The following is a 115,343-nucleotide window of genomic DNA, read 5'->3' as shown; positions in this document are numbered from 1 at the left end:
GCGCTCCAGCCGCTGGATCTGCTGGCTCAACGCCGACTGCACGATGTGCTCCCGGGCCGCCGCACGGCCGAAATGCAGCTCCTCCGCGACGGTCACGAAGTAGCGCAGCTGGCGCAGCTCCACGACCGGCACCTCCGCACACGACATCGCCGCCATCCGGACCGGCTCAGCGCCGACCTCGGCGAAGCGTTCGGACGTGGCCGAAACGGTCCGCCACCGAGCATAGGTTCGCGCCCGACCGTCCGGAAGGCACTGGCCGCCGCCCGGTGCGGGGGTTATGGGCGCCGGTGATGAGTTCCGCTCGACTTGGCGGTTTCCGGGACGACGTCGGCGGCGCTTGACTCGGCAGTGCCGTGTCCGGGTGTCCACCCGCCGGACGCGGAGATCGCAGGGGACGGAGGAGAGGAGAACCCGCTGTGGGCACTGACCGCGACAGTCATCTCCAGATCGTGTCCGTCTTCCCGCTCGCCCCGAACGGGTCGGCGCCGCGTTGCGAGCACCTCGACGGGCTGGGCCCGGTGATCCCGAGGTCGGACCGCTGCCCGGGCTGCCAAGCGCTCGGCGCCACCTGGGCGAGGCTGCGGGTCTGCCTGAACTGTGGCTGGGTGGCGTGCTCCGACGACTCGCCCCACCAGCACGGCCGAGCGCACTACCAGGAGACCGACCATCCCGTCGTCGGCGCCCTGGAGCCCGGATCCGCGTGGAAATGGTGCTATGTCCACCGTCGCGAAGTCTGACCCCGCCGGCGGGATCCGGCGCCTCAGGCTTTCGTCGATCAGGCGGTCCCGGCCGGTCTGGGCGCCGTATGCCCGGACCGGCCGGGACGGCACCGCGCGGGCGGCCACCACGATCGCCCCTGTAAGGACCGCGTGGACACCCTGGAGCGGACGGCCAGGGCCGTCCGGTGTTGTGAGGGACTGCTCACCGCGCACCGGACGGCCCCGGTGGATCAGCGTGGCCCCAGCAGTGACCCGCCACCGTCCAGCCAAGTCCGGCGATCTCTCCGGGGACACAGGCGATCGGTGAACGGCTCATCACGATGGCTGATCGGCGGTGGCGGCGGGCGCCGTCGTGCGCCCGGGCCGTCCGGAGGGGAGCGACGCGCGCATACACTGCGGGTACCCGGCCATCACGGCACCGCGCTCGCGGTGATCCGCCACGCCGGCAACTTCGGCCGCCGGAGCGGCCCTCATCGTCTGAACTTCGCCGACCTTCCGGCCCGTGACCTCACGCTTTGCGACCTCACGGCTCGTGACCGGATTCGCCCCGCCACGTCCTGTGGCGGCAACGCTGACCTCGTCCGGTGGGACGGCCTGGGCCCCCACCGGTCAACGATCGGAGACCTCATGCCCGCCGGAAGCCATGCCGGAGGGGACACTCGTCGCCCCCGCCGGCCCCATGTCCTGATCGTCCGTTGAACGGCGGCGGAACGCCGACCGGTCCCACGCCGTCCGGTCCCATGCCGTCCGGTCCCACGCTCGGGGTCACTGCGCGGTCGGGCAAGGAGAACGAGCGGCGGCAGCCGATCCACCCGCTGCACCTCGCCCGGCTCGACCCTGTCCTGCGCTCGCGGATCTATCTCGAACGCGGATACGGCGAACGGTTCGGTGTCCCCGACGAGGACCTGGCGCCGCACGTCGCCGGGCTGCTGTCCCGCGAGGAGCTCATCGCCCGCTGCGACATCGTCGTGATCCTCAAGCCCCAGCCCGCCGACCTCAAGCAGATGCGCCCACACCAGACCCTGTGGGGGTGGCCGCACTGCGTCCAGGACCCGGAGATCACCCAGCTCGCCATCGACGGGCGGCTGACGCTGATCGCGTTCGAGGCGATGAACCACTGGACCTCCGACGGCGGGTTCGCCCTGCACGTCTTCCACAAGAACAACGAGCTCGCCGGGTACAGCTCGGTGCTGCACGCCCTGGCCCTGACCGGCGCCACCGGGGCCTACGGACGGCGGCTGCGCGCCGCCGTCATCAGCTTCGGCGCGACCGGCCGCGGCGCGGTCACCGCGCTGAACGCGCACGGTGTCCACGACGTCGACGTCCTGACGCAGCGAGGCGTCAGCGCGGTCGCCTCGCCGATCCACTCGGCCCGGATCGTCCACTTCGACCGCCACCCCGACGACCCGGCCCGCACCCGGGTCCTCGGCGACGACGGCCTGGTGCCGGCCGCCGCCTTCCTGGCCCGGCACGACATCGTCGTCAACTGCGTCCTGCAGGACCCCAGCGCCCCGCTCATGTTCGCCACCAACGCCGACCTGCCGCTCTTCGCCCCGGGCACCCTCGTCATCGACGTGTCCTGCGACGCCGGGATGGGGTTCGAGTGGGCCCGGCCGACCTCGTTCGACGACCCCATGTACACCGTCGGCGACAACGTCCGGCACTACGGCGTGGACCACAGCCCGTCCTACCTGTGGGACTCGGCGACCTGGGAGATCAGCGAGGCGCTGCTGCCGCACCTGCACGCGGTCCTCGCCGACCCCTCCGCCCTGGAGACCGACACGATCATCGAGCGTGCGGTGGAGATCCGCGACGGCGTCGTCCAGAACCCCGACATCCTGTCCTTCCAGCACCGCTCGCCCACCTACCCGCACGCCCGGCTCTGACGGCCCGGCGTCCCGGCGGCGGCCAGCTCATCGGCCGCCACCGGGCGTCACCGGGCGTCACGGGTTTGAGGGGGCCTCGCCGTGGGCTCGCCACCAGTCGGCGGCCGCGTCCACGGCGAGGCCGGTGGTCCAGAGGGCGGCCGGGTCGTCGGGCAGCAGGCGTTCCCGCACCGCGTCCCGCATGGGGAAGGAGAGCGTGGCGCCGGTCGCGGGGATGTCGTCGTCCAGGACCTCGGCGGGGAAGTTGCAGACCGCGACGGCGTCCGCCAGCTCGAAACCCGCACGTTCCGCCAGCCTGCGGACGGTGGCGGCGGCATCGATCGGCGCCGGTCCGCGCTCGGTCAGCAACCGGATGAGCCGGACGACGCGGTCGGCACTGCCCCAGCACGGAATGGGGGCCCGAGCCGCTCGCCAGCCTGGCGGCTCGATCGGGTCGAACGTCCCGCCGGGTGCGTACTCGACGGCCGTCGCGGTGCGGTCGCGCCGCTGGTAGTCCAGGATCAGCAGGGCGCCGGTCGGGGTACGCCAGAGCTCTCCGGGCGCGTCCTTCTCCAGTTGCCTGTCGACCATCTGGCGTTCGGCGTTGGACCGCTCGCCGCCCGCCGGAGTGATGCGCGATATCCGGCAGGCCGCCGTGCCGTCGCCGATCGGAGCGTTGGCCCAGAGGCGCAGGACGTCGAGGATGCCCTCGCGCCGTGCGTCAGACGTCCACGGCAGGACGGCCGGGAACGCGTAGCCCGCCAGGGTGTCCATGCCGGCGCCCACGTGGCCGCCGCGTGGCAGGGAGACCGTCCGGACGAGGTAGGGCTCGCCGGCCGCGGGCTCGCCGGTCGCCACCGACTCCAGTGCGCGGGCCACAAGCCGTTGGCGCACGAGCCACCTCGTCCGCACCGTGGTGCGCGCGAAGGGCAGGTCGGGGGCCGGTGAGACCAGCGCGGGCAGCGCCGCGGGCTGGGGACGGCCGGTCCGGTCGCGCAGCTCGACGGCCAGGAGGAGGCACTCGACGGCCGTACGGGCCGCTTCGAGGACGCCGTCGCGCAGGGCCGGCGCGGTCACCTCGGGCAGCACGGCCGCCAGCGCGTCGGCGGCCGCGCGCGGTCCGGCCAGCGTCGCCTCCAGCAGGCGCGCCGCGTCCTCGCGGTCGAGACGCCGCAGCGCCGCCGAGCCGTCCGGGTCCACCGGGTCACGCCGCGGCCACCAGCCGGGCGGCGGCACGAGCCCGCCCTTCGTGCTCATGACGGGCGAGAAGGGCAGCCGGGCCGTCCGGGTCCCGTCGGGGGCGGTGACGGTGATCGCGCCGCGGCTCAACCGGACGTCGCTCGGCCCGGCGGCGCCCGGGAACGTCACCTCGGCGGTTCCCGGCGCCTGGGGCCGGGCGGTGGCGGCGCCGGGGTCCAGGGTCAACGCGACGGTCTGGCCCGTCTGCCCCTCGACCCGGAACGTCTGCCAGACGCCGTCCCGAATTCGTGACACGAGGCCGGTCGTGCCGTCGTACCAGGGCAGCAGCCCGTCGGGCAGTTGGGGAAGCCGCACCGACAGGGCGTCGTCGCCGGTGACGGACGCGTAGGCGTGCCAGGACCGTTCCGTGATCGTGAGGTATCCGAGGTGCTGGACGATCGTCCGGCCTGATTTCGGAGACTTGTGCGGCACTCCATCGCCGGGCACGGCCAGTTCGGCGGGAATGCCGCCGCGCAGGGCGGCCAGCAGCGCGTCCACGGGGTCGGCCGGTTCGAGCCCGTCGGCCGCGCCCGGATCCAGGTCGAGGAGAGCGCCGGGGCCGGTGAGCCGCACCAGCTGGTGCAAGGCGTCGTGCAGGAAGGGAAGGTCGGGGCGGCCTGCGTCGGCCTTCCAGCCGTCGACGGCTTCGACCAGCACCTCCCGGGTCTCCGGCAGGCCCCAGAGCGCCCTGACCGAGGCCGCGTAGTCGATGTTGCCGAAGTACCCCAGGTCGCGGACGAAAGCGTCCAGCAGGCCGGCGAAACGCTCGCGTCCTTCTGGCCCGGACGCCACGTCCGCGGCCTGCCGCTCCACGTCGAAGTCCGGACCCCACCAGCGGGGCGAGTCGGTGGTGTTCTCCTTCTGGGGAATGATGTGCCGGTGGCCGGGAGGCGGAAGCGCCGGGTCCGTTTCCTCGCCGAACGTCACCTCGGCGTCCGGGAACAGCCGATCCCCCGCCTGGTCGGCGAGCTTCAGCAGGACGGCGGCCGCGCAGCCCCGTCCCGCGGTGCCGAACCACCGCGCCGGCAGGTGCGCCCCCGCCCCGCTCTCGGCCAGGGACTCCAGCCACATCTGCCGGATCTCCTCGGCGACCCCCTCGCCGCTCTCCTCCTCGTGCCGGATGCGGTCGGGCTCGGCGGCGATCAGCAGCTTCATCAGGTCGCCATCGCGTCCGGCCACCGCGGCGAGCGGCTCACGGGCGGCCGCCCAGATCTGGTGGGACGCGACGGGCATGAGCCCGGCGCGGAGCAGCCGCTCGGCCAGGAACGCCTCCTCGTCCCGCTTCTTGATCTTCGCGGCGCGGGCCAGCGTGCGCAGGTCGGGGAAGATCCGGGCGTACGGGATGCGCCCGGCGTCGAATCCCGCGCAGATCAACGCACGGAAGCGGGCGTGCGCCTCCTCACCCGGCAGCTCCGCGGCGAGCGTCTTGGCGTAGTCGCGCAGCGCGGCCGGTCCGACGCCGCCCGCGGGCACCAGTTCGAGGAAGACGTCCTGCACCCGGTCGAGGTCGAGGAGCGCGGGATGGTTCTTCTCGACCTTGCGCGCCTCCCCGAACGCCCAGAACGCGAGCTCGTCCTCCCCCGCCCGGACCAGCTCCCGGCAGGCGTGCTCGAAGAACGGCGCCAGCTCGGCGGCGAGCAATGGGGCCGCGGCCTTGGTCAGCATCTTCTTGGCGCCCTTGGGCCCGGCGGCGGCGAGGTCCGCCGGCGCCGGCAATTGCGGAAACTGAGTCATCGCGTCCTTCGTCCCGTGGTCCTGTGAACGACCATGAAACCCTGCGACGGCCCGTCCGCGTGATCGGTTCCGCCGATGCCCGGCTGACCAGCGTGGTTCCCTACGACCGTCCCGGCCATGGGGCGAAGCCGATCCGGCCCCCAAGCCTCCGGATCAGTGACGAGCTCCCGAATTGCCCCGTGCGTTCTTGGGCTTTTCTTTCTTTTTCTTGCCCGGCTTTTCTTTCTTCTTCTTCTCTTTCTTCTCTTTTCCGGGTTCCTTCGGCTTCTTCTTCTGGGGGTCGGCCGGCTTCTTCTGCTGCTCCTCGCCGGGCAGGACCTTCGCGCAGTAGCCGGCGACCTTGCCGGGGCCGCCCGCGGCGGCGATCAGCGGGGCGAACTCCGGGGGCGGCGCCGACTTCTTGTCCCGGCCGGTCTTCTTGGTGGCCAGGTAGCTGCGGCAGAGCTCCGCCATGGCGGGCGAGTGCGGCGATCCGGGTGCCGCGGACGCGCCGGGCGGGCTGGTTCGCGGCTGCCCGGACGGGGGAGCGGAAGTGGTCGCGGTGGCGGGGGCGGAGGTCGGAGCAGGCGAGTGCGGCGGCGATTCCAGGACGGGCAGATGACCGGTGTTCGCGGCCAGGGCGGCGGCTCCCGCGGCCGTCCCGGCGACCGCCAACGCGATGATCACCTTGGCGGTGGCGATCTCCAGCAGCGACGGGCGCAGCGTCCGGCGGCCGCGGCCGCGCCGGGGGCGCGCGCTGAGCCGGGCCTGCCGGAAGGCCGCCGCGGCCGCGTCCTCGCCGCCGAGTTCTCGCTCGCTCGGCGGTGCGGTGGCGGCGGCGAGGAGGCCCGCGACGGGATGCGTGACCGTCTTCGGGTCCCGCCAGACACCCGCCAGCAGGTCCTCGGCGGTTTCTCTGCCGAGCTCCCGGTCGGCGTCCCGGTCGCCGCGGCGGCGCTCAAAGCTCATTGGGGGGTCACCTCATGCCCCTCGGTGTCGCGTTCACAGGCGGTGTCACCGTGGCCTTCGTCTACCGGTCGCCCTGGGACGGATGCGGGGCGGCGGCTCCCGGCCCGTCCTCCGCCCGCGGCGCCGCATCGGTGCGGTCGAGGCGGTCGGCCAGGTTCCGCAGCCCCTGGTGGGCCGTCGCCTGGACGGCCTCGGCGCTCCGGCCCAGGATCTCGGCCGTCTGCCGGGTGTCCAGGCCCATCACGACCCGGAGCAGCACCGCCTCCGCCTGGTCGGCGGGCAGGTCGGCGATCAGCGCGATCGCGGCGTCGGGGGACAGCGGCTCGGCCGGCCGATCGGCGTCGTCGTCGTGCACCGTCCGCGCGGGCCGTTCCTGGACCGGCGCGGCCGAGCCGTGCCGGCTCAGATGGTCGAGGGCCCGGCTGCGGCCGCTCACCGTGACCCAGCCGCGGAAGCGATGGAAGTCGCCGCGGAAGTCGGCCAGACCCTGCGTGATCTCCCGCCAGGTCTGCGCCGCCACCTGGTCGGCGGCCTCGCCGACCAGCACGGACAGGTAGCGCAGCAGCCGCGGCTGGACGGCTCGGTACAACCTGCGGAAGGCGTCCTGGTCGCCGCGCTGTGCCGCCCGCAGGGCCGTTGACAAACACTTGTCAGTCGTGGCCACGTCCACTCCCGCCGCTCGGTCGCTCCGTGGGACCGCCGGACACGCCGCCAGCGCGGCCAATGACGCACGCTGGTGGCGTCAGGTAAAGGTCCACACTAGTGATACCGCGACTTCAGCGGCCACAGGACCACTTCACCTTTCCTGGTCCTGGACGAACCGACCGCCGTTGCCCGTGCCTCTAACCTGGGCGGAATCCTTGACGAGGAGGCGCGAAATGGTCCTGTCACACACCGCGTGGGGGCACGACACCGTTCAGGTGACCCATGCGCCGGACGGCGTCGCCACGATCGTCGAGTTGCAGGGCAACCGCATCAGCACCCTCTTTGCCTTCGGCGTCATCGACACGGCCGAACGTCTGGAACAGGGCGACCTGCTCTGCAGGCAGAGCCGCAATCGCCACACCGTCCGTGCGATCGTCCCTAAGAAGTACTCGCATCTCCGGGTGAACAGCCCCAAGAAAGAGGTCGCGGGACGATGGCAGTTGGGCTTCTCCACGGGTGACGCGTGCCGGGCGCTGGAAAGAGTCGTCACCGGTGAAGGCTCGGACGTGCTGGCTTACACGGGCCCTGAAACGACCGTCACCCTCGAACTTCTGAAGAAGAAGGGCGATGCCAGGCTCCTGCTCTTCGGAATGAAGGGCTCCAAGCCCAAGGAGCTGAAGTACATCGCCACGGGTCCGTTCCGGGGCCCGATCAGGCTGCCGGGGCGGGGTCTTCTCCAGGTCGACAGCCTGGGCCCCTGGTCGCTCACCGTTCATTGACGGCGCTAGGGACGCGGCCGGACGGAGATGTCGCGGAACTCGACCTCCGCGTCCTCGGTGTAGAGGCCGACGGACCCAGCGGTGTACGGGCGTTCCGCGTCGGTGAACGTGGTCAGTGACCGGCCGTCCACCTGGACGGTCATGGTGGCCCCGTGCTGAAGCACGCTGACCTTGTACCACTTGCCGATGGCGAAGGCGCGCTCGCCGGTGGCGAGGAACCGCTGGCCTCCCCGGTAGGCGGGGTCGCGCTTGCCCAGCTCCCAGCCTGTGGGCTTCAGGATGAAGTAGTAGAAGCGGCTTTCGTCGGAGTAGGCCCAGACGATCCACGCCGCCTCCCAGGGGTTGGGGGCGCGGTCGCGTAGCTGGGCGACGGTCCGGGCGCGCAGGCGGAAGGTCATGTTGCCGTACCGGGTCTGGGACACGACCAGGCCCGCGTGCGTCTCCGCCGGATCGGTGGCCGGTTTCGGGCGCAGCGAGATGACGTCGCCGCGGGAGCCGTTGGCGCCGTGGCCGTCGAACACCGACCGCCAGGGGGCATGGTGGGTGCCGTCGCGCCACCGGACGAACCGGTCCCCGCCGCGGTCGGACAGGACGGTCACGGCCGCGACGGCGAGCAGCGCGGCCAGGGCGAACGCCGGCGACCATCGGAGGGCGCGGGGCGCGGCGGAGGGCGACATGGTTGCCATGATGCGGCACCGGTTCAGTCCGGCGCCGTGCAGCGCACGGCGCCCGGCCGGAGGCAGTCGCGGACCATCGCGCCGACGATCCGCTCGGCCGCCCGGCCGTCTCCGAAGGGGTTGACCGCGCGGGCCATCCGGTCGCGTTCCGCGGGGTCGTCCAGCAGCCGCGACGCCGCGGCGTAGACCTCGCCGGGGTCGGTCCCGACGAGCTGGGCGACACCGGCGTCGATCGCCTCGGGCCGTTCGGTGGTGGCGCGCAGGACCAGCACCGGCTTGCCCAGGCTGGGGGCCTCCTCCTGGACGCCGCCCGAGTCGGTGAGGACGAGGTCGCAGGCGGCCAGGGTCGCGGTGAAGTCGGGGTAGCCGAGCGGCTCGCGGATCGTGACGCCGGGGTGCCCGGACAGGCCGGGGAGCAAGGCCTCGCGTACCGCGGGGCTCTTGTGGAGCGGTAACAGCACCTCGCAGTCGCCCCGGTCGGCGAGGCGCCGGACGGCCCTCGCGAGCCCGCGCATGCCGCTGCCCTGGTTCTCGCGGCGGTGCAACGTCACAAGGATCCGCTTGCCAGCGACGGCGGCGCCGGTGCCCGTGCCGGTGCCGGTGCCGGTCGTGCGGAACGCCGCCTCGCCTTTGCCCTGCCGAAGCATCCAGTGGAGGTTGTCGATGACGGTGTTCCCGGTCGTCATGACGTCCGGCCCGGCGATCCCCTCGGCGCGCAGATGGGCCGCGGCGCGTTCGGTCGGCGCGAAGTGCCAGCGGGCGATGCGGCCGATCAGCCGCCGGTTCAGCTCCTCGGGGAACGGGTTGTACAGGTTCCCGGTGCGCAGCCCCGCCTCGACGTGGGCGACGGGGATCTGCTCGTAGGACGCGGCGAGCGCGCCGCACAGCGCGGTGGTCGTGTCGCCCTGGACGACCACCACGTCAGGACGCTCAAGGCGGATGATCGCGTCGAGCGCGGTGACCAGCCGGCCGGTGAGCCCGGACAGCCGCTGCCGGTCCCGCATCACGGCGAGGTCGGTGTGCGCCTTCACGTCGAGGTCCGCCAGGATCGGCGCGAGCATCTCCCGGTGCTGGCCGCTGCTCACCACGAGCGGCTCGCAGGCCGGGGACGCGTCCATCGCGCGGACGACGGGAGCGAGCTTGATCGCCTCGGGCCGGGTGCCGAGCACGATCATGGCCCGGATCGGGGGGTCGGCCCTGACGTTCCACGGCCGTTTCCGGGCAGGGTGGCGCTGGGGGAGAACAGCCATGTTTCTGCTCCTTGTCTAGGTCCGTGCGGTCTTGAACCAGGTGTGCCTGCCCGTGAGGACGCGGCCGACGGCCCACCAGCCGGAGACGAACCAGACGTAGCCGTAGATCACGTAGAGGTGACCGAGCAGCAGTGAGTACGGCCTGCTCACCGGCTCTCGCTTGCGGTAGACGAACGCGTAGGCGGCCGCGAAGCCGAAGGTCATGACGTAGAACCAGGGCAGCAGCCACAGGGAGAGGGGGCTGTCCCCGGTCCGGATCGAGGTGACGGCCGTGTCGCCGAGCATGAGGGCGAACGAGATCGGCAGCAGCGACGTGAGCAGCAGCAGCGCCGGGCTCGACAGGTGGTAGAGCAGGTCGGCGGCCGGGCGCGGCGCGATCCTGCGCAGGATCAGCGGCGCAAGCCGCGAGGCCTGCATGTGCCCCTGGAACCAGCGGGACCGCTGCCGGAGCAGCCGCCCGAGGGTGAGGACGGCCTGCTGATGGACGGCGGCCGTGCCGCAGTAGGCGTTGGTCCACCCGGCCGCGATCAGTCGGACGCCGAGGTCGAGGTCCTCGGTGAGGCAGTCGCTCCAGGGCCTTCCGGGCAGCGACCGCAGCGCGGCGAGCCGCATGAACTGGCCGTTGCCGCCCATCCCGACACTGCCGATATGGCGCCGCGCGCTCTGGAAGATCTCGCCGTAGACGACGAATTCCATGTCCTGCAACCGGGCGAGCAGACGATTGTCGCGGTTGTACATGCGCACGCCCACCTGCACGGCGCCGACGTCGGGATCGTTGAAGAAAGGGTCGACCTGTGCTGCGGCGTGACGGTCGAGCCGTCCGTCGGCGTCGACCACGCAAATGATGACGTCGCGCGGATCCTGGCGGCCGAGGACGTCAGTTTCGGTCAGCCATTCGAGGCCCGCGTTCAGCGCCGCGCCTTTTCCTTTGCGGGCATCCGGAAATCGGCGCTGGTAGAGATGTATTCGGCCGGGTGCCGACGCTTCCGCGGCGGTGACGATTTGGGCCGTTCCATCGTCGGACGCGTCGTCCACGACGAGGACCATAAAATCGTCCAGCGGGAGGCCGGTGAGGCGCGCCAGGCTTTCGCCGAGCACTTTTTCCTCGTTCAGGCAGGCGAGCAGGAAAACATAGGTTCGCGCCCTCCTCGTTTCAGGGGGATGCGGCGTCCGGCGCCGGGACAGGACGAACATTCCGCCGTTGTAGGCGACGGCGAGCACGATGATGGCCAGGCTTCCGGCCACCGCCAGCTGGCCGATCATGGCCACTCCCTGCTGTGACGGGCCCTTACCCGAGCCGCGGCGCGCATTCTCGCACCGGCGAGGAAAAGTCCGAAAGCGGCCACGCAGTATAACCCGAAGCCGATTCCAGAGATCTGTAGAAAGGTTCGTGCCACCTGCATGACAGGCGTCGTGTCGGGTGCCGTCACGATCCCGATGAAGGTGAGAAGGACACCGATGGAAGACTTTATGTACACCGCCATATACCCCCGTTTCCTCGCATGCCTGCGGGCGGAGGCGCCGCGTTCTCCGCAGCTCCCCTACGACGGATGCGGGGCTCCTCCGTGGCGTTCAGCCTGGGACTCGTCAAGTGTTCCTTGGGAACGGTACCCCGAAGTAAAGTCCTCGCAAAGCCGAGAAAGAGGAAAAAGCCCGCGGATCGGCCGGATCGCGCCACGCCGTATCGATTGCCATGGCCGCGGCGCGAGAATTAGCTGAGTGTGCGGAGTTTTTCACTCTTCGTTTAGGGACGTGGAGGAAGTTGCATGACCATGAAATGGCGCAGCCGAAAAGCGGCGGCCCTGCTGGCGGCGGTGGCCGCGCTGGCGTTGCCCGGAACGGCCGTCCAGGCCCTCCCGGCCGCGGCCGACGGTGCGACGGGTCGCACCGCCGCGCCGGTCGATGCCGGGCCTGGACGGCCCGGGCCTGGAGGGCGTTATGACGGACAGCTCTCCTTGGGGCGTCCGGCCCCCGCGCTGAAGCTGAAGGGCTGGGCCAAGGCCCAGCGGGCGGCCGATCGGCACCGCCGGCAGAACCCCGCGACGGTCCGTCCGCTCAAGGGGGTCGAGCTCGCGCCCGCCACGGCGAAGCCGAGGACGACCGCGGCCACCTCGGCGCTCGTGCTCTATGACTCGACGGGTCCGTACGGGTTCCTCGGCGAGCTGTACGGGATGGCCACCGCGAACCTGGCCGGCCACTTCGGCGGCGTCACGGCCAAGCCCGTCTCGCAGTACACCGCAGGGGAGGTCGAGCAGCACACGGCGACGATCTACGTCGGCTCGACCTACTACGGCGGCGACGTCCCCGACGCCATCCCGAACGCGTTCTACGCCGACGTGGCCGCCACGGCGAAGCCCGTCGTGTGGATGAACGACAACATCTGGACGCTGGCCGGCAAGATCGGCGTGCGCGCCTTCAACCGCAAGTACGGCTGGGACCCGACCAGGTCGTCCTTCGACCCCGTCGGGGCCGTGACCCAGGTCGACTACAAGAACGAGCCGCTGACCCGCAAGATCCCCGCGGGAGCCGACTCCGGCATCCTGCGCCCCTTCGTCATCGACCCGGCGGCGGTCACCACCCTCGCCACGGCCCACGACACGAGCACCACGCCCGAGACGGCCTTCCCCTGGGCGATCAGGTCCGCCAACCTGACCTACCTCGGCGAGATCCCCTACACCTACACCAGCGAGACCGACCGGCTCATCGCCTGGCACGACCTGCTGTTCGACGTCCTCGCACCGGACACGCCCGCCCGGCACCGCGCCGTGCTGCGGCTGGAGGACGTCAGCCCCGCGAGCGACCCCACCGCGCTGATGGCCGTCGCCGAGTACCTGGCCGAGCAGAAGATCCCCTACGCGTTCCAGGTGATCCCCGTCTACACCGACCCGAAGGGCGCCTACAACGACGGCATCCCGGAGACCATCACCCTGGCCCAGCGACCGCAGGTCCTCGCCGCCCTGAAGTACATGGCCGCCAACGGCGGCCGGATCGTCGCGCACGGCCACACCCACCAGTACTCGGACGTCGAGAACCCCTACACCGGGGTGACGGGCGACGACTTCGAGTTCTTCCGCTCCCACGTCGACGCGAACAACTTCGTCGTCCTCGACGGCCCGGTCGCGGAGGACTCCCCGACCTGGGCGTCCGAGCGGATCACCGCGGGCAAGGCCGCCTACGAGCCGGCCGGGCTGCCCGCTCCCACCATCTGGACGACCCCGCACTACGCGGCCTCCGCCGTCGACTACGACGCCGTCAAGCAGTCCTACGCCGCCCGGCTGGAGCGCAGCCTGTACTTCTCGGGCCAGCTCAACGGCGGACCCATCGACGGGAAGCGGTTCATCGGCCAGTACTTCCCCTACCCGGTCCGTGACATCGGCGGCGCCACCGTGCTGCCGGAGAACCTCGGGAACTACGAGCCCGAGGCCCAGAACAACAACCCGGCACGGCTTCCCGCGGACATCATCCGCGCCGCCAAGTACAACCTCACCGTGCGCGACGGCTTCGCGAGCACGTTCTACCACCCGTACTTCGGGACGGGCCCGCTCACGGAGATCGTGAACGGCATCCGGGATCTCGGCTACACGTTCGTCGACCCGGCGAGCCTCGTCCCGTAGGGACCGGCTCGTCCCATCGAGGGGCGGGCGGATCCTCCGGCGCCTGTTCCTGGGCGCCGCTCGGGACGTGAGACGTCACCCGGGGCGCCACCAGCGCCGGAGGATCCGCTCCGCGGGCTTGCCGTGCGGTGAGTACGAAAGGCTCCGGGGGGTCTCGGCCGCGCCGGGCCAGTCGTCCCACATCCACCAGTGGACGCCCGCCCACCACGCCTGGCCGGTACAGCTCGCCAGCAGGGCCTCATAGGCGGCGGCCTGCTCCGCGGCTCCGTCCGCCTCGCTGATGTTCCACGCCCATGGCTCGGTCGTGGATCCCCGCTGGCTCACATACCCGGCCTCGGTGAACAGGACCGGACGCCCCCGGCTCGCCGAGAAGCGGCCGACCCGCCGCAGGATCGGCTTCCACGCGCGCCGCAGGGCGGCGACGTCGGTGGTGGGACGGCCCGCCAGCGGCCAGTAGGCGTCGATCCCGATCAGGTCCAGGACGTCCCAGAACGCGACGTGCTCGTATTCGTCGTAGTTGGCGGCGTAGACGAGCGTCCCGCGGAATTTCGCGCGCACCGTCTTGACGATGGTCAGCCAGGGCTGGCGGTCGTCCGACAGCCCGGCCAGTTCGGTGCCGACGGCGAACGCGTCCACACCGGTCTCGCGGGCCAGGTCGGCGTAGTGCCCGATGACACGTGTGTAGGCGGCGTACCACCGGGGTGCGTCCTGTGGTCTGATGTCGGCTCGGTCCTGGTCACCGGGCAGGTCCACGTGCGGTTTCAGCAGGACCCGAAGCCCCGCCTGCCGCGCCAGGCGGATGATGTGCCGCAGGCTCGCGTCGCTGGCCGTCTGCTCCGTGCGGTGCATCTCGCCGGCCCGCGGCGAGCGCTGGTACCAGGTGGGGTTGAGCTGCAACCAGGTCGCGCCCGCCGCGCGAATCGACGCGACATAGGCGCCCGCCTGAGGACCGGCGTAGTCGCCGGAGCTCCAGGACGGCAGAGCGATCCCGTGCTGCTGCCGTTTCGTCGAGGCCGGAGCGGTCGGCGCCGGTGAGCGGTCCGCCGAGCCTTCTGTCCCCGCGTCTCCGAAAATCGAGCATGAGGCGACCGCGGACACGGCGACGAGTAACGCCGCCGCCCGCACCCCGCGGCTACGGACCGAGGACCCGCCCGAGTTCATCATTCGCACCATGATGCCCGGTCGCGGTTGGCGACCCGGTCGGCAGGGACGCGGTCGGCACGGAGGCGGTCGGCACGGAGGCGGTCGGCACGGAGGCGGTCGGCACGGAGGCGGTCGGCACGGAGGCGGTCGGCACGGAGGCGGTCGGCACGGAGGCGGGTGGGAGGGAGGTGGGTCGTTTGCGCGGGCCGTTCAGGATCAGGACGGTGATCAGCGCGATCCACACCAGCATCACGATGATCAGGACGACCGGCCAGCGCACCCGCGTCCATGCCCGCACCGAGCCCGCGGCCCGCCGTCCGGCGCCGGGCTTGCGCGGTGCCGTCACAGCCACCCCCCGCGGCGCAGCCGGACGTAGATGAGCGCCATCACCGCGACCATCACCGTTAGCACGATGGGGTAGCCCAGCAGCCAGCGCAGCTCGGGCATGAAGTCGAAGTTCATCCCGTAGATCCCGGCGATCGCGGTCGGCACCGCGATGATCGCCGCCCACGAGGAGATCTTGCGCATGTCCTCGTTCTGCTGCTTGCCCAGCAGCGCCAGGTGCGCGGTGAGGGCGCTGTTGAGCAGCTCGTTGTGGGCGTCGACCTGGCCGTCCACCCGGAGCAGGTGGTCCAGCACGTCCCGGAAGTACTCCCGGGTGCCGTCGAAGATGGCGACGCGTCCTCGCACGATCTGTTGCAGCACCGGGATCAGGGGATCTTCGGCCGCGCGGAACTCCAGCACCTCCCGCTTGAGCGAGTAGATGGCCTCGGTGACGTCGGCCGTGTGCGGGGTGAAGACCGCGCGTTCGAGCTCGATGATGTCCACCTCGACCTCGTGCGCGACCACGCCGTAGTGGTCGACGACCTCGTCGCAGATCGCGTGGACTACGGCGGCGGGGCCGTTGGCCAGCAGCGCGGGCTCGGCCTCCAGGCGGCCGCGCACCGGCCCCAGCGGGTTGGCCGCGCCGTGCCGGACGCTCACGACGAAGTCGCCGCCCAGGAACATCATGATCTCCCCGACGTCGATCTCGGAGGTGGCGTCGTGGTAGTCCAGGGTCTTGAGCACCATGAACACGGTGTTGTCGTACAGCTCCAGCTTGGGACGCTGGTGCGCGTTCACCGCGTCCTCCACCGCGAGCGGGTGCAGCAGCAGCTCCTCCTGGATCAGCCCGAACTCCTCGGCGGTCGGCTCGTGCAGGCCGATCCAGACGAAGCAGTCCCGGTCCTGCCGACGCGCCTCGTCGAAGGCGTCGCTGATGTCCCCGTCGAGTTCGTGGCGTCGACCACCGCGGTAGATGGCCTTGTCAACGATCATGTGCGCGTCCTCACCCGGTGGAAGGAATGCCGGGGTTACAGCCTGCCATCTCCGGCCGGGCGGTCCGGGGGTTCGAGGCCGATGTGCCGCGCGACGAGGGCGATCTGGTCGGCGAAGTGCTCGGCGAACTCCGTGGAGCGGGGATCGGCGCCGCACACTCCCTCGATCACGTGCGGCAGCGTGGTGGGCGCCATCGCGGCCGCCATCAGCATGACCATCAGGCAGGCCGGGTCGGCTTCCGGCGGCAGCCGGCCGGCCTCCTGCAACGCGCGCACGTCCTCGACGGCGTCGGCGAGCATCCGGGTGCGCGGCGCCTGGTCGGGATCGCTCTCGGGCCCCGTGTACTCCAGGCCGCTCCAAGCCAGCAGCCGGACCCCTGCCGGGTTGTGCACCCCCTCCAGGGCGTAGCGCCGCAACTGCTCGGGCAGCGGCGTGCCCGGCGGCGCCAGCTCGCGCTGCCGCTCCTGCCACTGCTGCGACATGGCCTGGTAGAGGCCCTCCTTGCCGTCGAAGTAGTAGGAGATCAGCTGCACGTTGACGCCGGCGCGGGCGGCGATCGCGCTGACCCGGGCGCCGGCGTACCCGTGGGCGCCGAACTCCGCCTGGGCCGCTTCGAGGATCAGGCCGCGGGTGCGCTCCGCGTCGCGCTGCCGTTCCTGCGGCTTCGGCGACCTGCGCGGTCTCGACTCGGACACCGCTCGATCATATACGTCCATGGCTTAATCAAATGAACGTTTGACAGAGCTGTATGCCTGCGTGACTATGGGGCGATGACGACCACGCCACGCATCCTCATCGCCGGCGCCGGGCTCGGCGGGCTCGCGCTCGCGCAGGCCCTGCGCCGCGGCGGCCTCGACGTCGCCGTGCACGAGCAGGACCCCACCCCCCGGACACGCGGCCAGGGCTACCGCATCCACATCGACGCCAACGGCAACGCCGCCCTGCGCGCCTGCCTGCCCGCGGAGACCTTCGACCTGGTACGGGACACCAGCGGCGTCAACGACGACGTGATGGGCGCCTACACCCACCACCTCGAACAGGTCATGGTCCAGCACTTCCCCGGCATCACCGACGACCTGATCACCAACGTGGACCGCGACACCTTCCGGCAGGGCCTGCTCACCGGGCTGGACGACGCCGTCCACTTCGGGCACACGGTGACCGGCTACCGGATCACCGCTTCCGGCCGCGTCCGGGTGGAGTTCGCCGAGGGCGGCGCCGACGAGGGCGACCTGCTGGTCGGCGCCGACGGCGTCGGCTCGGCCGTGCGCCGGAAGTTCCTCCCCCATGCCGAGACGCGGGACGTCGGCCTGCGCTGCGTCTACGGCCGCCTGCCGCTGGCCGGAGCCGCGATCCCCGCGGAAATCGCCCACGGCTTCACCTGGGTCTCCGACGGCACCGGCCACGGCGCCGGATTCGCGCCGCTGAGGTTCCGCTCCAGCCCGCACGGCGTCCCCGACTACCTGATGATCACCCTGCTCGCGAGCCCCGAGCGTTTCGGCGTGCCGGACGAGGACCTTTTCGCGCGTTCACCGGAGGGGCTGTGGGAACTGGCCGTCAAGGAGACCGCCACGTGGCATCCCGACCTCCGGGAGGTCTTCGCGCAGGCCGATCGGGAATCGTTCATCCCGATCGCCATCCGCGCGGGGCGGCGCGTCCAGGGGTGGCGGCCCGGACCGGTCACGCTGCTCGGCGACGCCGTCCACACCATGCCGCCCACAGGCGGCGTCGGCGCGAACACCGCCCTCCAGGACGCCGAAACACTGGCCGCCGAACTACTTGCGGAAACACCCCTCGTCGAGGCGGTCGCGGCCTACGAACGCGTCATGCTTCCCCGCGGCTTCGACACCATCGACGCCTCGCTCCAGATGGCCGCCCGGCTGTTCGACGAGGCCCCCTGAACGCAAGCCCCGCCACGGCGGCCACGGCCTCGACCGCCTCCCCGGTTCTACGGCAGTTTCCAGAACGGGCCCGTGAGGCCGCATTCTTCGAGGAGCCCCTGGTTGTGCTCGCGGCTGTGCGGTCGGAACTCCGGGTCCAGGCGATCGCCGTACCAGGGACCTGCCAGTCGCCAGACGGTCGTCGCGTCGGCGATATAGCCGCTGCCCGGCGCGTTGTCCGTCGTCCACCGCTCCGCATGATCGCGGTCGCAGAATGCGCGGATCATCGTGCAGGTGCCGACCACGTCGTCCCACCATTCCGCGGCGGGCCGCGGGAAGCGGACCGCGAGCGGCTGGGGCGGCGCAGTCTCCGGGCCGGTCTGAAAACTGATCGGGGATCCGCACTGCGGGCATGCCGTGTCGACACGGACGTCCAGCCAGAGGGCGGCGCTGATGCCGAAGGAATCCCATGCGCATCCGCCCCACCAGCGGCGGTCGTCGTACCCGTCCAGCGGGGTCACCGTGAACGCCATGGGGGCCGACGTGAACGGGTGCGCCATCCGCACCGCGTCCCCGTCGGGCGTCAGGACCAGGGCATGGGCCTCCGCCAGGTCGCGCAGGACCCCCTGAACCGCTTCGGCGGTGCTCCGCGTCCTGCGTGCCAGTTCGGCCACCGACGGAGCGCGCCCCTCCGATGCGAACGTCTCGTAGACAAGATCGCGCACTCTCCGCGAATCCGGCGTATCCAATGGCGCCTCCCGCCTCCCGTTCTCGAACGTGACTCTAATCGGGGGGTGGGACGCCCCGCTCACCGAGCCCGGACGAGGGTCAATCGCGAAGCCGGGCGGCTCGGTGCGCGACGCGGCCGTCGACGATCGTCATCGCGACTGGGAGGCCCGGGAGGTCGTCGGGGGGAGTGGCGAGCGGGTCGCCGTCGAACAGGGTGAGGTCGGCGCGGAAGCCCTCGCGGACGCGGCCGGCGAGATGTTCCTCGCCCGCTCCGTAGGCGGCCCAGGCGGTGTATCCGGCCAGTGCCTGGACAGGCGTGAGCGCCTGATCTTCGCCCACCGGAGACCGATCCCGCTGGCCGGCCGGCCTGCGCAGGACGGCGCCCGCCATGACCGTGCGCGGGTCGTAGGTGGCCAGCGGCCAGTCGGAGCCGAGCGCGACGCGGCCGCCCGCGCGGACGATGTCGGCGCAGCGCCAGCCGACCCGGCAGCGGTCAGGTCCCAGCCGCCGCGACCAGTTGTCGGTGTGATCGGGCAGCGTCCAGTCCATGTGGGTGGGCTGCATGGAGGCGGCGACGTCGAGTTCGGCGAACCGGACGATGTCGGCGTCGGCGAGGATTTCGGCGTGCTCGATCCGGTGGCGACCCCGGCGGGGCGCTCCCGCGCGCTGGTAGGCGTCGAGGGCGTGGGTGACGGCGTGGTCGCCGATGGCGTGGGTGAAACACGGCAGGCCCAGTTCCACTACGCGGCGGACGGCGGCGTCGTACCGTTGCGGGTCGTTCCACACCGGATGGGTGCCCTCCCCGTGGCAGTCCGGCTGGTGGAGCCAGGCTGAGCCGCCGTCGATGGTGCCGTCCAGGAAGAACTTGACGGCGCCGGTCCGCCAGCGGCGGACGGGGTCGCGGTGGTGCAGCGCGCGGACGGTGTCCAGGGTCTCGTCGAGCGCGGCGGGCAGGGCCCAGGGGGCGAGCAGCACCCGGATCGGCAGCCGTCCCTGGTCGTCGAGTGCGTCGAGCACCTGCCGGGTGCCGGGCCACAGGTCGGGCACGTGGACGCCGGTGATCCCGGCCGCGGCCTGGGCCTCGAAGAGCCGCGCCGCGGCGGCGGCGAACTCGTCGGCGCCCGGCGGCGGGATCGTGTCGTAGCCGAGCAGCACGGCGGACATCTCGTGCAATTGGCCCGTGGGCGCGCCGTCGTCGTCGACCACGATCTCGGCTCGGTCGCCGAAGTCGATGGGGCCGGTGATCCCGGCCCGCCGCAGCCCCTCGCTGCTCATCAGGGCGTTGTGGGCGTCGGCGAACCAGAGGAAGGCGGGCCGTCCGGCGACGGCGTCGTCGATCAGGCGCCGGTGCATTGTCTGAGGCGGAAGGGCGCTGTACTCGACGCCCGTGACGACGACCCACGCGTCCGGTGGGAGCCTTTCGCCGGCCTCGCGGAGCAGGTCGAGCAGGCCGGCCGGGGTGGTGACTCCGGCGGCGTCGACGCCCCGTTCGCCGGCCACGCCCACCAGCGGGTGCTGATGCGAGTCGACGAGGCCGGGCGTGACCGTCCGTCCCCGGCCATCGATGATCTCCGTGCGCGGCCCGGTGTGCGGACGCACGTCGCCCGCGTCGCCGACCGCGACGATCACACCCGCCCGGACGGCCAGCGCCGTCGCCCGCGGCCGCGCGCTGTCGAGCGTGTGGACGGTCGCGTCCCGGATGACGAGGTCGGCCGCGGTCACTGCGAAGCCTCCTCGGCGCGGGTGGCGAAGGCATCGCCGGCACGGACCTTGTCCTGCGGACGGGCGATGACGAGGTACGCCGCCCCGACCGCCAGGACCCCGGCCGAGAGCACCGACGCCGCCCAGATCTGGTACCACGGCGCTCCGGGAGGAGCCAGGACGGCGCGCGGCCAGGTGATGTTGACGAACTGGAAGGCCAGCCAGACGACGGCCAGCGCGTTGATGACGGTACCGGCGGCGCCGAGCCGGATGTGCCCGGCGGGCGTCCAGGCGCCGCGGACCCGGCTGATCAGCGCGGCCAGCGCGACCAGGAGGAAGACCAGGTAGAGCCCGGAGGTGCCGAACGTGATCAGGCTGCCGATGGCGGAGCTGTCGAGGGCGAGCAGCAGTCCCGCCCAGCCGACGGCGGTCACGGCGACCGTCCCGCCGATCGGCGCGTGCCTGCGGTTGACCGATCGCAGGAAACGCGAGGCCGGGAGCACTCCGTCGCGGGCGACGGAGTACACGGCGCGGGCGCTGGCGCCCTGCGCCGCGAGCCCGCAGGCGACGAAGGCCACGATGACGACGCAGATGAACGGCTTGGACGACCAGTCACCGAACGCGGCCAGGACCGCCGTGGTCACCGGGTCGACGTCCTGGCCCGACACCATCCTCGCGGGGTCGGGGTGGGCGAGGGTGGTCGCGAACGCGTTGAGGATCACCAGGCCGCCGACGCTGAGCAGCGCCCACCAGATGGCGCGCGGGATGTGGCGGGCCGCGTCGCGGGTCTCCTCCGAGGACATCGTGGTGGCGTCGAAGCCGACGAACGCCCATCCGCCGACGGCCAGCGCCGCCAGCATCGCCGCGAACACCGACCCGCCCGAGCCCGCCTCCGCGCCCATGGTGCCGGTGAGGAGCGACCAGGGCTGGGACCGGAACGCCAGCAGCAGCGCCACGCCGACCCCGACCGACGCGATCGCCTCGGCCGCGATGCCCGCGTTCAGGACGCGGCGCAGCACGTCGATGCCCAGCGCGTTCACCAGCGAGCACCCGAGGATGAACACGGCGGCGACCGCCACCTGGAGGCGCGGAGTCGGCGTGACCTCGACGAGGCCGAGGAGCCACGGCGTGGACAGGTAGGCGATGGTGGTGTTCGCGGCCAGGTAGCCGCACAGCGACACCCACCCGGTCAGCCAGGCGTAGGACGGCCCTACGAGCCTGCGGGTCCACTGGTAGGGGCCGCCCGCGATCGGGAACTCGGACGCCAGCTCGGAGTAGACGGTCAGCAGCAGGCACTGGCCCGCCAGGCAGATGGGCAGCGTCCACACCCAGGCGGGGCCCGCCACCGCCGCTCCGACCGCGACCACCGCGTACAGGCCCACCACCGGCGAGATCGTCGCGAAGCCCATGGCGATGGAGCCGAACATCCCGAGCCGCCGGCTGAGCCGCTGCTCGTAGCCGAGTTCCCGCAGGCGCTCGTCGTCGGCCGTGCCGCCCGTGCCCGGGGCGGCGGCCTGGTTCTCGATCATGGCACGTCCTCCGTACTGTTCTCGCGTGCCGTGGGCCGGACGGTGCTGCACCGGCTGACCAGTGCGGCGACAGTAGGTGACGCGTTCCGACCTGGTCGATCGACCCGGTGTCGAACATCTCCATGTGATGCTGGACACTTTGTCCATGCCGTTCACCGTGGAAGATCTGCTCGCCGTCCCGGAACTCCACCTGGCCTTGGTAGCCGGAGCGGACGGGCGGCGCCGCGTGATCGAGGCGGCGCACGTGTCCGAGCTTCTGGCGCCGGGGGAGTGGCTCCAGGGCGGTGAGCTGCTCATGACGACGGGCCTGGTGCTGCCGGTCGACCGGGCCTCATGCCGCGCGTTCGTCGGCGACGTGGTCGGCGGCGGCGCCGCCGCGCTGGCGCTGGGCCTCGGCCACGGGCAGCCCCACCGGCGGCCGCCCGCGACCCTGGTCGAGGCGGCGGAGGACGCGGGCCTGCCGCTGCTCACCGTGCCTGACCAGGTACCCTTCATCGCCGTCACCAAGGCGGTGTTCGCGGCGCGGGCTGCCGAGGAGCGGCGGACCCTGGAGCACACCGCGGACGTGCAGCGCAGGCTCACCGTGGCCGCCGCGTCGGGCGCCGGGCTCGACGCCGTCCTCAAGGTGTGGCTGGACGCCACCGGCCGGACGGCCGTGGTGACCGACGCCCTCGGCCGTCAGCTGGCCGCCGCGGGCGCCGATCCGGGGCGCCTGCTCGACGCCTCCCGCACGATCCTGGAGGAGGTCTCGGCGCGCGGGCTGCGAGGCAGCGCGGTCGTGGACGCCGCGGACCTCACGGTCGGGGTGCAGCCGATCGGCGCCCGCCGCCTGCGCGGCCACCTCCTCCTCGCCGCCTCGCCCCCCACCCCGCACAAGCCGACCGGTTCGGCCAAGGCCGCGGACAAGCCAGCCGGTTCGGCCAGGGCCGGCGACCGGTCGGCCGGTTCGGCCAGGGCCGGGGAACGGTCGGCCGGTTCGGCCAGGGCCGGGGAACGGCTGATCGACGCCGCCCTGCTCTCCCTCCTGACCATGGAACTGGAGCGCCGGCACCTGGCGCGCGAGCCGCACCGGCGGGCGCGGACGGCGGCCATGGGCAGGCTGACGTCGGGCGGGATGTCCGACGAGGACGCCGAGCGGCTGCTCACCGCGCTGGACGTCTCGACCGGGAACCTGCGCGGCCTGGCCGTGCAGGCGTCGCCGGGCGAAGCGGAGGAACTCGCGGCCGACCTGTCCCTCGCGCTGCCCGGCGGCCTCGTCCGGTTCTCAGGCGACATCGTCGAGGCGCTGGTGGTCGACGACGTCGACGTCTCCGCGGTGCTGGCGCGGTTCGCGTCCGGACGGCCCGCGGGGATCGGGTCGCCCTTCGGTCCGGGCACGGCCGCGATCACGTTGCGCCAGGCGCGTTCGCTGCTCGCGGCGAGTGCGCGCCTCGGCCGTCCCGCCGAGGCCGCCGAGCACGGCGTGGGACGGCTGCTGCTCACGCTCGGCCCGCCCGACCTGCTGGCCGCGTTCGCCGACGCGATGCTCGCCCCGATCGACGCCGCCGACCCGCGCGGGGAGATCCTCGCGACGCTGCGGGTGTGGCTGGACGCCAACGGGGTCTGGGACACCGCGGCCGAACGGCTCGGCGTCCACAGGCACACGGTGCGCAACCGCATCGACCGGGTGGAGAGGCTCACCGGCAAGGCGATCGCCTCGGCGGCCACGCGCCACGAGCTCTGGCTCGCGCTCGAAGCCAGGGAGGCGCTCGCGCACACGGCGCCTCGACGCCGCTAGCCGTCTGTACACGGCGTCCATGCCCTGATCCACGGGTTGGACATTTCCGCTATCGACCGGCCGCTCGACGCCACATAGCGTGAGCGGACGCACCGGCCCCCAGCGGTGCGATCACGCGTCTCACCTGGAGATCTCTCGACCATGAACCATCCGCAAGTCGATGTCGTGATCGTCGGCGCCGGTTTCGCGGGCCTGACGGCCGCCCGGGATCTCGGGGCGGCGGGCGAGCGGGTGCGCGTCCTGGAGGCGCGCGACCGGATCGGCGGCCGCACCTGGTACCGGACGGACCTGTTCGGCGGATGCGGCCTCGAAATGGGCGGAACGTGGATCGTGCCGCAGCAGACGTTCGTGTCCGCCGAGGTGAAGCGCTACGGGATCGCGATCAGCGACAGCGAACCACCGAGCCGTATGACCTGGTCGGACCGCGGCACCGTGCTGGACTCACTGCTGCCGGTTCCCCCCACCGACCTCGATCGGCTGGAGCACGCCGTCCGCGCCCTGCTCGCCGCGGGCGCCCGCCTCGACGTGAACCGCCCGCTGTCCGCGCAGGGGCTGGCCGATCTCGACGTGCCGATCCGGCGCTGGGCGGACGAAGCCGGGCTGGAGGGCAACGCCCGCGAGCTGCTGATCTCCTGGTTCTGCGGCTGCGGGAACGCCTCCGCCGACACCGGATCCGCCCTCGACGTGCTGCGCTGGCTGGCCGCGATGGACAACTCGCTCTGGGGCATGATCAAAGCGAGCGTGCTCGGCCAGACCTTCGACGACGGCACCGCGTCCCTGGCCCGGGCACTGGCCGACGACGGCGGCGCCGACATCAGGTTGTCGTCCCCGGTGCGGTCCGTGCGCCGCGACGCCGACCACGTCGTCGTCACCCACGACGGAGGCGCGGTCACCGCGCGGCGCGTCCTGGTCACCGTGCCGATCGGCGTCCTCAAGGACATCGACTTCGAGCCCGCGCTCGCTCCCGCGAAACTGGCGATCTCCAAGGAGAACCACGCCGGGCAGGGGCAGAAGGTGTGGGCGCTGGCCCGCAACGTGCCCGAAGACCTGAGCGGCTACGGCTGGGGCACGGTCTTCGACTACGTCGGGGCGATGCGCACGCTCCCCCAGGGAGTGGTGCTGGTCTGCTTCGCTCCCGAACACGACGCGGTGGACGGCGACGACCCGCAGGCGGTGCAACGAGCCGTCCGGGAGTACGCGCCGTACGCCGAGGTCACCGCCACCGCCACGCACGACTGGGTCCACGATCCCTGGTCCCGAGGCACCTGGACCACGTTCCGGGCAGGGCAGATCTCCAAATACGAGCCCCACCTCGCCGCACCGGAGGGCCTGGTGCACTTCGCCGGGGCGCACACCGCGCACCGCTGGCCCGGTTTCATCGACGGCGCCATCGACAGCGGCCGCCGCGCCGCCACAGAACTCCTGGACCAACTGTGACGACCCCGCCCCCGCAGACCCAGCCTGTCGGCCCGGCGGACGCGACGCGCGTTCCCCGCTATGCGGGCGATTCCACGTTCGCGCGGCTGCCCAGGCTCACCGACGTCCCCGACGCCGAGGTGCTCATCTGGGGCATCCCTTTCGACTCCGGGGTCAGTTACCGGCCGGGCGCCCGGTTCGGTCCCGGCCATGTCCGGCAGAGCTCCCGGCTCCTGCGTCCCTACCACCCCGCCCTGGACGTCGAGCCGTTCGCGGCGAGCCAGGTCGCCGACGCCGGAGACGTCGGGGTCAACCCGTTCGACCTGACCGCCGCGATCACCGCGATCGAGGACGCCGCCCGCTCGCTGTCGGGCACCCGCCGCCGCCTGATCACGATCGGCGGAGACCACACCGTCGCGCTGCCGCTGCTGCGCGTCCAGCACGAGCGCCATGGCCCGGTCGCCATGCTGCACTTCGACGCGCACCTGGACACCTGGGACACCTATTTCGGCGCCCCCTACACGCACGGCACGCCGTTCCGCCGCGCCAGCGAGGAAGGGCTGATCGACCCGGCCCACTCGACGCACGTGGGCATCCGCGGCCCGCTGTACTCGCGGCTGGACCTGGACGAAAGCGAGAAGCTCGGGTTCACCGCCGTGCACGCCCGCGACTTCGCCCGGCAGCCGATCGACGCCATCATCGAACGCGTCCGCGCCCGGCTGGACGACAGGCCCGTGTACGTCTCGGTCGACATCGACGTCCTCGACCCGGCGCACGCGCCCGGCACCGGGACACCGGAGGCGGGCGGCCTCTCCAGCCGCGAACTGCTCGAAGTCCTGCGCGGCCTCGACGGCCTCAACCTGGTGGGGGCGGACGTCGTCGAAGTCGCCCCCGCCTACGACCACGCCGAGATCACCGGCATCGCGGCGGCCCATGTCGCCTACGATCTGCTGGCCCTCCTCCAAGGAGCCGACCGATGACCGCCTTCGAGACCGTGCGCAACGTCATCGGCGGCAAGCCCAGCCCCGCCGCCGACGGACGCGCCGCCGAACTGATCGTCCCGTCCACCGGCGACGTGTTCGGCAGCGCCCCGCTCTCCGGCCCGCCGGACGTCGACGCCGCCTACACCGCCGCCGCGAACGCGTTCGACGCCTGGAGCGGCACCCCCCCCCGGCCGGCGGCAGCGCGCCCTGCTGAACTGCGCCGACCTGCTGGAGCGGCGAGCCGACGCGTTCGTCGCCGCCGAATGCCGCAACACCGGCAAGCCGATCGCCGCCACCCGCACCGAGGAGGTGCTCGCCGCCGCGGACTGCCTGCGCTTCTTCGCCGGGGCCGCCCGCCTGCTGCCGGGCCTCGCCGCGGCCGAGTACACGCCAGGACACACGTCCTACGTGCGGCGCGAGCCGGTCGGCGTCATCGGCCAGGTCGCCCCATGGAACTACCCCCTGCTGATGGCCGCCTGGAAGTTCGCGCCCGCCCTCGCGGCGGGCAACACCGTGGTGCTCAAACCCGGCGACACCACCCCCGTCACCGCCGCGATGTTCGGCGAGCTCGCCGCGGAGTGCCTCCCGCCCGGCGTCCTCAACATCGTCTGCGGCGACCGCGACACCGGCCGCGCGGTCGTCGCGCACCCGGCCGCCGCGATGGTGTCCATCACCGGCTCGACGAGGGCCGGCGTCGAGGTCGCCCGCGCCGCCGCCGAACGCGTCGCCCGCACCCACCTGGAACTCGGCGGCAACGCCCCCGCCCTCGTGTTCGCCGACGCCGACCTCGACGCGGCCGTCGACGGCGTCGCAGGCGCCGGGTACTTCAACGCCGGGCAGGACTGCACGGCCGTCGCGCGCGTCCTCGTCCAGCGTGACGTCCACGAGGAGTTCGTCGCCCGCCTGCTGGAACGCGTCGCCGCCGTCCGTACCGGCCCGCCCGCCGACCACCACGCCGACTACGGCCCGCTCAACAACGCCGGCCAGCTCGCCCGCGCGCTGAGGACGCTGGACGAGCTCCCCGCGCACGCCACCGTCGCCACCGGCGGTCACAGGGTCGGCGACCGCGGCTACTTCCTGGCGCCCACCGTCATCACCGGAGTGACCCAGGACGACGCCGTCGTACGCGAGGAGAACTTCGCGCCGCTGCTGACCGTCCAGCCGTTCACCGACGAGGACGAAGCCCTCCGGCTGGCGTGCGACGTCGACCACGCCCTCGCCTCAAGCGTCTGGACGGCGGACCACGGACGAGCCATGCGCACGGCCGCCCGCCTGGACTTCGGCTGCGTGTGGATCAACACCCACATGGTGCTCGTCCCCGAAATGCCCCACGGCGGCTTCAAACGCTCCGGCTACGGCAAAGACCTCTCGCACTACGGCCTGGAGGACTACACCCGCCTCAAACACATCATGCACAAACACTGAAAACAGGGACGCGCTGAGCACGAGTGCCGAAGGCCTGGCCGAATCAGTTGTCGCGAGGGCGGAAGGCCTGGTCGAGGACGTCGCGGGCGACGGCCGTGCCGAGCCGGTTCCCGTCGACGGTGGCGAAGCGGTAGTGCACGCCCGCCCAGATCCTGGCCTGGAGCAGCTCGGCCAGGGACTCGGAGAGGCTGTCGTAGTGGCGGGTCGTGCCGGAGTCCGCGCTGTAGGCGCTGAACGAGAGGTCGTCGCGACCGAAGAACTTCCGCAGGCCCGCCGTGACCGCCGTGTTGTAGCAGGCGTGGCCGGACGGGTACTCCGCCGATGGCGCGGTGGTCCGCAGCGGAGCCCAGCTGGGATCGGCGTGGGTGGCCGGGTTGCCGTCGGTGTCCGCCAGCGGGATCGAGGTCACGGGACGCCAGAAGCGCCAGTGCTTCTTCTGCACGTAGCAAGCGATCAGCGTGTCGGCGGCCGCGATGTCCACCATCGCGAACATGCGGGCCGTCTCCAGGGTGCTGAGCCGGTGGGTCTGGGCGAGCTGGCGGAGGATCGACCACTCCACCTGCCGCGGGTCGTCCCACCAGGTCGCCGCCTCGGTCTGGTCGGGCGTGCGGACCGTGCTGGTGGCCGAGCCGAGGGCCTTGACCTCGTTGAAGCCGCGGGCGTAGGCGGCGCTGGCAAGGGCGGGCGGCCCCGGGGTGTGGTAGTCGCCTGGGTCGCGGACGACGAACGGCTTAAGAGTGGCGAACCAGGCGCCGACCTGGAGATACTCCGGCGGGGTCGGCCGCCACTGTCCGGGCGCGGTGCCGACGGGCCACTTCGCGTCGGAGAACGCGCCGTCGTCGTGGCGGGCATCGATCATGGCCTCGGCGGTGGCTTCGCCGACGGCGATGCCGCCGCGCTTGGGACGCCCGCTGGGGATCGCGTCGAGCGACTCCCGGTACTGCGCGCGGAGCGAGTCGGCCTGCTTGGGGAAGAGCCAGAGGAGCGCACGGTAGGCGGCGGTGGCGACGGCCGCGGGCGTCGAGTCGCCGGACCGGGCGCGGGGGGCGATCAGGTACGGCTCGTAAGGGGTGCCGGCGATCGCGTTGACCGCGTCGTACACGGCGCCCTGCACGATCGCGAAACTGCGGGCGGCCGCGGTCGGCGACTGCCGGGCGACTTCGTAGATGGCGGTCTGGGCGTGGACGTCCCAGGTGATGACGGCATTGGACGCGGCGACGGGCCGCGCCTGCGCCGCGGTGGTCGTGGACACCACCGGCAGTGTCAAAGTGAGCGCGGTCATGACCGCCACGCCGCGGAATCTTCCAGATCTACATACCTGCTGTTTCATGGCATCCCCAACAGCGCATCGATGTCGGCTCACGCAGGAAGACTTCAGTGTGCGACTACAACGGAGCCTGAGCAACGAGGTGATCTGACCGAAATGTGCCGATAGACGTGTTAAAAACGGAGCACGACGAGCGCACTCAGGCAACACGTCCAAGGCACGCCTGCAATCTATGCGCCGACTTCCGACGATCCACCCCCACCGGGCCAGAGCGGCCATTCTTGGGGTCAGATTGACCATGCCTTGATCATGTGCGCCGCTGACCGTCCGAGCCCGCCGCCTGGGTCGCCCTAGGCGGACGCCGCCGGTGAGCGCGGGGGCTCGGCGGTGAGGTCGCAGGTGAACAACCAGTGGATGGCGCTGTTCAGGTGCGCGGCGACCGTTTCCAGGTCGGCCGAGGCGAGCGGCTCGATCGCGATGACGTGACGCATCAGCACCGTCCCCATGAGTTGCGACGTCACGAGGGTGCCGCGCAACTCGGGCTCCTCCACCCCGGCCGCGAGGACCACCTGCTGGACCAGGCCTTCCCTGACGAACTCGCCCAGCGCCCGGTTGGCCTCGTCGTTGTTGACGGCCGATCGGGCCACGGCGAGGAGCGGTTCCCGGACCGTGGGCTCCTCCCACATTCGCAGGAACGTGGTCACCAGCCGTTCGACCCGGTCCTCTTCCGGGCCGTCCTGAATCCGTTCGAAGAGGCCGGAAGTGTCGCACAACTCGCCCACCGCGGCGGCGAACACGTCCGCTTTCGCCGGATAGAAATAATGGACGAGCCCGGGGTCGACGGATGCCTCCTTGGCGATGGCCCGCACGCTCACGCCCTGAAAACCCTTCTCCGCGAAAAGGCGCCGGGCGGCGCGGAGAATGAACTCGCGGCTGCTTCCGGCCGCAGACGCCTGCTCGCGCTGCGTTGCCTTGTTCCGCGCGACCGTCCGCCGAGAGGTGTCACTGCTCTCGCTGCCGGACGCGTTCATGGTCTTGTTCTCCCGGGGCGTACAACAACAACGTCGCAACCATTACCTTCGCACGATACCCCTGCTCGGCAACGCGTGCGCGGTGCGCCCCGCCGGGACGCCGCCCGCCCCGTTCCCCGTCGGATTCATCGCCGGGCGTTCGGTCGTTCGCGGTCGGCGGTGAGGATGGTCTTGATGAAGAACTCCGTGTGCCGGACGGAGCGCTCGCGCGCCTTCCGCAGGTCCTCCGGCGTCGCCGAGTCGTGCTGCCACAGGAGGCGGGCCTGCACGATGGGGGTGAAGAAGGCGTAGCCCAGGTCCAGCGGAGAGCCGAGGTCCGCGCGCACCCGGCCGTCCTCGATCCACGCGGCGAACGACCCGGCGAGCCGGTGCACGGACGTGACGACCCCGGCGACGAGCGCCGGCTCGTGGATCAGCCGGTCCTGGGCCATCAGCCCGGCGATCCGCCGCGCCTCCGGGGTCTCCCAGGCGCTCACGGCCCGGTCGGCCACACACCGGAGGTAGCCGCCCGGATCGCTCGCGGCGAGCGCCGGGTCGATCCCGGCGATCGGCGCCGCCGTGTCCTGGGCGCCGAGGGTGGCGATCGCCGCCCCGAAGATCGCCTGCTTGTCCTCGAAGTGCGCGTAGAGCGCGCTGTCGCTCAGCCCCGCCTCGCGCGCGATGGCCCGGATCGAGGTCCCCGTGAACCCCTTCGCGGCGAACAGCGTCAGGGCCGCGTCGATGAGCCGGGCCTTGGCGTCGCCGGACTCGGATTTCGGCGGGCGGCCGGGACGTCCGCGTCGCGGGGTGTTCGGCATCGCTCGTCCTCCGTCGCCCCGAACGCGGTCGCCCTGCCCCTGCCTCCGGCGGCCGGGCGGGCGGCCGCGCCCGCGGGCGCCCTGGTCACCCCTTGGCGCCGTGGGGGAACACCGGCAGCTCGGCGATGTGGCGGGCGAACGACTTGAGCTCCCACCGCAGCTCGCTGTCGGGGACGGCCAGTTCGAGACGGGGGAAGCGGCGGATCAGCGATCCGAGTACGACCTCCGTCTCGATGGTGGCCAGCCGTGCGCCGATGCAGTAGTGGATGCCGCCGCCGAAGGCGACGTGGTCGGTGTCCTCGCGGTGGATGTCGAGCCTGTCGGGCTCGGGGAACCGGTCGGGGTCGCGGTTCGCCGCGGTGAGCGACAGCACGACCAGGGAGTGGGCCGGGATGGTGGTGCCGCCGACCTCGACGTCCTCCTTGGCGTACCGCAGGATGCCGGGGATGACGGGGCCGTCGAACCGGAGCAGCTCCTCCACCGCCTTCGGCAGCAGGCCGGGATCACGCCGCAGCTCGGCGAGCTGTTCCGGGTGCTTGAGCAGCCGGTACGCGCCCGCCCCGATCGCGTAGATGGTGGTCAGGTAGCCGGCGAACAGCAGCTGCACGGCCCCGCCGACGAGCTCGCCGTCGGTCAGGCGGCCCTCCTCCTCGGACGCCTCGATCATGGCGCTGAGCACGTCGTCGCCGCGCGACGCGCGCTTGATCGCCACCTGCTCGGCCATGTAGGACGTGAGCGCCTTGGCCGGGGCGCGCTTCTCCTCGGCGGTCCCGGCCCCCATCAGATCGTCCATCTGGGTGTTGAAGAAGGGCCGGTCCTCGACCGGGACGCCGAGGATCTCGCAGCTCACGGCGACCGGGACGGGCGTGGCGAGCTTCTCGATGAGGTCGACGCGCTCCTCGCCGTCCATCGCGTCGAGCAGCGTGTCGGTCAGTTCCTGGACGCGGGGCCGCATCGCCTCCACGCGCCGCGCGCTGAAGGCGCGGACCACCGTCTTCCGGATGCGGGTGTGCTCGGGGGGATCGTGGTTGGTCATCGCGTTCTGCAGCGTCTCGTCGATGCGGAACCGTTTCTGCCCGTCGGCGAGCCCGGGGTCCAGCACCTTGGTCAGGGCACTGCTCATCCGGGGATCGACGAGCAGCCGCTTGACGTCGTCATAGCGGGTCACGATCCACTGGACCACTCCGTCGTGGCCGACGACGCGCTGGACGGGACCGCTCTCGCGGAGGCGCCGGTAGACCGGGTAGGGGTCGAGGGCGAACTCGGGTCCGAGGCGCGGGAGGGCTTCGTGGTCGGCGACCTTCTCTGTCATCGCTGTACCTCATTCCATGTGGTGGGCGGGACTCCGGACGCCGCGGCGGGCCGGGCGGCCGGCGTCACCGCGGCGTGGGGACGCGCAGCGGCTTGCCGATCACCGGCATCGCCGCGATCGCGTGCTTGAGTTCCTCGGCCAGCGCGAACTCCTTCAGCGACAGCCGTTTCTTGAGGAAGAGGGTCAGTCCCTCGATGGCCAGCTCGCCGATCTCCGGCGGCGCGTCGCGGCGGGCCCAGCGGAGCATCTCGACGACCTTGGGGCCGCTGACGTGCACGCACCGGTTGTCGGGGTCGCCGAGTCCGAGGGCGGGCGGGATGAAGTCGGCGGTCTGGAGCAGCCGCATCACGGCGGCCGCCGCGTCCGCGGGCGTCCTGGTGCCGTCGGCGACGGCGCGCAGCTCCTGGTTGGCCTGCGCGAACATCGCCCGCGCCGGCGCGTAGTCGGGGCAGACCCCGTTGACGGCGAGCCGTTCGAGACGCCGCACGCCCGCCACGTCGTTGTCGCCCTTGTAGCGGGCGTAGGCGCGGTTGATCTCGAAGATGGCCAGCCGCTGGCTGATCGACCACACCCGGAACCACGCGTTCCACAAGTCGTAGTCCTGGAACGAGGTGTAGGCGTTGGCGACCAGGTCGTCGTTGAAGTCGAGCAGTCCCTGTTCGAGGGTCTGCACGAACTCGAAGCGCTCGACGGAGAAGTCGTCGTCGCGCAGCGCGTCCAGGATCCGCCAGCCCAGCGCGTTGACGATCTCGAAGGTGTTGCTCAGCCCCCGCGAGAACAGCGCGTCGATGAACCCGGCCGCGTGCGACGTCAGGCACCAGCGGTGACCCACGGTCTGCTTGGAGGAGTACTGGAGCCGGTCCGTGGACACCCACTCGCGGACGGAACGGGCGTCCACGAACTGCTTCTGGATGTCGGGGTAGTCGGCGATGAAGTCCCGGAACTCCTCCTCGGGTGTGACGCCCTCGCGCTTGGGGTGGATGCGCGGGTCGAGGCTCAGACCGACGCTCACCAGCGCGTTGGTCGCGCGGGCGTGGTTGTTGAACGGGATGACCCAGAGCCAGCCGCCCTCGAACAGGTGGTGCAGGGTCCCCTCGTTCCACGGCTGGTGGTTGCCGTGCCCGCCGCGCGGGCGCACCAGCTCGTCGTACGGGGTGACGTCGACCATGTGGGTGAACAGGGACCGGGAGTGGTGGCGCAGCCTGCTGGGCGTCTCGCGCAGGCCCAGCTGGGCGGCCAGCGGGGAGCGGAACCCGCTGGCGTCCACGACGAACTTCGCGCGCCACCTGTCGCCGTTCTCGGTGAGCACGGTCACGCCGTCGTCCTCGAACTCGAAGCTCGACACCCTGGTGTTCGGGACCAGGCGCGCGCCGTACTTGAGCGCGACGTTCATCATCCAGGCGTCGACGTCCTGCCGGAAGAAGTGGTTCTCGGTGTTGGTGATCTTCGGGATGGGTAGCTCGTTGCGCTCGGTGATGTCGTGGCGGCGGCCCTGGCGGTGGTAGAGGAAACCGAAGTTCCGCTTGACCCCGCAGTTGGTGCTGATCTTGGACTGGACGGCCTCGAAGGTCGCCAGCCACTTGATCTCCGGTACCTGGTAACGCTCGCTGACCAGGCGCATCAGCATCGAGGTGTAGGGGATCGTCGACTCACCGATCGCGAACCGGGGATGGCTCCCGGCGTCGATCACGGCGACGTCGGCCCCGTTCCTGCCGAGCACGGCGGCCATGGTTCCGCCGGCGAGTCCCGATCCGAGGACGATCACGTCCGCGCGGTGTGCTGCCTTCGACCCGTTGATCTGCACTGCGCTCCTCCGTGTGCCGGGGGCGTGTGACGGAATGCCATACGCGATGAATTCTATATTTGATGACTTCTTTCCACAAGAATCGGCCGGGCCTGGGGGCCAGGCGCGGTCACCGTGGCGCGGGCAGGCGGAACGGGCGGCCGAGCACCGGCCATTCGGCGACCGTATGCCGCAGCTCGCCCCGCAGGTCGAACTCGTCGGGCGACAGGCGCTTGCGCATGAACAGCGTGAGTCCCTCGTGGACGAGCCGTCCGATCTCCGGCGGCGCCTCGCGCTTCGCCCAGCGCAGGGTCCGGATGACGTTCGGCGTGGTCGCGTTGTACCAGCGGTTGTCCCGATCGGTGAGGCCGAACGCCGGCGGGGAGAAGTCCGCGTCGCCGAGCAGCTTGAAGATCCGCTCGGCGGCGCTCGCGGAGTCGAGGCCGCCGTTCTGCACCTGCTGGACGGTCTCGCTGACGGTCCTGAACAGCTCGCGCGCGGGCGCGTAGTCGGGGACGCTGCCGTGCGGTTCGAGCCGGGCGAGGTGCTCGATCGCGGCCATATCGCGGTTGTCCAGGTACTTCGCGTAGGCCCGGTTGATCTCGAAGGTGGCGAGGATCTGCGCGAGCGACCAGACGCGGAACCAGGCGTCCCAGAGGTCCCAGTCCTGGAACGAGGTGTAGGCGTTGGCGACCAGGTCGTCGTTGAAGTCGAGCAGTCCCTGTTCGAGGGTCTGCACGTACTCGAACCGCTCGACGGAGAAGTCGTCGTCGCGGACCGCGTCCACGACGCGGTGCACGAGACTGTTGATGATCTCCATCGTGTTCTCCAGGCCGCGGGAGAACAGGGCGTCGATGAACCCGGCCGCGTGCGAGGTGAGGCACCACCGGTAGCCGACCGTCTGCCTGGAGGAGTACTGGAGCCGGTTCGTGGACACCCAGCCGCGCGCGGCCCTGGCGTTCACGAACTGCTTGCGGATGTCGGGATAGCCGCTGATGAACTCGGTGAACTCCCGCTCCGGCGGTCCCTCCGGCTTGGGGTGGACGCGCGGATCCAGGTTGATCCCCACGCTCACCAGCGGGTTCGTCGCGCGCGCGTGGTTGTTGAACGGGATGACCCACATCCAGCCGCCGGGGAACAGATGGTGCAGCGTCCCCTGGCTCCACGGGCTGGGGTTGCGGTGCGCGCCGCGCGGGATGACGGTGTCCTCGTACGGGCGGACGCCCGTCATGTGGGTGAACACCGAACGGGAGTGGGCGCGCAGCCGGGTCGGTTCCTCGCGCAGGGCGAACTTCTCCGCCAGCGGCGAACGGAACCCGCTCGCGTCGATCACGAACTTGCCCCGGACCGGCGGACCGTCCTCGGGCGTGAGCGTGACGCCCGCGTCGTCCACGGCGATGTCCACGACCTTCGTGCGCTGCCGCACCTCGGCTCCGTAGCTCTGGGCGACCTTGAGCATCCACTCGTCCACGTCCTGGCGGAAGAAGTGGTTCTCGGTGTGGGTGATCTTCGGGATCGGGAACTCGTTGCTCTGCCGCGGGTGATGCGACCGGCCCGGCTCGTGGTAGAGGAAGCCGAAGTTCCGCTTGACCCCGCAGTTGGTGCTGATCTTGGACTGGACGGCCTCGAAGGTGGTCAGGTACTTGATCTCCGGCACCCCGTAACGCTCGCTGACCAGCCGCATCATCATCGAGGTGTAGGGGATGGTCGACTCGCCGATGGCGAACCTCGGGTGCTGCCCCGCGTCCAGGACCAGCACGCTCACCCCGTTGCGGGCCAGGCAGGCGGCGGTGATGGTCCCGGCCAGGCCCGAGCCCAGGATGACCACGTCGTGGCTGGGCGGCTCGGGTTTCGCGGCGGTCCTCCGGCTTCGGTTCTTGCCTGTGTTCTGCACGGCGCGCGTTCCCTTCGAATCAGAAGATGCGGCGTCCGCGGAGCTTGTGACGGACCGCCTCGCCGAAGCTGTTGAGCATGAGCTGCCGTACGACGGGGTCGGCGTCGGTGCGCGCCCATCGCACGGTTTTCAGGAGCGTGGCCGGGGTGGGGTTGATGAACCGGCGGTCGCGCTCCGCGAAGCCGAAGTGCTTGGGGACGAAGTCGGCGTCCCGGAGGAACTCGTAGAGATCGTCGCCCGCCTGGGACGCGGTCACCTCGCCCGCCTCGTAGGCGGCGCACTTGGCCACCATCTCGTCGAACAGCTTCCGGTAGCCCGCGTGGTCGGGCCAGTAGAAGCCGAGATTGGACGCCTCCTCCAGGTCGAGGAAGTGCTCGTCGCGCCCGTCCTTGAGGAACTGGGTGAGCGCGTCCTGAAGCCGGAAGGTGCCCGCGTTGGAGCCCCACGCCCAGATCCGGAACACCGCCGACCACAGGTGGTAGTCGGAGAAGGAGATGAACGCCGCGTTCACCAGTTCGTCGTTGTAGTCGATCAGGCCCTGCTGGAGCCGGTCGACGAACTCGAACCGCTCGGCCGAGAAGTCGTCGTCCTTGATCGCTCGCAGGAGCCGCCAGGACAGGGCGTTGATCGCCTCCGCGGTGTTGGACAGCCCGCGCGAGAACAGCGGGTCGATGAAACCCGCGGCATGCGCGAGCAGGCACCATCGGTCGCCGATGGTCCGCTTGGAGGAGTACTGCAGCCGTTCGGTCGAGGTCCAGCCCCGGGCCGGGACCGCGCCCGCGTACTGCCGGGCGATGTCGGGGAACCGGTCGGCGACCGCCGCGAACTCCTCCTCCGGCGTGCCGGACGGGTCCTTCGGGTACATGCGCGGGTCCAGCGTCAGTCCCACGCTGCACAGCGGGTTGCGGGACCACTTGTGGTTGTCGAACCCGATGGTCCAGAACCAGCCGCGGGGGAACAGGTGGTGCACGGTGCCCTCGTACCAGGGGACGGGCGGGGTGTCGGCCCTGGAACGATGGCGGAACAGGTCGTCGGTGCGGGGGACGCCGGACATGTGGGTCCAGAGCGAGCGGGAGTGGTGCTTGAGACGGGTCGGCGTCTCCCGTAACGCGAACTTCTCGGCGAGCGGCGAACGGAATCCGCTGGCGTCCACCACGTAGCGGGCGCGGTGCTCCTCGCCGTTCACCCCGGTCAGGGTGACGCCCGAGCCGTCGAAGTCGACGTTCGCGACGCGGAAGTGCTGGCGGGCGTCGCAGCCGTAGTGGACGGCGGTGTGGAAGAGGTACGCGTCGGTGTCCTGCCGGTAGAGATGGCTCGCCTCGTGCAGCAGTCCCGGAGTGTTGAACTGGTTGGTCTCCTGCGGGTCCTGGGGCCGCCCCTCATGGTGGACCATGAACGCGAAATGCTTCTTGACGCCGAACGAGGGGCCGATGATCTTCGTGCAGTTGGTGAAGGTGGCGAGCGTCTTGATCTCGGGAACGTCGTACCGTTCGGCGATCGTCCGCAGGGCCACCAGCGTGTAGGGGATGGTGGACTCGCCGATCGCGAACTTCGGGTGCGCGTCGGCGTCGATCAGCAGGACCGACGCGCCGCCACGCGCCAGAATCGCGCCGAGCATCGAACCGGCGATTCCCGATCCCAGTATCGCGACGTCGTAGGCGGGAGTCCTTTTCGGTGCGGCTTGGGCTGACTTCGGCATCGAGCCTCCAATGGGGAGGAGAAGAGAAACCGAAAGCTGAGTTCTAGAATTCTATACTTGATGAGTTCATCACGTCAAGTATTCTTTAATTGATGAGTTCGATCCCGGAGCCCGGGCCGGCCGCCGCCGGCCACCGTCCCCGGCGCGCGGGCGCGCGGTCATGCGCTCGGTGCGACGTCCAGGTCCAGTACCATCGCCGCGATGTTCCTGACGTTCTTGAAGTTCTCGCCGTTGATCTTGGTCGCCGGTACCGGCACGCCGAGCTCATCCCGGATGAAGGTCAACAGCAGTGCGGTGTTCATCGAGTTGAGGACGCCCCATTCGAGCAGCGGGGTGGAGTCGTCCAGCTCGTTCTTGGGGTCGCCTGACAGGAACGACTCGCGAATGAAGGCCAGCACACCGGCCGTGACTTCTTCGACGGACATGACAATTCTCCTTTTCTCTGGTCTGCGGGGAAACACTCCGGTTCGCTGGACCGCGCCTCAACCGGCCGGGCCGGTGCGCGGCGTCTCCCTCCCGGTCGCCGGTTCCGCGGTGGTCTCGGTGCGGGTGACGCCGGGCTCCCCGCACCATGCCGTGAGTGCGGTGCGGAGGGACGCCTCGTCCTCGGGGCCGCCGCTCCAGGCCGCGTATCCGTCCGGCCTGCACAGCACCGCGGACCATGCGGCCAGCGGAGAGCGGCTCCGGGGCTGGGCGAGGACGGTCACGACCTCCGCGCCCCAGGGCTCGGCGACCTTGGCGAGACGTCCGCCCGCCTGGTCGACCAGGACGAACCGACCACCGTGGAACAGGTCCGAGAGCCGCTGGTTGTCGCCGCCCGCCACGCGCAGCAGAGCGTCGGGGACACGGCGGCCGGTCAGCGAGGACCCGCGGCGGCGTCCGCCGCCCAGCGGGTAGGCCCACGCGAGCCCGGAAACGTACCCGGCGAGCGTCTGGTGGCCGCGGGGCACCCGCAGCACGGTGGGCACGATGGCCCGGCGGGCCATCCGGACCGGCAGCCGCTGCGACATCATGACGCGGATCGCCTTGTCGGTGGCGAACAGCACCCGGTCGGCCACCGGCCGGCGCTCGGCCTCATAGCTGTCGAGGAGCGATTCGGGACCCTTGCCGCGGATCACCGCGCCCAGCTTCCAGCCGAGGTTCATCGCGTCCTGCATGCTCAGGTTGAGCCCCTGCGCGCCGAGCGGGGCGTGCACGTGCGCCGCGTCGCCGAGCAGGAAGACCCGTCCGCTCCGGTACCGCGTGGCCTGGCGCTTCTGGAAGCGGAAGCGCGTCATCCACAGTGGGTCGTGCACGCCGAGGTCGTAGCCGAAGATGGTGGTCAGCGCGGCCGACAGCTCCTCGGGGGTCGCCGGCTCGCCGGGGTCCCCGGGGGTGCTCCAGTCGACGACGCCCATGCGCCACCAGCCGTTGCCGAAGTCGATCGCGACGACCAGTCCGCTCCGGCCGACCTCGATCAGCATCCCGGACTCGGGCGGCCTGGCCAGGCGGACGTCGCCGACGACGATGTTGTACGGGTAGGTCTTGCCGGGGAACCCGATGCCGAGCGACTCGCGCACCGTGCTGTGCGACCCGTCGGAGCCGACGACCCAGGACGCCCGTTCCTCCCAGGTCCGGTCGTTCCCGCGCACGCGCAGCGTGACGCCGTCCGCGTCCTGTTCGACCGCCACGACCCGCGCGTCCCGTTCGATCTTGGCGCCGAGTTCGGTCGCGCGTTCTTCGAGGAGCTGCTCGGTCAGGCTCTGCGGGCAGATGTTGAGCTGCTGGAACATGGTGTCCAGCCGGCGCAGGTCGATGCGCGCCGGACCGACCGTCACCCTGAAGTGGTCCAGCGGGTTCCCGCGCGAGGTGAACCGGCCGGCGATCCCTCTGAGCTGGAGCAGCTCCAGGGTGCGCGCCTGGAGGCCCAGCGCCCGGGACTCGGCGGAGCGGCCGGACCGCCGTTCGAGCACCGTGCAGGGGACACCGGCCAGGGCCAGCTCGGCGGCGAGCAGCAGGCCGCCGGGCCCGGCTCCGACGACGATCACTCCGTCAGCACTACCGATCATGGGATTCCTTTCTCCGGTGGGAGAGGCGGACGCGCGGAACGGTGGCGTGCGCGCACGCGTCGTGGCGCTGTCAGGACCGGTGTGACGCGCGGCGGCTCACCGGCGGGCACGCGGGACGGCCGAATCGGTCCGCCGAGTCCGGCCGGTGACGGCTCGTGGACGGCGCGGCCCGTCGGCGGCGGGGTGATCGGGACCCCGGTCTTGGTCGGTTGTTGAATTCCAGCCTGATACTATGCATGATGACTTCATCAGGTCAAGAATTCTTTGGGAGGGTGCCCGTGGGGTCCGAGGGTCCGCTGAGCCCCGCGCAGCGTTCCGGCCGCACCGGTCGGCGCGCCGGGCCGACCGAGACGCGCGACGACATCATCCGGGCCGCCAGGCGGCTGTTCGGCGAGCGCGGCTACGACGGCACGACGCTGCGCGCGATCGCGACGGAGGCGAACGTCGACGCCGCCCTCATCCATCACTTCTTCGGCTCGAAGCAGCGCGTGTTCACCGCCACCGTCGACGAACTCTTCGAGAAGGTGGCCATGCCCTCCGGCCCCAGGGTCGAGGCGGGGGAACGCCTGGTGCGCGAATTCCTTCGCATCTGGGAGGAACCCGACACCGGCGACGCGCTGCGCGCAATCTTCAGCTCGTCGCTCTCCCATGGCGAGGCCGCGCGGCTGTTCGGCGAGATCGTCATGGTCCGCCTGGTCGGGCCCACGGTCGCGGAGGCCCGGCCGCCGGACCCGCACCTGTGCCTGGAGATTCTCAGTTCCCAGCTTGTCGGAACCGCACTGCTGCGCTATATCGTCCTGTCCGGTCCCTTGACCGATTCGAACAGCCTGGTCAGATCTATGGGCCGCTACTTTCAGGGCTTTCTGGACGGACAAATCCGGGCAGCCGATTTTCCGCGGGCCACACCGTAAGAGGGAGGGCTTGCGTCCAAAAACTGGCCCATCGTATACTTTATTTGAAATAGGTTGATTTGGTTGGTTCTCCATCGGGGAGCGGCTCCGCCGGGCCGAATGACGCCGTGCGTTCTGTTCTCGGCCGGCGGATGGCAGTGGGGGAATGACAGTCGCTGTCCCTGGACATGATGACTGAGGGGAGTCGGCCATGGTCTCGAGACGGGGAGTTGAGAATTGACTCGGGCCGCACGGGCGTTATCAGACGCCAGATCACGGGAGAACTCATGGCCGTCCGCCGTTCCCGTTCCTTCCGGGACGGGACGTCCCGACCGCGTCCACTATAGATCGGTCCACTTCTTTGGGGCCTCCCTCTCGAGTCCGCTGGGGGAGGCCGCGCAATATGTCGGCCTCCTTGAGCAGATGCGCGAGTACGGGCCGTATGTGCTGTCCGTCAACCTGGAGTTCTCCTCCGAGGACGACGAGACCGACCTGGCCTGGCGGGTGAGCGTGATATTCAGCGAGGTTCCGCACGACCTCTACGACTGACACGACCTCTACGACTGACACGACCTTTACGACTGGCGCGACCTCTGCGACTGGCGCGACCTTTACGACTGGCGCGACCTTTATGAATGAAAAGTGCCGACGTCGCAGACCAGCAGCGCGTCGACGGCGGCCGCCAGGTCGGCGATCAACGTGTGGCGGCCGGCGGAGGCCAGCGGCTCGATCCGCAGCACGTAACGCATCACGGCGGCGCCCAGGAGCAGCGAGGTCACCAGCTCGATGCGCAGGTCGGGATCTGACACGCCCATCCCCGGCACGACCTGGCGGACGCAGCCCGCGATGGTGAGGTCGGTGAGCAGCCGACGGGCGTCCTCGTGGCTCGCCACCGACCGCGCCATCGCCAGCAGCGGTTCGCGGGCGCCCGGCGACTCCCACAGATCCAGGAACGTCCCCACCAGGCGAGTGCTCATTCCGTCCGGGCGGGCTGCGAGGATGCGCACCGCGAGGCTCGGGACTCCGCGGATGTCCTCGATCACCGCCTGAAAGATTTCGGCCTTCGTGGAATGGTAATAATGGATCAGGGCGGGATCGACGTCGGCCGACATGGCGATCGCCCGGACGCTGACGCCTTGGTAGCCCCTTTCTGCGAAGAGGTGGCGTGCCGCCTGCAAAATGGCCGATCTGCTGTCGATGGCCGGGGGCGCCGACTTCGTCTCAGCGGTGTGAACCCGCATGACCGTCCGATGTATGCGATCGGGGTGCGCGTCGCCGGACGAATACATCGCCTTATGCTCCCAGCGTGTCGCCAATAACGCCTCTTTCTGAGAGTGTAGCCAATCTTGCCCTGATCGCCACTATCCACCGACTTCGGTTGGCGGACGTTTGTTCTGCCCGACCCGAGTTGCCCGCCCTTCAGAAGGCGGGCGCCGCCGACGGCGCGCGCAGCGTCCCGAGGTAGGGGTGCCAGAGGTGGGTGTCGTCCTCTTCCACCGCGGTGACGATTTCCCGCATGGCCTGGAGGGCCCTCGGCTCCTCGTCGTCGTAGACGTCGCCCTGGAGCAGCTTGAGCACGTCGAGCCGGTACCGCGGGTCCTGGACGAACGCCGTGAAGAGGATGTTCAACCGGTAGTAGATGGAGATGAACTCGTACCAGTTGCGGACGCCCCTGCGTAGTTTCCCCTCGTATCCGGCGAACTTGGAGTGTGAGAAATCTCCCGTCCCGGCCGCGGCGATGATGTCCGCGCACGCTATTCTCGCGCTGTTGAGCGCCACGCTGACACCACTGGAGAAGATCGGGTCGACGAATCGCGCGGCGTCCCCGATCATGACGAAGCGGTCGCCGCAGATCTCCTTCATCGAGTAGCTGTAGTCGCCTTCCTGCCGGAACGGCCGCACCCGCGTGGACCGCTTGAGTTCCTGGTGCAGGTCAGGGCGGGTCCCGATGATGTCCCAGAAGAACCTCTCCCGGTCCGGCCCGGCCGCGGTGAAACGCCGCTTCTGCGTGACCACACCGATGGACGTCACCGTGTCGGTGATGGGTATCTGCCAGACCCAGGTGTCCTCGACCGGCAGGAAGTGGATGAAGATGTAGTCGTGCTGCTCGGGGTCGACCGCCAGCGCCTCGCGGTCCAGGCCCTCGAACCAGGTGTGGATGGCGTACTGGTTGAACACCGGGTCGGGCTCCTTCACGCGGAGCTGGCGTCCGAGGAAGGTCTGTCGGCCGGACGCGTCCACGATCATGCGCGCCGTGAACGGCACCTCGCGAGGGCCGATCCGGCAGCGCAGCGTCACCCGCTCAGGGTCGTCGAAGTCCGCGGTCAGCACCCGCGTCCGCTGGAACACCTGCGCGCCGAGGTCCTCGGCATGCTTGAGCAGGACCAGGTCGAACTTCCCGCGGTCGACGTGGAAGGTGTAGTCGCGGTCCACGCCCGGCTGGTCCCGCTCGCTGAACTCGATCTCGGCGGCGCGGAAGTCGTGGGTGAGCCCGGAGAACCCGTTGTGCGGGACGGCCCGGGACTCGCCCGTGGTCCAGGCCGCTCCGTACTTCCTGGGGAAGCCCTCCGCCTCCACCTTCGGCATCGCCCCGGTCTCCAGCAGGACCGGCGTGGTGGCCGGCACCAGCGACTCGCCCACGTGCGGCCGGGGGAACATCTCGCCTTCGAACACTGCCACCGACAGGCCGGCCTTGGCGAGATACGCCGCGGCCGTGGACCCGGCAGGCCCTCCGCCGATGATCGCGATGTCATAGTCGGTTGTCATCGAACCTCTCTCGGATGCGTGATGGAGGATCTCGGATGCGTGATGGAGGAGCGTTCCGTGGACGGCCCTTCACGGCCGTCCGCGCCGCTCGACGGAGGAGGCGCCTAGCCGTCCTCGCGGGAGTCCTCGGAGACGGGCAGCGCCCAGCGCCCGTAGCTGCGGTTGTAGTAGACGAGCGGACCGCCGTCGCGGGCCGTGCTGCCCGCCGACCTGACCAGGCCGATCAGGATCACGTGCGAGCCGGCGACGAGCTCGGCCTGGAGCGCGCAGTCCACGTGCGCCAGGACGTCGGCGTGCAGCAGCGGCAGCCCGGACGGCGTGCTCGGCCGCCACGGGGTGCCGGCGAACTTGGACGGCGACGCGGACGCGAACCGGTCGGAGAGCCGGTATCGGCCCTCGCGCAGCAGGTTGACGACGAACCCGCCGCTGTGGCGGATCGCCCTGAGGCTGCCGTTGCGCCGGTTGACGCAGACCAGCAGCGACGGCGGATCCATCGACAGGCTCGCCACCGCGCTGCAGGTGAGACCGCGCGGCAGGCCGTCCTCGTCGAGAGCGGTGACCACGGTGACCGGGGTGGGGAACGACCCCATCGCGTCCCGGAATCCGCCCGCGTCCGCGGTCTCTCCCATCATCGGGATCACGGAGGTCAGGGTGCGCGCGGGAAGGTGCCCGCCGATCGTCATCGCGTCCTCCCCACGGGCGGGCGGGCGCGCAGCCGGGCCCGGTCCACCTTGCCGTTGGCCGTGCGCGGAAGCTCGGGGACGATGTGCGTCTCGTCCGGGATCATGTGGCGTGGCAGCCGCTGGGCGCTGTGCCGCTTGAGGTCCAGCACGCCGGGGGATTCGCCGGGTCTCGGCACCACGAAGGCCACCAGCCGGGAGTCCACCCCGGAGCCGGTGGCGATCGCGGCGGCCTCCGCCACCGCGGGATGGGCGGCGAGGGCGGACTCCACGTCGCCCGGTTCGATCCGGTGCCCGCGGACCTTGACCATCTGGTCCCGGCGTCCGACGTAGTCGAACGACCCGTCCGGGAGGACCCGCACGATGTCACCGGTGCCGTAGGGGCCGTCCTGCGGCGGCGACCCCCAGTAGCCGCGCATCACGGTCGGGCCCGCGACGATGAGCTCGCCCTCCTCGCCCGGTCCGGCGGTGTGCCCGTCGGCGCGCCGCGCCCAGACGATGTCGCCGCAGCTCGCGAAGCCGATCGGGACAGGCCGTTCGCGGGCGAGGTCGGCCGGGGTCACCTCGTGGGACGTGCACACGTTCGTCTCGGTCGGGCCGTACAGATTGAGCAGGCGCGCGGACGTCCAGCCGGCCAGCGCCCGCACGCCGGAGATCGGGAACACCTCTCCGGCGAACAGGACCGCCCGCAGGGACTCCGGCGCCGGCCGGTCGAGCAGTCCGCCCTCGCGCATCATCAGCGAGAGCGCGGACGGGACCGAATACCAGACCGTGATCCCCTCCCGGTACAGGAAATCCACGAGCAGGCCGGGGGCGTGCGCGAGTTCCGACGCGATCAGGTGCACCGACGCGCCGACGGCGAACGGCGCGTACAGGTCGAGCACCGACAGGTCGAACGTGAACGGCGCGTGGTTGGCGAAGCGGTCGCCCGGCTCGGCGCGGATCGTCCGCACGGCCCAGTCGACGAACGCCCGCGCGCCGCCGTGGCTCACACAGACGCCTTTCGGCGTCCCGGTCGAGCCGGATGTGTAGAGGATGTACGCGAGGTCGTCCGGCTCGACCACCGTCTCCGCGGTGCGGGACGCGCCGTCGGCGCCGGGCTCCGCGTCCGGGCGGCCCGCGATGTCCATGCCCAGGTCGACCCTGGCGACGCGGGCGCCCATCGCGGCCGCCTCTGCCAGCCGGTCCGTCGTGGTGCAGACGGCGCGGGCGGCGCAGTCGGCCGCGATCGTCGCGACGCGCCGCGCCGGGCTCGTGCCGTCGGCCGGCACGTACGCGGCGCCGGTCCGCAGGACCGCCTGCATGGCGGCGACCGCCGCGGCGGACTTCCCCGACCAGACCACGACCCGGTCTCCGCGCCCGACGCCGGCGGCGCGCAGGCGGTGCGCGATCCGGTCGGCGGCGCGGTCCAGGTCGCGGTAGGTGAAGCGGCCGGACGGATCGGCGACGGCGATCCGGTCCGGGGTTCGCGCGGCCGTCTCGCGGAGCAGTCGATGCAGAGTCACAGCCCCATCTCCCTGGCGATCAGCTCCCGCTGGACCTCGGTGGTGCCGGAGAAGATGGTGCTGGGCACCGCGTCGCGGAGGTTCCGTTCGATGCCGGTCGGCGCGAGGAACCCGGCCCCGCCGAAGATCTGGACGGCGTCGAGGCTGTTGGCCACGGCGGCCTCCGAGACGGAGACCTTGGCCAGCGCGACCGCGAGCGTGTTGTCGCGGCCCTCGTCCAGCAGCCAGCACGCGCGGCGGAGGAGCAGCCGCGCCGCGTCGAGGCGCTGCCTCATCACCGCGATCCGGTGCGAGACCGCCTGGAAGCCGGAGATGGCGCGGCCGAACTGCCGTCGCTCCTGAGCGTGCTCGACACAGCGTTCAAGCTGTCGTTCCATCATCCCGAGGTAGCAGGCGAACAGGCACGCGCGTTCCCAGGCCATCGAATGCTGGAAGACGGCGGCGCCTTGGCCCTCGGTTCCGAGCCGATGGGAGGCCGGCACCCGGCACGCCGTGAAGGCGACGCGTCCGGCGGGACAGCCGTGCAGGCCCATCTTGCGCAGCGGCTCGCCGACGGACACGCCCGGCAGTTCGCGGGGGACCGCGAACGCGGTGAGGCCGAGGAACCCCGCGCGGGCATCGGTGGTGGCGTAGGTGACGATGACGTCGGCGGCGGGCGCGTTGCTGGCGAACGACTTCTCGCCGTCGAGGACGTATCCCCGGCCGTCCTCGCTCTCCTCGCTCTCCTCGCCGTGCTGGCCGTGCCGGCCGTCGCCGTCGCGGCGGGCGACGGTGTCGAGCCTGCCGATGTCGGAGCCCGCGTCGTCCTCCGTCATGGCGTTCGCCGCGATCAGCTCGCCCGACGCGAGCCCGCCGAGCAGTTCTTCGCGGACGCCGGGCCCGGCGAAGTCGCGGATGGGGACGGCGCAGGCGAGCAGGTGCGCGGCCACCGCGAAGACCAGTCCGGTGTCGGCGCAGCCGCGGCCGAACGCCTCAAGGGACAGCGAGGTGTCGAGGGCGCCGAGGCCACCGCCGCCGAACTCGTCCGGAACGCACAGGCTGGTCAGGCCCAGCCGCGCCGCCTCCTTCCACCTGGTGCGGGTGAAGATGTGCTCCGCGCCTTGCTCGGGTTCCCCGTCCAGGTGGTACCGGACCGCTTCGAGGGTGTCGTCGTAGCGTTTCTGCTGGTCATCCGTTAGGTCGAAGTTCATCCCGTTTCCTCACCGGGTGTTGGCCGGCGGATCGAAGGACGCACCGTGGCCGGGGCGCCTCGCCGGGTGGATTCAGCGATTGATGACTTCTCTACTTGATGAAATTAACCATTCCGGCTTAATTCGTCAAGCGGAGATATCATCATGTGTGAAGCCACGGGCAGGTCTGACGCGTGCGCCGCACGGCTGAGAGCGGGCTCGTGCCCTGCGCCGCCGAGTTCGCCCGGCGGCGCGCCACTCGGGTGGTCCGATGGCACACCGCTGCTCCCGGCGAGCGACGGGGGGCGGTCGGCCGGGAGCAGCGGCTGGTCGGGATGTCAGCCGGGGACGCTTCCGTCCTCGCGGATGGGAGCGATCACCGGGAAGGGGGCGGAGGATGCTCCGCGGTCTCGGTCTCGGTCTCGGTCTCGGTCTCGGTCTCGGGCGCTCACGTCGTCGCCATGCCGGCGCCGGCGGTCTCCTTGGAGCTGGCGCGGACGAGCACCAGGGAGACCAGAGCGCCGGCCGCGAAGAACGCCGCGGCCCAGAGGAAGCCGACCGAATAGCCGTGGACCGCGCCCTCGGCCATGGTGAGGCCCCCGAGCGCCGGGTCGGTGACGGGGTGGGAGGAGAGGTAGTTCGCGGTGGCCTCGGCGGCGATGGTGTTCAGCAGCGCCGTGCCGATCGATCCGCCCACCTGCTGGGCCGCGCTCACGAGCCCACTGGCGACACCCGAGTCCTCCCCGCCGACGCCGAGCAGCGCGAGGTTGGTGGCCGGGACCAGGATCCCGGCCATGCCGAGCCCGACCACGATCTCCGGGCCCAGCACGTGCGAGACATAGGACGTGTCCGCCCCGATCCGGCTGAACCAGACGAGCGCCACGGCGCAGACGAGGAACGACACGGTGATGATGGTCCGCGGCGGGACCACGCGCATGAGCGCGGTGACGACGCCCGCCCCGACGACGACCACCAGCGTGAGCGGAAGGAGGGCGAGCCCGGTCTTCAGCGCCGAGTAGCCGAGGACGCCCTGCAGGTAGTACGTCTGGAACAGGAACATCCCCATCATGGCCAGGAAGATCAGCAGCGAGGACAGGAAGGCGCCGCCCCGGTTGCGGTTCAGCACCACGTGCAACGGCAGCAGCGGGTACCGGGTGCGCAGCTGCACGGCGACGAACGCGATGATCAGGACGCCGCCCGCGACCAGCGAGCCGACCGTGCCGCCCGAGTCCCAGCCGCCGTCCGCGGCCTCGGCGAACCCGTACACCAGCAGGGCCAGGCCCGCCGTGATCAGCAGCGCACCGGGCGCGTCGTACCTGGTGACGCCCGTCGCCCGGCTCTCCCGGATCAGCGGGAAGGCCCCGAAGAAGGCGACGGCGGCGATCGGGATGTTGATGTACAGGCACCAGCGCCAGTCGAGGTAGTTGGTGAGCAGGCCTCCGGCGAGCAGCCCGACGGCCGAGCCCGCGCCGAGGACCGCGCCGTAGACGCCGAAGGCGGTGGCGCGCTCCCGCCGGTCGGTGAAGGTGGTGTTCAGCAGGGAGAGGGACGCCGGCGCGAGCAGCGCGGCGAATGTGCCCTGCAGGGCGCGGGCGGCGAACAGCATGCTCTGGCCCGTCGCGGCGCCGCCGATCGCGGACGCGACGGCGAAGCCGGCGAGCCCGATCAGGAACGCGCGTTTGCGCCCGCTGTAGTCGGCGATGCGGCCGCCGAGGAGCAGCAGACCTCCGAAGGGGAGCGTGTAGGCGGTGACCACCCACTGCCGGTTGGCGACGGATATGTGCAGGTCGTTCTGGGCCTGGGGGAGGGCCACGTTCACGACGGTCGCGTCGAGGACCACCATCAGCGTCGCGAGGGACAGGACCGCCAAGGCCCACCAGCGCCGTGGATCGGCCCCTGCCCGACCGGCGGTGACGCCGCCTTCGGAAGCGAGGGTTTCGCTCATCGTACGAATCCTTCGTCTGGTCGATATTAATATGACCGGTCATCTTAAGAACTGCGCACCACCGCGCGGGTGGCGAGGCCTGTTCGGTTCGGTGTGGGGTCAGACCAGGATTTCGGTGTGGGGTCAGACCAGGATGGAGCCGAAGACGACGGTGAAGAAGTCGTCCAGGGGAACCCGGCTCCGGGACACCTTGGAGCGCACCACCGCTCCCTGCCAGGCGTCCACGAGGAAACGGCTCAGCTGGTCGGGGTCGTGGGACGCGGCCAGCAGCCCGGACGTCCTGGCCTCGCGCAACGGGACGGCCAGCGACGACGTCCAGCGGTCCAGGCTCTGCCCGATCTGCGTCCGCATCGCGCCGCTGTGATCGGCCATCTCGGTGCCGAGGTTGCCGAACAGGCATCCCCGGGAGTAGCCGAACCGTTCCAGGGAGGCGCGCAGGGACTCGAAGAACGCCCGTAGGCGGGCGATGGGCTCCGTCGAGGTGTCCGCCAGCGAGTCGAGCGAGCAGTCCGCCTCGTAGCGGCGCAGCACCTCCAGTGCCAGCGCCTCCTTGCTCTCGAAGTGGTTGTAGAACGACCCTTTCGGCGCCTTCGCGGCGTCGGTGATGTCCTTCACGCCGCAGCCGTTGTAGCCGTGCAGGTGGAACTGGTCCATGGCGGCGTCGACGATCTGCTGCCGCACACTCCCACGTGGCATCGCTCTGAATCCTCCTCCGGTGCCGGCACCATGAATATGACCGGTCGTCTCAACCGATGTCAAGCGGGGCCGGTTGCGGTCACGCGGAGCCTCACGTATGTTCACTATCCGATGACTTCATCACACGATGACTAATCGGAGACGGAGCTTCGGATGGCGGACGCTGACTCGACCACCGCGGCGGTGCTTCTCGGATTCGCGACGATGACGGCGGTCGGCGGCCTGCTCGCGGCGGCCGCGGTCAAATGGCGGCAGCCCGCCGTGATCGGTGAGATCGTCGCGGGGATATTACTTGGGCCGACACTGCTCGGCCTGCTCCCCGGCGACCCGACCGACCTGCTGTTCCCGCACTCGGCGCGCCCGTTCCTCTCGGTCCTGGCCGAAGTCGGCCTGGTGCTGTTCATGTTCGGCGTCGGCTTCGACCTGGAGCCGGCGCACTTCCGCGCGAGCGCGCGGCCCGCCCTCGCGGTGTCGGCGGGCTCGATCGTGCTGCCGCTCGCGCTCGGCTTCGGCCTGGGCATGCTGATCCATCCCTGGCACCGGGACATGCTGGACGAATCCGCCGGCGTCCTCCCGTTCGCCCTGTTCCTCGGCGTCGCCATGTCGATCACGGCCTTTCCCGTCCTGGCCAGGATCCTCACCGAGTTCAGGATCGGCGGGATCGGGCTCGGCGCGTTCGTGATGACCTGTGCCGCCATGGCCGACGTCATCGCGTGGGCGCTGCTCGCCCTGGTCGTGGCGATGGTCGGCGACGGCGGCTGGGCCGAGGCCGGGGCCCGGCTCGGCGGCATGGTCCTGTTCGTGCTGGCGCTCGCCGCCGTCGTGCGGCCGGTGCTGCGCCGGGCGCTGCTGAGCGGGTGGGTCCGCCGCCGCGACGGCAGCGCCCCGCTCCTGCTCCTGGTCGTCGGGCTGACGCTGTCGTCCTGGGTGACCAGTCGGCTCGGCTTCCACCCGATCTTCGGAGCGTTCCTGTTCGGCGCGATCGTGCCCCGGGCCGAGGTCGCGGAGGTGGCCGTGGAGGCGCCCCTCCTCATCGAGCAGACCAGCCGGCTGCTGGTCCCGGTCTTCTTCGTCACCACCGGCCTTTCGATCAACATCTCGGGGCTGAGCGCACGTGGCTACCTGGACGTCCTGCTGGTGCTGCTCGTGGCGTGCAGCGGGAAGTTCCTCGGCGCGGCGGGGGCCGCCTACGCGGTCGGGATGGGCGGGCGCAAGGCCGCCGCGACCGGCGTGCTGATGAACAGCCGGGGCCTGACCGAGCTGGTCGTGGTCCAGGTCGGGCTCTCGCTCGGCGTGCTCGATCCCGGACTGGCCTCCGCGATGATCATCATGGCCGTGCTGACCACGGTCGCCGCCACCCCCCTCTTCCGCAGGCTGTACGACCAGCGACTCCAGGCGGAGGACGGGGTCGCCGGAGCCGGCGTACGGGCGCTGTCGCCCGTCCTGAAGGAATGAGTCAAGTATGCTTCACCACAGGTCGTCAGGCCCGCTTTTTCTACCACCAATCAAGATCATTTCAGCCTGCTGGACTACCGTTCTCATCCATCGGCGGCCCGCCGCCCGAGATCTTGCACGAGCGAACCGGGCTGTCGTATCTTCCGAGTGTTCGACGATAATCTCGAATCTGCCGAACGAGGTTGATCGGTTGTGCTTCCGTTACACGTGTCCTTGCTCCTGCCAGTCGTATCTGTGTAGCAGTGCGTACCAGTACGCGTATTCCGAAACGCCATGTACCAAGGCCTCTCCGAGACGTGCAACCTCCCACCCAGGTCGGCGTCTCATCGCAGCTGAGGCGCCAATTCCCGTCGATCGACCCAGCCGAACGCGGCCGAACCTCGAACTGGACACAGGGAGAGATTTGTCTCGGTACACGCGGACGATAGAGAGCAGCCCTCCCGCCGGGGTGCATTCGATGGCGGGTCCGATGATTCCTCGCCCGGCTCGCGGGACGGGGCGTCTGGACAGCGGCATATATCGGTCGGTGCATTTCTATGGCGCTGTGCTGTCCAAGCCGCTCGCCGAGGCGGCCGAATACATCGAGCAGCTGGAACAGATGCCCGCTCCACCGCATTTCCTGGGCGTGCGCAACCAGTTCTCCGCCCAGGACGAGGGAAGCGCAATAGCCTGGTGTGTGACGGTCGTCTTCAGCGAGCCGCTGGAGTTCCCCCCGTGACGCGCCGGTCACCCGCACGTCATGTACGGGAGGTTCTCGCCGGGACGGCGCGCGACTCGGCCACCGCCGTTACGTTGTCGAGGGTGAGCAGCCGGCGGAAGTCGTCGGGAGCCGACGTCCTCACCCACAGCAGCATCCGGAGCCGCCGCAGCCGGCCGAACCGGTAGTAGCGTGCGTCGGGATCGCCGAACCGGAACAGCGGCGGGACGAACCGGGACCGCCGGAGCCGCGCGTAGACGCGCCCGGCGGCGGTCGTGCCGTCCAGGCGCGCGGGCACGTCGAGCAGGTCGCGCAGCGAGCCGGACACGAGATCGGGCAGCCCCCCGGGGACGCGATACCAGTACTCGCCGTCCTCGAAGCGCTCGACGGGCGACCAGCGCGCGTCGTCGTCGCTCCGCCCCTTCTCACCTTCGAGGCGGGCACGCTTGAGCGACATCGCGGACAGGATGGTCCAGAGAAGCCACACCCGGAGGTAGGCGTTCCACAGCGGGAAGTCGGCCGCGGCATGACGGCCCGCGGCGACGAGCCGGTCGTGGAAGTCGAACAACCGCAGCTGGAAGTCCGCCGCCGGTTTCATCCGCTCCCCGGCCCAGTCCCGCGCACGTCCCATTTCCAGCAGCGCGGCGGCCGTGGCGTGCACCAGCTCCAGGCTCATCGACAGGTCACGGGAGAGCAGCAGGTCGTGCCGTCCGGCGGAGCGGTCGAACAGGAACCAGCGGGGGCCTGAGCACCGGTCCACGACGGCCGGCCACCGCTCCACCCGCCGCCATGGGCGGACCGGGACGGCGTCCAGGAACTGCCGGGCGATGTCCGGGTAGCGTGCGACGATCCGCGCGAACTCCTCGTCCGGGCCCTCGCCGTCACCGGCGGGGTGGACGTCGGGGTCCAGGCTCAGCGTCACGCTGCACCGGCCGGGCCCGCCGCCCTCCGCGTGGCCGAAGTGGGCGAGCTGCATCCACCCCCCGGCGAACGTGTGCAGCAGCGTCCCCTCCGACCAGGGATCCGCCCGGCGGTGGGCCTTGGGAGGGACGACCGACTCGAACGGCGCCACCCCGGTGAAATGCGTGTGCAGCAGCCGGGCGCGGTGGCGGACGCGTCCGGGGTCCGGCGCGGGCAGCCCGGCGGGGAGCAGGTCCGCGGCGCCGCTGCCGTCCACCAGGTACTCGGCGTCGACGGTCCCGCCGCCGGCGAGCTCCACCGACACGCCGCCGCGGCCGACCCGCACCCCGTGCGGGACGGCCTCGGCGTCGGCGACGGTCGCCCCGAGCCGGCCCGCGAGCTGGATCGCGTAGGCGTCGGCCTCGGGCCGGTGCACGTGCCATTCGGCGTGTTCGCCCGGGACGGCGAACTGCAGGGCCTCCGCCGTCCGGTGGCTCCGGTCCGCCCGGTGGTAGAGGAAGCCCAGATTCCGTTTTGCGCGGCCGCTTCCGCGCAGCTCCGCCGGCAGGTCACCGAACATTCCCAGCGCGGCGATCTCGGGGATGCCGAACCGGGCGCCGAGAAGGAAGAACAGCTCGGCGGTGTAGGGGATCGTCGTCTCCCCCGAGGGAACGTCGCGGTCGCCCGAGGTGGGGACGAGGGCGACCCGCACTCCGTGCCGGGCGAGGACGGCGGCGAGCAGGCCGGTCGCCAGATGGCCGCCGAGTACGACGACGTCGTGGCGGTCGTGGCGGTCGTGGCGGTCGTGGTGCGGGTTCGGCTGGGTCATGCGATCCTCCGTGAACGTGGTCCCGTCCCAGGCGCGAGGTATCCGCTCCGGACGAAGTAGTCGAAATAGGTGTCCAGGAGGCGCTCGTCCAACGGCGGGCAGACGATGCCGGTGCCGTCCAGGGCCCCGGTGACACGGCCCACGTCGTAGTCGATGGCGTCCTCCCCGCCGACGACGAACTCGCGGACGATGTCCATCACCGGATGCAGCGCGTTGGCCTCCACGTCGTAGGTGCGGCGCAGCGCGTCCCACCACTCCCGGCGGTCCACGACCTCGACCGGCCAGCCGCGCCGCCGCATGTGGCGGATCAGCTCGTCGAAGCGCATCCGGCGCGGGTTGACGAGGTGGTACACGCCGTGCGGCGCGGTCCCCGCGGACAGATGGGCCATGGCGCGCGCGACGTAGTTCACGGGCGTCATCTCGATCTCCAGGTCGCCCAGGTCCGGCGCGCGGCCCAGCTGCACGCATCCCTTGATCACCCGGCAGGTGAAGTGGGTGGTGAGGCAGGCGCCGGTGCGGGAGTCGCCGAGGATGCGGCCGAGCCGGAACGTGCGGACCGGGAGCCCCCGCCCCGACGCCCGCCCGACCAGGTGCTCCGCGGCCCACTTGGTCTGGACGTACCCGGTGACCAGGCGGCCCGCGGCCGCGATGTCGTCGTCTTCGAGGACGCGGGTGCGCCCGTCCTCGGGCAGCCCCCAGATCCCGTACGTCGAGACGTGGTTCAGGTGCTTGGGACGTCCCGCCGCCGCCAGCCGCAGCAGCTCCAGGGTCCCCCCGACATTGGCGGCGGCGAGCTGCTCGTAGGTGTGCACGAAGTCGACCCGGGCGCCCGCGTGGTGGATCACGTCGATCCGCTCGGCCAGCTCGCCGAACTCGCCCGGACCGAGGCCCAGCCCGGGCTTGGCCAGGTCGCCGCGCAGAACGTGCACCCGGTGGGCCTCGTCCTCCCGCCACGGCAGGTACGTCTCGACGCCGCGGCGGACCCGGCGGGGGCCGTCGTCCTCGTCGGCGCACCGGACCAGGCATTCGACCTCCGCGTCCGTGTGCTCCAGCAGGGCGTCGAGGAGGAAGGCCCCCACGAAACCGGTGGCGCCGGTCAGCAGCACCCGCCGCGGCGGCCCGCCGTGGGGAGCGCCGATCGGGCGGACGTCCTCGGGGAGGGAGACGCGCGCCGCGATCGCGGCCGGCCGCTCGTACGGGTCGCCTGAGGGGGTGGGGGAGGACGGCCCGCCACGCGAGACCTGGCCGGCGGGTCCGTCCGGCGCGTCGCCCGCCTCCTCCGGGCGCCCGCCGGTGGTCTCCGCCGACTCGCCGCGCAGGACGTCGTCCAGGTGCCCCGCCCATTCCGCGAGCGTGGAGCGGGCGAAGAACTCCTTGGGGCGCAGCACCACCCCGAGGCTCCGCCGGCACCGGGTGGCGATCTCCATGACCATCAGCGAGTCCAGGCCCAGCTCGAACACGTCGCCGCCGGCGGTGAGGGCGTCCGTCCCGGTGCCGAGGACGTCGGCGACCCCCGCGGTCAGGAAGTCCAGGAGCAGCCGCCGCCGCGCCGCCGACCCGTCCGGCGTGGCGGGGGAGTGCCCGGCCAGCAGGTCGAGCAGCTCACGGTCCTGGGCGTCGCCGGACGCGGCGGACGTCACGTCCAGCTCGGCGAAGACGGGCCGTTCCGACCGGCTCGCCATGATCGACGTGTAGGTCGCCCAGTCGGCCGCGCACACCACGTGGTGCGGCCGGTCGCCGCGCAGCATCCGGCCGAGGAGCGACAGGCACTGGGACGGGTCGAGCTGCCGCAGACCGACCGATTCGAGGAAGGACATCACGTCGTTCTCGAACAGGTGCGAGCGCTGCCCCCAGGGGCCCCAGTCCACCGTGAGCGCGGGAAGGCCCAGGCCGTGCCGGTACGACGCCAGCGCGTCGAGGAACATGTTGCCGGCGGCGTACGAGGCCAGGTGCTGGGAGCCCCACGTCGCCGCGATGGACGAGAAGCAGACGAACATGTCCAGATCGAGGTCTCTGGTCCGCTCGTGCAGGTTCCAGGCCCCGACGGTCTTCGGTTCCCACACCCGCCGGTACGCGTCCGCCTCGACGTCCACGAGATCCTGGGGCCCGGACACCCCGGCGGCGTGGATCACACCGCGCAGCGGCGCCGGGCCGCCCGCGAGCCGGTCCACCAGCGCGGCGACGGCCGCGGCGTCGGTGACGTCCAGGCGCGCCGTCTCCACCTCCGCGCCGAGGTCGCGGATCCGGCGGATCGCCTCGACGGCGGCGCGGTCCCGGCCGGGGAGGCCGTCGTCGTCCCAGCGGTCCCCGTCCGGTGGCGCGGAGCGGCTCGCGAGGACCAGCCGCGGCGTCCCGGCGGCCGCCAGCCACGCGGCGGTAGCGAGGCCGATGCCCCCCAGCCCGCCGGTGATCAGCACCGTCCCGTGGCGGTGGAGCGGGCCCGGTGCGTGGGCCGGCAGCGTGCCCGCCGGCGCGGGACGCAGCCGGGGGACGAACCGGTCCCGGCCGCGGAACGCGCACTGGTCCTCCCCGCCCCGATCGAGGATCGCCCGCGCTGCGATCCTGGCCTGCTCCTCCGGATCGTCCAGGCCGGGGTCGAGATCGAGGGCCGCTCCCCAGAGCTCGGGGTGCTCGAGCGCGACCACCCGTCCGAGCCCCCACAGCGGCGCCGCGGCCGGATGGTGGGCGCCCTGCCGGCCGGTGTCGACCGCGCCGCGGGTGAGGAGGGTGAGGCGGGGCGGCGGATCCGCGTCCCGCGCCGCGAGGCGGCGGACCAGCGTCACGACGAGGTGCTCGGTCCCGAACAGCCGGTCCCGCAGCAGGTCCGCGGTGATCTCCGGCGCGCTCAGGTCGAACCCGCTGACGACCACCCGCGCCCGGCCCTCGGCGGGCAGCCCGTCCACGGCGGCCGCGCAGGCGTCCGGGTCCGGGGGGACGAGTTCGACCGGGACGCCGTGGCCGCGCAGCTCGTCCCCGATTCGTCCGGTCAGCGGATCCGAGCCGATGAGCAGGACCCGCTCGCCGTCGCTCCGCCGCGCCGGACGGGGTTCGGCCCGCCGCCACTCGAGCCCGTACAGGACCTCGGGCTCGGGGTACCAGCGGGACGGGGCGGGCTCGGGCAGCTCCGCCCAGCGCAGCCCCTCGATCGACCCGAGGGGCGACCCGTCGCCCGCGAGGAGGACGACGTCGGCGACGCCGCCGTTGCGCGTCCCCGTCACCCGCGCCTCCCGCACGTCGCCGGGCGCGTCGCACGAGGCGGCGGCCAGCGAGCCGACCCATCCGGCGGAGCCGGGCCAGGCGCCGAACACCAGGGCGGTGGCGCGGACCGCCGCCGTCACGACGGCGCCCCACGCGGCGGCCTCGTCCTCGTCCTCCCCGGCGGCGGGGACGGCCGACGCGGCCTCCGGCCACGCATCGGGCGGGCCGGCGCCGCCCGTCCGCGCCGGCGCCGCGGTACCCGCGGACGCGGTGCGCGGGGAGCGGCTCAGCTCGACCCTGCCGTGCGCGAGCCATGGCGCCTCGGCGTGCGCGGTGTCCGCGCCGATCCCGGTCACCTCGACGCTCACCGCGGTGCCGGTTCCCGGCGGGTTCTCCGCGTGACGCGCCGGATCCGCCGGATCCGCGTGATCCGCCGGATCCGCCGGGCCGGGCCGGACGGTCGTCTGGATCAGCCAGGGACCGCGCGCGTCCTGGGGCAGCGACGGCTCGACCCCGGCGGCGGAGATCGTCCGCCAGCGTCCGCCATGGCCGGCCGCGGCGGCCCTGACGGCCCGTTCGACCAGCAGTCCGAGCGCGTCCTCGGGCGCGGCGACCGGCCCGTCCGCCGCGACGTGCTCCTCGAACATCGGCACCGCGGCGCGTACCCGCGCGCCGAGGCCGGGCCGGGCGGGCACCGCGTTCGGGTGCCCGCCGGCACCCGGCGGGGCGGCGCGGAACCAGTAGTGCTCGCGCTCCCAGGGATAGGTGGGGCCGGGGACCCGGCGAGGACGGCGGTCCGCGTTCAGCGCCCGCCAGTCCACGTCGCAGCCGCGGAGGCTCAGCGCCCCGAGCGCCCGCAGGAACCGCGCCCGGTCGTCCCGTCCCTCGCGCAGGCCGCCGATCCATGCGCACGCGGGGTCGGTCACCGCCCGGCGCCCCAGCCCCACCAGCACGGGCTGGGGACCCGTTTCGAGGAAGGTGCGGATCCCGTGCGCGTGGAGGGTCCGCAACCCGTCGTGGAAGCGGACGGTCCCGGCGGCGTGCCGGGCCCAGTACTCCGGGCCCAGCTCCTCCCCGGTCAGGAACCGGCCGGTGACGTTCGAGACGAGCGGGACGGCCGGGGGCCGGAATGTGATCCCCTCCAGCGCGTCCTGGAACTCGTCCAGCATGGGACGCACCAGAGCGGAGTGGAAGGCGTGCGACACCTTGAGGGAACGAGCGCGGTGCCCATCGGCGGCGAGCCGGGAGCAGACCTCCGCCACCTGCGCGGCGTCCCCTGACAGGACCACCTCATCGGGCCCGTTCACGGCGGCCACGGAGACCTCCGTCCCGGACGCCGCGATGGCCTCGGACGCCGTCCTCTCGTCGCAGTTCACCGCCGACATGGCGCCGCCCGCGGGCAGGGCCGCCATCAGCCGCGCCCTGTGCGCCACCAGCCGCACGGCGTCGGGCAGGTCCATGACACCGGCGAGGCAGGCCGCGCTGATCTCGCCGACGCTGTGCCCGAGCATCGCCGCCGGCCGCGGCCCGTACGCCAGCAGCGCGCTCCCCAGCGCGTACTCGGTCGCGAAGAGCGCGGGCTGGGTGTACAGCGTGTCGTCGAGGTCGGCGCCGCCGGGGTCCTCGGCCCAGAGCGCCCGTTCCAGGGGGACGGGCAGCAGGGGCTCGAACAGCGCGCGGCACCGCTCGAACGCCGCGGCGAAGGCCGGCTCGTCGGCGAGCCCGGCGGCCATCCCGCGGTATTGGGCGCCCTGCCCGGTGAACAGCCACGCGAGTTTGCGCGCGGGGTAGGGGGCCTGCTCGGCCTCGGTCACCCGGGTCCGCTCGTCCCGGCGCGCGTACCGGTCCAGTTCTGCCGCGATCTCCGCGCGCGAGCGCCCGGTGACCGCCAGCCCGTGCCCCAGCCGCGCGCGGCCGACCCGGCTGGTGTGGCAGATGTCGGCGAGCCGGTGCCCGGACGTTCGCAGGGCGTCGGCATAGCGCTCGGCGAGCGTGCGCAGCGCCTGGGGGGTGCGCGCGGACAGCAGCAGCACGTCGACGGACCCACCGGGTGCCCTGTCGGCGGATGCGGCCGCGTCCGACCCGTTCGCCGCGTCCGCCGCTTCCGCCGCGTCCGGTTCGTCCGGGGCGCTCAGGACGACGTGGGCGTTGGTGCCGCTCGCGCCGAAGCCGCTCACCCCGGCGGTCCGCGGCCCGTCGCCGTCAGGCCAGGGCCGCAAGGAGGTCGGCACCTCCAGGTTCAGGCGGTTCCACGGGATGTTCGGATTGGGGGTGACCAGGTTCAGATGGGGCGGCACCTCGCCGTGCCCGATGGCGAGGATCACCTTGATCAGTCCCGCCACCCCGGCGGCCGGTTCGAGGTGCCCAATGTTGGTCTTGACCGAGCCGACCAGCAGCGGCTCCGCGTCGCCGTCCGGCCGCATCACGGCGTTCAGCGCACGCAACTCGATGGGGTCGCCCAGCGACGTGCCGGTGCCATGCGCCTCCACATAGCCGACCTCACCGGGCGCGACGGCGCCCTGCTCCAGCGCGCGCCGGATCACGTCCTGCTGCGCCAGCGGGTTCGGGACGGTCAGTCCGCTGCTGCGCCCGTCGTGGTTGACCGCCGACCCGCGGACGACGGCGAGCACGGTGTCGTCGTCGGCGCGCGCGTCCGACAGCCGCTTCAGCACCAGTACGCCCGCGCCCTCGCCGCGCGCGTACCCGTCGGCCGACGCGTCGAAGGTCTTGCACCGTCCGTCGGCCGCCAGCGCCCGGAACTTGCTCATGAGCACGAACCCGTACGGGGACAGCATCAGGTTGACGCCGCCCGCCAGCGCCATGTCGCACTCTCCGCCGCGCAGCGCCTGGCTCGCCTGATGCACGGCCACAAGCGACGAGGAGCAGGTCGTGTCGATCACCGTGCTCGGGCCGCGCAGCCCCAGCACGTACGACACGCGTCCGGCGATGAAGCTGGGCTCGCCGGTGAGCTGGTAAGCGTCCACGTCCCTGATGTCCCCGAGCTGCTGCCGCATCCGCACGTAGTCGGTGGTGCTGACGCCGAAGTAGACACCGGTCCTGGTGTCCGACAGGCCGGTCGGCGCGTACCCCGCGCGTTCCAGCGCCTCCCAGGTCACCTCCAGCATGAGCCGCTGCTGCGGGTCCATGCCGATCGCCTCCCGGGGCGCGATCCCGAAGACCGCGGGGTCGAACCCGGCGACGGCGTCCAGGAACCCGCCGCGGATCACGTACGCGCTGCCGGGACGGTCGGGATCGGGGTCGTAGAACGCCCGCGCGTCGCCCCGCGCGGCGGGGAACTCGCGGGTGGTGTCGGTGCCCTGCCGCAGCAGCGTCCAGAACTCCTCGGGCGTCTCGGCGCCGCCGGGCATGCGCAGGCTCATCCCGACGACCGCGATGGGCTCGGTGGCCTTGCGTTCCAGCTCGGTGGCCTTGCGTTCCACGCCGTCCAGCCGGTCCCGCAGGCGCTGGATGGTGGCGGTCGCCTCGGCCAGCCGCGTCCGGTACGTCGCTTGCGCTTCCATCAGACCTCTTCCGCGTCGTCGCCGAGCTGCCGTTCGGCGGCCGTCATCGCGCGTTCCAGTTCGCGCAGCAGCTCGTCATCGGTGGGCTCACCGGCCCCGGCCCCGTCGTGGCCGGGGAGCGGGGGCGGATCGGCTCGTCCGGGTCCGGACGGCGGTCGGGCGGGCGGTCCGCCGGGTGGCCCGGCGCTCCCATCCGCGCCGAGCAGCCCGGCCAGGAACTCGGCGAGCCGCGCCGTGGTCGGGTATTCGAAGGTCAGCGTGCTGGGCAGGTCGAGGCCGAGGTCGTCCTCCAGGCGGGTGCGCACGCCGAGCGCCATCACCGAGTCCATGCCGAGGTCGAAGAAGCCCGCCTCGGGGTCGAGATCGCCGCCGTCGAGGCCGAGCACGGCCGTGACCGTCCCGGCGGTGTGCTCCAGGAGCCGTTCGGCGAGCGCGCCGGCGGGGATGCCGGACGCCCACGCCCGTTCGGGGACGCGGCGGACGCCGGCGAACCGGTCCAGGAACGCTCGGGGCGCGAGCTCCTGGCACACCCGGACGTACCGGGGCAGGTCCACGGACGCGACGGTCCGGTACGCGGGTTCGGCGAGGAGCAGCCGGTCGAGGACGCCGGCGGTCTCGGCGGACGTCAGCGGCCGCAGCCCGCTCTGCTCGAACAGCGGCAGATGCTCCGCGCCGAGTTCGCCGGTGTCGGCGCGCGGCATGAGCCCGGCGACGCCGACCGGGACCGGGTGGGACGGGTCGGCCGCCCAGGCCGTGAGGAAGCCGGACGCCGCGGCGCCCGCCGCCGTGTTGACCGATCCCCAGCTCGGCCCGGCCGCGGTGACGACCGTGACGCGCCGCGGCCGGTGGCCCATCGCGGTCGCGCCGGCCGCGGCGAGGAGACGTGCGCCGGCCAGATTCCGGAGCGCCAGGTCCGCGGAGACGTCGGCGAGCGCTCTCGTCGTCGCCGGGCCGGGCATGATGACGACGTCGCCGACGGTCGCGTGCGCGCGCAACACGGTGGTCAGCTCGCTCAGGGCGTGGTGCTCGACGACGGTCCCGGCCGCGGCGATCGCGGCGGCCGCGGTCTGGTCGGTGCGTGCGGCCTGCGCCGTGTCGGTGCGCCGGCCGCCGAACCACAGGATGCGGCGGGCTCCCCGCCTCGCGAGCGCCGTCACGGCCGGGAGCGCCGCCGCGTCCCCCATCACCAGGTGAGGACGGTCCCGGTCGACGCCGTCGCGCACGGCGGCGGGCATGGCCGCCCGGTCCAGGCGGGCCGCCCGCCACCCGTCCCGGCCGAGCCGCACCTGGTCGTCGAACCGCCCGGAGCGTTGCGCGACGACGGCCTTGACGGCCGCTCGCGCGTCATCGGCCGCCACCAGGCCGCCCCACCGTCCGGGGATCTCGACCGCGAGCACACGCCCGAGTTCCCAGACGGCCGCGTCGGCGGGCGACGCCGCGCCCGCCTCGTCCGCGCCGGGTGCGGGCGCGCCGCGGGTGAGTAACCAGAGCCGCCCGGCGGACAGGGGCATGGCCGCCATGGCACCGCCGATGGCCAGGACGTCGGCCACGGCCGAGTCGACGTCGCCCGGCCCGTCGCCCGGCCCGGGTGCGACCACCACGCCGGCGGTACCGGGATGGTCCCTCACCACGGTCTCCAGGCGCTCCCGCCAGCCCCGCACGCCCGGCTCCAGCCGGACGACGGTGTGGCCGTCCCGTTCGAACGCCCGCACGAGCTCGTCCGCCGCGCCCCCGGCGCCCGCGACCACCCAGGTGCCGGTCTCGCCGTCGGCGGCGGGCGGTGGGACGGGCTCCCAGCCGATGGTGAACAGCAGCTCGTCGGCCGCCACGATTCCGGCGGAGGCGGAGGCGGAGGCGGAGGCGGGGCCGGGTTCCGCGCGGTCCCCGGCGCCTTCCCCGGAGTCGGTGGTGTCCCGCGACGCCGGTTCACCGAGGTCCGCGCCGGGGATCTCCCGATACCAGTGGCGGCGGCGCTCCCACGGATACGACGGCAGATCCACCGGCGGGAGTGCGGGCGCGGAGGCGTCCCACGCGGGGTGAAGCCCCGTGACGAACAGGTCGGCGGCGGTGCGCGCGGCCGCGTGCCGCCCGCCGCCGGACGAGGCCACGGCGGCGAGCACGTCCACCCGCGCGCCGCCGTCCGTCTCGTCCGCCGCGAGGACGGGGATCCGGGCCGGCCCGAGGTTCCCCGGCAGGCCGGTCCCGGTCTCGACCAGGTGCTTCAGCGCGTCCTCCTGCGTCAGGCGGCCGGCGGCCCAGGCCGCGCTCAGCGCGCCGGTCCCGGTCCCGGTGACGCTGTCCGGGGCGACGCCGAACGACGCCAGCGACCGCGTCGCGGCGACGTGATGGCCGAACACCCGGGCCGCGCGGAGCCGCGGGTCGGGCGGCTCGGCCGCCGCCGGGCCGGGGCGGGCGCCGGTGAGCTCGGCGATCCGGGCGGCGCACGCGTCGAAGGCCCGCGCGTAGGCGGTCCCCTCGGCGAGCAGGTCGTCCGGGACGTCCGAGGGCAGGTCGTCGCCGTACCAGAACGTCACCGCCCGCGGGTCGCCGCCGGGCACGTGACCCTGCCGCGCCTCCCCGCACGGCTCACCGGCGGCGAACCGCCGCAGCCCGCGCGACAGCTCCCGCGCGTCGTCGCCCAGGACGGCGACCCTGTGGTCCAGCCAGGCCCGCCGTCGCGTCGCCGTGTGGACGATGCCTTCGAGCTCTCCGGGATCCGCCCCGTCCAGCCGGTCGGCCATGCGCCCGGCGGCGGCCCGCAGCGCACCGGGGGTCGCGGCCGTGACAGGCAGCACATAGGGACGCGGTGCCGGAGGCGCCGCCCAGGTCGGTGCGGGCGGGGCCTGTTCCACGAGCACATGCGCGTTGCTGCCGGTGAATCCGAACGCGCTGACCCCGGCGCGGCGCGGCCGCTCCCGGTGCGGCCACTCACGGGGACGCGTGGGGAGCGCCACCGGCAGCCCGTCCCAGTCGATCCGGCTGGACGGCGTCTCCACCAGATGCGGCGGAATCTCGCCATGCTGGACGGCGAGGATCGTCTTGACCAGCCCGGCCGCGCCGGCGGCGGCCTCCAGGTGCCCGATGTTCGCCTTCACCGACCCGACGAGCAGCGGCTCGCCGGACGCGCGGCCGGGGCCGAGCGCCGCCGCCAGGGCCCGGATCTCGATCGGGTCGCCCAGCGGTGTCCCGGTGCCGTGCGCCTCCACGTAGTCCACCTCTGCGGGGGCCCAGCCACCGCGGTCCAGCGCGGCGCGGATCACCGCGGTCTGCGCCGTCCCGCTGGGGACGGTCAGCCCCCCGCTCGCGCCGTCCTGGTTGACGGCCGTCGCGGCGATGACCGCGTACACGCGGTCGCCGTCGCGTTCCGCGGCGCGCAGCGGCTTCAGGACCAGCGCCGCAGCGCCCTCGCCCCGGCCGTACCCGTCGGCGGCCTCGTCGAAGGTCTTGCAGCGTCCGTCCGGGGCCAGCGCCCCGCCCGCCGCCATGGACACCGACACCGTCGGCGCGACGATCACGTTCGCGCCGCCCACGACCGCCGCCTCGCACTCGCCCTCGCGGAGCGCCTGGCAGGCGAGGTGGACGGCGGTCAGCGAGGACGAGCACGCGGTGTCCACGGCCAGGCTGGGGCCGCGCAGCCCCAGGACGTAGGAGAGCCGTCCTGCGGTGGCGGCGAAGGACGTACCGGTCCCGTAGTACAGGTCCACCGCCTTCATGTCCCGGGTGAGGAGCTGCTGGTAGTCGGCGGTGTTGAGGCCGACGTAGACGCCGATGCCGCGTTCCGGCGGCACCGGCCGAGCCAGCCCGGCGTCCTCCAGCGCCTCCCAGGAGACCTCCAGGAGAAGGCGCTGCTGGGGATCCAGGGACCGCGCCTCCCGGGGCGCGATCCGGAAGAACGCCGCGTCGAAGCCCGCGACGTCGTCCAGGAAGCCGCCGCGGGTCGGAACGTCCTGGCCGGTCTCGGACCAGATCGGGTCCGCCCGCCGGTCGGCGGGAGGCTCGGACGTCAGCCGCCGTCCTTCGCGGAGGAGCGCCCAGAACTCGGCCACGGACCCGGCGCCGGGGAGACGGCAGGCCATGCCGACCACGGCGACGGGCTCCGCGCCGCGGCCGCCCGCCGCTCGCCCGCCGGACGGAGCGGGGACGGCAGCCGCCGGGGCGGGCGCGGCTGTCACATCGGGCACGCTCGACGCGTCCGCGTCCGCGTCTACGTCCGCGTCCGCGTTCGCGAGGACCTCGTCGAGGTGGTCCGCGAGCGCCTCGACGGTCGGATGGTCGAACACGACGCCGGAAGCCAGGTCGACGCCCAGGTCGCTGCCCAGCGCCGACCGCAGTTCCACGGCGGTCATCGAGTCGAGGCCCAGCTCGAACAGGCCGCGTCGCCGGGGGACCGGAGTGCTCGCGTCCAAGCCGAGGGACTTCCGGACGGCCGCCTCAACCTGGGCGAGCACCGAACCCGGCCGGCGAGAGCGGGACGACCCGTGCGAAACGCCGGGCGTGCGGGGTGCCGGCGCCCCGGAAGGCGGGGGTTCGGGAGCCGTACCGGCCAGTGCCGTGCCGCCGGGAGCCGCGCCGGTGACGAACTCTCCCACTACCGATCCGTCGGCGCCGAGCAGGCTGACCCGCGCGGCCACCGGCGCCGCGGCCGGGTCGGCCGGAGTGGCGCCGGACTGCTGCCCCTGGGCCACGCCGGGGAGCCAGTGCCGCTCGCCGCCCCAGGTGGGGACGGGCAGGGTGCGGTACTGGCGCGGCCGTCCCACGATGCGGCCCCAGTCGAGGTGCGCTCCGGCGACGTGCAGGCGTGCCGCGGCGGCGCGCAGGCAGGCCGCCCCCGCCTCGCCTCGGCGCAGGCTGTGCACGACCGGTCCGTCCACGTGGCGGTGCCTTGCCGCGTCCTCCAGCGGACGGGCGAGGACGGGATGAGGGCTGATCTCCACCAAGGCGTGGTCGCCTTCTGCGAGAAGCCGGTCCACGGCGGGCCAGAACAGCACCGGGTCGGTGAGGTTCCGGCTCCAGTAGGCGGCGTCCGGCACCGTCAGGTCCTCGCCGGGGTGCACGCTGGACAGCAGCCGGACGGTGCCGGGCACGGCGGGCGGCAGGTCGGCGATCGCCGCCCGCAGCGAGGGACCGCAATCCGCGACGACCGGGCTGTGGAAGGCGTAGTCCACCGGCAGGTCGAGGCAGCGGAACCCCTGCGCGCCGAGCGCCCGGCCCGCTTCGCGGGTGGGGCCGGCGGGCCCGGCGATGACCACCGAGGCGGGCCCGTTCACCGCGGCGATGACGACCGGCAGCCCGGTCGCGTCGAGTGCCTCGCGCACGGCTCCCTCGGTCCCGGAGACGGCGATCATCCGTCCGGTCCCGCCCGTCTCGTGCAGGATGCGGCCGCGCCGGACGACGAGCGCCACCGCGTCCGCGAGCGGCAGCCGCCCGGCGACCTGGGCCGCGGCGATCTCCCCGACGCTGTGGCCGAGCAGGGCCACCGGGGTGAGCCCCGCCGCGGTCCACCAGCGGCTCAGCGCCACCTGCAGGGCGAAGAGCGCCGGCTGGGCGACGTCGGTGTCCAGCAGGCGGCTGCCGCTGGTGCGGTGCAGCTCGTCCACCAGCGACCATGAGGCGTCACGGCGGATCAGCGCGTCGCACTCCTCCAGCGTCTCCCGGACGACGGGGTCGCGGGCGTAGAGGTCGGCCGCCATACCCGGCCACTGGGCGCCCTGCCCGGAGTAGACGAAGACGGCCCGCGGCGGCGCGTCCGGGTTCCGCGTGCCGGCGAAGGTGCCGTCCACCCCGTCCGGGAATTTGGCCAGGCCGCGCACCAGCCCGTCCTGGTCGTCGGCGACGACGGCGTACCGGTGGTCCTCGTGCGTGCGCCTGGACGCGGCCGAGGCGACGAGGTCGTCGAGGTCGGCGGGACCGGCCGCGGCGACGGTGTCCCGCATGCGGCTCACCTGGTCGGCCAGCCCTTCCCCGGCATGGGACGAGACCAGGAGCACGTACGGCCGGGTCTGCGGACCGGCCGGTTCGGCGGGCGGCTCCGCGGCCGGGGCGGGCGGCGCCTCGACGATCACGTGGGCGTTGGTGCCGCTGAGGCCGAAGGCGCTGACGCCCGCCCGCGCCGGCCCGCCGGCGCCGCCGGACCCGATCCCGGTGGCGGACGTCGGCACGGCGACGCCCGCGTGGTCCCCGTCGATCGGCGTGCCGGACGACCCGAGGTGCGGCTGTCCGGGGACGCGTCCCGAGCCGACCACGTACACCGCCTTGAGCAGGCCGGTGATCCCGGCCGCGGCGTCGGTGTGCCCGAAGACGGCCTTGTGGGAGCCGACCAGGAGCGGACGGCCGTCCGGCGCACGGGACGAGCCGAGGAGGTCGGCGAGCACCGACAGTTCGATCCGGTCGCCGAGCGGGGTCCCGGTCCCGTGCGCCTCCACGTAGTCGATGTCGCCGGGGCGCAGGCCCGCGGCGGCCAGCGCGCCGGTGAGCAGGTCCCGCTGCGCCGTGGCGTTCGGGGCGGTGAGACCCATGCTGAACCCGTCGTGGTTGACGGCCGAGCCGACGACGGTCGCGTAGATCCGGTCGCCGTCCGCCAGCGCGTCCGGGAGCCTCTTCAGGACGACGAGCCCGCAGCCCTCGCCCCGCACGACGCCGTCCGCGGCGGCGTCGAACGGCCGGCACCCGCCGGTCGGGGAGATCGCTCCGATGCGGCTCATGAACACGCTCAGCTCGGGTGTGAGCAGGAGGTTGACCCCGCCCGCGAGCGCGCTGTCGCATTCGCCGGCGCGCAGGCTCTGCGCGGCCAGATGCACGGCCAGCAGGGACGAGGAGCAGGCGGAGCTGAGCGTCGTGACGGGACCGTGCAGGTCGAAGGCGTAGGCCAGCCGTCCGGCGGCGAAGCTGAACTCCACGCCGCTGGCGTAGTGCGGTCCGATGCCGGCCGTCCCGAGGGTCTTGGAATGCAGCAGGGTGTAGTCGGAGGCGAGCATCCCGACGTACACCGCCGTCCTGCTGCCGCGCCAGTCCGGGTGCGGCCGCCCGGTGTCGGCCATCGCCTCCGCCGCGACCTCCAGCAACAGGCGGTGCTGCGGGTCCAGCGCCGCCGACTCCCGCGGTGAGACGCCGAAGTAGGCGGCGTCGAAACGTCCGACGTCGTCGAGGAAGGCGCCGGTGTGGCCGGACGTGGTGCCCGGCCGCTCACCCCCGGGCGAGTGGAAGTCGCGGCCCCAGCGTTCGGGCGGGACCTCGCGGAACTGGTCCGAGCCGGAGGACAGCACCGCGCCCAGGCCCGGCAGATCGCGCACACCGCCGGGAAGCCGGCACCCGATTCCCACGATCGCCACGGGCGCGGCGGTCTCGTTCCGCACGACGGTCATCGGCCCTCCACCCGGAGTTCACGAGCACAGTCTTCAGCATCTGATGACTTCTATATGCGATGAACTCTAAACGGCATGTCGGGGCATCTGTCAAGAGCGAGAGGCACGGGCGCGACCGAACAGAACGTCCCGCAGGAACCAGCTCCGCGAAGCCGCCGACGCCGACGACGACGTCCGCCGAATCACGTGCATGCTCAGGTGTGGGTGGGCGTGTCCGCTGACGCTAGGGGGACCGGCGTGAACATTGGGGGCTCTTCGGTGGGGTGGAGTGAGGTCGGTCCGTAGAGCCAGTCCACGAATGAGTAGTCATAGGTGTCTCGTTCGCGTAGCAGGACGTTGCGCTGCCGCCGTGCCCGCCCGTCGAGGTGCCAGAGCTCGCCCCAGGCGCGCGAGGTGGTGACGACGCGGCGGCAATGCTCGGGGCGTACGGCCTGGTACGCCGCGAGGACGGCCGGCCAGTCCACCGTCCCGTCCCCGGCGCGGTGCCGGGCGGCCTGCTCGCCGAGCACCCAGCCGTCCTCGATCGCCATGATGGCGCCCTGGGCGAGGTACTGCAGCGAAGGGTGGGCGGCGTCGCCGAGCAGCGCGATGTCGCCGTCCACCCACGTCATGATCGGGTCCCGGTCGTACATCCGCCACCACCGGTCGCGCCACATGTCGGGCAGCCCTTCGCGGACGAAGGCGCAGGTCTGCTCGAAGGCCGCGTCCAGCTCGCCGGGCGTGCCCCAGTCCTGCTCCCCGGCGCGCGCCTTGGGCGACTCGAAGACGGCGACCTGGTTGAGCAGCTCGCCGCCGCGCAGCCCGTAGTGGACGAAGTGGCAGCGCGGACCGACATACACGACGACCTCCGAAAGGTCGACGTGCGCCGCCCGGCCCGCCGACGTCGGTGTCGTGCCGCGGTAGGCGACGTACGCGGAGGAGACCGGGCGGTCGTCCACCAGCAGCCCGCGCGCCGTCGAATGCAGCCCGTCCGCCGCGATGACGATCCGCGCCTCCTCGGCGCGGCCGTCGGCGAGCGTCACGCGGGCGCCGCCGGCGGTGTTGGCGTAGGCGACCGCCCGCCGCGAGGTGCGCAGGTCGACGCCGGCGCGTTCGCAGGCGCGGAGCAGCATGGCGTGCAGGTCGCCGCGGTGGATGACCAGGTAGGGAAAGCCGTAGCGGCGTTCCAGGTCGCGCAGGTCGAGGCGGGTCAGCTCCGTGCCGTCGACGGCGTCGCGCATGATCATCGCGTTCGGCAGGACGCCGCGGTCGCGGGCCTCGTCCAGCAGCCCGTAGTCGTCGAGGATGCGCGTGCAGTTGGGCGCGAGCTGGATGCCGGCGCCGACCTCGCCGAAGGACGAGGCCTGTTCGAGCACCCGGACCGCGAGGCCGCGGCGGCTCAGCGCGTAGGCGGCGCCCAGCCCGCCGATCCCGCCGCCGCCGACGACCACATCGGGGTCGGTCATGGTCCTTTCCTCGCGTTCAGAGCCAGGGGCCGAGCGCGTCCGCGTTGGCCGCGACGTGGGCGACCAGGTGCCTGCGGGTCCAGCCCGGCAGCGGCGTCATCAGGCGTCCTTGGCGAATCGGTTGAGCTTGAGGGTCTCGAAGACGGGCGCGTCGCAGAAGCGGAACAGGTCCAGGGCCCCGGAGTCGGAGTCGGACGCCCCGGCCTCGGACCGCACCGAGAACGGCTCCCACGACGGGACGACGAACAGGTCCCCGCGGGTCACCGGCCACGTCCGGTCGCCGACCGTCACCGTGCCGGAGCCGTCGAAGACCTGGTAGACGCTGGAGCCGGTCTCGCGGACCGGGGCCGTCTGAACACCCCGCACCACCCGGTGGAACTCGGCGCGCATGGTGGGGAGCACGTCGGTGCCGTCGGCGGGATTGCTGTACCGGACGGCCGCGTGCCCGGGCTCCACCGTGCCCGCGTGCCCCTCTTTCTCCAATGCGAGCTGGTCGTCCAGCGCACGGTCGGTGTGCTCCCACTTGTAGGAGAGCAGCGGCGAGCCCGGGGAGGAGTGGGCGACGCCGACCGGGCGCAGTCCGGGGTGCCCCCAGAGCCGCTCGGAGCGGGAGCGCTCGGGGGTGATGCGCTCGGCCTCGGAGATCTCGTCCCGTCCCAGCTCGAAGAACTGCGCCTCGGTCAGGTACTGGAAGGGGATGTCGAGACCGTCGATCCAGGCCGTCGGCCGGTCGGTGGCGTTGTGGTGGGCGTGCCAGTTCCAGCCGGCCTGCGGGAGGAAGTCGCCCCGGTTCATCGGCACGGGGTCGCCGTCGACGACCGTCCAGACGCCGGAGCCCTCGACGACGAAGCGGAAGGCGTGCTGGGTGTGGCGGTGCTCGGGCGCGTCCTCGCCGGGCATCAGATACTGGATCGCCGCCCACAGCGTCGGGGTCGCGAACGGGCGACCGCCCAGGCCCGGGTTGGCCAGCGCGATCGCCCGGCGCTCACCGCCCCGCCCGACCGGGACGATCCGTCCGGCCCGCTCGGCGAGGCGGACCAGCGCGTCCCACTTCCACAGATGCGGGACGGCCCGGGAGCGCGGATGGACCGGCATCAGCTCGCCGATCTCGGTCCACAGCGGCACGAGCAGCTCGGTCTCGAAGCCGCGGTAGAGGTCTTCGAGCTCCGGGGTGACGTCCGGCTGACCCGGCGCGTCGACGGCCCGCAGCCTCACGGGAGTGGTGGTCATAATGCGATCGTGATACCTGTACGCCCTGAGGAATAGAGATTTCTGCCTTTCAGAATTGGAGGCGGGTGACGGGCGGCGGCATCGCGCGGCTCGCCGCCCGCCTGCCGTTCACCAGCCGGTCGGGTCGTGGATCACGCGCAGCTCGGGCCGGGCGTCGTTCGCGGTCTGGGTGATGACGAAGAGGTCGTCGCAGGCGGCGCTCCAGGCCAGCCCGCGCGGCGCGGCGGTGACGCCTGAGCCGAGGTCGTACTCGCGGACCGGGGTGCTGCCGCCGACCTTGTAGATCCGTACGTCGTCCTTCATCCCGGTGCGCCGCGCGGTGGCGACGTGCTTGCCGTCGGGTGAGGCGGCGGTGGCGTTGGGGAACGCGCCCGTGTGGTACGAGCCGCGTCCGGCCAGGTCGCCGGTCGCGAATGCCTCCACGTGGTCGCGCGACCCGGACGCGCTGTAAAGGGACGTGCCGGCGGGGGCGAGGCTCACGTCGGTGAGGTTGGATCCGGCGACCTCGCCCGCGGTGCCCTTCTTCAGGTCGGCGCCGTCCACCGTGTACACGGTCAGCTCCGACAGCGACAGGTCCAGCTGACCGGCGACGACCGGGCCGTCGTCGCCGGTGGCCGAGGCCAAATACGGGGCGCGCTGGTACCGGACGCCCTGCTGCTCGTCCCCGGTGACCGAGGGCGGCGACGCGGCGGTGTCGAGCCTTCCGATCTTGCCGTTCCAGGACTGCTCGCAGCCGTATCCGAACCACACCGCGGTCCCGGTGCGGGCGAGGTGCTCGGGGCAGGTCCGCGCGCCGGTGGAGTGGCGCGCGGTCTCCTTGAGTGTCTTGGTGTCGATGGCGGAGATCGCGTCGCCTGAGGCCAGCGCCACGTACAGCGTCTTGCCGTCGGCGGACAGCACCATCCCGCTCGCGCCGTGCTGCCCGTCGATCGTCTTGCGGACGTGGCCGGAGAAGTCGGTCACCACCACCGCGTTGGACGACGCCCCGCCCGACACGAACACCCGCTTGTGCACGTCGTCGACGACCATGTCGGCATAGGCCGGTAACGGCAGCGCCCCGCCGCCGGTCGCCAGCGCTCTACCGTCGGACGTCTGCGCCCTGCCGCCGGTCGCCGGCGTCCCGCTGCCGGTCGCCTGCGCCGGAACCGCCGCGGCCACCAGGCCCAGGCCGGCGGTCAACGCAAGCAGTCCCGTGGCGAGCATCTTCATCTTTCCTCCCTTGGCTCTCGGCGGGGACGCCCCCCGCGCAACCCGAAGGTCTCCGCACCCGCCGATCACGGCAAGGGCCCGCCAGCACGCCGCCCCCTCGCGGCCCGGCCGTCGCGGCAGGGCTCTGATTTGGGCGTTCACGCGACTCCGCGTCCGGTCTACCCGCCGCGGCGGCCTTTTCCGGCCAATCGAACACATGTCCACACCCGGCCATTAACCAGAAATCGAACGACCCATTTCCCCTTTTTGGACGCCGTCGGCGGACCTGTCTTTGCTCCGGCCTGAGCTGGATCTTTCACGTTCGCCAACGTCATGAGGCACGAGTGAAGATCAGGACCTGCCGCCTTCCCGCAGTGTCTCTAATGGCGTTTATGTAGCGCGTTGACCGGTCGTGGGCTTCCGGGCTGTCGTGATCTCGCACCCGAGCATCGAACACCCCGAGCGCCGAACACCGAACACTGAACACCGAACACCCAGAGCAATCGAACGGCGTCGGCAACTCGTCATGCGGGTCCCCGGAGGGGAGCGAGGTCATGTCCCGATTTCGGCGAATTCTCAGTTGCGTGGTGGTCCTGCTGATGGCGGCCGCCCTGTTACCAGCGGTCCCGGCGAACGCCCGGCCCGGCCGGCCGGGCGGCGCCGCCGGGCTCACGTCCGGGCCGGCCGTCAAGCCGCCCCCGAGCTTCACGGCCGAACGCGCCGCTCACGACCGGCAGGTGGCCGCGGCCAGGGCGAAGGCGCGGGCGGGCAAGGCCGTCTCGCTGCCGCCGACCCGCGCGGTCGCCGCCGAACCCGCCAACCCCGCCTACGACGCGCCGGCCATGCCGCAGCGCCTTCAGCCCGGCGTCGAGGACCAGGTCGAGGTGACCGTCACCAACGTCACCGCCGCCGATCTGCCCGCCGGCCGGTGGGCGCTGTCGTACCACTGGAAGACCCGTGAGGGACGCGACGTCACGTCCCCCGCCAACCAGCGCTTCACCAAGCTGCCCAAGGACCTCGCGGCCGGGGCGAAAGAGACGCTCACCGCCAAAGTGGTCTCGCCCGACCCGCTATTCGGCAATTCCCGCGAAGAATTCGTTATCAGCTGGGACCTTTACGACACGTCCACCCGGAAATGGCTGTCGCAGCAGGGCGTGCCGCCTCTCGCGCAGGACGTCACCGTCGAAGACCCCACCTCCGACCAGCTCGGGCTGGAGAAGTTCTACCAATACTCCGGCACGAACACCGGGGCCGGTTCCAACCTGATGGTCAACCAGTTCTCCGGCAATGCCGTCTGGGGCTACAACCCGTTCTCCCACCCCTCGCGAGGCCCGCGGACGTTCCTGCGCCTGGCCTATAACACCCTGGACACCTCCGACGTCTACGCCGGGCCCGGCTGGACGATCTCGGCTTCCAGCGTCCAGAGGCTCGGGACGCCCCTGCAGTTCGGCGGCTGGCCCGGCCATCTCGGCTATCCGGCGACCGTCACCCTCACCGACGGCGACGGCACGTCCCACGTCTACAAGCTGAACAAGAACGACAGCCACGACCCCAAGAAGTGGACCTACGACTCGCCCGCGGGCGTCCACCTCTACCTGCAGCGCAACGCGTCCAAGGGCGAGCGCGCCTGGGTGATGACCCGGCCCGACCGCACCCGCTTCTACTTCGACGACGAGGGCTACCAGACGTCCGTCGTCGACAGGAACGACAACGCCCTCACCTTCACCTACGAGCGCGCCCGCATCGGCGGCCGCAACACCGGGATGCTCAAGCACCTCACCGACGCCACCGGCCGCCGCACCCTGACCATCGACTACTACCAGCGCGGCGACGCCTTCTGGCACATGGTCGACGGCAAGGCCAAGCTCGGGTCCGACCTGTCCTGGCCGGGCATCATCAACAAGGTCAAGTCGATCACCGACCTGTCCGGACGGCGGCTGGACTTCGTCTACGACGAGCAGGGCCTGCTCGGCGAGGTCGTCGACGGCGCCCAGGACGTCAAGACCGCGAAGGTCTTCGGCTTCCACTACGACCGCAAGGCGCTGGAGAACCCCAAGCTCACCGCCGTCACCGACCCCAACGGTCACGGTACCGCGCTCACCTACGCCGACCAGCACCCCCGCCGCTGGGTCCAGCAGCTCACCGACCGGCGCGGCAAGGCCACCGGCTTCGCCTACAGCGACCCCGACGGCCCGAAGGGCACCAAGGTCCAGTCCAAGGTGACGGACGCCAACGGACACACCTCCACCTACCTGATCGACGGCTTCGGACGTCCCGAGAAGGTCACCAACGCCAAGAACGAGACGCGCACGGTCATCTGGGACGACGACAACAACGTCGTGCGCATGCAGGAGGCCAACGGCGCCGTCGCCACCTGGAAGTACGACAAGAAGACCGGCCATCCGCTGGAGTCCCGGGATCCCGAGGCCAACAAGAACGGCACGCCGCCCACCAGGCTCACCTACCGGACCGATCTGGACGGCCACGTCGGCGAGATCGCCACCAAGACCAGCCCCGAGGGCAACACGTGGACGTTCGCCCATGACCCCAAGGGCAACCTGACGTCGGTCACCGACCCCAAGGGCAACGCCACCAAGTACGCCTACGACGAGTACGGGCAGCTCACCGAGGCCGTCGACCCCAACGGGCACACCACCGCCTACCGCGACTACGACCCCGTCGGCTACCCGAGGACCACCGTCGACGCGCTCGGCAACACCGCGACGCTCGCGTACGACGTGCTCGGCGCGGTCGTGTCCAGCACCGACGCCCGGAAGAGGACGTCGACGTACACCTACGACGGGTTCGGCCGTCCGCTGTCGTCCAAGGTGCCGAAGGACCAGGACGCCGGGGTCTTCATCTTCACGCCGGGCCCCGTCTACGACCGCAACGACAACGTCGTCAAGAACATCCTGGCCAACGGCGCCCAGGCGCGGACCTCGGTCAACGAGTCCGACCAGCCCGTCGCCGTCCGGCAGCCGAAGGACACCGACGACGGCGGGGAGCGCCTGACCACGCTCTCCTACGACAACGCCGGCAACCTGATCCGCCAGACCGAGCCGCGCGGCAACCTGACCGACGACCCGGACGACTTCACCACCACCACGACCTACGACGTGCTCAACCGCGCGATCCGGGTGACCGACCCGCTCGGCGCCGCGCTCACCAACGAGTACGACAACGTCGGCAACCTGGTGAAGTCGGTCGACCGGCGCAAGAACGCGACCGCCGACCCGAACGACTTCACCGTCCGGGCCGAGTACGACCTGAACCACCGTCCGGTGAAGAGCGTCGACGCCGCCGGCAAGACGGTCGGCCAGACCTACGACCTGGACGGCCACGTCGTCGCGATGACCGACCAGGACGGCAACCGCACCCTCTTCGACGTCGACGAGCGCGGCCTGCTCGCCTCGGTCGCGGTGCCCTACCGGAAGGACGGCGACGAGACCGTCCGCCGCACCACGCGGTTCGAGTACGACAAGGCCGGCAACCGGACCAAGGTCGTCTACCCGAACGGGCGGTTCCAGGAGACCGTCTACGACGCGCTCGACCGCGTCCACGAGGAGCTCACCCCGTTCGACCCGGACGATCCCCGCTACGGCAAGCCCGACAAGACGATCTACACCTACAACGAGGTCGGCCACCTGACGAAGGTGTCCGCACCGCCGTCGTCGGGCGAGTCGGTCCGGAACGACACCGGCTACACCTATTACGACAACGGCTGGATCCGTACCAGCAGCGACCCGTGGAACATCGTCAACGGCTACGACTACAACGACCTCGGGCAGCAGACCAAGAACACGCTGACCAGCGCCGGCGGCTCCGTCAGCCGGACCATGGACTGGGAGTTCTTCCCCAGCGGCAACCTGGCGCGGCGTTCCGACCAGGGCACGCCGGTCGGCCGCGACGAGGTCCTGGTCGACAACTCCGACCCGATCGACACGGCGTCCAACGCGGCCTGGAACCGGACGCGCTCCCTGCGCGGCGCCCAGGGACCGGACGCGGCGACGCGCCCCGCCGGCGACGGCGACGCCAAGTTCACCTGGCGTCCGCAGATCCCGCGCACGGGGACGTACGAGGTGTTCGTCCGGTACCCGAAGACCGGCGGGGCCGCCAGGAACGCCACCTACACGATCACCCACTCGGCCGGAACGGCGACCAGGACCGTCGACCAGTCGCGCGGCGCCGGCGAGTGGGTCTCCCTCGGACGCCACCCGTTCACCGAGGGCCGCGGGCCCGCGATCACGCTGACGGACAAGGCGTCCGGGAAGGTGTCCGCGGACGCGGTCAAGCTCGTCCGGGACAACAGCGGTGACCTGGACGACGAGCGCAAGCAGTTCGACTACCGGTACGACGTCAACGGCAACCTCACCCAGGTCGACGACCGCTCGCCAGGCGCCCGCATCGACGGCTACCTCCTGCAGTACGACCAGCGGAACCGGATCGGGGAGCTCAAGGAGCTGGCCGCGGGCGCCGTCAAGAACACGACCTCGTTCACCTACGACGAGAACGGCAGCCCGACCTCGCGCAAGCACGACGACGTGTGGTCGGCCTACGAGTACGACGAGCGCGACCTGCTCTCCAAGGTCACCAACGCCAAGTCGCCCGACGACCCCGACAAGCACGTCACGCAATACGGCTACACGTCCCGGCGCGAGATCGCGCAGGAGACCAAGCCGAACGGCAACGTCGTCGACTACGCCTACTACCTGAACGGCCTCATCCGCACCCAGGCGGAGCGCAAGAAGGACAACGGCCCGGTCGTCGCCGAGCACGCGCTGGAGTACACGCCCAACGGCGACCCCGCCAAGGACGTCTCGCGGCTGATGAACGCCGACGACCCCGGCAAGACGGTCGACAACACGTACACGTTCACCTACGACCCGCGCGACCGGATCTCCAAGCTCGTCAAGACGGGCGACAAGCCGGACACCGAGACCTACGTCCACGACGCCAACAGCAACGTCATCGAGCAGACGGTCGACGGGAAGACCACCAAGCACGACTACGACCGCAACCGGCTGGTCTCGTCCACCACCGGCGGCGTCGCCACGACCCACCGCTACGACCCGCTCGGCCGCCTGGACACGACGTCGACGGCGGGCGAGACGGTCTCCAACTTCAACTACGACGGCTTCGACCGGATCGCCGAGCACATCGGCGGCGCCGGAGCCGGCAAGAAGACGGTCTTCACCTACGACCCGTGGGACCGGACCGCGACCGAGACCGGGCCCAGCGGCGACAAGGAGAAGAAGAAGGCGTTCAACTACCTCGGGCTGACGGGCAGCGTGCTCTCCGAGGAGGACGACGGGAAGCTCGCCACCTCCTACCTGCCGTCGCCCGGCGGGCAGAAGCTCACCCAGATCAAGCACAAGGACGAGGGCGGGAAGGAGATCTCGCACTACACGTACCACCCGAAGGGTGACGTGGAGGCCCTCACCAAGGAGGACGGCAACACCCGCGCGACGTACGGGTACACCGCGTACGGGAAGAACGACGCGTCCAAGTTCACCGGGGTGGACAAGGCGAGCGCCGATCGGCCCGAAGTCGAGCCGTACAACGCCTACCGGTTCAACGCCCACCGGTTCGACTCGGCGACCGGCACTTACGACATGGGGTTCCGCAACTACGACCCCGGTCTGAACCGGTTCCTGACCCGCGACATGTACATGGGCGCGCTGTCGGACATGGCGCTGACCACCGATCCTTTCACCGGCAGCCGGTACGCCTTCGCGGGCGGCAACCCGATCAGCAACGTGGAGCTGGACGGGCACGGGTTCGGGAGCTTCCTGAGAGACCTCGGGCACGCGACGCTCGACGTGGTCGGCCTGATACCGGTCGTCGGCGAGGTCGCCGACGGCGTCAACGCCGCCTGGTACGGCGTCGAGTGCGCGGTCGGCGTCGACGGCGCCTGCCTGGACGCGGCGCTGTCGGCCGCGGCGATGGTCCCCGGCCTCGGCTGGGGCGCGACCGGGGCCAAGTGGGCCAAGCGCGGCGCCGACGCCGTCAGCGCCGCGAGCGACGCGGGCAAACGGGTCGATCCGCCGAGCGTGCCGAAGAGCGATCCGGGGCCGGGCACGCCGCCCAAGACGGATCCGGGGCCCGGTACGCCGCCCAAGACCGATCCCGGGCCCGGCGCGCCGCCGCCCAAGACCGATCCGGCTCCGGCGCCCAAACCGAAGCCCGAGCCGGACCCGCCCGCCGCCACCTGCAAGGTGCCCAACAGCTTCGTGCCCGGTACGCGGGTGCGGATGGCCGACGGCTCGCTCAAGCCGATCGAGCAGGTCAGGAAGGGCGACAGGGTCGCGGCCACCGACCCGGAGACGGGCGCCGCGCGGTCCCGCGCCGTGGGCGGCACGATGTCCGGATGGGGCCGCAAGGCGCTCGTCCAGGTCACGGTGGACCCCGACGGCAAGGACGGCGGCCGCACCGGCACCGTCGTCGCCACCGCCGGCCACCGGTTCTGGCTGCCCGAGCGGGGAACCTGGGCCGCCGCCGCGCTGCTGACCCCGGGCACCTGGCTGCGCACGTCCGACGGGAACTGGGCCAGGGTCACCGCGGTCAAGGCGTACACCTCCCTCACCGGGGCGTACAACCTCTCGATCAAGGGCAACCCGACCTACTACGTCGTCGCGGGCGGGACGGGCCTGCTGGTCCACAACTGCGGAGAGGTCCCGCTGAACTCCGGCGGCCTGCCGGAGATGGCGCACGCCTACCGGATGGGCGCCAACCCGTCCGGCAAGGCGCTCAGCTCCTACCAGAACGTGGCCGTATTCAAGGTCGACAAGGGCGACGGCACCTTCGATCACATCATCGAGGCCAACATCCGCGAGGGGCTGCACTCCGAACAGATCATCGACAACTTCCTCCGGAAGCACGAGATCGATCCCGGCAGCGTCAAGGAGATCTATTCCGAACGGATACCGTGCAGCAAGAAGGAGAACAGGTGCATGAACCTGGTCAAGAGGTACACCGAGGCAGGAGCCAAGCTGACGTGGAGTCTCTCGGGCTCCACGAGATCCAACGCCGCGGCGCTCAGGCGCGCCATGAACGAGAGCCGAGGGTTCTGAGCTCCACCGTCTAGGGTCGTCGGAAGGGTGCCGGCCTCCGGGCCGGCACCTTCCACCCTTCCATCCGTCCGTTCCCCGTGCGTGGAGGCGCCGGTGTCCGAGAGCAACGACTTCATGACGAGCGCCGAGGTCGCGGCGACGCTCAAGGAGTTCGACCGGGTGCTGGCCGCACGCCTGGACGACATCGTCGCCCCCCAGCAGCAGGCACTCGCCGACCCCGCCCGGATCGGACGGTGGCGGCTGCCGGAGGCCGACCGTGACGCGCTCGTCAGATGGGGATTGCCGAACAGCTCCGGCGGGCTGTTCGACGTCGATTTCCAGGACGCCGTCCGCACCGAGACCGAATTCCCCGGCGAGCACCTCTACGGCCTGGTGAAGTACCACAGCGACGCCCGCGTCGTCGCCGTGGCGGGCACGGGCGCCGTGTACATGCTGCCGCCCCCGCCGATGGACATGGAGGAGACCGCCGAATTCTGGAGCCGGAATCCGGCTCTCCTCGCGGCTCACCGGAAGAAGAACCCCGAGTTCCCGTACCAGTCACCGAGCCTCTTCAACTCCTCGGTCTCGCTCTTCGTGGACGCGTACTGGCGGTACGAAAGGGCCTCCCAGGTGCTGAGAAAGCTGATCCTGGGCGCCGATCCCTTCGACGCCGCGTGCGTGGAGGATATAGCCGACCGTCTCGACGCCTTCGTGGAGTGGGTGCGGTCCGTCGATCCGCCCGCCGCCGAAGACGGCGCCCAGTGGCCGGAAATCACCGAGGACTGGTGAGAGCCCACCCCTGGAAAACAGCGCCTCATCGGTGTTTCAGCATGGATCGGTAAAGGGCGAGGATCTGACCGGTGACGGCAGGCCAGGAATAGCGGAAGGCGTTGGCGGCCCCAGCCGCCCCCATGTCGCCGCGTATCCGGGAGTTGCTGAGAAGGGTGACCAGGGCGGCCGCGAGGGCATCGGGGTCGGCCGCCGGAATGAGTGTTCCCGTTCGTCCGTCCTGGACGTGGTGCCGGAGGCCGCCGACCGCGGGTGCGATGACGGGGATTCCGCAGGCGGCGGCTTCGAGCGCGGCGGTGCCGAAGGGTTCGTAGTGCGGTGCGCAGACGAAGACATCGGCGGACCGTAGAAGTTCAGGGACGCGTTCATGGGAGACGCGTCCGAGGAATTCGGTTCTGGTGTCGACGTCGAGTTTTCGGGCGAGGTCATGCAGGCGCCGCACGGTGGGATCGGCGGACAGGGCGTCTCGCGCTGGGCCGCCCGCGATGAGCAGTTCGGCGTTGAATGTTTCGGCTACTTGCGCAAAGCCTTCGATGACCGTGTCCACGCCTTTGCGAGGCACCATGCGTCCGACGGTCACCACGCGAAGGCGGTCGTTACGTGGGAAGGCGTCGCCGTGGGGTGTGAATTGGTCCAGGTTCACTCCCACCGGAATTGTCGTGATCTTGCTCGGCGGGATGCCGTTCGGGCCGGTGAGGTATTCGACCTCTTCGGGGGTGAGCGCGATGATGGCATCGGCCACTTGGCCAACGGCGCGTTCGGATCCGACTCTCTCTCTCTCTCTCTTTCTCGTTGATCGTTCTCGTGGGGGGTGGGATGGTGGGCGATCCGTTCCAGTCCCAAAGCGTGGAAGGTCGTGACGACGGGGATCGCGGTGCGGCGTGCCCCGGCGAGGGCGGCGATGCCGCTCATCCAATAGTGGGCGTGGACCAGGTCGGGTGGTTCTTCCTGCCAATGCAGGGCGAGTTGGTCGCCGAAGTCGCCCATCAGCGGCGCCAGGTCCTCTTTGGGGAGTTGCCGGGCCGGGCCGGCGGGGATGTGAATCACCTGGACCCCGGTAGCCAGGCGGACACGAACGGGTTGATCCGGGGAGGTGCGCCGGGTGAACACCGTGACGTGGTGGCCCTGGGAGGCCAGTGTCAGGGAGAGTTCACGGACGTAGATGTTCTGGCCCCCCGAGTCGATGCTGCCGATGTCCTCGGCGAGGGGGCTGGCATGCTCCGATACCTGGGCGATGCTGAGCGGGAAATCGGGCATGTAGGCAGTATTGCCCACCCTGGGCTCATGGGGCACGGTCGTCTGGAGCGCATCGCGTGGACAAGGGCTACGGCGATCACGGAGACTCGTGCCCATGGAGAACCCGGTAGGTGGTGGACACGAGTCCGGTTCCGGTGCGTCAGCGGGCCGTGACATTCACCAGGACGGGCAGTTCGTGGCAGGCCGTGATACTCACATCGGCACGATGAGCATCCATTACCACCAGGGCGACGTTCCGCGGCCTAGAGGCCCGGTTACCGGGTTACGCCGTGGGGTGACGACCTTCATCGGCCGGACCCGGCAACGCGAGTATCTGGGCACTTTGCTGGACTACCAGCGCAATCCGTTTCCGCTGGTGAATGTTCTCAACGGGCCGGGGTGCGGGAAGACCTCGCTGGCCCTCCGTGTGGCGCGAGATGTCGCTCCCGGCTATCCCGGCGGGCAGCTGTTCTTGGAATTGAGCCAGACGGGCTTGCCTGAGCTGGACGTTTCCGAAGCGCTGTTCCGGCTGCTGCTTCAACTCGGTCTTCCCGAGAACCGGATTCCTGAAAGCCTTCCGGGCCGCATCGAGGTCTTCCACGCCGAGCTGCGCAAACCGACGCTGCTTCTGCTCGACAGTGTGACGTCGGTCAGTCAGGTCATGGAATTGTTGCCCAACCGCCCCGACTGCGGGGTAATCATGACGTCCCGGCGTAGCTTCTCCGAGCTGGAAGGTATTCGGGAGATGGATCTGGGCAGCATGCCCGACGACGAGGCCCACGCCCTGCTGGAAACGCGGATCGGCGCGGATCGCGTCGCTGCCGAGCCGGACGCGGCGCGCAGGATCGTCCAACTGTGCGGAGGGCTGCCGCTGGCCCTGCACATGGCCGGGGCCCAACTCACCAAACCGGCGAACAAGCGGCTGCCGTTGAGCAGCTTCGCCGACCGTCTCGCTGCGGAACGGCTGGATCTACTCCAGACCGACAACCTGGACCTGAGGTCCAGCTTCTCCGTCAGCTATCAGGAGCTCAGCCCGCAAGCCGCGCGGCACTTCCGCCTGCTGAGCCTTATCGCGGTCCCGGACTTCGGGACCGCATTGGCCATGGCCGTCAACGGCACCGGGGCAGCGGAGGAGACACTCGCGGAACTGTTCAACACTCACCTGATCGAACCGGTCGACCGGGATCGTGGTCGGTTCCATGATCTGGTCAAGGTCTTCGCGCAGGAAAGAGCAGCCGCCGAGGATACCGGCGACGAACAGGAAGCGGCAGTAGACCGCGCCCTGGCCTGGGCTGTTGAGACCGTCACCCATTGGGGCGGCCATATCGGTGTCGACGGCCGACGTTCGGCCGACGATGCCGCATACGAGGCGGCGCTGCGGGGACTCGACACCGAGCACCGGGTCCTGATGGCCCTCATGCGTCAGGCCGCCGAAACCGGGCGTGACGACGTTCCCTGGCGTGTCGTCTCGCACCTGGCGGGCTATTTCGAAGTCCGGGGGGACTGGTCGGACTGGCTGGAAGGCGCGGAACTGGCGGTGGAGTCCGCTTCCAGGCTCACCGATCCCGTCGCGCTGGCCGTCGCACGGCACATGCGCTCGTGGCCGCTGCGGCAGAACCGGCGGCTGACCGAGGCGATCGAGGAGAGCGTCGCGGCGCTGACCCTGCTGCGGACGGACCCCACCGCGGCGGTGCCCCGCGCCGATGTGCTGTCCCACCTGGGCACGCTGTATCGCGAGACCCACCGCTACGACGAGGCAGAGCACTGCCTGGACCAGGCTGCCGAGATCTTCCGCGCCGTCGCCGACCCCCACGGCGAGGGCCTGGTGCTCCGGACACTGGGGCACGTCCAGTTCTGGCGCCGTGATCTGGACGGCGCGGAAACCACCCTCACCCGCGCGATCGACCTGCTCCGCAGCGTGGGGGACCAGGCGGCCGAAGCCTGGGCGCACAACAACCTGTGCTCGGTGCGAGGCGCGCAATGGCGCCTCGCGGAAGCCGAGCATCACCACCACGAGGCATTGCGCATCTTCCAACGCATCGAACACCGGCAAGGCCAGGCATGGGCCCACAACCATCTGGGTCGGATTCTCCGCCAGTACGACCGGATCGGCGAGGCGATCGAACACAACAGGCAAGCCTTGGAGCTCTTCACCGAGATCGGCGATCTCTACGGCACAGGCTGGGCGCTCGTCCATCTGGGCGCGGCGGGACAGGACGTTGAGCAACTGCAGAAAGCACAGCGCATCTTCGCCGCCATGGACGTTCCGGAACAGGACGGCCTGGGCACCGCCCTGCTGTGGCAGGCGCTTTTCCTGCGCGATTCCTCACTGCTGGAAAAAGCGATCGGCCACTTCGAAGTCGTCGGCAGCCTTCTCGGCCAGGGAAACGCGTTCCGTGAACGCGCCGATCTTGAACGTCGCGCAGGCAGGCATCGAGCGGCGGCACGCTCCTACGATGCCGCGTTGACCTTCCTGCGCGGAGCCGCCGACCCCCATGGTGAGGCGCTCGCGCTGCTCGGCCTCGCCAAGATCGACCCGACCGCGGGCCACGCCGCCGCGGCCGAAGCCATCCTCACCCGCCTCGGCCTGAACCGACCCTGAGGAAGCATCATGGAACCAGTCACCCTGGCCGCCGCCGCGGTCGGCGCACTCGTCCCCTACCTCGGCCAGATCGCCGGCGGAGGTCTGGCACGCCTCGGCGAAGCCGCATCGGACGGCGCCTCCAAGCACATCGTGGAGCTCTACCGGACGATCCGCAGCCGCGTGACCGGCACTCCCTATGAGGAGGCTGTTCTCGACGGCGCCGAAGCCCAACCCGAGAACGAAGGTCGAAGGGCCGCCCTGCAGAACGCCCTCGTCGAACTCCTCGCCGCCGACCCCGACTTCGCCGCCCGCCTGGAACAACTCCTCGAACAAGTCGACCAAGCCGAGATCCGTCAGCTCCAGATCACCGATTCCGGAGCCATAGCCGCCAACGACCTCCACCAATCGGGCACCTACGTGGCGGGCCGCGACCTGCACATCGGCGACGTGGCCAACCCTGGGTCCTAGCCGCCCGCCCGACACACAACCGCCAACCAAACGACGGCGCCTCCACCGTGGTCGTCAGCTGAGGGGGTCAGGACGGCGGGTGTGTCCAGGTGCCGGCGAGCATCGTGGCGTGGACCGGCATGTCGCGCAGCGTGCGGGGGTTCGCGGTGAGCGGGTCGGTGTCGGTCACCACCAGGTCCGCGCGGTCACCGGCACGGATCAGCCGTCGGCCCTGGGCGGATCCGGTCAGGGCGGCGGCCACCGGGATGCGCTGTTCGGGATGCCACGGCGGGCGCTCGCCGTCGGTCCGGGTGACGGCGGAGGCGATGGTCAGCCAGGGGTCGAGTGGCGCGACGGGAGCGTCGGAGCCCAGCTCCAGGACGGCTCCGGCCGCGAGCAGGTCGGCGAAGGCGTAGGCACGGTGGGTGCGGCCCGCCCAGTGGCGGTCGGCGACGTCCCGGTCGTCCACGGCGTGGGTGGGCTGGACGCCGACCGTGACGCCGAGTTCCGCGAAGCGCGGGATGTCCTTGGCGGTGAGCAGCTGGCCGTGTTCGACGCGGCCGTGGCAGCGGACCGCCTCGAACGCGTCGAGAGCCATCTCGTTGGCGCGGTCCCCGATCGCGTGCACGGCGGGCACGATTCCACTCGACGAGGCCCGGCGCAGCAGGGTGACCAGCTCCTGTGGTGTCACCTCTTCCAGCCCGTGAGAGCCGGGAGCCGCGGGGTCCGAACCCGGGTACGGATCGTGGCACAGTGCGGTGCGGGTGTTGAGCGAGCCGTCGGTGAGCAGCTTGAACGGCCCGACCTCCAGTAGCCCGCCCGGCGTGCCGAGCGTCTGACCGGTGCGCAGCCCGCGGCTGATCGCGTCCTCCAGGTACGGGGGCCAGACGGCCGCGGCCACCCGGAGCGGCACGGCCGCGGCGTTCATCCGGCGGGCCCAGTCCGCGATGTTGTCGGCGTATTCGAAGTCGACGATGCCGGTGATCCCCCGCGCGGCGGCGGCGACGCACGACTCCTGGACCCAGCGGTCCGTCACCTCCGCCGGCACGGTGGTGAGCGTGACGATCGCCTGCATGCATTCCCGCTCGCGCAGCAGTCCCGTGGGGTGGTCACCTCGTTCCACCAGGGCGAGCGCCGCCGGGTTGAGCCAGGCGGAGTGCAGATCCATGCTGATCAGCAGCACGGGCCGGTCGGGGACGACGGCGTTCAGCAGGTCCTTGTGGGGTTCGTCCGGCCACATCCCGTCGCGGAAGCCGTAGCCGACGAGCGGTTCGCCGAGCGGCAGGACGTCGGCCCGTCTGGCGACCGCGTCGGCCGCGGCTCTGGCCGAGGCGGCGCCGGACACGTCGAGCCGGCGGCGCACGCCCGCCCACTGGAGCATGTGGACGTGGGAGTCCCACAGGCCGGGCAGGAGGGTACGGCCGTCGAGGTCGAGGCGCCGTCCTCCGTCGCGGGGTGCCGTACCCGCCGGGAAGACGGCGGTGACGAGGCCGTCGGCGATACGGACGTCCCTCAGCGGCCCGCCGGCGCCGAGGTGGACTCGGACCAGGGTGACGGGCCCGGTACCAGTGGGGGTCAAGGCTTCCTCCGGATGTCGCTCATGGCACGGGCGAGTTCGGCGTTGGCGTGGGGCTGGTCGGATTCGAGGGCTTTCACGAGCCGGTGGACGACGTCGTCGCGCTCGTCCTGGGCGAGCTTGGCCTTGGCCGTCACACGCGTGGCGGACAGCCGGAATCCGGTCACGGCGGCGGCGATCCGGCGGGCGTACCCCTCCACCTGGGTGAGCCGCCACGGTTCGGAGAAGCGGTTCTCGAAGTGGTCGACGGTCGCGGACAGTACGTCGTAGGTGTCGGCCGGATCGAGGGCCTCGGGACGGCCGTGCACGTGCAGGACGGTGAAGTTCCATGTCGGGACGTGAGGTGCTTCCCCGTACCAGACCGGCGAAATGTATCCGTGCGGTCCCTGGAGCACGACGACGACGTCATGGAAGCCGAGTTCGTGCGCCTCGGCGTCCGTCCGGGCGAGGTGGCCGAGGAGGGTGAGGGGGGCGGCCGCCGCGTCCTGGTCCACCAGTACCGGAAGGTGGGAGACCACCAGTCCCCTTGGTGCGGTGTGGCTGATCAGGGTGGCCCAGGAGTGGGCCCTCGCGAACTCCCGGATCCACCCGGGATCGGCTACCCGGAATATCTCCTGTTGCAGCATCTGCTCGTTCCGTCGGTCAGTTCTCCGGAAATCGGTCAGTTCTCCGGAAAGTGGCAGGAGGCCCGCCGGTCTGTACCGGCCGCCGGCACGGACAGCACCGGTCGTTCCTCGGCGCAGACTTCCTGTCTCTTCCAGCAGCGCGTATGGAAGGCGCACCCGGTGGGCGGCCGGGTCGGGCTCGGTGGGTCGCCCCGGAGGACGATCCGTCCGGCCGCGCCCCTGCGGCGCGGGTCCGGTTCGGGGACGGCGGAGAGCAGCGCCCTGGTGGAAGGGTGGGCGGGACGGGCGTAGACGGTGTCGCGGTCGCCGTGTTCGACGATCCGGCCCAGGTACATGACGGCGACCTCGTCGGCGATGTGCCGGACGACGGCCAGGTCGTGGGCGATGAAGACGTACGACAGCCCGAACTCCTTCTGTAGTCGCCTGAGGAGATTGATGACCTGCGCCTGGACGGACACGTCGAGCGCGGACACCGGTTCGTCGCAGACGAGGACCTTCGGGCGCAGCGCGAGCGCACGGGCGATGCCGAGGCGCTGACGCTGGCCACCCGAGAACTGGTGGGGGTGGCGGTGCGCGTGTCCCGGGTCGAGCCCGACCATTTCGAGCAGCTCGCGTGCCCTGGTCGAGCGGTCCTGCTTCGGCATCAGGTCGCGGTGGATGTCCAGCGGTTCCCGGACGATCTCCAGCGCCGTGAGCCGCGGGTCGAGCGAGGTGTACGGGTCCTGCATGACCAGCTGGATGTCGCGCCTGCGGCGGCGCAGTTCGGCACGCGGCAGGCGCAGCAGGTCCCGGTCTTCCAGGAGGACGGTGCCGGACGTGGGGCGGTCCAGGGCCAGCAGGAGGCGGGCGAGGGTCGACTTGCCGCACCCGGACTCGCCCACCAGGCCGAGCGTGGTGCCGCGCCGCAGGGTGAGGTCGACGCCGTCGACGGCTCTCACCGTCGCCCGGGTCCGGCCGCCGCCGAGCAGCCCGCCAGTGCCGTAGCCCTTGACCAGCCCGCGGGCTTCGAGCAGCGGGGTGCCGGGCGTGTTGTCGGCCGGGGCGTCGGCCGGGGTGTCAGGGGGCACCGGAGACCTCCAGCGGATAGTGGCAGGCGACGAGTCGTGCGGACGGGACCGGGGACAGCTCGGGCCGCCGCGTCGCGCAGGGTTCGCGGGCGTTCGGACAGCGCGGGTGGAAGGGGCAGCCGGGCGGCAGCAGGCCCGGGCCGGGCGGGGCGCCCGGGACGGGGGTGAGGTCGTCGGCCTGCCCCCTCAGGCGGGGCACGGCGGCGAGCAGCCCCTTGGTGTAGGGGTGAAGGGGATGATCGTAGAGGTCCTGGACCGGTGCCTGCTCCACGATGTGCCCGGCGTACATGATGGCGACGCGATCGGCGGTCGTGGCGGCGAGTCCGAGATCATGGGTGATCAGCAGCAGCGCGGAGCCGGTCTCCGCACGGAGTTCGGCGAGGATCTCCATGATCTGGGCCTGCACGGTGACGTCCAGGGCGGTGGTCGGCTCGTCCGCGATGAGGACGTCCGGTCCGAGCGCCATGGCCATCGCGATCATGACGCGCTGGCGCATGCCTCCCGAGAACCGGTGCGGGTGGTCGCGGTAGCGGCGGGCCGGGTCCGGGATGCGGACGCGGGCCATCAGCTCGACGGCGCGGGCGCGGGCCTCGCGGCGGCCGACGCCCTCGTGGACCCGTATCGCCTCGGCGATCTGGAACCCCACGGTGAGCGTGGGGTTGAGGGCGGACAGGGCGTCCTGGAAGATCATCGCGATATGCCTGCCGCGCTTGGCGCGCACCTGGTCGGGGGCCGCGGTGAGCAGGCCCACGCCGCGGTACCGGACGCTGCCGCCGACCCGGGCGGTGCCGTCGGAGAGCAGGCCCATGACGGCCATCGCGGAGATGCTCTTGCCGCACCCCGACTCGCCGATCAGCGCCAGGGTCTCGCCCTCGTCCAGGTGGAAGGAGATTCCGTGGACGATCCGCCCGGCGTTTCGTCCGGCGCTTCGTCCGGAACCGCCGCGGGAGAGCAGGTCGACCGTCAGGTCCTCGACGTCCAGCAGCGGTGCCGGGCCGGCCGGCGTGATGCCGTTCATGGTCACCGTCCTCTCGGGTCCAGGGCGTCACGGACGGTGTCGCCGAAGGTGATGAGCACGAAGACGGTGAAGGACAGGAAGAGACCGGGGAAGATCAGTAGATGCGGGTGCGTCTGGAAGGAGCTCCGCGCGTTGGCCAGTTGCAGTCCCCAGGAGATCGAGGGCGCCTGCAGCCCGACCCCCAGGAAGGTCAGCGTCGCTTCGGCCACGATGACACCGCCGACGGTGATGGTGGCCAGGACGAGGACCGGGGTGAGCACGTTGGGCACGATGTGCCGCCGGACGATGTGCCACTGGCTCGCGCCGAGGCCGCGGGCCATCACCACGTAGTCGGCCTCACGCACCGACCGGACCGAGGCCCGGACCACCCGGGTCATGGCCGGCCAGCCGAACAGCGCAAGTACTCCGGCCACGGCCGGGACGTTGCGGGCGGTGACGCTGTTGAGCACGACGATCGCGCCGAGCAGGAAGGGGAAGCCGAGGAACACGTCGGTGAGCCGGGCGATCACGCTGTCCACGAGCCGTCCGGCCATTCCGGCCAGGCAGCCCAGGATCAGTGCCACGGCCAGCCCGCAGCCGGTGGCGAGGAGACCGACGCCGAGCGAGGCGCGCGCTCCGTGGATGACGTTCGCGTACACGTCACAGCCCTGGACGTCGTAGCCGAAGGGGTGGCCGGCGGACGGCCTCCGCGCACTGTGCCCGAGGTCGCAGACCGTGGGGTCGCCGTGACCGAACCAGCCCGCGAAGAGTCCCGGCGCGGCGGCGACAAGGAGCAGCAGCAGAACGCAGCCGCCGGTGAGGAGGAAGACGGGTCTGCGGCGCAGATCCCGCCAGCCGGCGCCGGAGGGCGGCGCGGTGCCGTCCGGCGGCGCGGACACGGTGTCAATCACGGCGGATCCTCGGGTCCAGGAGGCTGTTGAGGAGGTCGACCAGGACGCTCGCGACAAGGAAGATCATGATCAGGGCGGTCGACACCCCCACCACCGTGGGTCCGGTGTGGCCGCGGATGGACTGGAAGAGCAGCTGGCCGATGCCCGGCAGGTTGAAGACGCCCTCGATGATCACGGTGCCGCCGAGCAGATAGCCGAGGTCGACGGCGAGATAGGTGACGGCCGGTATCAGGGAGTTGCGCAGGACGTGGACGCCGACCACCCGGCGCCGGGTCAGGCCCTTGGCGACGGCCGTACGGACGTAGTCGGCCCGGAGGTTCTCGATCACCTCGGCCCTGACCAGCCGGCACACCGACGCCAGCCCGAAGGCCGCCACGCACAACGCCGGCAGCAGATAACTCGCCGGCCAACCGTCGGTGGTCCCGGCGACCGGGAACAGCCCCAGTTTCACGCCGAGGACGACCTGCGCCGTGTACGCGAGCACGAACACCGGGATCGACGTGGCGCCGATCGTGAACGCGAGCACCGTGCGGTCCGTCCAGGTGCCCCGGCGCAGCGCCGCGAGCACCCCGAGCCCGACGCCGGCCAGCGCCTCGATCACCCACGCGGTCAGGGCCAGCTTGATGGTGACCGGCCAGCGTTCGGCCATCTGCGCGGACACCGAACGGCCGTTGAAGTCCGTGCCGAGGTCGCCGTGGAACAGCCCGGCCAGGTAGTGGCCGTACTGGACGAGCAACGGCTCGTCCAGGTGATACTGCTCGCGCAGCGCCCGCACCACGCTCGGGGCCAGCGGCCGGTCACCCGCGAGGGCGGCGATGGGGTCACCGGGCAGGACGTACGTCATCGCGTAGATGACCAGGCTGACGCCGAAGAATACGATCAGCGCCTCCGCCAGCCGGCGTATCAGGTACGTCATCGCGGTTCCGCGGAGTGGTCGGGGCACGAAGCACGGTCGGGGTGCCCGGTGTGGTCGGGGCGCTCGGCGTGGGCGTGGTCGGCGGCGGCGAGGAGCGCGGCGTACTGGATGCCGGCCAGGGTGGCGATGGGGATGGGGTCGCCGGTGACCGGATCGGCCTCGCGCTCCCAGGTCTCGTACGTCTTCAGCAACTCGTCGTGACACCGGCGCACCTCGACGGTGGCGGTGCCGGCGACCACTTCGGCGTTCAGGGTGCGCAGCAGCATGCCGCCGAAGCGGATGCGGCTGCTGTGCACGCTCGTCTCGCAGGCGTAGATCTCGGAGACCGTGGCGGCCCGGTCGGGCAGGTCGTCGGCGCGCGCCGTCTCCGTCCCGGCGGCCTCGGTGAGCGACGCCGCGAAGTCACCGACCGCCCGCAGGAAGGGAGACGGAATGGTCAGGTGGGGACGGGCCGCGTCGAGGACGCGGGTCAGGAACGCCCCAGTGTCGGCCAGCCCCCGCGCCCGGCGCCGGACCACGTGGGCGTACCGCTTCTCGGTGGGGGTGGCGTCGCCGGCGTCCGGGTGGCTCCAGTGCGGGACCTCGGTCACGAAATAGAACGTGCCGTACCGCTCGGCGTAGGCGGCGCTCGACGAACCCTCGATATTGGCGGCGGCGTCGACCCCGAGATCTTCCAGGTAGTCGTAGGCCTCCTTCATGTCGATGCAGCCGTAGACGGCCGGGGCGTAGCGGGGGATATGGGCGGCCTCGGGCTCGCCGGTCGCCAGCGGCATCCCCACGGAGGCCGGGATCGCGTCGAGGACGCCGAACAAGCCGGGGGCCGGGCGGTTCATGTAGTAGTAGACGCCACCCGCCTCGCAATTGTGCAGGGTGGTCAGAAAGCGCGGCCGGGTGGCGTCGATCAGGCGCATCAGCGCCAGCGTCTCGGGGAGGACGCGGTCGAAGTACGCCTTCTTGTAGGCGAACGGGAACGTCCACTCGACCTGCTGGCGGCCGGCCGGCCGGTAGAAGTGGCGACCGTACACCCGCTTGTCGGCGGGGGCGGCGAACCAGCCCTCGTTGAGCCGGGCCCCGTCCGGGTCGATGCAGGGCACGATGTGCCAGGCGCCGCCGAAGCGCGCCCGCAGTTCCGGCTCCTCGCACAGGGTGGTGGCGAGGTGCAGCGTCGTGACCGCGCCGACCGGTTCGTTGGGATGCACACCGCCGACGACGACATAGGCGTCGTCGTCGGCGGTGGCCGTCCCGTCGTGCACCGTGAAGCTGTACAGGGGCTCGCCGAGAGTGGAGGTACCGATCCGGCGCTCGGTCACCAGGCCGGGGTGCCGGCCGGCCAACTCCCGGAATGCGGCGAGGAGCTCGTCCACGGGGGGATAGGCGTGGGTTTCGGGCACGGTGGTCGCGCGCCGCACCCAGATGTCGAGTCCGGCCGCCGGGGAGACGGACGCGGCGGACGGCTCGGATGTCGAGGCTGCCATGCGGATGGGGATCTCCGGGTTCGAGGGGTTGCAGGAGCGTGGTGGCGTGCGCCGGCCGGGCGACGGTCAACCGGCGACGGATATCCGGGTGAGATCGACGTCGGCCGGGCCCACCGTCACCCCGGTCACGTTGGCCGTACTGGCGAAGACGCTTGTGCCGTAGAAGAGAGGGATCGCCGGGAAGTCCTGAAGGATCCGCTTCTGGGCGTCGTTGTAGAGCCGCTGCGCCTCGGCCATGTCGGTCGCGGCGTCAGCCCGCTGGAGCAGTTTGTCGACGTCGCCGCTGCTGTAGCTGCTGCACATGCAGCCGCCGGCCTTGGTGAAGATGCCGCGCAGGGTGTTCTGCATGCTCGGGTACAGGGCGCCCCAGTGCGCGTGACTGAGACCGGTGAGCTTCTTGCCGATCACCTTTTCGCTGAACTCCGGGAAGTCGGCGGTGGGGACGGCCCGGACCTCGGCGATGCCCAGGTTCTGCCGGATCTGGTTGGCGATCGCCTTGTAGAGCTCGTCGAGGCCGAGGCCGCCCGGGTACGTGATCGTCAGTCCCCCGGACCAGCCGCCCGCCTCCTTGAGCAGCGCCTTCGCCGCCGGGTTGAAGGTGCAGGCGTCGCAGATCCCGGTCTGCGCGCCGACCTCGGAGGGCGGCGTGAGGGAGGTGGCCGGGGTGTACAGGCCGCCGTAGATGGCCTTGTTCACGGCCGCCCGGTCGATCGCCATGGACAGCGCCTTGCGCAGCCGGACGTCGCCGAACCGGTCGAGGAACAGCGGCAGCGTCATGAGCTCCAGCGAGGGCGCCTCGTACGTGAACAGACGGTCCCCGAAGTCGGCCTTGGCCTGGCCGAACTTGTCGACCGGCACGAAGAGGAGGTCGGTGTTGCCGGCCAGCGCGTCCGTGTAGGCGGTGTTGAGGTCGGTGTAGCTCTTGAAGGTGATGGCGGACGACTTGGGTTTGGTGCCCTGATATCTCTTGTACGCGGTGACCGTGGTGCCCCCGGCGGGCTTCCACGCGGTGGTCATCTCGTAGGGGCCGTTGCCGATCGGCTTCTTGTCGTAGGCGCCGGGATTCTCGAACGCGGCCTTGGGCAGCGGGTAGAAGCCGGTCTGGTTCGGGGTGAGCTGGAGCGGGAACTGGCCGTCGGGGCTGGAGAGTGTGACCTTCAACGTCGTGGCGTTGACCACCTTCACGCCCGACAGCGTCTTGGTCTTCGGCTTGCCTTTGTCCGGGTTCAGCGCCGCGTAACCCTCGAGCCCGACGAGCTGACCGTTGCCGGCCCAGCCGTTGGGTCCGTAGGCGGTGGCGTTCCAGGCGTCGGCGTAACTCTGCGCGGTGACCGCCTCACCGTTGTGGAACGTCCACCCGGGGCGGAGTTCGATGGTCCAGTGCCGGGCGTCGGTGGAGGTCACCGACTTCGCCTGGACGTAGCTGACCTTTCCCTTCTCGTCGACCCTGACCAGGGGCGCGAACAGGACGCGTAGCTCGTCGTAGCCGAGGGTGGAGCGGCCGGGGGTGAGATGGTCGGGCTCGCCGACGGCGACGGAGAATCCGCCGGTCGCGGCCGAGGAACCGCTGTCGCCCGAACAGCCCGCGAGGGCCAGGACGAGCGCGGTCGGCAGGCTCACCGACACGGCGAACCTGGATGATCTCTGCATGACGACCTCCGTGGGGGGACGCGAGGGCGTGTCTCACCCGAACCGACGAGCCCGGGGTGGATGCTCGCCGAGACGCGTTACGGGGATACTGGACGTCGCCGAGATGGCATGTCAATGCAAAGATGCGAAACTTTTAGAATGAGATGAAAACTTACGTGGAGGAGACCATGGGCGGCGACGCCGAAGGCAGCGCTTACGGCAGCACCGGACGTCACGGCGGCGGCACGCTGAGCCGGGAGTCGTTCGTGGAGGAGGTCGGGCTCGTCTGGGAGGCGGCCGGCAGCCCTCGCATGGACGGGCGCATCGTCGCCTACCTGCTGATCACCGACGTGCCCCACGTCTCCTCGGCGGAGCTGGCGCGCGCCCTGCGGGTGAGCGCCGGTTCGGTCTCGCTCGCCACCCGCCGCCTGGTCGAGGCCGGATTCATCAGGCGGCACGCGGTACCCGGCGAGCGCAGCCACTACTTCCGCGTCGACGACGACGTGTGGGGCAGCTTCCTGGCCGGTGAACGGCGCTATCTGGAGCGGCAGGAGGAACTGGCCGACCACGCTCTCGCGCTGCTCGGTCCCGAGGAGGAAGCGCCTCGCCGCCGCCTGACCAACATGCGCGACTACATGCGCTGGATCTGCGGCAGCCATCAGGATCTGCTGACGCAGTGGAGGGCGTACCGGGCGGAGACCGGCGGCGTACTTCCGCACCAGCAGACCCCGACGACGGACGTCAAGGAGACCCGGGGCCGTCCGTCCGCCGGGCTCAGCCCGATCCTGGCGCAACGTCTCGTACCCGACGTGCTTTGGGTCGTCGCCGAACCACTGCTGCCCTCCGGCTCGGGCAGTGAGCGCGCGGCCTTCACCGCCGTCGTCTACGTGCTCGCCTCGGGCTGCGGCTGGCAGCAACTGCCTGCGCAGTTCGGCATCTCACACTCCGTCGCGCACCGGCGCTTCACCGCATGGAGCAGGGACGGCTTCTGGCAGCGCTGGCTTGACGCCGTGAGCGAGGCACACGGCGAAGCCGCTGATCTCGGCTGGTGCAAACTGATCGCCCAGGCCGCCATGGACCGCCAGCCCGGCGGCAGACGCTGAAGCGCCTTGATCATCCGCACCCCACTGGCGCCGAACCCTCAGCGCCGGGAAACCACGCTTCGTAGGGGACGCCCGCTGAGCGGGTCCCTCAGGGGGTTGACGTGGTCAGGGCGGCGGTCGTGCGGCGCAGCCTCGTCCGGACGATCGCGGTCAGTTCCGCACGGGCCACCGAAAGCTCCCGCGACCGGGAGTTCTCCATGCGGCGCCGGATGTTCGCGACGAGTTCGGCGCCGCTCCGTCCTTCGGCCGCGACGAGGTAGGTGAAGCCGAAGTGGTCCCGGTAGGACGCGTTGAGCCGGGCCAGTTCGCGCAGCAGCGTCAGCGACGCGGCGAGAGAGGACTGTTCGAGCCGGGAGAAGTTCGCCGCCAGGTCCGCGTTCGCCGCCAGGTCCGCGTTTCCGGTGGTCGCGCCGATCGGCGGGTGCTTGTCCACGAGCGTCGTCAGCGAGTCGTCCGGCAGGGCCGCGAGGCCCGTGCGGGCCGCCTCGTCCAGCGCGTCCCAGGTGCGGTACGGCCGCCCGGCGGCGAGCCGGTCCGCCCACGGCGCCCAGCCGCAGCAGGCGTACGCCAGCTCGGTGGCCCGGCGCATGCCGAGCCCGTCGAAGACCTGCACGCCCGCCTCGACGGCGGAGCCGGTCACCTCGACCGGGACGGCGTCCGAACGGCCGCGCAGATCGGCGAGGGCCTTCTCGGCGATCTCGGCCACGCGTTCCGGCTCAAGCCAGCGCGGATACCGCTCGATCTCGGCCACCGCGGCGTCGAGGGCACGCCGGACGGACGCCGCCTCCTCGCCGGTGAACGTCTCGCCACGGGACTCCGCCAAAGCCGCGGCCATGTCGTCGGTGCCGAGACCGTCCCACACCCACTCCAGCCGCGCGCCGACCATTCCGGGAGCGACACACGACGACGGCGGCGGGAAGGCGTCCGGCCCGCCGCGCAGGACGGCCGCGACGTCGCGCGGCATGTGCCGCAGGTGGGCGTACCGGCCGACGACCGGTTTGAGCGGCGGGACGGGAAGCCCCGACTCCTCGGCCACCGTCCGCGCGAGCCGGGTGAGCGCCGACAGGTCGATGCCGGTGCGCACGCCGTAGAGGGTCTCCAGGGCCAGCACCACCTCCTCCATCGCGGCGAACCCGCACCGGTACGACACTCCGCCGACGGCGACGTCCGGAGACGCACCGGCCGACGCGGCCGCGATGGTGCACGCCGTGGCGAGGCCGAAGTCGTCGTGGGTGTGCATGGTCAGCGGCACGGGCGCCGCCAGCCGGTCACGGAACTCCCGGACGAAGACCTTCATCGCTTCGGGGCCGAGACTGCTCACCGAGTCCATGAGGTCGATCCGCAGCGCGCCGAGCTCGATCGCCCGGTTGACCGCGGGCACCATCTCGTCGAGGTCGCGCAGGCCGACCTGTGCGACGGTGACGGTGACGCCGACGTCCAGGCCGCGGGCGACCTCGAAGAGCGCCTCCAGTTCGTCGAGCTGGCGCGCCCGGGCGTCGGAGGCGGCCGGGACGATCCCCGGGGCCAGCGTGTCGGCGCCGAGGTCGACCAGCAGTTCGGCCGTCTCGCGCATGCCGACCGCCGTCGCGCGCGTCCCGTCGGTCGGCCGCGTCCCGTCGGACAGCAGGGTGTCGGCGAACACGTTCAGGGTGAACCCGAAGTCGCGGGAGCCGACGGCCCTGACCAGTTCGAGTTGGCGTTCGGGCGGCGTTGTGCCGCCGGTCCAGTCGACGTTCAGGCTTTCGTGCCGTACACCGGCCGACGCGAGTTCCTCGGCGATGCGCAGGAATCCGCCGATGGTGGTGACGGTCCCGGCCGTGAACAGCGTCTTGCGGAGTGTGCTGTCGATGAGGGTGAACGGGTCGGGCCAGTCGTACGCCTCGTGAAGCTCCGGCCGGGTGTTGAAAGGGCTGACCCGGAATTCGCCGTCCACATTCCATCCACGACTGTCGCGCATTTCTGTTTCTCCCGTGCAGGCCGGCCGGAGTCAGGTCACCCGGTTGAGGACCCGGCGCTCCAGCCGGGTCGCCGCGACGAACGCCGCGACCGCGAGTCCCGTGGCGACGACACCGGTTCCCCACGCGCGGGCGTAGTGGGAGTACGACACGGAGTCGACGAACATGAACCCGAGGCCGCTCTTGCCGATGAGGAACTCGGCCAGCATCGCCGACAGGATCGTGCTCGGAGCGGCGATGCGGACGGCCACCAGCGCGTTCGGCGCCGCGTACGGGACGAGCAGCCGGACGAGGGTGGCCCGCTTCGACGCGCCGAGCACCGTGAAGACGTCCAGGACGCCCGCCGGAGGCGCCCGCAGACCGGACGCCACCAGGCTGAACGCCGGAAAGAACGTCACGACCACGGTGATGGCGACCACCGCGGCCCGGCCGGTGCCGAGCAACCCGATCATGACGGGCACGATCGCCACCACCGGCACCGAGCGCATCAGCACCGCCGCCGGGGTCAGCACCGCCGTCATGATCCGGGAGGACCAGACCAGGACGGCGAGCACGCCGCCGACGAGCGTCCCGGCGGCGAGGCCGGCGAGGGCCGTCCAGGTGGTGGTGAGCGCCGGCCCGAGGTAGGCGCCGGGGTGGCCGGCGATGTCGGCGGCGACGCGCTGCGGCATCGGGGCCACCAGCTCGGTGTATCCGTTCGCCTTGACCCACAGCGCCCACCCGCCGACGAGGAGGACGGCCGGCCAGGAGACCTGGAGGCAGCGCAGCAGCATCCGCGGGGTATGGGCGTCGTTCACGGGATCCTCCTCGTCAGGTGAACCGGCGGACCGAGGCCCCGCGGACGGCGGTCAGCGTCCCGTACGCGGCCAGGGACACCACCGACAGGCACAGCGCGTGCGCCCACAGCTGGACGATGTCGAAGTTCTGCATCGAGCTCACCAGCAGGACGCCGATACCGCGCGGCGCCCCGAACCACTCGCCCACGACCGCGCCGAGCAGGGCCGCCGGGGCGGCGAGCGCCAACCCGTCGAAGAAGGCCGGGACGGCGGCCGGGGCGCGCAGCCGGGCCAGGGTGCTCGTCCGGGACGCGCCGAGGACCTGGAACAGGTCGTCCAGGCTCGTCGCCGGACGGGAGAACGCCGAGGACATCGCGACGAAGACCGCGAAGCCCGCGCCGAGCGCCGCGATCACCGCGGGCGTCCGCTCGGCGCCCGCCGTGGTGACGAGGACCGGGCCGAGCGCGATCAGCGGGACGGTGCTGAGCAGGACCGCGAGCTGGCTCATGCCGGCCCGCAGCCACGGGACGACGAGGCCGAGCGCGGCGGCGGCGACACCGGCGAGGGCGCCGCCGAGCAGCCCGGTCGCGGCCTCCGTCACGGTCGCCCCGGCCGCGCGGACAAGGATCGTCCTGCCCGGCTCCCCGGTGCTGTAGGAGAGGACGGACGACAGCGGCGGCCAGGTGCTGCCGGCCGCCCCGGTCCGGCCGACCACCTCGAACAGCGCGAGCAGGACGGCGCCGCCCAGCACGCTGGCGCCCGCCCTCCGCGCCGCGATCACGGCCGGCCGCCGGAGGGATCGTCGAGCAGCGCGATCAGCCGGTCGACGACGTCGTGGAAACCGTGGCCGCGGGTGAAGTCCTCGCCGCGGGGCCGCGGCGCGGGCACGACCTCGACATGCGCCACCGAGCCGGGACGTCCGGTCATCACGGCCACCCGGTCGGCGAGCAGGACGGCCTCGGCCACGTCGTGCGTCACCAGCACGGTGGTGGTGCGCAGCCCCGCCCAGACCTCCCCGAGTTCGAGGTTGAGACGGCGGCGGGTGACGGCGTCCAGCGCGCCGAACGGCTCGTCGAGCAGCAGCACGTCGGGGTCCAGCGCCATGGACCTCGCGATCGACACCCGCTGCCGCATCCCGCCGGAGAGCTGCTTCGGGCGGGCCCGGGCGAAGCCCTCCAGCCCGACCGTCGCGAGCAGCGCGCGGATCCGCTCCGCGGGCACCGCGCGGCCGGCGAGCCGGAAGGGCAGCGCGACGTTGTCCCACGTGCTCGCCCACGGCAGCAGCGCCGAGTCCTGGAACGCGACACCGAGGCGGTGCCGGGCGATCAGGTCGGACGGCGGGCCGCCCTCCACCCGGACCGAGCCCGACGTCGGCGTCTCCAGCCCGGCGATCATGCGCAGCACCGTCGACTTGCCGCAGCCCGACGGCCCGAGCAGCGCGACGAACTCGCCGCGCGCGACGGTCAGGTCGACTCCGTCCAGGGCGCACAGGGGCTCGCGCCGCCGCGACAGGGTGAACTCCTTGGCGACTCCGCGAAGCTCCACGGTGGCGGTGTCCCCGGCCGGTTCGTCGTGCCCGTCCCTGGACGGGCGGCCGTCGCCGACCACGGTGCCGCTCACAGTTTCGGGCCTTTCGCGTACACCTCGTCGAGGACGGAGGTGTCGACGGCCTTGCCCACGTCCGGCAGCCGCGCCGCGCCGGCCAGCCGGAGCCACGGATACATCCGGGACGTCAGGGTCTCCGGGTCGATGCGCAGCATCCCCTTGGACTTGGTCAGCCCGCTCTCGGTCAGCGGTGTCTGGAGCGCGTTCTGCCGGTTCTGCTGCTTCTCGTCGAGGCCGAGGTCGACGCCGTACTTCCGCAGGACGAGCCGGACCGCGGCGCCGGGATCGGCCAGGTTGTCCTGCCAGCCGCGGGCGGACGCCCGCATGAACTTCACGACGACGTCGCGCCGCCGTGCCACCGTGGCGCGCTTGCACGAGATGACGTTGGCGTAGGCCGGGCAGCCCAAGGCGCCGTAGGTCACGACCTCATAGCCCGAACCGCGCTGCAGCCCGAACTTGGTCTCAAGCGTGATGGGCTGGTTGGTGACGAAGCAGTTGTAGGCGTCGCCCTTGCCCTGGACCAGCGCGCCTGGATCGAAACCGGCCGGGACGAACTGGAAGTCGGGCTTCAGGTCGTTGGCCTTGTACAGGCCCTGCAACAGCGGCTGCGTGCCCTGCTGGCTGAGGATGCGCCGTCCCGGCAGATCGCTCGGCCTGGTCAGCGGGTTCTTGCTCAGCGAGAGCAGGCCGTTCGGGTCGGTCTGGAACTGCGCGCCGAGCAGCACCAGGTCGTTGCCCTTGCCGATCACTTCGAGCACCTGGCGCATGTTGGGGTCGACGGCGAAGTCGACCGCGCCGGAGGCGAGCTGGACGTGCGGCAGCGGCGTGTTCGGCCCGCCGCCCCGGAACACGACGTCGAGGCCCTCGTCGCGGTAGTAGCCCCGGTCGGCGGCCAGCCAGAATCCGGCGAACTCGATGTTCGTCACCCATCCGAGGGAGACCTTGAGCCGGGTCCCCGATCCGGCGCCGGCCGCCTGGCCGCCGCCGCAGGCCGACGCCGCGGTCCCGGCGCCCGCCAGCAGCGCCCCGGCCGCCACGGCCTTGAGGAGATCGCGGCGGGACCGGGCCGGGCCCCCGCGCGCCGGGCCCGCCGAGCCGGTAATGATCTTGGATTGGTCGATCACGGTGGCACCCTTCATGAGGTGGGGTGGGACGGGCGGGAGCCGGCGCCGAGGCGGACCAGGCCGCGCTCGGACGAGGTGAGCCAGACGGCTCCGGTCGAGGTCACCCGCGCCATGTCACCGGCGCACACGTGCCCGAGGCCCGGCACGGAGTAGTTCGGGTGGACCTCCACCACCATGCCTTCGGCGAACACCGCGTCCGCGAACCGCGGATCGGCCTGGCCGGCGCCGCTGACGGCGCGCATCGCCGGTTCGGAGTAGCTGAGCCCCAGCCCGTGGCAGAACTGGAACCGGAACGGGTCCTCGCCCGCCGGATAGGGGCACGCGCCGTCGACGAATTCGGCCATGCGGGAGGCGGCGTCCGCGAGCGGCACGCCAGGGCGCATCAGTGCGGCGACCTCGTCCTGGACGGCGAGGAGGCGGCGGGCGTGCTCCTCCAGGAGCGGCTGCGGCCGGTCGCCCACCACGGCCATCCGGAGGCTCTGGCCGTAGAAGCCCTCGTGGCGGACGGTGGTCCCGATCTGGAGGCGGTCGCCGTCGGCGAGGACGTCCCGCAGCTCCCGCAGGTCGAAGTAGGTGGTGGACGGCGCTTCGCCGGTCGCGATCCAGCACCCGGCGGACTCGGCGCCGAGGGAACGTCCGGTCTGCTCGGCCACGACCATCAGCTCCGCGCCCGAACGGGGACGCGCGGCGGCCTCGGCGAAGACCCGCTCGATCATCGCGTCGGAGATCGCGGCTACCGCCTGCGCCGCGTCCGCGAAGTCGGCGTAGTGGCGCGTCCGCATCGCGTGGAGGCAGCCGTCCACCGGGTGCGGCTCGGGCAGCGCCCCGCGCAGCGCATCGGCCGGACCGGCGGGCAGTTCCGACAGGCCGGCGACGCAGGTCCGTGATCTCCCGAGGAGGGCCGTGAGCGGCTCGGCGAACGCGGCGGGCCCCGCCACCTGCCGGACGTCCGCCGTGTCGCCGAGACGTGCGCGAAATCCGCGGGCGTCATGCGGCCCGACCGCGAGCACGACCGGCCGCCGGCCGCGGCGGAGCACGACGGCGGCCGGGCTGAAGGGCGGCGCCCAGCCGGTGAGGAACCGCACGTTCCCAGGCGAGTCGGCGGCGGGCCCGAGGCATCCGGGAGCGCCGAAGACCACGACCGCGTCGGCGTCGGCGCGCTGCAGGATTTCGTCCCAGCGGGCGGGCAGCGCCTCGGTCGTCACGCCGGACACGGCACGCCTCCCTCGGTCGCGAGCGAACGCAGGTGCGCGGCGCCGGCCCGGACGAACGCCACCGCGTCGGCGTGCGTGAACGGGCGTCCCGCGAACGCGGACATCGGCTCGGCGGCGCCCTCGGCGACCCGGCGGTCGCCCTCCGCGGCCAGCCGGACGACGGCGGCCAGCTCGGCGGCGGACAGGTCCGGGTGCACGGCGTGCCAGGCCGGGTCGTACAGCTCGATCGTCAGCGGACGCAGGTACGGGTGCAGGCCGTCCGCGCCGCCGCCGGACTCCGCCGCGGAGGTGAGGGTCTCCAGGCTGAGGTTGGGCCGGGCCCCGGCGTCCCGGAGCGCCCGGAGGATCGCCGCCAGGTCGAGCGTCCCGGCGCCCACGGGCCGGAGCTGGTAGCGCAACCCGTCCGCGCCGACGCCGAGGAGGCAGTCCTTGACGTGGGTCTGGCGCACGTGCGGCGCCACCCGCCGGGCGCTCGCCAGCGGGTCCTCGCCGCGCTGCAGGAGGTTGGTGGTGTCGTAGGTGATGCCGAGGACGTCGGGCCCGACGCGCTCGATCAGCCTGACCAGCTCGAACGAGGTGATCTCCTCGTGGGTCTCCAGGTTGAGGTGGACGCCGTGCTCCCGGCACACCGGCGCGAGGAGTTCGAGGAAGCGCGCGGTCTCGTCCAGCTGGGCCGGCCAGTCGACGTCGCTCCGGAACCGGTCGTAGGCGAACCGTCCCGGGTAGTTCTTGTAGCCGCCGGTGACGACCCACAGCTCCCGGCATCCGATCCCGGCCGCCGCCTCGATCGCGCGGCGGAAGCCGAGCACGGTGTCCCCGTCGCCCGCCCGGCGCAGCTGCGGGTGCTCGGCCATCGCGTACGGGTTGACGTTCCCGACGCCGGTTTCGAGGTAGAGCCCGAGGTCATCGGCGCGATGGCGGTACTCGATGAGGTCGCAGGCGGCAAGGGCCGGGTCCATGTCGAAGACGGTGCGGTAGAACACGCCGTCGAGGCCCAGGTCCTTGGCCAGGTCCAGGCGCTCGATGGGCGGGCGTCCCTGGGCGCCGGGCACTTTGCGGCCGTCTATTCCGACGCGCGTTCTCGTGGCGTCCGGTGTCGGCGTCATGCCGGCACCGCCGAGGGACGGGTCGCGGCGGCCACCCGGTCACGGACTTGTGTGACGTGCTCCAGGCTGCGCCGCACGGCCGCCATCGCCTCCGCGTGACCGAAACGGTCCGGCGGCGATGCGGCCCGCGGACGCCGCGACGCGTGGTCGTACACCAGGCCCGTGAACGCGGCGAACTCGGAAATGGTCAGGTCGGAATGCGAGCCGGCGAACTCCGCGTCGCGGATCGGCAGCACCGTGACCGGCGCCGGACCCGGGAAGTCGTCGCGCGACTCCTGGTTCTCGATCGTCAGGTTCACCGCCGGAGCGGTGCGCGCGAGCGTCGCCAGGACGTGCTCGAAGTCGACCAGGCCGTCGCCGCAGGGCGTGAGGTCGAACCGGAGGCCGTCCTCGACCGGGACCAGCGAGCAGTCCTTGAGCTGCGTCTGCCGCACGTACGGGGCGACCCGGTCGGCGGTGGCGTGCGGATGCTCCAGCCGCTGCAGCGGGTTGGCCGTGTCGAAGACGATGCCGTACACGTCCGGGCCCGCCGCCTCGACGAGCTCGACCAGCTCGAACGAGGTGATCTCCTCGTGCGTCTCCAGGTTGACGTGCACGCCGAGGTCGAGGGCGATCGGCCGCAGCCGGCCGAGGAACCGGCGCGTCGCCGCGAGCTGCTCCGTCCAGGTCACGTCGGTGCGGAACCTGTCCCAGACGAACCTGCCGGCGTACCCGGCCTGGTAGCCGGTCGTGGCCGCCCACAGCTCGGCGCATCCGATCCGCGCGCCGGCCTCGATCATCCGGCGGAACCCGAGCAGGATGTCGCCGTCGCCCGCCGCCCGCAGCTCGGGCGTCTCCGGCGTGGCGAACGGGTTGACCTTGCCCAGCCCCGCCTCCAGGTACATGCCGAGGTCGTCGGCGTGCTCGCGGATCTCCCGCAGCTCGCCGGCGTCGAGGGCCGGGCTCATGTCGAGCAGGGTGCGGAAGAAGACGCCCTCGAAGCCCGCGTCGCGGGCGCGGTCGAGCGTGTCGTGGCACCCGCCCCGCACGGCGCCCGGGAACTTGCGGCCGTCGACGCCGATCCGAGGCGGCCGCAGCGCCTCGGGGGTCTCCGCTGTCTCCGGGACGGGCTTGCTGTCGTGCACCGCTGCGCCCTCTCTGGTATTACCGGTATTACCGGAGACGGAATGTAGCAATGCGTCATGCTCCTGTCCAGGGCTTCCTCGCCGGACGGGGCGGCGGTCCGCGGCGGTCGCGGCCGGCGCGCCCGGTATGTTGCACGTGCGCCACCGGACCGTGGCCCGCGGCGCCCGCCGCGTCCGCGCGGCGGTGCGCGGCCTCCCCTGCCGCAGGGACCGGCGGGCAGCGAACGAAGGAGTCGACCCAGCGATGACGCGGTGCAGCGACGACGGCCGGAACCACCGGTGCGCTCCACCCGGCGCGCACGCACCGGGCCCCGGCGCCCCGCGACCGGACGGCGCCGCCCCGCGACCGGACGGCGGTCACCGGTGAGCGCGCGGACGCAGCGCTCACGCGTCGCCGACCAGCTGCTCCAGGACATCAGGGCCCGGCGCTACGGCCCCGGCGAGCGGCTCCCGTCGGAGCGGCGGCTGTCGGAGGCGTTCGGCGTCTCGCGGCCCGTCGTCCGCGAGGCGCTCGGCATGCTGAGCTCGCTCGGGCTGGTCGACGTCCAGGTGGGCCGGGGCGCCTTCGTGACCGCGAAGGACGTCGCCCTCCAGTCCAGGGACGTCCAGCGGTCCCTCGTCGAGGTGACCGTCATGCGGGAGGTGCTGGAGTGCGGCGTGCTCGGCGTCTCGTCCCGGCGCGGCCCGGACGCGGCGGAGACGGCCGAGGTCGAGGCGGCGCTGGCCGAACTGGAGCGGTGCGTCGCGGACGGCGCCGAGGCGACGGGCGCGGACCACCGGTTCCATCGCGCGATCGTCGCCGCCGCCGGGTCCGCGACCGCCGTCCGCCTGTGGGAGGAGTTCACCAGCGAGATCTCGACCGTGATCAAGATCAGCCCGAACGGCAGCACCATGGACGAGGCCACGCTCGAACGGCACCGCGTCCTCGCCGCCGGCGTGCTGGGCGGCGAGTTCGAGCCGGCCCGGCAGGCGTGCCACGACCTGCACGAGGACTACCGGCGGTTCCTGCGCGACCTGCTCGGCTGACCGCGCCGGGCCCTCGGCGGCCGAAACGCCCCTCGGCGGCCGGCTCCGGCCGCTCCGGCCGCCGAGGGCGTTTCTCATCGGCTCCTACCGACGCATGAGGTCGACGTAGAGATTCCAGAACGCGTCACGATTGATGTCGAAGAGAATGCGGACTTTCTGGGTTCCCGCCGGGAAATTGCCGGGATCGCCGAACGACCGGCGCCGCGATTCGCCGTAGCCGATCGCGCGCCCGTAGTTCGGGCCGAGGTTGTCGTCGATGTCGACGTAGCGTTCCTCGACCTTGGTGGCGATCTCGGGACGCAGGTAGACGGCGGCCGTCAGCGCGTCCCACACGAACGAGCTGGACGCCGGGTTCCGCTCGAAGCGCGGCCCGTGCAGATCCCTGAACATCTTCTTCAGGGGCGTTTCGGGTCCGGTGACGATCCGGTCGTATTCCTTCTTGGTGTAGAAGACGCGTTCGGCGATGTCGTTGGGGACGATCGTCTGCCTCTTGAACGGCGTGCGGAGCGCCATTTTGGCGGCCTCGGGATCGAACCACCAATTGAACTCGGCGGCCGGGGACGTGTTGCCGGGAATGTCGATCGCGCCGCCCATGTAGATGATCTCTTTGACCAGCGGGACGATCTCCGGATGGGTCTTCACGGCGAGGGCGATGTTGGTGGCCGGCCCGATCGCGAACAGCGTGACCTGCCCCGGATACCTCTTGACCTGCTCGACGATGAAGTCGGCCGCGACCTGCCCGCTGGGCTTGCGCTTGGGATAGCCGCCATAGGGCTCCCGGGCGAGCTTGAGGTAGGACGGCGGCCGCGCGTGGCCGAACGCGCCCATGTACTCGACGTTGCCGAAGAGCTTCTCCTCGGCGGGCAGCTGCTGGAGGCGCGCGGAGTTCAGCGGCTCGCCGGCCCCGGGCACGACCGGGATCCGGTGCTCCCCGACGATCTCCAGCTGGCGGAGCGCGTAGGCGGTGCCCTCCTCCGCCCAGCTGTTCCCGGCGACGACCGTCACGCCGAGCAGGTCGGTCCCGATGGCGTTGCGCAGCATGAACATGGTGATCGCGTCGTCGTTGAGCTGTCCCATGTCCGTGTCGATGATCGCTTTGCCGCGGGCCGCGGCGGCCGGCGCGGCGGTCCGTCCCGCGGGCGCCGCGGCCGGCCGCTGCGCCGGGGCGGCGGACGCGGCGACCGGGACGGCGGTGAGGCCGGCCACCAGGACGGCGGCGGCGCCGACCGTTGTGAGGGGGATCTTCATGGGGGGGTTCTCCTTGTCTCCCGTCAGGAGATGCGCTCGGCCAGCCTGCGCCGGTACGCATCGATGACGACGGCGATCATGATCACGCCCCCTGTGATCATGAGGCGTTGGAAGTCGGACACCCCGAGCAGCAGGAGTCCGTTGGTGAGCACGCCGAGCAGGCATGCCCCGAGGAAGGTGCCGACCATCGAGCCGCGGCCGCCGCCGAGACTGGCGCCCCCGATCACGACGGCGGCGATCGCGTTCAGCTCGTAGCCCTGGCCGAGGATCGGGCTGGCGATGTTGAGCCGCGCCATGTAGGTGAGCGCGGCGACGCCGACGGTGAAGCCGGCGATCACGAAGGCGAGGACCTTGATGACGCCGGTGCGGTGCCCGGACAGCCGCACGGCCTCCTCGTTGTCGCCGACGGCGTAGATGAGACGTCCGAAGACGGTGCGGGTGAGCACGAACCAGCCGACCGCGGCGAAGATCAGCGCCACCCAGAACACCGCGGGGACCCACAGGACGGTGAGCGTCCCGAAGTCGTTGAACTGCTGGGGAAGGTTGTAGATGGTCTTGGCGTCGGTGAAGTCCTGTGCGGCGCCGCGCGCCACGTACAGCATGCCGAGCGTGATGATGAAGGACGGCACCTTCCACGTCTCGGACACCGCGCCGTTGACCAGCCCGCACGCCGCGCCGATGGCGAGGCTCGCCAGCAGCGCGAGCAGGATGGCGACCGGCGTGGCCAGGTCGGCTTCGGTCATCACGGTGCCGGCGACCACGGCGCACAGCGCGAGGACGGAGCCGACCGACAGGTCGATCCCGCCGACCAGGATCACGAACGTCATCCCCACCGCGAGGATCGTGTTCAGGGTGATCTGGGTCATGATGTTGCGCAGGTTCTGCGTGGTGGCGAAGTCGCCCGCGGTGAGCGCGAAGACGAGCGTCAGCACGACCAGCGCGATGCCGATGCCGGCCTCCCCCATGACCTGCTGTGCGATGCGCGGCGCCCGCGCGGTGGGCTTCGGCTCGACCACCGAGGCGGCGGCGTTCGTCATGGCCGCTCGGCCTCCTTTCCGTTGCGTCCGTCTCCGTCGCGGCCGTCGCCGCCGTCTCCATCGCCGCTGTCGCGGTCGTCGCGTCCGTTGCGGTATCCGGAGTAGGCCAGGGTGAGGATGTGCTCGGCGTCGAACTCAGGCCGGGGCACGTCGGCGACGATCCGGCCGCGGGAGAACACGAGGATGCGGTCGCAGACGCCGATCAGCTCCGGCAGGTCCGACGAGACGACCACCAGGGCCCTGCCTTCGTCGGCGAGGTCCATCAGCAGCCGGTGGATCTCGTAGCGGGCGCCGACGTCGATGCCGCGGGTGGGCTCGTCGATGATCAGCACGTCGGTGCCCGCGTACAGCCAGCGGGCGAGCACGACCTTCTGCTGGTTGCCGCCGGACAGGGTCCGGACGATCTGCCGGACGCCGGACGACCCGATCCGCAGCCTGCGCGCCAGCTCCTCCGCCGCCCGCGCCTCGGCGCCGGTCCGCAGCAGCCCGGCCCGGGTCACCTTGCGCAGGCTCGCCAGGGTGACGTTCGCGCTGATCGGCAGGCCGAGCGCCAGTCCCTGGGCCTTGCGGTCCTCGGTGAGCAGCCCGATGCCGAGGGCGACGGCGTGCCGCGGGTGACGGATGCGGGCCGGGCGTCCGCGCACCTCGATCCGCCCGCCGGCGGCGCGGTCCGCGGCGAACAGCGCCCGCATCGTCTCGCTGCGCCCGGCGCCGACGAGCCCGGCCACGCCGACGATCTCGCCCGCCCGGGCCTCGAACGAGACGCCCGCCGCGGCGCCGCGCACCCGCAGCCCGTCCACCCGCAGCAGCACCTCGCCCGGCACGGCCGGCCCCCGGACGGGGAACTCCTGGTCGAGGTCGCGGCCGACCATCAGCCGGACCAGCTCCGCCGGATCGACCTCGCGCAGCGGACGCGTCGTCACGTGCCGCCCGTTGCGCAGGACGGTCACCCGGTCGCCGATCTCGTACAGCTCCTCCAGATGGTGCGAGATGTAGATCACCGCGACGCCGCGGCCGGTGAGGCGGCGCAGGATCTCGAACAGCCGCCCGCTCTCCCGGCCGGTCAGCGTGGCGGTGGGCTCGTCCAGGACGAGCAGCCGCGCGTCCCGCGACAGGGCCTTCGCGATCTCCACGAGCTGCGCCTGCGCGATGCCGAGCCGGTCCATCCGGGTGCCGCCCGGCACGTCCAGGCCGACCTCGTCGAGCAGGGCGCGGCACCGCCGTTCCAGGCGGCGGCGGTCCACGACGCCGAACCGGTGCGGGAGGCGCTGCAGGAAGAGGTTCTCGGCCACGCTGAGCCCCGGGATCGGCGTCAGTTCCTGGTGGACGACCTGGATCCCGGCGCGCAGCGCGGCGGCGGCGTTCGGCGGAGCGTGCCGGCGGCCGTCGAACGTCATCGTCCCGGCGTCCGGCCGTTCGACGCCGGTCAGGCACTTGACCAGCGTCGACTTGCCCGCGCCGTTCTCGCCGACGAGGACGTGCACCTCGCCCGGCCGGACCTCCAGGTCGACGCCGTCCAGCGCGACGACGCCGGGATAGCGCCTGACCAGGCCCCGGGCCGTCAGCAGCGCGTCCACGGGCACCTCAGCTCTGCCCGGCCGCGGTGATCAGCTTCACCTGGGTCTTCTGCCAGCCGGTGATCCGCTCGCCCTTGATCATCCGCATGGCGTAGTCGATGCCGACCGCGGCCTGGGTGGAGCCGTACTGGTCCACGGTGGCGACGACGCTGCCGTCCTTCAGGCTCGGCTGGATCGCCGGGATGTTGTCGAACGCGGCGATCTTCACCTTGCCGGTCTTGCGCGCGTCCTGGATCGCCTTGAGCGCGCCCAGCGCCATCGCGTCGTTGGCGGCGAGCAGGCCCTGCACGTCCGGGTGCGCGGTCAGCATGTTGCCCGTGATGGTGTGGGCCTCGTCGGTCTCCCAGTGGGCGGTCTTCGAGTCCAGGAGGATGAGGCCGCCCTGGGTGACCGCGTCCTTGAAGCCCTGGGCGCGCTGCTCGGCGTTGGCCGCACCGGGATTGCCCTCAAGCATCACGACCTTGCCCCCGCGGCCGAGCCTCTTCGCCAGCTCGGCGCCCGACTGGCGGGCCCCTTCGCGGTTGTCGGGGCCGACGAACGGGACCTGGAGGCCCGCCCCCTTCAGCGCGTCGTCGTCGAGCTTGACGTCGATGTTCACGACCTTCACGCCGGCGTCCGAGGCCCGCTTGAGCGGGGCGATGAGCGCGCGGGAGTCCGCCGGCGCGATCACGATCGCCGAGACCCGCTGGGTCACGCACTTCTCCACGGCCGCGACCTGGCCGTCGATGTCGGTCTCGTTCTGCGTGCCGACCGCGTCCAGCTTCAGGTCGCCGCGCTTGTTCGCGTGCGCGACCGCTCCGTCGCGCATCTGCTGGAAGAAGTCGTTGGCCAGCGACTTCATGACCAGGCACACCTTGGCCTTCTCGCCCGCCTTCGGCTGCCCGCCGGACGAGCCGCCGCCCTCCCGCCCGCAGGCCGCGGACGACGCGGCGAGGCTGAAGACGGTCAGCCCGATGAGGAGCGTTCGTCTTGCCATGGATCCTTCTCCTTACCGTGGGGGGTGGGCGAACGGCACGCCTGCGCGCAGGACGACGTTCGCGTAGGGGGTCGCCTCGCCCGTGCGGACTACCGCACGTGCCTGCGAGGTCAGCTGCTTGAGCCGCGCGTGCGGGACGCGGGCGGTCGGGGTCGCCGCGAGCGCGGCGTCCAGCCCGCGGCGCAGTTCCGGGTCGGCGGCCTCTTCGGCGACGGTCGCGGCCTCGGTGACGAGCTCGGCGAGGACCGTCCGCAGGACGGGCAGGAACCGCGGTTCGCCCGAGCGCCAGACCAGGTCGACCGCCTCCACGCCGGGCGGCACCGGCAGCCCGGGATCGGCCACGACGATGAGGTCGCCGTGGCCTGCCGCCGCCACGATCTCCAGGAGGCGCGGGTGCCACAGGCCGTCCGGTCGCATCGTCATCGCCTCCCGGTGGGCTCGGCCGCGAGCAGGGCGTCGACGTCGGAGCGGGTGGGAAGGGAGCGCAGCGCTCCGCGGCGGGTCACGGCGAGGGCGCCGGCGGCGCACGCGCGGCGCGCGGCGTCCCGCAGCGGCAGCCCTTCCGCGACCGCGACGGTCAGCGCGGCGCAGAACGCGTCGCCTGCGCCCACCGCGTCGACGGCGGCGACCCGAAAGGGCGCGACCCGGAACGTTCCATGGTCATCGGCGCCCGCGGCGCCGTCCGCGCCGAGCGTCACCACCACCTGGCGCGGCCCGAGCCGGCGCAGCGCAGCGGCGACGGACGTCCAGTCCCGTTCGCGGTCCCGTTCGCGGGATCCGTTCGAGCCGTCCGGCGCCGGTTGCAGTGCCGCCGCCTCGATCTCGTTGACGACGAGGACGTCCACCAGGCGCAGCAGGCGCGCCGTCGCGGTGTCCACGACCCGCGGCGCGGGCGCCGCGTTCAGCACGACCGGCATCGCGTGCCGCCGGGCCTCGGCCGCCGCCGCGGCGCACGCGGCGACCGGGATCTCCAGTTGCAGCAGCAGCGCGGACTCCTCGCCGCCGCCGGCCGCGGCCGCGGCGTCGTCCGGCCCGAGTGTCGCGTTGGCGCCCGGCGCGACGGCGATGGCGTTCTCGCCGTCCGGCCGCACCATGATCATCGCCAGCCCGGTCAGCGCCCCGGCGGCGACCCGGACGCCGGTCACGTCGATGCCCTCGGCGGCGACGGCCGCGCGCGCCTCCGCGCCGAACACGTCGTCCCCGACCCGTCCCGCCATCCGGACTGCCGCGCCGAGCCGCCGCGCGGCGACCGCCTGGTTGGCGCCCTTCCCGCCGGGCGAGCGCGCCGCGTCGCCGCCGAGGACGGTCTCGCCGCGCCCGGGCAGGCGCGGCACGCCGACCGCCAGGTCCATGTTGACGCTGCCCACGACGAGCAGCCGCACCGGCTCACTCATCGGCGCCGCTTTCGACCGTCCCGCCCGCGGCGATCCCGTGGTCGCCGCCCACGGGATCGGCGCAGCCGCACGACCCGCGGGCCACCAGCCGCGTCGCGAGGACGATGCGCTCCGGGGCGGCGTCCCCGGACGTGCCTCCGGCGGGATCGCGTGCGGCGAGGAGACGCTCGACGGCGGTCCGGCCCAGCTCCGCGAACGGCTGGCGCATCGTGCTCAGGGACGGGATCGCATAGGCCGAGGCGGCCACGCCGTCGAAGGCGAACACCGCCAGGTCGCCCGGGACGGCGACGCCGAGCTCGGCGGCGGCGCGCAGCACGCCGATGGCCTGCTCGTCGCTCGTCACGAACAGGGCGTCGACGGCGGGCCGCTGCCGCAGCAGCCGGCGTCCGGCCAGGTAGGCGGCGGCGCGCCCGAACGGCGCGTGCGCCACCGGCATCGTCGCCGGATCGAAGCCCGCCTCCGCCAGCGCGCGCCGCCATCCGTTCACCCGGTCCAGCGTCGGGTGGAGGCCGTCGGGCCCGGCGACGCACCCGATCCGGGTCCTGCCGTGGCCGATCAGATGCCGCACCGCCGCCGCCGCGCCGCCCTCGTTGTCGACCAGGATCTGCACGGCGTCGACGCCCTCGATCTCCCGGTCCATCACCAGGCACGGGATGCGGGCGTCCGCCAGCTCCGCCCGCCAGCCGGCCGGGCCGTGCGACGGGATGAGGATCAAGCCGTCGACCTGCCGGTCCAGCAGCGTGCGGACCTGCGCGACCTCCCGCTCGTCGTCGTCCCTGGCGTTGGCGAGCAGCAGCGTGTGACCGTGCTCGAACGCGACGTCCTCGATCTCCCGCGCCAGCTCGGCGAAGAAGGGGTTCGCGTTGTCCGGGACGACGAGGCCGATCGTGGTCGTGCGGTTGCTGCGCAGCGACCGGGCCACCGCGTTCGGACGGTAGCCGAGCTCGCGGATCGCCTCCAGCACCCGTTCCCGGGTCGCGGGCGCGACATTGCGTGGCCCGTCGTTGAGGACGTAGCTCACCACGGCTTCTGACGTGCCGGCACGTCGCGCGACATCACGGCGGGTGACCATGGGCTCCCTGTTCAACTCGTGTTGGCAACTCGTGTAGATGGAGTTTCCGCGCCCTCCCGTCCGATGTCAATGAGCACTTTCAGAGAACTCGCCCGCCCGAGGCGCAGCCGCGCCCGTCCCGGCAACATGAGCGGCGGCGTGAACTGAAGCGCGGTGCCCCTTACGGGGAGAACCGGGAGACGTAGTGGGCCTTGGAGCCGTCCGCGCCAAGCTCGACGTCGGTGACGCCGAAGTCGGCGGGGACCCTCGACAGGATGATCGCGCCCGCCCCGTCTCCGAACAGGCTCGCGGTTCGCCGGTCGGTGTAGTCCAGGATGCGCGAGTAGACGTCGGCGCCGATGACGATCGCGTGGCGAAGCCGCGGATCGGCCGACATCATCGACCGGGCGACCTCCAGCGCGTACACGAACCCCGTGCAGACGGCGTCGACGTCGAAGGCCGGGCACTGGACGAGCCGCAGGTTCGCCTGCACGGTGCACGCGGTCGCCGGCATCGTCGTGTCCGGCGTGGAGGTCGCCACGATGATCAGATCGACCTCGTCCACGTGTATCCCGGCGGCTTGTATGGCACGGCGTGCGGCGACCGTGGCCAGGTCCGATGTCGCTTCGCTTGCGGCCGCGACGCGTCGCTGGAGGACTCCGGTCCGGTCCTCGATCCATTCAGGGCTGGTATCCAGCCGATCCGAGAGTTCGTCGTTGGTCAGGACCGTCGAGGGGACGTAGGCGCCGGTTCCAGTGATTCCAATGTGGGTGTGTCGGGCAACGGTGCGTTCGAGGACTGCGGGCATGAGGTCTCCTTCGGTGTGCATGGTGAAGCCGCCCAGCGGGGGATGCTTCTGGCGGGTCGTCCGACGAACGGTGGTCAGGGCGCGCTGATGGTGGCGGCCGGCGGATCCGCGGGTACGCCGCGGGAACCGTCAGGCGTGCGCGGTGCAGGCGGCACTTTCGTCGATTGACGCCCGCTTGTGACGGCGACCCCGAGAACCGACGCGCAAACAAGCACGGCGCCGAAGATCTGCAGCGGCGTCAGGAGTTCCGCGAAGACGATGAAAGCCAGCACGCTGGTGACCACGGGCTCGGCGCTGGACACCGCCGCCGACGCAGCGGCGCCCAGCAGTCGGAGACCGGCGAAGAACGCGATGATGGCGATGACCGTGGAGACCACGGCGGTCGCCACCGTTCCCGACCAGCCCGCCGTCCCGCTGGGAAACGAGGGGGTGTGAGCGAGCCACGTGCCGCCGTAGACGCAGCTCGCGGCCAGGCAGACGGTGGTGGTCGACGCCAGCGGCCCGGCCGCGCCCGACAGCCGGCTGCCCGCCAGGATGTACCCGGTGTAGATGACCGCGGCGGCCGCGGCGAGAATCACGCCGAGCAGGTCGCCCTCAAGCTTCGGCCCGGCGACCAGGGCGACGCCCACGGACGCCGCGGCCGTGGTGGCGAGGATGACCAGGGTGGGCATGCGGCGGCCGAGGACGGCGGCCGAGATCGCCACCAGTACCGGATAGGTGTAGAACAGCACGGCCACCAGCCCGGCGGGTATCCGGGTCAGCGCGGTGAAGTAGGTCAGGGACTGCCCGACATAGCCGACCGCCCCCATCGCCGCCAGAAGCGCAAGATCCCGCCTGGGCGGCCACGACGACGATGTCAGGACCATCAGGATCAGCAGGACGGCGGCGGCGACACCGAAGCGCACCAGCAGGACCCCGTGGACGTCGGCGCCGCTCGCGTAGGCGGCCTTCGCGAAGATCGCCATCGCGCCGAAGCAGGCCGCCGAGGCCAGGATGAGCGATAACCCGAGCGCGGAGCGCGCCGACTGATTCGGGCTGGTGCTTCAAGGCGCTCGGCCCACCCGGGTCCGCATCGTGGATCGGAGCGTTTTCGCATTCATGCTCCGGCCGTTCCAGCGTCGCTGCGCTGTGTGCTCGTCGGTTCCGCTTGCGTCGAACTTGAGGCCCATGGCCGACCACTTCCCGTCGCTTGGAGCCTCCATCGAAATAGGGTAACTTGTCAAGCAGTTTGAACGGTGACGTAAAGTCACCTGTTAGGAGGTGTCAATGGTGACGAAAGAGCACGACGGCAAGCCCGATGCGGCCCCTGCGGGCCTGGAGCTGGTTCGCCTCTTCATCAACACCCGAGATCTTGAGGCCGGACTGGACGAACTCCACGACGCCACCCAGCTGACCGGTTGGTTCCGAGCACATGAGCTTCTTCGTAGGAACGAAGCGGCCGACCAGGCCGACGTCGCCAGAGCCGTCAGGTTGCGGGAAGCGATCCGCGCGCTCGTACGAGACAGGTCCGACCCGAACCTGGCCCCGGCCGCTGCGGCAGAGTTCAACAAGGCCGCCAAGGCGGCCGCCCCGCTGCACGCCGAGATCTCACCGGACCTGGCCGTCAGGCTGGTCTCCACCCGAAGCGGAGTGCCCCGCGCGCTCGCCGGCATCATCGCCGCGGTCGCCGAACACGCCGGGACGCCTGACTGGGAGCGCCTCAAAGTCTGCGGCAACTCCCACTGCCAATGGGCGTTCTACGACCACGCCCGCAACAAGACCGGACGCTGGTGCAACATGGCCACCTGCGGTAACAAGTTCAAAGCAAGAAGCTACCGGCGCCGGCAGGCCGAATCGGCCACCGCCGACTTCCCGGCACGAACCTGAGTCCAGGCGAGTGCTGTGGCTGCCTTATCGCTCCCCGCCGGCAAACGGAGGTGACTGTAGGCGCCCGAGGCCGGCTCGTGCGGTACCGGTCACCTTCGGCGCGGGCCGGTATGCGCTGGCCCTCGGCCCCCACAAGATCGGGCGGGACGGGCCGTGTCGCGAGATCTCGGCCGGCGGTCACAGCGATGGCGTGGCGAGGTGGTCGGCGGTGCCGCCGCGCCACTCGATGAGGAAGAGGCTGGCGTCGTCGCTGGTGATCCCCCTTCTTTCCCGCTTGAGCGTGTGGGAGAGGTCCCGGACCATCTGCTGCACGGTCGCGGCGGTGGGCTCGACGTGTTCGATGGTGGCGATCAGGCGCGCCTCGCCGAACTGCTCACCGCCGGTGGTGTGCTCTTCGACGAGGCCGTCGGTGTAGGCCAGGATCCGGTCGCCGGGACGGAGCCGCTGGGTGTTGATCACGGGTGTCGAGCCGCCGATGCCGACGGGCAGCGTCCCGGGACCCTCCAAGGCGGACAGGACGTGGTGGTCCCGGATCAGCAAGGGCGCCGGATGGCCGGCGTTGACCCATTCCAGCCGGCCCGTTCCGACGTTCAGGCGCATCATCTGCGCGGTGACGAAGTGGTCGGGGCCGAACTGCTCGTCGATGGCGGTGTCCATGAAGGCGTACAACTCGGCGAGGCTGGCGCCGGCGCGCCTGGCGTGCCGGTAGGCGCCCACCGCGACGGTGGCCAGGACGGCGGCGTTCAGGCCGTGGCCCATCGCGTCGATCATGGCCAGGTGCAGGACGTCGTCGTTGAGGGCGTAGTCCAGGCTGTCGCCGGCGACGTCGTAGGCGGGTTCGAGGATCCCGGCGATGGCGACCTGCGGCGTGGTCATGGTCAGCGGGGGCAGCAGTGACCATTGGATCTCCGCGGACACGCTCATCGTTTCGCGCCGCCGCGCCTGGAAGAACTGGTCGGTGTAGCTGTTCTTCGTGACCAGCATGTCGGCGACCAGACCGGCCAGCCGTCGCAGCAGCCGGCGGTCGTCATCGTCGACGACGTCCAGGGTGAGGGTCATCACGCCGATCTCGTCGCTGCCGTCCAGCAGGGGCAGGAACATTCGCACCCCGTCCGCCTCGGCGTGCTCGACGGCGGTCTCGGACAGGAACGCCTGCCCGGCCAGGGAACCCACCAGGGGGATCGGTTCGGTCTCCTTGAGACCACGGCCCGGAAGGGACACCAGTGTGAGCTGGGCGTAGTCCTGCAGCAGGATTGAGACGTCGCGGCCGCCGATCGCGTGCACCTCCTCGGCCACCAGCGGCGCGATGAGCTGCGGCGGCATCTCGTGTGCCCGGTCCAGCAACTGGCCCAGCAGCCGCTCACCGAATCCCTCGCTTCGATCCACCGCACCATCCACCGTCTCGCTGGTCCCCTCCGTCCCCTCCCTGTTCCCTCGGGAAGCGGGCGGCACTGCCCGGTCAGCAAGGAACGCTCAAAGCTTGGGTAAGCCCAGTGTCACCATCCGGCGGCGGTGACCGGCCGGCGGCCTGCAGACCATTTCTGTCAAAGCAGCGTCGGGATGTGGGCCCACACGCGGGGTGACCGCGTCACCGATGCCGGTCTGTGTTCGCGCCCGACGGCGCTGTTCGGGAGGCTGTGGGAGGCTGGGGTGAGGGCGTGGACATCCGGTCGCCTCGGGCAGGGTGAGGCGGTGAGCGGCGATACCAACGGCGGGCGAGGCGCGGGCGGCCCGGTTGTGGGAGCTGGTCGCCGGGTGCGCGGACGGTGAGCTGGTATCGGCCGCGCATGTGTGTCAGGCGGCCGTGGTGGCGGTGGAGGTGGACGGGGCGGCGCTGTCGGTGGCGACCCGGCCGGACCGGCGGCAGCGGGCGCACGCCACCGATGCGGTGGCCGCGCTCTTGGAGGAGCAGCAGTTCACCCTGGGGGAAGGCCCGTCCATCGAGGCGGGGGCCTCCGGAGGCCAGGTACTGGTCGCCGACGTGTCCTCTCCTGCCGGCGCATCCCGGTGGCCGGTGTTCGCGCCGGTGGCCACGGCGGCCGGGGCAGGGGCGATGTTCGCCTTTCCGCTGCAGGTGGGGGCGATCCGGCTTGGCACCCTTACCCTGTACCGGGCCAGGCCGGGTTCGTTGACCGGGGAGCAGGTCGCCGACGCCGTGACGCTGTGCCGGACGGCGGTGGCGGTGATGCTGACCGGTCAGACCCCGCCGAACGGGACGGCCCCGGACCAGGGAGCGTGGCCGCTGGGCGGGCCCGGCGAGGGCCGGATCGAGGTGTACCAGGCGACCGGGATGGTCGCGGTCCAGCTCGGCATAGGTCTGCAGGACGCGTTCGCGGCGTTGCGCGCCCGCGCCTTCACCGATGGTGTCCCGCTGG

General features: G+C 71.7%; 84 protein-coding genes and 2 pseudogenes (1 of these 86 running past the window's edge). 21 read left to right on the top strand and 65 right to left on the bottom strand.

What is annotated here, in order from left to right:
- Positions 1-123: the 5' portion of a LysR family transcriptional regulator gene (locus ACH34T_RS05970; protein WP_395990951.1), read on the bottom strand. The gene continues 807 nt to the left of window position 1, outside the view; the window shows 123 of its 930 coding nt (coding positions 1-123); it begins with the start codon at positions 121-123; its stop codon lies off the left edge, out of view.
- 293 nt (positions 124-416) lie between these two features.
- On the opposite strand from ACH34T_RS05970, the gene ACH34T_RS05965 reads away from it, so the two are divergent.
- Together ACH34T_RS05965 and ACH34T_RS05960 are read left to right on the top strand one after the other, a co-directional pair.
- The gene (locus tag ACH34T_RS05965) at positions 417-737 is read left to right on the top strand and encodes a UBP-type zinc finger domain-containing protein (protein ID WP_395990950.1); all 321 of its coding nucleotides are present in this window, start codon (positions 417-419) and stop codon (positions 735-737) included.
- A gap of 722 nt (positions 738-1,459) precedes the next feature.
- Positions 1,460-2,605 (top strand): N(5)-(carboxyethyl)ornithine synthase, encoded by a 1,146-nt coding sequence (locus tag ACH34T_RS05960; protein ID WP_395990949.1) that lies wholly within the window; start codon positions 1,460-1,462, stop codon positions 2,603-2,605.
- A 57-nt stretch (positions 2,606-2,662) separates the two neighbouring features.
- Here ACH34T_RS05960 and ACH34T_RS05955 read toward each other — a convergent pair whose 3' ends face one another.
- The 3 genes from ACH34T_RS05955 to ACH34T_RS05945 form a co-directional block, all read right to left on the bottom strand.
- A complete protein-coding gene (locus ACH34T_RS05955) occupies positions 2,663-5,557 on the bottom strand; it encodes a hypothetical protein (protein WP_395990948.1) in 2,895 nt (964 codons plus the stop codon).
- A gap of 153 nt (positions 5,558-5,710) precedes the next feature.
- Positions 5,711-6,505: a hypothetical protein gene (locus ACH34T_RS05950; RefSeq protein WP_395990947.1), complete on the bottom strand. Its 795-nt coding sequence runs from the start codon at positions 6,503-6,505 to the stop codon at positions 5,711-5,713.
- Positions 6,506-6,566: 61 nt separating this feature from the next.
- Positions 6,567-7,169, bottom strand: coding sequence for an RNA polymerase sigma factor (locus ACH34T_RS05945; RefSeq protein WP_395990946.1), 603 nt, complete (start codon positions 7,167-7,169; stop codon positions 6,567-6,569).
- 214 nt (positions 7,170-7,383) lie between these two features.
- On the opposite strand from ACH34T_RS05945, the gene ACH34T_RS05940 reads away from it, so the two are divergent.
- Positions 7,384-7,929, top strand: coding sequence for a hypothetical protein (locus tag ACH34T_RS05940; protein WP_395990945.1), 546 nt, complete (start codon positions 7,384-7,386; stop codon positions 7,927-7,929).
- Between the two features lie 5 nt (positions 7,930-7,934).
- Here ACH34T_RS05940 and ACH34T_RS05935 read toward each other — a convergent pair whose 3' ends face one another.
- The 3 genes from ACH34T_RS05935 to ACH34T_RS05925 are packed head-to-tail and all read right to left on the bottom strand — an operon-like array spanning position 7,935 to position 11,119.
- Positions 7,935-8,606, bottom strand: a complete 672-nt coding sequence (locus ACH34T_RS05935) for a family 16 glycoside hydrolase (RefSeq protein ID WP_395990944.1) — start codon at positions 8,604-8,606, stop codon at positions 7,935-7,937.
- A gap of 23 nt (positions 8,607-8,629) precedes the next feature.
- Positions 8,630-9,856: a non-hydrolyzing UDP-N-acetylglucosamine 2-epimerase gene (gene wecB, locus ACH34T_RS05930; protein WP_395990943.1), complete on the bottom strand. Its 1,227-nt coding sequence runs from the start codon at positions 9,854-9,856 to the stop codon at positions 8,630-8,632.
- Positions 9,857-9,871: 15 nt separating this feature from the next.
- Complete coding sequence (locus tag ACH34T_RS05925) at positions 9,872-11,119, bottom strand: glycosyltransferase family 2 protein (protein WP_395990942.1); 1,248 nt, start codon at positions 11,117-11,119, stop codon at positions 9,872-9,874.
- A 503-nt stretch (positions 11,120-11,622) separates the two neighbouring features.
- Here ACH34T_RS05925 and ACH34T_RS05920 point away from each other — a divergent pair.
- The gene (locus ACH34T_RS05920) at positions 11,623-13,470 is read left to right on the top strand and encodes a DUF2334 domain-containing protein (RefSeq protein WP_395990941.1); all 1,848 of its coding nucleotides are present in this window, start codon (positions 11,623-11,625) and stop codon (positions 13,468-13,470) included.
- 75 nt (positions 13,471-13,545) lie between these two features.
- On the opposite strand, the gene ACH34T_RS05915 is transcribed toward ACH34T_RS05920, so the two are convergent.
- Genes ACH34T_RS05915 through ACH34T_RS05900 form a run of 4 tightly spaced genes read right to left on the bottom strand, consistent with a single transcriptional unit; the run spans position 13,546 to position 16,625 of the window.
- Complete coding sequence (locus ACH34T_RS05915) at positions 13,546-14,634, bottom strand: glycoside hydrolase family 113 (protein ID WP_395990940.1); 1,089 nt, start codon at positions 14,632-14,634, stop codon at positions 13,546-13,548.
- Positions 14,603-14,959: a hypothetical protein gene (locus ACH34T_RS05910; RefSeq protein WP_395990939.1), complete on the bottom strand. Its 357-nt coding sequence runs from the start codon at positions 14,957-14,959 to the stop codon at positions 14,603-14,605. Before ACH34T_RS05910 ends, ACH34T_RS05915 begins: the two co-directional genes overlap by 32 nt.
- On the bottom strand, positions 14,956-15,930 hold the full coding sequence (locus ACH34T_RS05905) for a magnesium and cobalt transport protein CorA (RefSeq protein WP_395990938.1): 975 nt from the start codon (positions 15,928-15,930) through the stop codon (positions 14,956-14,958). Before ACH34T_RS05905 ends, ACH34T_RS05910 begins: the two co-directional genes overlap by 4 nt.
- Positions 15,931-15,965: 35 nt before the next feature.
- Complete coding sequence (locus tag ACH34T_RS05900) at positions 15,966-16,625, bottom strand: TetR/AcrR family transcriptional regulator (protein ID WP_395990937.1); 660 nt, start codon at positions 16,623-16,625, stop codon at positions 15,966-15,968.
- Positions 16,626-16,700: 75 nt separating this feature from the next.
- On the opposite strand from ACH34T_RS05900, the gene ACH34T_RS05895 reads away from it, so the two are divergent.
- Positions 16,701-17,831 carry an FAD-dependent oxidoreductase gene (locus ACH34T_RS05895; protein WP_395990936.1) on the top strand — a complete coding sequence of 377 codons (1,131 nt, stop codon included), beginning with the start codon at positions 16,701-16,703 and terminating at the stop codon, positions 17,829-17,831.
- Positions 17,832-17,878: 47 nt separating this feature from the next.
- Here ACH34T_RS05895 and ACH34T_RS05890 read toward each other — a convergent pair whose 3' ends face one another.
- The 3 genes from ACH34T_RS05890 to ACH34T_RS05880 form a co-directional block, all read right to left on the bottom strand.
- Entirely contained in the window at positions 17,879-18,535 is a 657-nt protein-coding gene (locus ACH34T_RS05890) for an alkylmercury lyase family protein (protein ID WP_395990935.1), read from the bottom strand.
- A gap of 103 nt (positions 18,536-18,638) precedes the next feature.
- Positions 18,639-20,261: an amidohydrolase gene (locus ACH34T_RS05885; RefSeq protein ID WP_395990934.1), complete on the bottom strand. Its 1,623-nt coding sequence runs from the start codon at positions 20,259-20,261 to the stop codon at positions 18,639-18,641.
- The gene (locus ACH34T_RS05880; protein ID WP_395990933.1) at positions 20,258-21,769 is read right to left on the bottom strand and encodes an APC family permease; all 1,512 of its coding nucleotides are present in this window, start codon (positions 21,767-21,769) and stop codon (positions 20,258-20,260) included. Before ACH34T_RS05880 ends, ACH34T_RS05885 begins: the two co-directional genes overlap by 4 nt.
- Before the next feature lie 145 nt (positions 21,770-21,914).
- Here ACH34T_RS05880 and ACH34T_RS05875 point away from each other — a divergent pair, with 145 nt between their 5' ends.
- The 4 genes and pseudogenes from ACH34T_RS05875 to ACH34T_RS05860 all read left to right on the top strand — a co-directional run bounded on the left by ACH34T_RS05875 (position 21,915) and on the right by ACH34T_RS05860 (position 27,370).
- Complete coding sequence (locus ACH34T_RS05875; protein WP_395990932.1) at positions 21,915-23,546, top strand: PucR family transcriptional regulator ligand-binding domain-containing protein; 1,632 nt, start codon at positions 21,915-21,917, stop codon at positions 23,544-23,546.
- 141 nt (positions 23,547-23,687) lie between these two features.
- Complete coding sequence (locus ACH34T_RS05870; RefSeq protein ID WP_395990931.1) at positions 23,688-24,983, top strand: flavin monoamine oxidase family protein; 1,296 nt, start codon at positions 23,688-23,690, stop codon at positions 24,981-24,983.
- On the top strand, positions 24,980-25,942 hold the full coding sequence (gene speB, locus ACH34T_RS05865) for an agmatinase (RefSeq protein WP_395990930.1): 963 nt from the start codon (positions 24,980-24,982) through the stop codon (positions 25,940-25,942). The genes ACH34T_RS05870 and speB overlap by 4 nt, the downstream gene beginning before the upstream one ends.
- A pseudogene (locus tag ACH34T_RS05860) lies at positions 25,939-27,370 on the top strand (aminobutyraldehyde dehydrogenase). Before speB ends, ACH34T_RS05860 begins: the two are co-directional and overlap by 4 nt.
- A gap of 43 nt (positions 27,371-27,413) precedes the next feature.
- On the opposite strand, the gene ACH34T_RS05855 reads toward ACH34T_RS05860, so the two are convergent.
- From ACH34T_RS05855 to ACH34T_RS05815, 9 genes are all read right to left on the bottom strand, one after another.
- Complete coding sequence (locus tag ACH34T_RS05855; protein ID WP_395990929.1) at positions 27,414-28,661, bottom strand: vanadium-dependent haloperoxidase; 1,248 nt, start codon at positions 28,659-28,661, stop codon at positions 27,414-27,416.
- 326 nt (positions 28,662-28,987) lie between these two features.
- Positions 28,988-29,668, bottom strand: coding sequence for a TetR family transcriptional regulator (locus tag ACH34T_RS05850; RefSeq protein ID WP_395990928.1), 681 nt, complete (start codon positions 29,666-29,668; stop codon positions 28,988-28,990).
- A gap of 125 nt (positions 29,669-29,793) precedes the next feature.
- The gene (locus ACH34T_RS05845) at positions 29,794-30,465 is read right to left on the bottom strand and encodes a TetR/AcrR family transcriptional regulator (protein ID WP_395990927.1); all 672 of its coding nucleotides are present in this window, start codon (positions 30,463-30,465) and stop codon (positions 29,794-29,796) included.
- Positions 30,466-30,550: 85 nt separating this feature from the next.
- The gene (locus ACH34T_RS05840; RefSeq protein WP_395990926.1) at positions 30,551-31,777 is read right to left on the bottom strand and encodes a cytochrome P450; all 1,227 of its coding nucleotides are present in this window, start codon (positions 31,775-31,777) and stop codon (positions 30,551-30,553) included.
- 64 nt (positions 31,778-31,841) lie between these two features.
- Complete coding sequence (locus ACH34T_RS05835; RefSeq protein WP_395990925.1) at positions 31,842-33,581, bottom strand: NAD(P)/FAD-dependent oxidoreductase; 1,740 nt, start codon at positions 33,579-33,581, stop codon at positions 31,842-31,844.
- A gap of 109 nt (positions 33,582-33,690) precedes the next feature.
- A complete protein-coding gene (locus ACH34T_RS05830; RefSeq protein ID WP_395990924.1) occupies positions 33,691-35,454 on the bottom strand; it encodes an NAD(P)/FAD-dependent oxidoreductase in 1,764 nt (587 codons plus the stop codon).
- A 19-nt stretch (positions 35,455-35,473) separates the two neighbouring features.
- Positions 35,474-37,153, bottom strand: a complete 1,680-nt coding sequence (locus ACH34T_RS05825; RefSeq protein WP_395990923.1) for an NAD(P)/FAD-dependent oxidoreductase — start codon at positions 37,151-37,153, stop codon at positions 35,474-35,476.
- A 158-nt stretch (positions 37,154-37,311) separates the two neighbouring features.
- Positions 37,312-37,578, bottom strand: coding sequence for an acyl carrier protein (locus tag ACH34T_RS05820; protein WP_395990922.1), 267 nt, complete (start codon positions 37,576-37,578; stop codon positions 37,312-37,314).
- Between the two features lie 57 nt (positions 37,579-37,635).
- Positions 37,636-39,201 (bottom strand): FAD-dependent monooxygenase, encoded by a 1,566-nt coding sequence (locus ACH34T_RS05815; protein ID WP_395990921.1) that lies wholly within the window; start codon positions 39,199-39,201, stop codon positions 37,636-37,638.
- A 278-nt stretch (positions 39,202-39,479) separates the two neighbouring features.
- Between ACH34T_RS05815 and ACH34T_RS05810 the strand changes: the two genes are divergently transcribed.
- Both ACH34T_RS05810 and ACH34T_RS05805 read left to right on the top strand, forming a co-directional pair.
- On the top strand, positions 39,480-40,112 hold the full coding sequence (locus ACH34T_RS05810) for a TetR/AcrR family transcriptional regulator (RefSeq protein WP_395990920.1): 633 nt from the start codon (positions 39,480-39,482) through the stop codon (positions 40,110-40,112).
- 402 nt (positions 40,113-40,514) lie between these two features.
- Positions 40,515-40,640 carry a hypothetical protein gene (locus tag ACH34T_RS05805; protein ID WP_395990919.1) on the top strand — a complete coding sequence of 42 codons (126 nt, stop codon included), beginning with the start codon at positions 40,515-40,517 and terminating at the stop codon, positions 40,638-40,640.
- Between the two features lie 80 nt (positions 40,641-40,720).
- On the opposite strand, the gene ACH34T_RS05800 is transcribed toward ACH34T_RS05805, so the two are convergent.
- From ACH34T_RS05800 to ACH34T_RS05770, 7 genes are all read right to left on the bottom strand, one after another.
- On the bottom strand, positions 40,721-41,332 hold the full coding sequence (locus tag ACH34T_RS05800; RefSeq protein WP_395990918.1) for a TetR family transcriptional regulator: 612 nt from the start codon (positions 41,330-41,332) through the stop codon (positions 40,721-40,723).
- A 178-nt stretch (positions 41,333-41,510) separates the two neighbouring features.
- A complete protein-coding gene (locus tag ACH34T_RS05795; RefSeq protein ID WP_395990917.1) occupies positions 41,511-42,857 on the bottom strand; it encodes an NAD(P)/FAD-dependent oxidoreductase in 1,347 nt (448 codons plus the stop codon).
- Positions 42,858-42,961: 104 nt separating this feature from the next.
- Complete coding sequence (locus ACH34T_RS05790) at positions 42,962-43,540, bottom strand: flavin reductase family protein (RefSeq protein ID WP_395990916.1); 579 nt, start codon at positions 43,538-43,540, stop codon at positions 42,962-42,964.
- Entirely contained in the window at positions 43,537-45,042 is a 1,506-nt protein-coding gene (locus tag ACH34T_RS05785) for an amino acid adenylation domain-containing protein (RefSeq protein ID WP_395990915.1), read from the bottom strand. Before ACH34T_RS05785 ends, ACH34T_RS05790 begins: the two co-directional genes overlap by 4 nt.
- On the bottom strand, positions 45,039-46,232 hold the full coding sequence (locus tag ACH34T_RS05780; RefSeq protein ID WP_395990914.1) for an acyl-CoA dehydrogenase family protein: 1,194 nt from the start codon (positions 46,230-46,232) through the stop codon (positions 45,039-45,041). The genes ACH34T_RS05785 and ACH34T_RS05780 overlap by 4 nt, the downstream gene beginning before the upstream one ends.
- Before the next feature lie 427 nt (positions 46,233-46,659).
- Positions 46,660-48,156: a DHA2 family efflux MFS transporter permease subunit gene (locus ACH34T_RS05775; protein ID WP_395990913.1), complete on the bottom strand. Its 1,497-nt coding sequence runs from the start codon at positions 48,154-48,156 to the stop codon at positions 46,660-46,662.
- Between the two features lie 123 nt (positions 48,157-48,279).
- A complete protein-coding gene (locus ACH34T_RS05770; RefSeq protein WP_395990912.1) occupies positions 48,280-48,852 on the bottom strand; it encodes a TetR family transcriptional regulator C-terminal domain-containing protein in 573 nt (190 codons plus the stop codon).
- A 153-nt stretch (positions 48,853-49,005) separates the two neighbouring features.
- Here ACH34T_RS05770 and ACH34T_RS05765 point away from each other — a divergent pair, with 153 nt between their 5' ends.
- Together ACH34T_RS05765 and ACH34T_RS05760 are read left to right on the top strand one after the other, a co-directional pair.
- Positions 49,006-50,307, top strand: coding sequence for a cation:proton antiporter (locus ACH34T_RS05765; protein ID WP_395990911.1), 1,302 nt, complete (start codon positions 49,006-49,008; stop codon positions 50,305-50,307).
- A 526-nt stretch (positions 50,308-50,833) separates the two neighbouring features.
- Positions 50,834-51,025, top strand: a complete 192-nt coding sequence (locus ACH34T_RS05760) for a hypothetical protein (protein ID WP_395990910.1) — start codon at positions 50,834-50,836, stop codon at positions 51,023-51,025.
- 19 nt (positions 51,026-51,044) lie between these two features.
- Here the strand turns inward: ACH34T_RS05760 and ACH34T_RS05755 are convergent, their stop codons facing one another.
- The 7 genes from ACH34T_RS05755 to ACH34T_RS05725 form a co-directional block, all read right to left on the bottom strand.
- Positions 51,045-52,733 (bottom strand): NAD(P)/FAD-dependent oxidoreductase, encoded by a 1,689-nt coding sequence (locus tag ACH34T_RS05755; protein WP_395990909.1) that lies wholly within the window; start codon positions 52,731-52,733, stop codon positions 51,045-51,047.
- Positions 52,730-59,452, bottom strand: coding sequence for a thioester reductase domain-containing protein (locus tag ACH34T_RS05750; RefSeq protein ID WP_395990908.1), 6,723 nt, complete (start codon positions 59,450-59,452; stop codon positions 52,730-52,732). Before ACH34T_RS05750 ends, ACH34T_RS05755 begins: the two co-directional genes overlap by 4 nt.
- Positions 59,452-66,813 carry a type I polyketide synthase gene (locus ACH34T_RS05745; RefSeq protein ID WP_395990907.1) on the bottom strand — a complete coding sequence of 2,454 codons (7,362 nt, stop codon included), beginning with the start codon at positions 66,811-66,813 and terminating at the stop codon, positions 59,452-59,454. The genes ACH34T_RS05750 and ACH34T_RS05745 overlap by 1 nt, the downstream gene beginning before the upstream one ends.
- A gap of 194 nt (positions 66,814-67,007) precedes the next feature.
- A complete protein-coding gene (locus ACH34T_RS05740) occupies positions 67,008-68,258 on the bottom strand; it encodes an FAD-dependent monooxygenase (protein WP_395990906.1) in 1,251 nt (416 codons plus the stop codon).
- Between the two features lie 16 nt (positions 68,259-68,274).
- Positions 68,275-68,358, bottom strand: a complete 84-nt coding sequence (locus ACH34T_RS05735) for a maleylpyruvate isomerase N-terminal domain-containing protein (protein ID WP_395991380.1) — start codon at positions 68,356-68,358, stop codon at positions 68,275-68,277.
- The gene (locus ACH34T_RS05730; RefSeq protein ID WP_395990905.1) at positions 68,358-69,488 is read right to left on the bottom strand and encodes a cupin domain-containing protein; all 1,131 of its coding nucleotides are present in this window, start codon (positions 69,486-69,488) and stop codon (positions 68,358-68,360) included. The genes ACH34T_RS05735 and ACH34T_RS05730 overlap by 1 nt, the downstream gene beginning before the upstream one ends.
- A gap of 108 nt (positions 69,489-69,596) precedes the next feature.
- Positions 69,597-70,697: a hypothetical protein gene (locus ACH34T_RS05725; protein ID WP_395990904.1), complete on the bottom strand. Its 1,101-nt coding sequence runs from the start codon at positions 70,695-70,697 to the stop codon at positions 69,597-69,599.
- 563 nt (positions 70,698-71,260) lie between these two features.
- Between ACH34T_RS05725 and ACH34T_RS05720 the strand changes: the two genes are divergently transcribed.
- Together ACH34T_RS05720 and ACH34T_RS05715 are read left to right on the top strand one after the other, a co-directional pair.
- Positions 71,261-77,746: a nucleic acid/nucleotide deaminase domain-containing protein gene (locus ACH34T_RS05720; protein ID WP_395990903.1), complete on the top strand. Its 6,486-nt coding sequence runs from the start codon at positions 71,261-71,263 to the stop codon at positions 77,744-77,746.
- Positions 77,747-77,839: 93 nt separating this feature from the next.
- The gene (locus ACH34T_RS05715) at positions 77,840-78,514 is read left to right on the top strand and encodes an SUKH-4 family immunity protein (RefSeq protein WP_395990902.1); all 675 of its coding nucleotides are present in this window, start codon (positions 77,840-77,842) and stop codon (positions 78,512-78,514) included.
- A gap of 25 nt (positions 78,515-78,539) precedes the next feature.
- Here the strand turns inward: ACH34T_RS05715 and ACH34T_RS05710 are convergent, their stop codons facing one another.
- Together ACH34T_RS05710 and ACH34T_RS05705 are read right to left on the bottom strand one after the other, a co-directional pair.
- The gene (locus ACH34T_RS05710; RefSeq protein ID WP_395990901.1) at positions 78,540-79,256 is read right to left on the bottom strand and encodes a glycosyltransferase; all 717 of its coding nucleotides are present in this window, start codon (positions 79,254-79,256) and stop codon (positions 78,540-78,542) included.
- Positions 79,154-79,771, bottom strand: coding sequence for a glycosyltransferase (locus tag ACH34T_RS05705; RefSeq protein WP_395990900.1), 618 nt, complete (start codon positions 79,769-79,771; stop codon positions 79,154-79,156). The genes ACH34T_RS05710 and ACH34T_RS05705 overlap by 103 nt, the downstream gene beginning before the upstream one ends.
- 274 nt (positions 79,772-80,045) lie before the next feature.
- On the opposite strand from ACH34T_RS05705, the gene ACH34T_RS05700 reads away from it, so the two are divergent.
- Both ACH34T_RS05700 and ACH34T_RS05695 read left to right on the top strand, forming a co-directional pair.
- Complete coding sequence (locus ACH34T_RS05700; protein WP_395990899.1) at positions 80,046-82,352, top strand: tetratricopeptide repeat protein; 2,307 nt, start codon at positions 80,046-80,048, stop codon at positions 82,350-82,352.
- Positions 82,353-82,361: 9 nt separating this feature from the next.
- Entirely contained in the window at positions 82,362-82,802 is a 441-nt protein-coding gene (locus ACH34T_RS05695; protein WP_395990898.1) for a hypothetical protein, read from the top strand.
- 67 nt (positions 82,803-82,869) lie between these two features.
- Here ACH34T_RS05695 and ACH34T_RS05690 read toward each other — a convergent pair whose 3' ends face one another.
- From ACH34T_RS05690 to ACH34T_RS05655, 8 genes are all read right to left on the bottom strand, one after another.
- Complete coding sequence (locus tag ACH34T_RS05690; RefSeq protein WP_395990897.1) at positions 82,870-84,360, bottom strand: amidohydrolase; 1,491 nt, start codon at positions 84,358-84,360, stop codon at positions 82,870-82,872.
- Positions 84,357-84,983 carry an FMN-binding negative transcriptional regulator gene (locus ACH34T_RS05685; RefSeq protein WP_395990896.1) on the bottom strand — a complete coding sequence of 209 codons (627 nt, stop codon included), beginning with the start codon at positions 84,981-84,983 and terminating at the stop codon, positions 84,357-84,359. Before ACH34T_RS05685 ends, ACH34T_RS05690 begins: the two co-directional genes overlap by 4 nt.
- 35 nt (positions 84,984-85,018) lie before the next feature.
- Positions 85,019-86,050, bottom strand: a complete 1,032-nt coding sequence (locus tag ACH34T_RS05680) for an ABC transporter ATP-binding protein (protein ID WP_395990895.1) — start codon at positions 86,048-86,050, stop codon at positions 85,019-85,021.
- Positions 86,040-87,068 carry an ABC transporter ATP-binding protein gene (locus ACH34T_RS05675; RefSeq protein ID WP_395990894.1) on the bottom strand — a complete coding sequence of 343 codons (1,029 nt, stop codon included), beginning with the start codon at positions 87,066-87,068 and terminating at the stop codon, positions 86,040-86,042. The genes ACH34T_RS05680 and ACH34T_RS05675 overlap by 11 nt, the downstream gene beginning before the upstream one ends.
- Before the next feature lie 2 nt (positions 87,069-87,070).
- Complete coding sequence (locus ACH34T_RS05670) at positions 87,071-87,958, bottom strand: ABC transporter permease (protein WP_395990893.1); 888 nt, start codon at positions 87,956-87,958, stop codon at positions 87,071-87,073.
- The gene (locus ACH34T_RS05665; RefSeq protein ID WP_395990892.1) at positions 87,951-88,874 is read right to left on the bottom strand and encodes an ABC transporter permease; all 924 of its coding nucleotides are present in this window, start codon (positions 88,872-88,874) and stop codon (positions 87,951-87,953) included. The genes ACH34T_RS05670 and ACH34T_RS05665 overlap by 8 nt, the downstream gene beginning before the upstream one ends.
- Entirely contained in the window at positions 88,871-90,349 is a 1,479-nt protein-coding gene (locus ACH34T_RS05660; RefSeq protein WP_395990891.1) for a M14 family zinc carboxypeptidase, read from the bottom strand. The genes ACH34T_RS05665 and ACH34T_RS05660 overlap by 4 nt, the downstream gene beginning before the upstream one ends.
- 66 nt (positions 90,350-90,415) lie before the next feature.
- The gene (locus ACH34T_RS05655) at positions 90,416-91,999 is read right to left on the bottom strand and encodes an ABC transporter substrate-binding protein (protein WP_395990890.1); all 1,584 of its coding nucleotides are present in this window, start codon (positions 91,997-91,999) and stop codon (positions 90,416-90,418) included.
- 143 nt (positions 92,000-92,142) lie between these two features.
- Between ACH34T_RS05655 and ACH34T_RS05650 the strand changes: the two genes are divergently transcribed.
- Entirely contained in the window at positions 92,143-93,081 is a 939-nt protein-coding gene (locus ACH34T_RS05650; RefSeq protein WP_395990889.1) for a transposase, read from the top strand.
- A gap of 88 nt (positions 93,082-93,169) precedes the next feature.
- On the opposite strand, the gene ACH34T_RS05645 is transcribed toward ACH34T_RS05650, so the two are convergent.
- From ACH34T_RS05645 to ACH34T_RS05610, 8 genes are read right to left on the bottom strand one after another with little or no spacing between them, the layout of a single operon-like run.
- Positions 93,170-95,038: a 2-oxo-4-hydroxy-4-carboxy-5-ureidoimidazoline decarboxylase gene (locus ACH34T_RS05645; RefSeq protein WP_395990888.1), complete on the bottom strand. Its 1,869-nt coding sequence runs from the start codon at positions 95,036-95,038 to the stop codon at positions 93,170-93,172.
- A 30-nt stretch (positions 95,039-95,068) separates the two neighbouring features.
- Positions 95,069-95,833, bottom strand: a complete 765-nt coding sequence (locus ACH34T_RS05640) for an ABC transporter permease (protein ID WP_395990887.1) — start codon at positions 95,831-95,833, stop codon at positions 95,069-95,071.
- Positions 95,834-95,846: 13 nt separating this feature from the next.
- Positions 95,847-96,593, bottom strand: a complete 747-nt coding sequence (locus ACH34T_RS05635) for an ABC transporter permease (protein WP_395990886.1) — start codon at positions 96,591-96,593, stop codon at positions 95,847-95,849.
- The gene (locus ACH34T_RS05630; RefSeq protein WP_395990885.1) at positions 96,590-97,432 is read right to left on the bottom strand and encodes an ABC transporter ATP-binding protein; all 843 of its coding nucleotides are present in this window, start codon (positions 97,430-97,432) and stop codon (positions 96,590-96,592) included. Before ACH34T_RS05630 ends, ACH34T_RS05635 begins: the two co-directional genes overlap by 4 nt.
- Positions 97,429-98,541 (bottom strand): ABC transporter substrate-binding protein, encoded by a 1,113-nt coding sequence (locus ACH34T_RS05625; RefSeq protein WP_395990884.1) that lies wholly within the window; start codon positions 98,539-98,541, stop codon positions 97,429-97,431. Before ACH34T_RS05625 ends, ACH34T_RS05630 begins: the two co-directional genes overlap by 4 nt.
- A gap of 11 nt (positions 98,542-98,552) precedes the next feature.
- Complete coding sequence (locus ACH34T_RS05620; protein WP_395990883.1) at positions 98,553-99,755, bottom strand: M24 family metallopeptidase; 1,203 nt, start codon at positions 99,753-99,755, stop codon at positions 98,553-98,555.
- Positions 99,743-100,861 (bottom strand): sugar phosphate isomerase/epimerase family protein, encoded by a 1,119-nt coding sequence (locus ACH34T_RS05615; protein WP_395990882.1) that lies wholly within the window; start codon positions 100,859-100,861, stop codon positions 99,743-99,745. Before ACH34T_RS05615 ends, ACH34T_RS05620 begins: the two co-directional genes overlap by 13 nt.
- The gene (locus ACH34T_RS05610; RefSeq protein WP_395990881.1) at positions 100,858-101,985 is read right to left on the bottom strand and encodes a sugar phosphate isomerase/epimerase family protein; all 1,128 of its coding nucleotides are present in this window, start codon (positions 101,983-101,985) and stop codon (positions 100,858-100,860) included. The genes ACH34T_RS05615 and ACH34T_RS05610 overlap by 4 nt, the downstream gene beginning before the upstream one ends.
- A 363-nt stretch (positions 101,986-102,348) precedes the next feature.
- Here ACH34T_RS05610 and ACH34T_RS05605 point away from each other — a divergent pair, with 363 nt between their 5' ends.
- Positions 102,349-103,011: a FadR/GntR family transcriptional regulator gene (locus ACH34T_RS05605; RefSeq protein ID WP_395990880.1), complete on the top strand. Its 663-nt coding sequence runs from the start codon at positions 102,349-102,351 to the stop codon at positions 103,009-103,011.
- Between the two features lie 84 nt (positions 103,012-103,095).
- Here ACH34T_RS05605 and ACH34T_RS05600 read toward each other — a convergent pair whose 3' ends face one another.
- The 9 genes and pseudogenes from ACH34T_RS05600 to ACH34T_RS05560 form a co-directional block, all read right to left on the bottom strand.
- Positions 103,096-104,259 carry a nucleoside hydrolase gene (locus ACH34T_RS05600; RefSeq protein ID WP_395990879.1) on the bottom strand — a complete coding sequence of 388 codons (1,164 nt, stop codon included), beginning with the start codon at positions 104,257-104,259 and terminating at the stop codon, positions 103,096-103,098.
- A gap of 23 nt (positions 104,260-104,282) precedes the next feature.
- The gene (locus tag ACH34T_RS05595) at positions 104,283-105,296 is read right to left on the bottom strand and encodes an ABC transporter permease (RefSeq protein WP_395990878.1); all 1,014 of its coding nucleotides are present in this window, start codon (positions 105,294-105,296) and stop codon (positions 104,283-104,285) included.
- The gene (locus ACH34T_RS05590; RefSeq protein ID WP_395990877.1) at positions 105,293-106,873 is read right to left on the bottom strand and encodes a sugar ABC transporter ATP-binding protein; all 1,581 of its coding nucleotides are present in this window, start codon (positions 106,871-106,873) and stop codon (positions 105,293-105,295) included. The genes ACH34T_RS05595 and ACH34T_RS05590 overlap by 4 nt, the downstream gene beginning before the upstream one ends.
- Positions 106,874-106,880: 7 nt before the next feature.
- On the bottom strand, positions 106,881-107,849 hold the full coding sequence (locus ACH34T_RS05585) for a sugar ABC transporter substrate-binding protein (protein WP_395990876.1): 969 nt from the start codon (positions 107,847-107,849) through the stop codon (positions 106,881-106,883).
- Positions 107,850-107,861: 12 nt separating this feature from the next.
- Entirely contained in the window at positions 107,862-108,272 is a 411-nt protein-coding gene (rbsD, locus tag ACH34T_RS05580) for a D-ribose pyranase (RefSeq protein ID WP_395990875.1), read from the bottom strand.
- Positions 108,269-109,243: a ribokinase gene (locus ACH34T_RS05575; protein WP_395990874.1), complete on the bottom strand. Its 975-nt coding sequence runs from the start codon at positions 109,241-109,243 to the stop codon at positions 108,269-108,271. The genes rbsD and ACH34T_RS05575 overlap by 4 nt, the downstream gene beginning before the upstream one ends.
- Entirely contained in the window at positions 109,236-110,315 is a 1,080-nt protein-coding gene (locus tag ACH34T_RS05570) for a LacI family DNA-binding transcriptional regulator (protein ID WP_395990873.1), read from the bottom strand. Before ACH34T_RS05570 ends, ACH34T_RS05575 begins: the two co-directional genes overlap by 8 nt.
- A gap of 160 nt (positions 110,316-110,475) precedes the next feature.
- A complete protein-coding gene (locus ACH34T_RS05565) occupies positions 110,476-111,102 on the bottom strand; it encodes a hypothetical protein (RefSeq protein ID WP_395990872.1) in 627 nt (208 codons plus the stop codon).
- A gap of 74 nt (positions 111,103-111,176) precedes the next feature.
- Positions 111,177-112,100: pseudogene (locus ACH34T_RS05560) on the bottom strand (DMT family transporter); the annotation flags it as partial.
- Positions 112,101-112,368: 268 nt separating this feature from the next.
- On the opposite strand from ACH34T_RS05560, the gene ACH34T_RS05555 reads away from it, so the two are divergent.
- Positions 112,369-112,968 (top strand): CGNR zinc finger domain-containing protein, encoded by a 600-nt coding sequence (locus tag ACH34T_RS05555; protein ID WP_395990871.1) that lies wholly within the window; start codon positions 112,369-112,371, stop codon positions 112,966-112,968.
- A gap of 177 nt (positions 112,969-113,145) precedes the next feature.
- On the opposite strand, the gene ACH34T_RS05550 is transcribed toward ACH34T_RS05555, so the two are convergent.
- Positions 113,146-114,354: a PP2C family protein-serine/threonine phosphatase gene (locus ACH34T_RS05550; protein ID WP_395990870.1), complete on the bottom strand. Its 1,209-nt coding sequence runs from the start codon at positions 114,352-114,354 to the stop codon at positions 113,146-113,148.
- 421 nt (positions 114,355-114,775) lie between these two features.
- On the opposite strand from ACH34T_RS05550, the gene ACH34T_RS05545 reads away from it, so the two are divergent.
- Positions 114,776-115,343 (top strand): hypothetical protein (locus ACH34T_RS05545; RefSeq protein ID WP_395990869.1); only part of this gene is annotated, 568 nt, incomplete at its 3' end.

The organism is Actinomadura sp. 9N215, from assembly GCF_044326345.1.
In the GTDB taxonomy this organism is placed as follows: domain Bacteria; phylum Actinomycetota; class Actinomycetes; order Streptosporangiales; family Streptosporangiaceae; genus Spirillospora.
This window is presented reverse-complemented; position numbering and strand designations above follow the sequence as displayed.

What these genes read in the sequence shown, in the direction of transcription:
- ACH34T_RS05960 (WP_395990949.1), top strand. Translation starts at nt 1,460, where the DNA reads ATGCCGTCCGGTCCCACGCTCGGGGTCACTGCGCGGTCGGGCAAGGAG.
- ACH34T_RS05955 (WP_395990948.1), bottom strand. Translation starts at nt 5,557, where the DNA reads ATGACTCAGTTTCCGCAATTGCCGGCGCCGGCGGACCTCGCCGCCGCC.
- ACH34T_RS05950 (WP_395990947.1), bottom strand. Translation starts at nt 6,505, where the DNA reads ATGAGCTTTGAGCGCCGCCGCGGCGACCGGGACGCCGACCGGGAGCTC.
- ACH34T_RS05940 (WP_395990945.1), top strand. Translation starts at nt 7,384, where the DNA reads ATGGTCCTGTCACACACCGCGTGGGGGCACGACACCGTTCAGGTGACC.
- ACH34T_RS05935 (WP_395990944.1), bottom strand. Translation starts at nt 8,606, where the DNA reads ATGTCGCCCTCCGCCGCGCCCCGCGCCCTCCGATGGTCGCCGGCGTTC.
- wecB (WP_395990943.1), bottom strand. Translation starts at nt 9,856, where the DNA reads ATGGCTGTTCTCCCCCAGCGCCACCCTGCCCGGAAACGGCCGTGGAAC.
- ACH34T_RS05925 (WP_395990942.1), bottom strand. Translation starts at nt 11,119, where the DNA reads ATGATCGGCCAGCTGGCGGTGGCCGGAAGCCTGGCCATCATCGTGCTC.
- ACH34T_RS05920 (WP_395990941.1), top strand. Translation starts at nt 11,623, where the DNA reads ATGACCATGAAATGGCGCAGCCGAAAAGCGGCGGCCCTGCTGGCGGCG.
- ACH34T_RS05915 (WP_395990940.1), bottom strand. Translation starts at nt 14,634, where the DNA reads ATGATGAACTCGGGCGGGTCCTCGGTCCGTAGCCGCGGGGTGCGGGCG.
- ACH34T_RS05905 (WP_395990938.1), bottom strand. Translation starts at nt 15,930, where the DNA reads ATGATCGTTGACAAGGCCATCTACCGCGGTGGTCGACGCCACGAACTC.
- ACH34T_RS05895 (WP_395990936.1), top strand. Translation starts at nt 16,701, where the DNA reads ATGACGACCACGCCACGCATCCTCATCGCCGGCGCCGGGCTCGGCGGG.
- ACH34T_RS05880 (WP_395990933.1), bottom strand. Translation starts at nt 21,769, where the DNA reads ATGATCGAGAACCAGGCCGCCGCCCCGGGCACGGGCGGCACGGCCGAC.
- ACH34T_RS05875 (WP_395990932.1), top strand. Translation starts at nt 21,915, where the DNA reads ATGCCGTTCACCGTGGAAGATCTGCTCGCCGTCCCGGAACTCCACCTG.
- ACH34T_RS05870 (WP_395990931.1), top strand. Translation starts at nt 23,688, where the DNA reads ATGAACCATCCGCAAGTCGATGTCGTGATCGTCGGCGCCGGTTTCGCG.
- ACH34T_RS05850 (WP_395990928.1), bottom strand. Translation starts at nt 29,668, where the DNA reads ATGAACGCGTCCGGCAGCGAGAGCAGTGACACCTCTCGGCGGACGGTC.
- ACH34T_RS05845 (WP_395990927.1), bottom strand. Translation starts at nt 30,465, where the DNA reads ATGCCGAACACCCCGCGACGCGGACGTCCCGGCCGCCCGCCGAAATCC.
- ACH34T_RS05840 (WP_395990926.1), bottom strand. Translation starts at nt 31,777, where the DNA reads ATGACAGAGAAGGTCGCCGACCACGAAGCCCTCCCGCGCCTCGGACCC.
- ACH34T_RS05825 (WP_395990923.1), bottom strand. Translation starts at nt 37,153, where the DNA reads ATGCCGAAGTCAGCCCAAGCCGCACCGAAAAGGACTCCCGCCTACGAC.
- ACH34T_RS05820 (WP_395990922.1), bottom strand. Translation starts at nt 37,578, where the DNA reads ATGTCCGTCGAAGAAGTCACGGCCGGTGTGCTGGCCTTCATTCGCGAG.
- ACH34T_RS05815 (WP_395990921.1), bottom strand. Translation starts at nt 39,201, where the DNA reads ATGATCGGTAGTGCTGACGGAGTGATCGTCGTCGGAGCCGGGCCCGGC.
- ACH34T_RS05805 (WP_395990919.1), top strand. Translation starts at nt 40,515, where the DNA reads ATGCGCGAGTACGGGCCGTATGTGCTGTCCGTCAACCTGGAGTTCTCC.
- ACH34T_RS05800 (WP_395990918.1), bottom strand. Translation starts at nt 41,332, where the DNA reads ATGCGGGTTCACACCGCTGAGACGAAGTCGGCGCCCCCGGCCATCGAC.
- ACH34T_RS05795 (WP_395990917.1), bottom strand. Translation starts at nt 42,857, where the DNA reads ATGACAACCGACTATGACATCGCGATCATCGGCGGAGGGCCTGCCGGG.
- ACH34T_RS05790 (WP_395990916.1), bottom strand. Translation starts at nt 43,540, where the DNA reads ATGACGATCGGCGGGCACCTTCCCGCGCGCACCCTGACCTCCGTGATC.
- ACH34T_RS05780 (WP_395990914.1), bottom strand. Translation starts at nt 46,232, where the DNA reads ATGAACTTCGACCTAACGGATGACCAGCAGAAACGCTACGACGACACC.
- ACH34T_RS05775 (WP_395990913.1), bottom strand. Translation starts at nt 48,156, where the DNA reads ATGAGCGAAACCCTCGCTTCCGAAGGCGGCGTCACCGCCGGTCGGGCA.
- ACH34T_RS05770 (WP_395990912.1), bottom strand. Translation starts at nt 48,852, where the DNA reads ATGCCACGTGGGAGTGTGCGGCAGCAGATCGTCGACGCCGCCATGGAC.
- ACH34T_RS05765 (WP_395990911.1), top strand. Translation starts at nt 49,006, where the DNA reads ATGGCGGACGCTGACTCGACCACCGCGGCGGTGCTTCTCGGATTCGCG.
- ACH34T_RS05755 (WP_395990909.1), bottom strand. Translation starts at nt 52,733, where the DNA reads ATGACCCAGCCGAACCCGCACCACGACCGCCACGACCGCCACGACCGC.
- ACH34T_RS05750 (WP_395990908.1), bottom strand. Translation starts at nt 59,452, where the DNA reads ATGGAAGCGCAAGCGACGTACCGGACGCGGCTGGCCGAGGCGACCGCC.
- ACH34T_RS05745 (WP_395990907.1), bottom strand. Translation starts at nt 66,813, where the DNA reads ATGACCGTCGTGCGGAACGAGACCGCCGCGCCCGTGGCGATCGTGGGA.
- ACH34T_RS05740 (WP_395990906.1), bottom strand. Translation starts at nt 68,258, where the DNA reads ATGACCGACCCCGATGTGGTCGTCGGCGGCGGCGGGATCGGCGGGCTG.
- ACH34T_RS05735 (WP_395991380.1), bottom strand. Translation starts at nt 68,358, where the DNA reads ATGACGCCGCTGCCGGGCTGGACCCGCAGGCACCTGGTCGCCCACGTC.
- ACH34T_RS05730 (WP_395990905.1), bottom strand. Translation starts at nt 69,488, where the DNA reads ATGACCACCACTCCCGTGAGGCTGCGGGCCGTCGACGCGCCGGGTCAG.
- ACH34T_RS05725 (WP_395990904.1), bottom strand. Translation starts at nt 70,697, where the DNA reads ATGAAGATGCTCGCCACGGGACTGCTTGCGTTGACCGCCGGCCTGGGC.
- ACH34T_RS05705 (WP_395990900.1), bottom strand. Translation starts at nt 79,771, where the DNA reads ATGCCCGATTTCCCGCTCAGCATCGCCCAGGTATCGGAGCATGCCAGC.
- ACH34T_RS05695 (WP_395990898.1), top strand. Translation starts at nt 82,362, where the DNA reads ATGGAACCAGTCACCCTGGCCGCCGCCGCGGTCGGCGCACTCGTCCCC.
- ACH34T_RS05685 (WP_395990896.1), bottom strand. Translation starts at nt 84,983, where the DNA reads ATGCTGCAACAGGAGATATTCCGGGTAGCCGATCCCGGGTGGATCCGG.
- ACH34T_RS05675 (WP_395990894.1), bottom strand. Translation starts at nt 87,068, where the DNA reads ATGAACGGCATCACGCCGGCCGGCCCGGCACCGCTGCTGGACGTCGAG.
- ACH34T_RS05665 (WP_395990892.1), bottom strand. Translation starts at nt 88,874, where the DNA reads ATGACGTACCTGATACGCCGGCTGGCGGAGGCGCTGATCGTATTCTTC.
- ACH34T_RS05660 (WP_395990891.1), bottom strand. Translation starts at nt 90,349, where the DNA reads ATGGCAGCCTCGACATCCGAGCCGTCCGCCGCGTCCGTCTCCCCGGCG.
- ACH34T_RS05655 (WP_395990890.1), bottom strand. Translation starts at nt 91,999, where the DNA reads ATGCAGAGATCATCCAGGTTCGCCGTGTCGGTGAGCCTGCCGACCGCG.
- ACH34T_RS05650 (WP_395990889.1), top strand. Translation starts at nt 92,143, where the DNA reads ATGAAAACTTACGTGGAGGAGACCATGGGCGGCGACGCCGAAGGCAGC.
- ACH34T_RS05645 (WP_395990888.1), bottom strand. Translation starts at nt 95,038, where the DNA reads ATGCGCGACAGTCGTGGATGGAATGTGGACGGCGAATTCCGGGTCAGC.
- ACH34T_RS05615 (WP_395990882.1), bottom strand. Translation starts at nt 100,861, where the DNA reads ATGACGCCGACACCGGACGCCACGAGAACGCGCGTCGGAATAGACGGC.
- ACH34T_RS05600 (WP_395990879.1), bottom strand. Translation starts at nt 104,259, where the DNA reads ATGAAGATCCCCCTCACAACGGTCGGCGCCGCCGCCGTCCTGGTGGCC.
- ACH34T_RS05595 (WP_395990878.1), bottom strand. Translation starts at nt 105,296, where the DNA reads ATGACGAACGCCGCCGCCTCGGTGGTCGAGCCGAAGCCCACCGCGCGG.
- ACH34T_RS05585 (WP_395990876.1), bottom strand. Translation starts at nt 107,849, where the DNA reads ATGGCAAGACGAACGCTCCTCATCGGGCTGACCGTCTTCAGCCTCGCC.
- rbsD (WP_395990875.1), bottom strand. Translation starts at nt 108,272, where the DNA reads ATGACGATGCGACCGGACGGCCTGTGGCACCCGCGCCTCCTGGAGATC.
- ACH34T_RS05575 (WP_395990874.1), bottom strand. Translation starts at nt 109,243, where the DNA reads ATGAGTGAGCCGGTGCGGCTGCTCGTCGTGGGCAGCGTCAACATGGAC.
- ACH34T_RS05570 (WP_395990873.1), bottom strand. Translation starts at nt 110,315, where the DNA reads ATGGTCACCCGCCGTGATGTCGCGCGACGTGCCGGCACGTCAGAAGCC.
- ACH34T_RS05565 (WP_395990872.1), bottom strand. Translation starts at nt 111,102, where the DNA reads ATGCCCGCAGTCCTCGAACGCACCGTTGCCCGACACACCCACATTGGA.
- ACH34T_RS05555 (WP_395990871.1), top strand. Translation starts at nt 112,369, where the DNA reads ATGGTGACGAAAGAGCACGACGGCAAGCCCGATGCGGCCCCTGCGGGC.